We start from the raw sequence: 115,343 nt of genomic DNA, 5'->3' as shown, positions 1-115,343 counted from the left end.
TACTTTAGTTCCACCAGAAGTGGTATTAGATTCAATTGTACGTTCATTTGCAGAAATAATACCTGATGTTACTGAGTTAGCAAATTCTAAGCCAAGTGGGTTACCCATTGCGAAAACACTATCGCCAGTTTGAACTTTAGAAGAATTTGCGAATTTCATTGCTTTAATTCCTTTTTGAGAATCGATTTTTAAAACTGCAATATCTGAAACTGCATCTGTACCTACAAGCTTTGCTTCTACTTGTTTACCGTTATGTAATTGTACTTTAATTTGTGATGCACCATCAATAACGTGATTATTAGTGACGATATAAGCAGAATTGTTGTTAATTTGATAAATAACACCAGAACCGATACCGGCTTCTTGTGCCTTAGTTGATTTACCTTGTAATAAATCGTCAAAACTTGTTGCCTTTTGCATATTGATGACACCTACAATAGCAGGAGAAACATCTTTGATCATGGCATTAACCGATTTATATTTATCACTTTTACCGTCTAACACATTGCCACCTTTATCATTCGTAGCCTGTTGGACTTGAGATCCACCACTATTTGAATCATCTCCATTCATAAGTCGATTAACTCCTAAAACAATTAATGCTCCTATGATACCAGCGATTAGAGCAATAATAATAATTCTAAACCATGGAAACTTCGGTTTAGGTGGACGTGAATGCTGATAATCGCTGGATTGAAAATATTGATTATATTCTGTCATATTAAACCTCCGTATATATTTTAACCATTATCTCAATTATGAAGAAAATATTTAAATATTTCTAGTAAATAGCTATCAGTCTTAAGATGTATCTTTTAAAATCTTGTTCACGTGATAAGTTAATGATAAAATCGACTAAGTGTAGAAACTTAGAAGTAGGTGACAAAATGTATAAATTTATTAGTAAATTTTTAGAATTAATAATCGTAAAAATGGCACGTTCATTACATATTGTAGGTAAAGAGAACATTCCTAAAGATAGTAAATATGTTGTGACTTGTACCCATGAAAGTTATAATGAAGTGATTTTATTAGGATTAGCTTTAATTCCAAATGAAATTCATTATATGGCTAAAAAAGAATTATTTAGTAATAAATGGGGTGGCAAATTTTTAAGATCTTTAAATGCTTTTCCAGTAGATCGAGAAAATCCGGGACCTAGTACGTTAAAACAACCTGTTAAATTATTGAAAGATCATAAAACAGTAGGTATCTTCCCAACAGGTCATAGAACTTCAGTTGAAGGCGCGCCTTTAAAACGTGGAGCTGCAACGATTGCTATGCTAGGTAAAGCACCAATCTTACCAGCTGCTTATGTTGGACCAACGAAGTTACATGGTTTAGTCACTGGTCAAGCGATGATTAAATTTGGTAAACCTATTTATCAATCTGACATACCTAAAGATTTAAAGCGTAACGAAAAAATTGATTTTCTAACTAAAGAAATAGAAAGACGTACAGCACAGTTACAACATGAACTTCATCTTATTCAAGAACGTCTTTAATAGATATTGATAGCATTATTCATCAGAAGATTTTCTAAATAGAGAATCTTCTTTTTTTATAAATAATTGATAAATGGATGATAGGAGTACCATGAGTGAAAATGACAAGTTTTAAGAAATCTATTTTCCGTTAGTACCATATATTACCTAACGTATGGTTCTTGTTATTTTGTCTTTAATCATTTTTATTTAGTTAATGCGGAAAGATTATTTAATAAAAAAATAGATTTGAAGTAAAATACCAGTTAATTATCTCAATCAATAATAAAAATCATTTATAATATCTTATTAAATATATATACGTTTTAATCTTTATTGGTTAAAGCGTATCTTTTTTATTTTGTCATCACATTGTCTATTTATATAAAATAAACATATAGCGTAACCGCTTACAAATATGGTAGATTATATATTGGACTAAATACATAAAAAATATAATTTTTAATAAATAAAGGAGGATAAAAGATGTTTAAATTCTTTCAAAATCTCGGAAGATCGTTAATGCTCCCTGTAGCAGTTTTACCAGCAGGAGCAATCATAACTGGGATAGGTAACTTACTAAATGCACTTCATGTTCTTCCCACAGTAGCCATGTTCTTTTCAATTGTAGGAACAGCTATTTTAGGACAATTAGGATTAATTTTTGCTATCGGTGTAGCTATTGGTATGGCTAAAAAGAACGATGGTGCCGTTGCTTTGGCAGGTGCGTTAGGATATGCCATGGTAACGAAAGTATTAAATCCAGAAAATGTGGCTACGTTATTTAATATAAAAGAAAAAGCAGTTAACTTAGGCTTTACAAAAATGGATAATTCTAATGTATTTCTTGGTATTATTATCGGGTTAATTGCAGCATATTCTTTTAATAAATTTAGTGAAGTTGAATTACCTATGGCCTTGTCATTTTTTAGTGGTAAACGATTAGTACCTATTATGACTGTATTTTTTAGTACTATATTAGCAGTTATACTATTATTTATTTGGCCTATGGTCTTTTCAGGCATTGTTGCATTTGGAGAATGGTTAGTAGGTTTTGGTTCATTCGGAGCATTTTTATATGGTGTCTTTAATCGACTACTTATTCCTACTGGTTTACATCATGCATTGAATGCAGTATTTTGGTTCGATACAGCAGGAATTAATGATATTGGTAAATTCCAAACAGGTGTAGATGCAGTAAAAGGTATAACAGGACGTTATCAAGCAGGTTTCTTCCCAATTATGATGTTTGGTATACCAGCAGCAGCACTTGCAATGTATCACAGTGCTGAGACAAAGCAACAAAAGCAAGTATGGGGATGGTTTTTAGCAAGTGCTATTTCAGCCTTTGTAGTAGGAGTTACAGAGCCAATTGAATTTGCATTTATGTTTGTTGCACCTGTACTTTTTATCATACATGCCTTATTAACAGGGCTTTCATTATTTATTGCATCTCTATTTCAGTGGACTGCGGGATTCTCATTTAGTGCAGGATTAATTGATTATGTTTTATCACTCATTAATCCAGTCGCTAATCACCCTTTAATGCTATTAGTTCAAGGTATTGTATTCTTTATTTTATATTATGTTATTTTTAGAATTATGATTAAAGTATTGAATTTAAATACAATAGGACGTGGTGATAACTTACTAGCTGATCCAATAGTAGAAGAAACGACAACTATAGATAAATCAAAAAGTGGAAAATATCATCAACCAGCTACACAAATATTAGAAGGTTTAGGTGGAAAATCTAATATCGATAGTTTAACAAACTGTGCTACACGACTTCGTTTAGAACTAAAAGATAATACGATTATTGATGAACAAAAAATTAGAAATGCTGGAGCTGTTGGGGTGACGAAAAATGGCCACCATTCAACACAAGTAATTATTGGTACACATGTTCAACAAGTAGCAGATGAAATTGAAAAACAGATGAAATAATTCAACAGAAACAATAAAAGCGACATTATATGTCCAAATCATTTGTTACACTATAGTCCTATTGATAAATATTATTTATATAAAAGAGCTAATGCTAGATTTTAAGCATTGGCTCTTATTTTTATTACATTGACTTTATATAAATGTTCGTTATGATTATAAGTATCAAAATAGTCAAAAAATGGAGAGATGTCGATGAAATCAATTTTATTTGATGTAGATGGTGTGTTTTTAAGTGAAGAACGTTGCTTTGATGTATCTGCCTTAACAGTTGAAGAACTATTAAAGAGTGATGATTTTTTAGGTTTAGATAGCGCTCAAAATTTTAATCATATGAATGATGAATTAATTGAAGATATAAGAACACAAGTATTTTTAAACGATCAAATTTTAAATCAATTAAAATCTTTAGGCCTTAATTCTAACTGGGATATGTTATTTGTTGTATTTAGTATTCATTTCATCCATCTCTTGAAACAGTTGGATTCAGAAACAATTAGACAAGTGACTCATGTTGAAACGTTTTCAGTTGAGACTCTACGTGAATTACAATCTTATAATTATCAATTTAAAGTTAATTATGCAGTACCGTTAAAATTTATTCAAAATAGTCAAAGTGGTAAAGAGAATATTTATCTTGAATTAGAAGATTACGCAAAAGATCAATTAAATATTGAAAATGCTAAATTATTTAATTTAAAAAGTCCACTTTGGAATTTAGCTAGAGCAGTATATCAAGAATGGTATTTAGGAACAACTTTATATGAAAAAGTAGAAAAGCTTACTCCTTTGTCTATTCCTAAGTCTGGTTTTATTTATGAAGAAAAGATCTTACGTCCTGTGGAAGAAATTAAAACATTATTAAATGATATAAAACAAGCAGGTTTTAACATTGCCATTGCAACTGGTAGACCAAGAACAGAAACAATTGTTCCATTTGAGTCCTTTGGTCTTAAATCTTTTTTTAATGAAAATCATATTGTCACAGCGAGTGAAGTATTGAAAGCTGAGTCAGTATTTCCAAAAGAAGGGACACTAGGTAAACCTAATCCATTTAGTTATATTGCAACTCTTTATGGAAACAATGAGGGAGATTATTTGCACTATATTCAAAATCAAAAACATATTGTTAATGAGAATGATGTATTTATTGTTGGTGATTCATTAGCGGATTTATTATGTGCTAAAAAGATTGGGGCAACATTTATAGGTACTTTAACTGGTTTAAGTGGGAAAGAAGCAAAAGAAGACCTAGAGCAACACGGTGCTGACTATATTGTTAATCATATTTGTGACATTAGACATATTCTACTTAATAAATAATAAAAAGAAAGGAACGCCGAATATTATCGTCGTTCCTTTCTTATTTATTATATTGATAAAGTTGTACCGTAGATGTTATCAAAATCACCAATCTCATATAATTCTTTAATAACTTGTTGAGTAATAGGTTGATCTATTGACAGAATCATCATTGCTTGTCCACTTTCAGAACTTCTTCCTAAAGACATTGAAGCAATATTGATATCATGTTTACCGAGTAGTTGACCTGTTAAACCTACCATTCCTGGTAAGTCTTTATGATAAGAAATAAATTGATAAGTATTGGGTTTAAAATCTACTGAATAATCATTAATTCTTACAATACGTGCACCAAATCCATCTATTACAGTTGCACCAATTTTTACTTCTTCATGTTCACTTATCAAATTAATTTGAATATAATTGCTGAATGTTCCTTGTGAAGCACGATTTTCAATATGATGAGTGATACCTTGTTCGTTTAATAATGCAATAGCATTAATTAAGTTCACGCGTTCACCTAAATTTTGTTTTAAAATTGACGTGACGATTGATCGAGTAATTAAATCAGATTCTTTTTTAGCATTTTCTCCGTTAAAAGTCACTTTAATCTCTCTAGGTGCATCATCTAATAATTGAATTGCCAATTCACCTGAAAGCTGGCTAATACGAAGCCATTGTTGTGTCTTCTCATCAATATGGTTTAAGTTTAACTTAGGTGCATTGACTGCATTTGTAACATTACCATTTTCTAAAATATCAATGATTTCTTCAGCAACGGATACAGCTACTTTTTCTTGTGCTTCAATCGTAGATGCACCTAAATGAGGAGTTACAATAATATTTTTATGATCGAGAAGCGGTGAATCTAGGGGAGGTTCATTTTCAAATACGTCTAATGCTGCTCTAGCAATTTGATGTTGATTTAAAGCATTAAGCAAGTCGTTTTCATTAATAATTCCGCCTCTAGCTACATTAATAATTTGTAACGTTGGTTTGGCTTGATTAAAAAAATGAGCATCGATAATTCCTTTTGTTTTAGGTGTTAACGGTGTGTGAACGGTAACAAAATCTGAACGTTGAGCAATTTCATCAATCGTTGCTAGTTCAATTCCAAGTTGCTCGGCTTTTTCTTTAGTCAAAAAAGGATCATAAGCTAAAACAGTCATACCAAAACTTTTTAATCTTTCTGCTACACCTAAACCAATACGTCCTGCTCCAATGACGCCTAATACTTTTTGATATAATTCAACTCCTTTAAATGCTTTACGATTCCATTCTTTATTCTTTAGTGATGTGTAAGCTTGCGGAATATTTCGTGCCATTGCTAGAATCATAGCAACTGAGTGCTCAGTAGCAGAAATCGTATTTCCATCGGGAGCATTTACAACGAGTATACCGTTTAGAGTTGCTGATTTTATATCAATATTATCCACACCTACACCGGCTCTAGCGATAACTTTTAAGTTTGAAGCATGGTTAATAATAGATTCTGTGACTTGAGTTTGACTACGTACGATTAACCCTTGATAGTTAGGAATAATATCGACAAGTTCTTCTTCAGTTAAACCAGACTTAAAATCAACCTTAAAATCAGGATGATGGATTAAACTTTGTAAACCTTCTTCTGAAATTGGATCTGAAACTAAAATATTATGCGTCATGTTGAATTACCTCCGTAAATTTTAACGTAGCTTTACCAATATAATTGACTTTACGATAATCTGTAAGAATTATCTCTAAAGCTGAAACAACAGATAAAATATCAAAAGGTGACACTTTTCCCATGTGACCAATTCTCAAAATGGTTCCTTTTAATTTGCCTTGACCACCAGCAATAGTAATATTAAATCTTGATTTTAGTGTTGATTTAATATATGTTAATTCGTCTTTATCGTGAGGGATAAAAGAAGTAACAGTAGGAGAGGCATATGAGTCTTTAGTAACTAATAATTTTAAATCTAATGCTTTTAAACTTTCTCTTAAACCATCTCTAATCAAATAATGTCTGTGAATGGTATTGTTAAATCCTTCTTTTTTAATAAATGCAGCATAAGCGTTAACCGCTCTAAATAATCCAACATTTGGTGTGAATGGAGTAGAATTTTGTTCAATAGAATCAAAGTACTTATTTAAATTTAAATAAAAACGTGGTGTTTTAACTGCTTTAAATCGCTCTTGTGCACGATGATTATAAGCAACAAAAGATAGACCAGGCGGTAACATTAAAGCTTTCTGGCTACCTGACACGAGTACATCAATATTGTCTCTTTCTAAATCGACATCAACGGCACCAATACAACTTACGCCATCGACAACGAAGTAAATGTCTTGATTGAATGCTTTAATTACTTTTCCTAATTCGTGTATAGGGTGAAGTACAGCAGTAGAAGTTTCGCAAAATTGAGTGAATACAGCAGTAATATCATAATTAAGTGAATGTAAATATGTTTCAAATGCTTCAATGTCGACAGCTTTTCCCCATTCAACATCATAAACATGTACATTCTTATAATATGTTTCCGCGATTTGTTTAAAACGATTACCAAATGCACCTGATACAATGACTACAAAATGGTCCTCAGGATTGACTATATTTAACATACTAGCTTCTAAAACACTAGTACCGCTTGAAGTAAGGATCATTACTTTGTTTTTAGTTCCAAACATAGGTTTTAAATGATTAAATGCTTCTTCTGAGACAGCTTCAAAATCTGAAGAACGATGACCTATCATTGATAAATTAAGTGCATGTGTGATTTCATCAGGTACAGGGGTTGGTCCAGGTGTTAATAATAAAGGTTCGTAATAATACATCGTAAATCTTCCTCCTGATATAAGATTTTTTAATTTTACCAAATATTCTGAAATTTTAAAAGTCTAAAATAAAAAGCGGCAGTTTAATTGCCTGCTTTTAGTTCTCATCTTGAATGGTTGCTTGAATTTCTATTTTAACGTTGTTTCGAATTGAGTTAGATATCATACAATGATGATCAGCAATATCTAATAGTTTAGGAAGTCGTTTATTAAGACGCGTTTTTTCTTCTTCTGTAAGAGATATTGTTGGATAATGAGTGATTTTTTCCATTTTAAATTTTCCATTTTCAAAAACTGCACTCCCAATTGACTTAATTTCTAAATGAATATGAGTAAATTTAGCTCGTTCAAGTGTAGCAGCTAAAGAGATAATATAACATGAGGAGGCTGCTGCAACTAACATTTCATCGGGATTTGTCCCAGTTCCATTACCCCCAAGTGAAGAGGGAATAGAAATTTGCTCAGAAATTACATCGCCTTTAACTTTACCGATTTCTTCACGACCCCCACGCCATGACGTATGAACTACAAAATCGTGTTTAACCATTATTATTGACCTCCTATATCATTATGGTAATTTAAGTGTAGTTGAACATATAACTAATTTAAAGGATGGTGTTTAAAAATGAAAATACAAAAGCCTAATACATCATTTCAAATCGTTGCACACCGTGGATTATCGCAGAAATATCCTGAAAATACGTTGGAAGGTTTTAAAGCAGCCCTTATGCAACATATTGATATGTTAGAAATTGATGTACATTTTACAAAAGATAAACAATTAGTAGTCATTCATGACGACTCCATTGATCGCACATCGAATCAAAAGGGTAAAGTAAAAGATTTTACTTTAGAAGAATTAAAACAATTTGATTTTGGAATCAAACATGGTGAATCTTTTAAAAATACCTGTATTTCTACTTTTAGCGAAGTACTTTCTTTATTTAAAAAGTATTCTAAAACATTACTTATTGAAATAAAAAAACCAGAACAGTATCCTGGCATTGAAAAAGCGTTACTTGAGGAACTAGATAAATTTCAAATTCCCTCTCATAGAGTCGTTATTCAGTCATTTGATGTGGAAAGTGTTAAAAAAATGTCTGAATACACAAAGAAATATGCACTAGGTGTTTTAATAAGTAAAAAGCAATACTGGTACAAACAACCTGATTATGAAAATATAGCTTCTTTTGCACAATTTATAAATCCTAATTATAAATTAATAAATAAAAAATTTATCAAGCGTGCTCATGAACATCATCTTAAAGTAATACCTTATACAGTAAATAACGTGAAAGATGTGAAGAAATTGATTCATTTAGGAGTAGATGGGATTATTTCAGATATACCAGATGATATATTTAAACTATAAATAAAAAACCACCCTGACCAAAATGGAAAGGGTGGTAAAATATTAATCAACTTATCTTGAGTAGTACTCAACGATTAATTGTTCATTAATTTCAGCTGGTAATTCACTACGTTCTGGTAAGCGAACGAAAGTACCTTTTAAGCTGTCAGCATCGAAATCTAAATATTCTGGTACGAAATTGTTAATTTCAACAGATTCTTTAATGATATCTAAGTTTTGTGATTTTTCACGAACTGAGATAACTTGACCAGGTTTTAAAGCGTATGATGGGATGTCAACACGTTTACCATCAACTTCAATATGACCATGACCAACTAATTGACGAGCTTGACGACGTGTACGTGCTAAACCTAATGAGTAAACTACTGCATCTAAACGGCTAGCTAATAAAATCATGAAGTTTTCACCGTGTACACCGTGTTGTTTACCAGCAATATCAAATGTGTTACGGAATTGTCTTTCAGTTATTCCATATAAATAACGTAATTTTTGTTTTTCACGTAATTGTAAACCATATTCTGATAATTTTTTACGTTGGTTTGGACCATGTTGTCCTGGTGCGTAAGGACGTTTTTCTAATTCTTTACCAGTACCACTTAATGAGATACCTAAACGACGAGATTTTTTCCAGTTAGAACCTCTGAATCGAGCCATAATAAGACTCCTCCTTTTTCTTTTTTGTTGGAATGAATAAACAAAAAAGAGTGTTATATGCTCATTAAGATATATTGTTTTATGTGTCTTCACCTTATAGCTACAGTTACGCGACACGTCCACATCGGGAACAACATAGAGCTTAATAATATACAACTGCTATTTTCGTTAATTCACACAAAATTCATTGTACCATTATTTTTTAAAGTGTCAAGGAATCATTTAAATTTATTATTTTGATAATTGGTGTTCTAAGATAGAAACGATTTCTTCAAGTCCTTGTTGATCGTCTTTACTAAATCGTTGCGTAATAGGTGCATCTATATCTAACACGCCGATGATTTCATTATTAACATGAATTGGAACGACAATTTCAGATTTACTATTAGCATCGCAAGCGATGTGACCAGGAAATGTATTTACATCATCTACAAGTTGTGTTTGGTTATTTGCAACAGCAGTTCCACATACACCTTTTCCTATAGAGATATGTATACAAGCAGGATGGCCTTGGAAAGGACCTAAAATAAGTTCATTATTTTCAATTAAATAAAATCCTAACCAATTGATTTGATCTAAATTGTCATTGAGTAAAGCTGAAGTATTACTTAAAATTGCGATTAGATTTGTTTCATCTTCAATAAGACTTGCAAGTTGTTTACCTAATAAGTTGTAATTTGTTTCTTTAATTGTCGGCATATAAAAACCTCTCTATCAATATTTTGATTATTAGTATAAATGTAAAAAATTTTTCAATCAATTCTTTGAATTTTATTTTAATGACGAGATAAGATACGTTATAATAATGATAATATAGGAGGAGAATGAGATGGTTTTATACATTATATTAGCAATTATTATTATTATATTGATTGCTGTCGGTATTATGTTTTATTTACGTTCTAACAAACGTAAAATAGTTGAGCAAGCAGAAGAACGTAAATTAAAAGTTCAACAGTTACCTTTTGAAGATAATTTAGAAAAGTTATCAGCTTTAAATCTTAAAGGTGAAACGAGAACAAAATATGACGCGTTAAAACAAAACACATTAGATCACACTAATAACTATTTAGCACCAGTAGAAGAAAAAATTCATGACGCTGAGCTTCAACTTGATAAATTCCAATTTGCAGGAGCTCAAACTGAAATTGATGATGCTCATGAATTAATGGATAGATATGAAGCTGGTTATCAGTCACAAGTAGATGAAGTAAATGAAATTCTTTCTCTACATAAAGATAACGAAGCAATCTATGAAAAATGTAAAACAGATTATCGTGAAATGAAAAGAGATGTTTTAGCAAATAGACATCAATTTGGAGAAGCGGCAGCTCCTCTTGAAAAACGTATTGAGGCTTTTGAACCAGAACTTGATCAGTATGACATGCTGAAAGAAGAAGGTAACTATGTACAAGCTCATAATCATATTAATGGATTAAATGAATCTATTAATGAAACAAAAGAATACATGGATGAAATTCCAGATTTAATTAGAGAAACTCAAAAAGAGTTACCCGGACAATTCCAAGATTTAAAATATGGTTGTAGAGATTTAAAAGTAAATGGTTATGACTTGGATCATGTAAAAATTGATGGTACATTACAAAGCTTAAAAACTGAATTAAATTTTGTAGAACCTATGATTAGTCGTCTTGAATTACAGGAAGCTAATGATAAATTGCAACAAATTAATGATAAGCTTGATGAAATGTATGATTTAATTGAGCATGAAGTAAAAGCTAAAAATGAAGTTGAAGAAACAAAAGAAGATATTACAAATGAATTATTCAAAGCGAGAGAAATGAATTATACGCTTAGAACAGAAATCGACTATATTCGAGAAAACTATTTCATTAATGAAAGTGATGTTCATAGTATTAGACAACATGAAAATGAAATTCAAAATCTAGTTGTAGTATATGATGATATTCTAAAAGAAATGTCTAAATCTGCTGTGAGATATAGTGAAGTAAAAGATAATTTAGAATACTTAGATGAACATGTAAAAGTGATTAATGAAGAACAAGAAAAATTACAAAATCATCTGATTCAACTTAGAGAAGATGAAGCTGAGGCTGAAGATAATCTATTAAAAATTCAATCGAAAAAAGAAGAGATTTATCGTCGACTTCTTGCTTCAAACTTAACAAGTGTTCCAGAGCGATTTGTTATTATGAAAAATGAAATCGACCATGAAGTAAGAGCGGTCAGCGAACAATTTAACGAACGTCCGCTTCATGTTAAACAACTTAAAGATAAAGTTTCAAAAATCGTAATTCAAATGAATACGTTTGAAGATGAAGCGAATGATATATTAGTCAATGCAGTCTATGCAGAACGATTAATTCAATATGGAAATAGATATCGTAAAGATCATCATACTGTAGATAAAAGCTTAAACGAAGCAGAACGTTTATTTAAAAATAACCGTTATAAACGCTCAATTGAAGTATCAGAGCAAGCACTTGAAAGTGTAGAACCTGGTATAACAAAACATATTGAAAATGAAGTAATTAAAGGATAATACATTTTTATAGTTAGAGAATGACCTAGACATCCACATATTTCTAGGTTATTCTCTTTTATTTTAAAAAAAAAATAGTATAATGCTTGAGTGTCTATTTTTAAGTCGAGAAAGTTAAAATATGTTTTAGATATGTTATTGATGAAAGTGAGTGTTCTATATATATGATTTATTTAGACAATGCTGCCACAACAAAACCGAACCAAGCGGTTTTAGATTCATTTCTAAAAGTAAGTGAGAAAGCTTATTATAATGTTAATAGTCCTCATCAAATGGGTTTACAATCAGAAAAAATATTATTACAGGCTAAGTCGCGTGTAAAAGAGATGTTAAACCTCAATAAAAATGCTGATATCATTTTCACAAGTGGTGCTACTGAGTCTAATAATATTGCACTCAAAGGTATTGCATTAAGAAAAAAACAGTTTGCGAATGTAATCATTACCTCAGTCTTAGAACATCCATCAGTATTAGAAGTGATGCGTTATTTAGAAACACAAGGATTTATATTGAAATATGTGAATGTGACTCCAAATGGTCAAATAGATATTAATCATTTAGAACAATTAATGACGGATAATGTGGGCTTAGTTACATGTATGTATGTCAATAATGTTATGGGACAAATACAACCGATAAAAGAAATAGGATCATTATTAAAACAATATCCTAAGGCACATTTTCACGTAGATGGCGTACAGGCTTTAGGGAAAATTCCAATGCAATTAGAGGATGTAAATAGTATTAGTTTTAGTGGTCATAAATTTAATGGTTTAAAAGGTCAAGGCATATTAATTATCGATAATAAGGAAAAAATTGAACCGACAATATTTGGCGGTGGCCAAGAATATGGAATTAGAAGTGGCACTGTAAATTTAGCAATGAATGTTTCACTTGTGAAAGCAATGGAAATTGCAATTCAAAATTTAAATGAGCTTAATCATCGTCTATCACGCTATAATAAAGTAATTAGAGAATGTTTAGGTCAATATAAGGGAATGTATATTAATTCTCCAGAAAATAGTGCTCCGCATATTTTAAATATCGCTTTTCCAGGAGTAAAAGGAGAAGTGCTTGTTAATGCATTCTCAAAATTGGATATTATGGTATCGACTACAAGTGCATGTTCGTCTAAAAGAGAAAAATTAAATGAAGTTTTGTTAGCAATGGGTATTAAGGATAACAGAATAGAGGGAAGTGTTCGCTTATCCATGGGTGAAACGACAACAGAAAAAGATATCGAACAATTTAAAGATAAACTTGAATTAATCTATGCTCAAATAAAGGAGTTGTTGAAATAAATGAAATATGATCATATTTTGGTTAGATATGGAGAACTTACGTTAAAAGGAACAAATAGAAGAAGATTCACAAATGTATTAAAAGAAAATGTTATTCAATCATTACGTTCATTAGAAGGTACACAGGTTAAATGTGAGAGAGATCGCATGTTTATCTCGCTTTTTGAGGACGTAAATGTTAATGAAGTCATAAATCGTTTAACAAAGATATTTGGCATAAAATCTATTAGTCCAGTATTTAAAACAACACAAAATCTTGAATATATGAAACAACTTTGTATTTCGTTAGCTAAAGACTTTGCAAATGGAGATACTTTTAAAGTTGATGTAAAACGTGTAGATAAATCATTTTCATTAGATACGTATCAACTACAAAGAGAACTAGGTGGCGCCATTTTAAAAGCAGTTGATCATTTAAAAGTAGATGTTAAACGTCCGACACATAATATTAAAGTAGAAGTACGTAAAAAAGGCGTGTATATCTATACTAAAGTTATCAATGGTGCTGGCGGATTACCTACCGGTACAGGTGGTAAAACACTTCTTCAGTTGTCAGGTGGAATTGATTCACCAGTAGCTGGTATGGAAATTATGAAACGTGGAGTAAAAATAGAAGCTATTCATTTTCACAGTCCACCATTTACAAGTGAAAAAGCGAAAGACAAAGTGATTGAATTGACACGCATACTATCTGAACGTGTAGGACCAATTAAATTACACATTGTTCCTTTCACAGCACTTCAAAAACAAATCAATAAGTCTGTGCATCCACGATATACCATGACATCTACTAGACGCATGATGTTACGAGTGACAGATATTATCTTAGAACGTATTGGAGCGAATGCTATCGTAAATGGTGAAAATTTAGGTCAAGTAGCTAGTCAAACATTAAAGAGTATGTACGCAATCAATGATGTTACATCTACTCCTATTTTAAGACCACTTATTTCTTTAGATAAAGAAGATATTATTAAAAAAGCAAAAGAAATAGGAACATTTGAAGTTTCAATACAACCTTATGAGGATTGCTGTACGATTTTCACGCCTGAAAACCCTGTAACTGAACCAGATTTTGATAAAGTTGTTAAATATGAAAGTGTGTTTAATTTTGATGATCTTGTCCAAGAAGCAGCAGACAATGTAGAAACAATAGAGATTAATAAAGATTATAAAACTGAAAAAGATAAACATACTGATGCGCTCATTGATGAATTATTTTAATATGAAAGTAGTAAAGTCATTTAATAAGAGGTGGGCGTTATTGAACTAAGTTTTCATATTATTTTCATTATTATTAGTTTTGGTTTCTTGGCAGCATTTATAGATGCTGTTGTGGGTGGCGGTGGCTTAATATCAATTCCTGCACTCTTAGCTATAGGAATGCCGCCATCATTAGCATTAGGTACAAATAAATTAGCGAGTGCGTTTGGCTCATTAACGAGTGCAATCAAATTTTTAAAATCTGGAAATGTGGATAAAAAAATAGCATTTAGACTATTTCCGTTTGTATTTATATTTGCAGTTGGTGGAGCAAGTTTAGCAACTTTCTTACCATCAGAAGTTTTGAAACCACTCGTTATAGTCATATTGACATTTGTTTTAATTTACACCATTTTTAAGAAAGAGTGGGGTAATGTCAGAACGTTTTCTAAATTTACTATTACTAAAGCGATTGCCTTTATATCACTCCTGCTTTTAATTGGATTTTATGACGGATTTTTAGGCGGTGGTACTGGATCATTTATGTTATTTGTATTATTAATGTTTGGATTTGATTTTTTAAGTGCAGCTGGAAATGCAAAAGTACTAAACTTTGCTTCAAACGTTGGTGCATTAACATTATTTATTATTCTTGGCCAAGTAAATATAACATATGGATTAATTATGGCAGTCAGTATGGTAATTGGGTCGTATACTGGTGCACATTTTGCAATCAAAAAAGGTGTAGGATATGTCAAAATTGTATTTATAATAGTCACCATTTTACTCATTTTAAAAAATACCTTTGATTATATTATGCAAATCATTTCAAATTAAAATAATAGTTAGCGTTTTAAATGATTGAAATAAGTTTAAATACTATCGTATCATTAAACTATAATTTAAATAACTAATGGGAGGTCATATAATATGACAGAAATTACTTTTAAAAATAACCCTATACATTTAGAAGGAACTGAGGTTTCAAAAGGAGATGTGGCTCCTAATTTTAAAGTTTTGGATAATAGTTTAAATGAAGTTACTTTAGATAATTTTAAAGGGCAAAAGAAATTGATTAGTGTCGTTCCTTCTATTGATACTGGTGTATGTGATCAACAAACTCGCAAATTTAATGAAGAGGCTTCTCAAGAAAATGGTGTAGTACTTACAATTTCAGCGGATTTACCTTTCGCTCAAAAAAGATGGTGTGCATCAAATGGTCTAGAAAATGTAATTACGTTAAGTGACCATAAAGATTTATCATTTGGTGAACATTATGGTGTTGTTATGAAAGAAATGAGATTATTAGCTCGTTCTGTTTTCGTATTAGATGAAAACAATCATGTAGTTTATAAAGAGTTAGTTCAAGAAGGTACTGATTTTCCAAATTTTGAGGCTGCTTTAGAAGCATATCGTAATATTTAAGTCACTACTAAACGATTAAATTAAAGATATAATACTAATATTGTCCATATGTATTTTAAAATGAATGATTTCGTTTTAAGACATTTGCATTATGGACATTTTTTTATTGGAAAGGAATTGAATATGGCAGAAGAACAAACTATTATGGAAAGATTATTCCGAACTTTAGATGATAAAGCTAAGTCGTTAAATGAAGAAAATGGTCAAAGCTTTATAGAAAATTTAGGCTTAGCAATGGAAGATGTATATCGTAATCAACGTACACTGTTAGAACAAGCAACGTTCCAAGATCGTCGAAAAGCATTTCAATTTGCTTACTTGAGCTTATTACAAGAAGAAAATATTCAAGCAAATCATCAAATTACACCAGATTCTATTGGTTTGATTTTAGGTTTTTTAGTACAAAAATTTACAGAAAATAATAAAGAATTACAGATTGTTGATATTGCAAGTGGAGCAGGTCATTTAAGCGCTACAGTGAATGAAGTATTAAAAGATAGCGAAGTTATGCATCACTTAATTGAAGTAGATCCTGTTTTATCGAGAGTTAGTGTGCATCTAGCGAATTTTTTAGAAATACCATTCGATGTGTATCCTCAAGATGCAATTATGCCATTACCATTGGAAGAAGCTGATGTTGTTATTGGAGATTTTCCTATTGGATATTATCCTTTAGATGGGCGTAGTAAAGAAATGAAACTTGGATTTGAAGAAGGTCATAGTTATTCACACTTTTTACTTATCGAACAAGCTGTCTATGCTTTAAAACAAAGTGGCTATGCTTTTTTAGTAGTACCTAGTAATATTTTTGAAGATGAACATGTGAAACAGCTACAAAATTTTATTACTACAGAAACTGAAATGCAAGCATTTTTAAACCTTCCTAAAACATTGTTTAAAAATGAAAATGCACGTAAATCAATTTTAATACTACAAAAGAAAAAAGCAAATGAAACTAAGCCTGTAGAAGTGTTATTAGCTAATATTCCGGATTTTAAAAATCCTAATCAATTCCATGGTTTTATTAACGAATTAAATGAATGGATGGACGCAAATCATTCACAAAAATAAACTGTGATATTCTTGAATTACTTCTGTATTAGTGGTTAAATAGATATGGATATTTAATATATAAATTGGAGGACAATGAATCATGTCTAAATTAGTTTTAGCGATTAATGCGGGAAGTTCTTCTTTAAAGTTCCAACTTATCAGAATGCCTGAAGAAGAATTAGTTACAAAGGGCTTAATTGAGCGTATTGGTATTAAAGATTCAATATTTACTATTGAAGTAAATGGTGAAAAAATAAAAAGAGTTAAAGATATTAAAGATCATGAAGAAGCAATTAATATCATGTTAGATAGCTTCAAAAAACATGGTATTATTAATGATATTAATGATATTGCTGGTACAGGGCATCGCGTTGTTCATGGGGGAGAATTATTCCCTAAATCTGCTTTAGTCACTGATGAAGTAGAAGAAAAAATTGAGTCATTAAGTGAATTAGCGCCATTACATAATCCTGCAAACTTAATGGGAGTTCGTGCCTTTAGAAAGTTATTACCTAATATTCCACATGTTGTAGTTTTTGATACTTCATTCCATCAAACTATGCCAGAAAGTTCTTATTTGTATAGTTTACCATATAACTATTACGAAGATTTTGGTATTCGTAAATATGGTTTCCATGGTACAAGCCATAAATATGTATCACGACGTGCGGCTGATATTTTAGAAAAACCTATTGAAGAATTACGTATTATTTCTTGTCATATTGGTAATGGTGCGTCAATTGCTGCAATTGATGGTGGGAAATCTATCGATACATCAATGGGCTTCACTCCATTAGCAGGTGTAACAATGGGTACACGCTCAGGAGATATTGATCCAGCTTTAATTCCATTTATTATGGAAAAAACAGGTAAAACTGCTGATGAAGTTTTAACAGTTTTAAACAAAGAATCTGGATTATTAGGTATCTCTGGTACTTCAAGTGATTTACGTGATTTATTAGGTGAAGCTGCAAATGGCGATGAACGAGCTGAACTTGCTTTAGATATTTTTGCTTCTAGAATTCACAAATATATTGGTTCTTATGCTGCTAGAATGCATGGCGTTGATGTTATTGTCTTCACAGCAGGTGTCGGTGAAAATTCATCACCAATACGTGCTAAAATTTTAGAAGGCTTAGAGTTTATGGGTGTTTATTGGGATCCTAAGAAAAATGAATCTACTCACGGTGAAGAAGCTTTCATAAATTATCCACACTCTCCAGTTAAAGTAATTGTTGTTCCAACTAATGAAGAAGTCATGATTGCAAGAGACACAGTAAAATTCGGTGAATTATAAGATATATTAAAAAAACGATGAGATTAAACTTATCTCATCGTTTTTTTAGAACATAGCAGGGAAATAGGACAAAAGTCATGTTGAATTTGTTGTCCTACCCTGATGATGTATCTCTAACATATTAAAGAGACCTGAGACAATTCCTTATGTCTCAGGCCTCTTTATTTAAATACATTACTTTATTAAGAAAATTGTTTTCTAAATTCAGGAGTTGCAACTTCAGGTTGGAAATCATCTGGAATTTCTTCAGTACGCACGACAAGTACGTCACACGGTGCATGACGAACGATTGCTTCTGAAACAGAACCAACGATAAATCGTTCTACTGCATTTAATCCTGAAGTACCACACATTATTAAGTCGACACCTAATTCATTTGCTAATTTTTTAGGTATAATTGCTTTAGGTGAGCCAAATTCTAGACGAGTTTCTACATTTGTAACACCAGCACGTGAAGCAACTTCTTTATAGCCTTTTAAAAGTTCATCAGAAAAACCTTTAGATTTTTCTGTGAATTGAGCATCGTACACTTCATAAGAAGAGTAAGTTCTTGAATCGATAATATTAACAATAGTTAATTGAGCATCATTACGTTTAGCAACGTCTAAAGCTTTGTTGAAAGCCCATTCTGCTTCATGTGAACCATCAACTGCGATTAAAATATTTTTATAAGTTAACATCTTAAGTCCCCCTTAACTTTTCTTAATTCAATTTTAACATAAATTTCTGAATATTTAATATTTATAATTCAACAATTATGTGGACGTTGTGCACCTTTGATGATTGCGCTTTCATTAATTTAGCGTTACCATAAGGAGTGGAGGTGGATGGAATGAAAATCGGTATTCCAAAAGAAATAAAAAATAATGAGAACAGAGTAGGTTTATCACCAAGTGGTATACATGCATTAGTTGAACAAGGACATACAGTACTTGTTGAAACAAACGCAGGTTCTGGTTCATATTTTGAAGACGAAGATTATAAACAAGCCGGTGCAGAAATAGTTAACGATGCAAAAACAACTTGGGATGTAGACATGGTGATTAAAGTAAAAGAACCATTAGAAGAAGAATATAAATATTTCAGAGAAGGTCTTATCTTATTCACATACTTGCATCTTGCTAATGAGGAAAAACTTACTCAAGCATTAGTTGATAATAAAGTAGTAAGTATTGCCTACGAAACAGTTCAATTACCAGATCGTTCTTTACCTTTATTAACACCAATGAGTGAAGTTGCAGGACGTATGTCAGCTCAAATTGGTGCAGAATTCTTACAAAAAATTAACGGTGGAATGGGTATTCTACTTGGTGGCGTGCCAGGTGTACCAAAAGGCAAAGTTACCATTATTGGTGGCGGACAAGCAGGTACAAATGCTGCTAAAATTGCTTTAGGATTAGGTGCAGATGTAACTATTTTAGATGTAAATCCTAAACGTTTAGCGGAATTAGAAGATTTGTTTGACGGTCGTGTTAATACAATAATGTCTAACCCACTTAATATTGAAAATGCAGTTAAAGAAAGTGACTTAGTTATTGGTGCAGTATTAATTCCTGGAGCGAAAGCACCAAGTTTAGTTACTGAAGATATGATTAAACAAATGAAAGACGGTTCAGTAGTAGTCGACATTGCTATTGACCAAGGTGGTATCTTTGAAACTACTGATAAAATCACGACACATGATGATCCAACTTATGTTAAACATGGTGTTGTACATTATGCAGTAGCGAATATGCCTGGCGCAGTTCCACGTACTTCTACTATTGCTCTTAATAATGCTACTTTACCTTATGCACAGTTACTTGCTAATAAAGGTTATAAAGAGGCATTTAAAGCAAATGAGCCTCTTTCATTAGGTTTAAATACGTATAAAGGTTATGTAACTAATAAAGGTGTTGCAGAATCCTTTGATTTAACTTATACATCTATTGAAGATGCATTAAAAGAATAATCTAAATTAATTCAATAAAAAGCGGAATAGCATTCTTTATGAGTGTCTATTCCGCTTTTTTGATATAAAAGAGAGATTTAACTTTTAAATTACTTATTATAATGTGTAAGTACTTCAAACCCAGTATCAGTGACTAAAATATCATCTTCAATTCGGACGCCAGCGACATTAGGCACATAAATGCCAGGTTCAATTGTAATCACCATACCTGCTTCAAGTAAATTTGTATTTGTACTTGATACATCTTGATATTCATGTTCTTCTAAGCCGAGTCCATGTCCCAATCGATGAGGGAAGAAATCACCGTAACCCGCTTCTGAAATAATGTCTCTAGCAATTTTATCAATATTTTGTAAAGGGATACCTGGTTTAATTGCTTCAATAGCACTTTGTTCAGCTTTTAATACAATATCATAAATTGTTCTTGCTTCTTTACTTGGTTCACCAAATTTTACAGTTCTTGTCATGTCACTACAATAATGATTATAGACTACACCTAAATCAAATAGTACATATTCATTCTTAACTAATGTTCGATCTCCAGGTGTACCATGTGGAGATGCAGCATGGTCACTAAATAGTACCATTGTATCGAAACTCATTTCACTGACACCATATTTTTTAATTTCATTTTCAATATGATTTACAACTTCTCTTTCAGTTACGCCTTCAGATAAAAATGAAACACCAATATCTATACATTTATCTGCAAGTTCAGCTGCTTTTTTTATATTTTTAACTTCATTTTCATCTTTAATATTTCTTAGCTTTTTAATAGTTAAATCGATATCTTCATACGCTTTAACGTTAAAGTTATTCGTAAGTTCTCTTTGACGTTTAACAGTGAGGTGTTCACTTTCAATTAATAAAGTATTAAATGTATGGGGTGCTAAATCGAAAGGACTCTCAGTATCTAAATAGCCAACAATATTTCCATTAAAAGGTGAATGCTTAACTTCTTCAACTTCCATTTTAGGACAATATAATGTGCATTCACCATTTGAAGTTATAAGTAACGCAAACAATCTTTCATGAGGTTCACTTCTATAACCTGTAAAGTAGAATATATTAAGTGGAGTAGTAATCCATGCTGCATCAGCATTTTTTTCTTTTAATGTTGCAATAATTTCATCTGTTTTAATCATAATTCGTATCCTCCTATAGTTTAATCAATTTAATTTTACGTCTAAATAGAAATGAATTCAAAGTGTTTCAAGTTATAAATATAATTATCAGGGTATAATAATAATATTAAAATATAGGAGGTTCTATATATGAAACTTTCATTTCATGGACAGTCAACGATTTATTTTGAAAGTAATGGTAAAAAAGTAATTGTTGATCCATTTATTTCTGGTAATGATAAAAGTGATTTAGATGAGCAGACATTAGATGTGGATTATATTATTTTAACGCATGGACATGGTGATCATTTTGGTGATGTAGTTGAATTAGCTAATCGTAATCATGCTACAGTGATTGGTTCTGCAGAAGTCCAAGGCTATTTAACAACGTATCATGGAATTGAACACGCACATGGTATGAATATTGGAGGTAAATACAAATTTGATTTCGGTACAGTAAAATTTGTTCAAGCCTTCCACAGTTCAAGTTATACTAATGAAGATGGAATACCTATTTATTTGGGTATGCCAATGGGTGTTATCATTGAAGCAGAAGGTAAAACGATTTACCATGCAGGAGATACTGGTTTATTTAGCGATATGAAATTAATTGCTGAACGTCATCCGGTAGATGTATGTTTTATTCCTATTGGTGATAATTTTACTATGGGTATTGAAGATGCAAGTTATGCAATAAATGAATTCATTAAACCTAAAATTTCAGTGCCTATTCATTACAATACATTCCCATTAATTGAACAAGATCCAGAGAAATTTAAAGAAGCAGTATCTCAAGGAGAAGTACAAATTTTACAACCTGGTGATGAAGTGACATTTTAATGATATATAGAAAAGACGGCAAATATAGCATTTACCGTCTTTTTTTATAAGATTAAAATTATTTAACTATTAAAACAGGGATAGTAGCACGTTTAGCAACTTTATGACTAACACTACCTAAAACAAATTTCTTTTGTTGTTCAGCTTTACGGTTACTTAATACGACAATGTCATATTTACCACTATTTGCATGTTTCACTAATTCCTCTTTTGGATTTCCACGAACGATAATTTGATCATAATTAATACCATAATCATCTAAAGTATGACGTGTGTGTTCAAGACCTTGATCACGACGATGTGTCAATTGTTCGATGTGAGTACCTCCTTTAATAGAGGCTTGGATGTCTTGTTCACCAATCGCATTCATGATTGTAACAACGGTATCTGGGCCAGCTAATTTTGAAATTTCTTTCAATGCTTTGTCATTTTTTAATTGAGTATCTACACCTAGTAATATGTTTTTATACATAGGTCATCCCTCCTTATATTTAATTATATAATTAGTGATTTAATATTTCCATCAAATTTATATTTTTATTATTTAAATTAACTTCATTTATATACATTAAAAACAAAATGATACCGATATATCAGTTTTTGATACTTTTGTCACATTCAAATCGATTTTTATAAATAAAAAAGTTATAATATATTAGACATTGTCTAAAAATGAAGAGGGTTGAAAATGACTAAACATGAACAAATTGTATCCTATATAGAATCATTAAATATAGGACAAAAAATTTCAGTTAGAAAAATAGCCAAAGTAATGAATGTTTCTGAAGGGACTGCTTATAGAGCAATTAAAGATGCTAGTCAACTTGGCTTTGTAACTACCATCGATAGAGTAGGTACGGTTCGGATAGATAAAAAGAGTCGTGAACAAATTGAACATCTTACTTTTCAAGAAATTGTGAATATTATTGAAGGTGACATCATAAGTGGCAAAAGTGGTTTAAATAAAACTGTTAGTAAATTTGCAATAGGAGCTATGGAACTAAAAGATGTAGTAAAGTATATTGGAAATCAAACGTTATTAATTGTAGGTAACCGTCCTGAAGTTCAGATGGAAGCATTAAAAAGAGGAAGCGGTATACTTATTACCGGTGGATTTAGTACAGCTCAAAATATTATTGATTATGCAAATAAACAAGAACTACCTATTATTTCTTCAAATTATGATACATTTTTAGTAGCTAATATCATTAATAGAGCCATGTATAATCAAATGATAAGAAAAGAAATACTTATTGTTGAAGATATCGTAAAACCTATCAATGATATGACGGTAGTGTTCGATGAAATGGGTTTAGACGACTATATTTCTCGTGCAAAAGTCACAGGGCATTCTCGTTTTCCAGTAGTAAATAAAGATTGGAAACTTGTGGGAATTGTAACGAGTAAAGAAGTTATTCATATGAACGAAGATGATAGGATGAATAAAGTCATGACAAGACGACCTATCAATGTTGAATTAACAACTACAGTAGCGAGTTGTGCTCATATAATGATTTGGGAAGGAATTGAAATTTTACCTGTCACAACAAGAAATAAAAAAGCAATAGGTGTTATTACACGAAATGATGTGTTAAAAGCAATGCAATTAATTGGAAGACAACATCAAATTGGAGAAACCATTATCGATCAAATTGCTAAACACATCTCAATAAATCATAATGAAACGTCAGTTAAAATTTCACCAGTTTTAACCAACCAATATGGTACGTTGAGTAAAGCAATATGTGTCGCAATTATTGAAGAAACAATTAAACATGAATTGCGTAAGTATAAAAAAGTAGATGTTATGATTGAAAGCTTGAATATTATTTATATTAAAAATGTCGCAATTGAAAGTACACTTGATGTAAAGTATAACATGTTAGATGTAGGAAGAAATTTTGCTAAATTAGAGGTCACTATGACTTGCAAAAATGAGAAAGTTGCAAATGCAATGATCATATGTCAAATGTTTGAAGATATTTAAAATAGTTTTTGAAATTAAAGGAGAAAAGAAATGGTAGAAATTTTTAATAAAATAATGAATGAAATTGATAAATATGAAACTGTTATTATTCATAGACACGTTCGACCTGATCCAGATGCATATGGTTCACAGTTAGGCTTAAAATATTATTTGCAATGTAAATTTCCAGAAAAGTCTATTTATGCAGTTGGACAACCACAATCTTCTTTAGCATTTATAGGGGACTTAGACAGAGTTAGAGATGATATGTATCAAAACGCTCTAGTGATTGTTTGTGACACAGCAAATGCACCTCGTATTGATGATCAGAGATTTAATCAAGGCAAAGATTTAATTAAAATTGATCACCATCCTGCTACTGATCAATATGGCAGAATAAATTATGTCGATACCAATGCAAGTTCAACCAGTGAAATTATTTTTGATTTTATTACACATTTTAATGATATTAATATTATCGATGAATCTGTCGCACGTGTTCTATATTTAGGAATTGTCGGAGACACAGGTCGTTTTTTATTTAGTAATACCACACCACATACTATGAATGTTGCTAGTCGTTTGCTAGAATTTCCATTTAATCATAATGATGTATTAAATCAATTGGGTGAGAAAGATCCAAAACTTATGCCATTTCAAGGATATATTTTGCAAAATTTCCAATTAAGTGAAAATCATCAATATTGTCAAATAAAGATTACTAAAGATGTCCTAAACAGATTTCAAATTGCACCTAACGAAGCATCTCAGTTTGTTAACACTGTAGCGGATATCAAAGGTCTAAAAATATGGATGTTTGGTGTTGATGAAGGTGATCAAATTAGATGTCGATTACGTTCTAAAGGAATTACTATCAATGATATAGCTAATCAATTTGGCGGTGGAGGACATCCAAATGCATCTGGAGTCTCTGTTGAAAATTGGGAACAATTTGAGATTTTAGGTGAAGCCTTGCGCCAAAAACTATAAATTACGAAAGGAAGTCATACATGTTTGTACATTTGAATATTCATTCAACATATGATTTATTATATTCAAGTTTAAAAATTAACGATGTCGTATCAAAGGCAAAAGCAAATGGATATCAAGCACTTGCAATTACGGATACGAACGTATTATATGGCTTCCCTAAGTTTTATGACGCATGTGTTAATGAGGGAATTAAGCCAATATTTGGAATGACTGTAATGGTTTCTGATGAAATTAGCACAATTGAAACCATATTATTCGCAAAGAATAATGAAGGTCTCCATGCTCTGTATCAACTTTCTTCTGCAATTAATATGAAACAAAAGACTACGATACCCCTAAAATGGCTACAAAAATATAGTTACCATCTTGCTATTGTTTTTAAAGATGCTAATGCGTCTCATCAATCGTTAATTCAAACACTAAAGAATAATGAGTCAGTATTTATAAATCATACAAGTCAATTAGATTTTTCAGACGATAAAATTGTCTTTCTTAATAATGCAAGATATTTAAATCCTGAAGATGCAGATACAATACTTGCATTAAAAGCAATAAAAAACAATACAAAATTGGATTTAGTAAATGATATCAAGGATGCTCATGAATATTTTCCAACTAGTGAAAATATTAAAGAACTTCAGTTGTCTGAAAAAATAATAGCTAATACAAAGGCTTTAGCTGATGAGTGTAACGCAGAAATTCAATACCATCAAAATCTATTGCCTAACTTTAAAACGCCCAATCAACAAAGTGCTAAATCCTATCTTTTAGAAAAGTTAAAATATAATCTTAAAGAATTTAAATTAGATAAAGATCAGCGATATATTGACCGATTACATCATGAATATTCAATAATAACGAATATGGGATTCGAAGATTATTTTTTGATAGTGAGCGACTTAATACATTTTGCTAAAACGCATGATGTGATGGTTGGACCTGGACGTGGTTCATCTGCAGGATCTTTAGTTAGTTACTTATTAGGTATCACGACTATTGATCCAATTAAATTTGATTTATTATTCGAGCGCTTTTTAAATCCAGAACGTGTCACTATGCCAGATATTGATATTGATTTTGAGGATACGAGAAGAGAAAAAGTGATTCAGTACGTACAAGAAAAGTATGGTCAATATCACGTATCGGGCATCGTCACTTTTGGTCACTTATTAGCAAGGGCTGTAGCGAGAGATGTAGGCCGTATTATTGGTTTTGACGAAAAAACGTTAAATGAAATATCGAATTTAATCCCACATCAATTAGGTATTACACTAGAAGAAGCCTATCAAAATGAAAAATTTAAAGCATTTGTTCATAAAAGTTATCGTCATGAAAAATGGTTTGAAATTAGTAAAAAACTAGAGGGCTTACCACGTCATACATCTACCCATGCTGCAGGAATAATTATTAATGATAAACCATTGTATCATTTTGCTCCTTTAACAATGGGGGATACAGGTATATTGACTCAATGGACAATGACTGAAGCAGAACGATTAGGTTTATTAAAAATTGATTTTCTTGGTCTTAGAAATTTATCAATTATTCATCAAATTATCACTCAAGTAAAAAAAGATTTAAATATTGATATCGATATAGAACGACTCCCTTTTAATGATCAAAAAGTATTTAAATTATTGTCTCTAGGAAACACTACAGGTATATTTCAATTAGAATCAGAAGGTGTTAGAAAAGTATTGATGGAATTACAGCCTGAACACTTTGAAGATATTGTTGCTGTAACATCATTGTATAGACCCGGTCCAATGCAAGAAATACCTACATACATATCAAGAAGACATCGTCAAAGTGACATTAAATACTTACATCCTGATTTGGAGCCTATTTTAAAGAAGACATATGGCGTCATTATTTATCAAGAACAAATCATGCAAATTGCTAGTCAATTCGCTAATTTTAGTTATGGTCAAGCAGATATATTAAGACGTGCAATGAGTAAAAAAAATAGAGCTATCCTAGAAAGTGAACGTCAACACTTTATTGAAGGGGCTGTAAGTAATAATTATGATGCATCAATTAGTGAACGTATTTTCGAACTAATATTAAAATTTGCGGATTATGGTTTTCCTAGAGCTCATGCGGTGAGTTATTCTAAAATTGCATATATCATGGCTTATTTAAAAGTGCATTATCCTAATTATTTCTACGCGAATATTCTTAGTAATGTTATAGGTAATGAAACAAAAACGGCAATAATAATAGAAGAAGCTAAAACTCAAAGTTTAAATATTTTACCTCCAGATATTAATAAAAGTCATTGGTTTTACAAAGCGACAGAAAAAAATATTTATTTATCGTTGGGCGCAATAAAAGGTGTCGGATATCAAAGCGTCAAATCTATAGTAGACGAACGAATTGAAAATGGATTGTATAAAGACTTTTTTGATTTCACCAGAAGAATTCCTAAAAGAATTAAAACTAGAAAATTGTTAGAAGCATTAATATGTGTGGGCGCATTTGATTCATTTGGTAAAACTAGATCAACACTATTATCTACAATTGACGAAGTTATCGATCAAGTTTCGAATGTTGAACAAGATGAATTTTTATTTAATATGTTAACACCAAAGCAATCCTATGAAGATAAAGAAGAATTCAGTGATCAAATCATTAGTGCTTATGAAAAAGAATACTTAGGATTTTATATTTCTAACCATCCAGTTGAAAAACTATTTTATATCAAACAATATTTAGGTATTTTTACGATTAAGAATAGTTTAGATTATCAACCTATACTTGTTCAGGTTAATCAATTTAAGCAAATAAGAACAAAAACTGGACAACATATGGCGTTCTTAGTTCTAGATGATGGTAGAACCACTATTGATGGTGTTTTGTTTCCAGATAAGTACAAACAATATGAGACAATGATTCAACAACAAAATGATATTCTAGTCGTTCATGGCAAATTTGAAGAACGAAATCAAAAGAGACAAATTATCATTCAAAATATGGATACAATTAACGACTTTGAAAATAACAAATTATCTCAAGCCAAACAAATAGTGATTAAAAACGTCAATCAATTAGAAGATATTAAATCATTTTTAATAGATCAGACTACACATAACGATTTAGAAGTAGTTTTATTTAATGAAATGCAACAACAAACTCAATCTTTAGGATTTTTACAAAAAGAAATGGAACAAGTCGAAAGGTTTATAAAGATGTTCAAGCCAAGTGACATCAGAATTATATAACTTTTATATGCAAAAAAATTATGATATAGTTAGTTGATGGTTATAAAGAAGAATTAATAATTTTATTGATTTTTTTATCTCTTGATTTAATAACATGTAACATATAAAAAGATTTTTAAAATTGAACTTAATTGTTACAAAAATCCCTCTTTTCAAAAGTAATTTAATTATAAATCAATTAGAATTTGATTGAATGTCTTTAAGAGACGATGCATTACAAATGCATAAAGAGAATCAAGGTAAATTAGAAATCAAACCTGATGATGCGAAAGAAGTAGTGCTAAAGTAGTAGGAACGAGACGACCTTATTTTTCAAATCAAGTTAATAAGATATTAGCTTTTCTAGGTATTTTTAAAGATATCTTAGATATTGAAACTACTCCTTTCGATTAAAGAGTGGCACCATCAGTGACACGAGATTTAACACGATCTGTTATAGAATTAGGTGTTGCATGTATTGAAGTAGATTTCCAATAAGTATATGATAAAACAATGAAGTTAATAGATTTAAAATAAAGTAAGCGAATTTAAAAGTAACTATTTAAAATAACGAAATTATTGAGTGAGTTATGCGGAGGTTTACGCATGTTTAAAGATTTTTTTAATAGAAGTAGTAAAAAAAAGAAATATTTAACGGTACCGGATTCTAAACAAAATGACGTACCAGCAGGCATCATGACTAAATGTCCTAATTGTAAAAAAATAATGTATACAAAAGAACTAACTGAAAATTTAAATGTATGCTTTAATTGTGATCATCATATTGCACTTCCTGCGTACAAAAGAATAGAAGCTATTTCAGATGAAAATTCGTTCAAAGAATTCGATAAAGAAATGGTTTCTTCTAATCCTTTGGATTTTCCTGGCTATCAAGAAAAAGTCGAAAAAGATCAAAAGAAAACGGGTTTAAATGAAGCCATCGTAACTGGTACAGCAGAATTAGATGGCGTGAAATATGGTATTGCAGTCATGGACTCACGATTTAGAATGGGAAGTATGGGTTCAGTCGTAGGGGAAAAAATCTGTAGAATCGTTGATTATTGTACTGAACATCGGTTACCATTTGTATTATTTTCTGCAAGTGGTGGTGCCAGAATGCAAGAAGGTATTATTTCATTAATGCAAATGGGAAAAACAAGTGTATCATTAAAACGACATTCTGATGCTGGATTATTATATGTTTCATATTTAACACATCCTACTACTGGTGGTGTATCAGCTAGTTTTGCTTCTGTGGGTGATATTAACCTAAGCGAACCTAAAGCTTTAATCGGTTTTGCTGGACGTAGAGTGATAGAACAAACAATTAACGAAAAATTGCCGGAAGATTTTCAAACTGCTGAGTTTTTATTAGAACATGGTCAATTAGATAAAGTTGTGCATAGAAAAGACATGAAAGCAACACTTTCTGAAATTTTAAAACTACATCAAGAGGTGAAGACGAATGCTTGATTTCGAGAAATCTTTATATGAGATTAAAGAAAAGATTAATTCATTGAAGGAATCTCAAGAAAAAAATGACGTCGACTTACAAGATGAAATTGACTTGTTAGAAGCCTCTTTGGAAAGAGAAAGAAAAAAAATATATACCAATTTAAAACCTTGGGATCGAGTACAAATTGCAAGACTTCAAGAAAGACCTACAACACTTGATTATATTCCATATATCTTCGACTCATTCATTGAATTACATGGAGATCGTAATTTTAGAGATGATCCTGCGATGATTGGTGGAATAGGATATCTCAACAATCAACCGGTAACTATCATAGGTCAGCAACGAGGGAAAGATACTAAAGATAATATTTATCGTAATTTTGGAATGGCTCATCCTGAAGGTTACCGTAAAGCTTTACGCTTAATGAAACAAGCTGAAAAATTTAAGCGTCCTATTTTTACGTTTATTGATACGAAAGGTGCATATCCGGGAAAAGCCGCTGAAGAACGAGGGCAAAGTGAATCAATTGCGAAAAATTTAATTGAGATGGCTTCGCTTAAAGTACCTGTGATTGGTGTTGTCATCGGTGAAGGTGGAAGTGGTGGTGCGCTTGGTATTGGTATAACTAATAAATTATTAATGCTTGAAAATAGTACTTATTCTGTTATTTCTCCAGAAGGGGCGGCAGCATTACTTTGGAAAGATAGCTCTTTAGCAAAAATGGCTGCTGAAACGATGAAAATTACTGCAAAAGATTTACTGGAATTAAACGTGATAGATGAAGTTATTACTGAACCACAAGGTGGCGCTCATAAAGACATCGTTTTTCAAGCAAAACAAATTAAACAATCTTTTATTCATCAGCTTAATGAATTAAATAAATTAGATGGACAAGCTTTAGCGAATCATCGATTTAATAAGTTTAGAAATATTGGTACTTTTATTAATTAACACAGAATGACTAGAAATTTTAATTAAATTTCTAGTCATTTTTTTATATAAATTAAATTAAAAATTTAAAACGTTTACATATATATAATCTATTAATATTAATGGAATAGATAATAAAATTATGGTAATTTATACATGAAGATTATTATAGTTAGGAAAGGGTATGTCGCTATGAAGAGAATTGCGGTATTAACAAGTGGTGGAGATTCACCAGGCATGAATGCTGCTGTTAGAGCAGTCGTACGAAAAGCAATTTATAATAATATCGAAGTTTTTGGTGTTTATCAGGGTTATCAAGGTTTACTTGATGATAATATCCACAAACTTGAATTAGGAAGTGTTGGAGATACGATTCAACGAGGAGGAACTTTTCTATATTCTGCTAGATGTCCTCAGTTTAAAGATGAGAGTGTAAGACAAAAAGGGATTGAGAACTTACACAAGCATGGTATTGAAGGACTTGTAGTAGTCGGTGGAGATGGCAGTTATAGAGGTGCTCAACGTATTAGCGAAGAAACAACCGATATAAAAACAATTGGTATCCCTGGAACAATTGATAATGATATTAATGGTACTGATTTCACGATTGGTTTCGATACAGCATTAAATACGATTATTGACTGTGTCGATAAAATCAGAGATACTGCTTCAAGTCATGCGAGAACTTTTGTTGTAGAAGTAATGGGACGTGATTGTGGTGATTTAGCACTGTGGGCTGGATTGTCAGTAGGTGCTGAAACAATCTTAGTTCCAGAAGTGCACACAGATATTAAAGATGTTGCTGAAAAAATTGAAAGTGGTATTAAACGTGGAAAAAAACATTCTATCGTTATGGTAGCAGAAGGTTGTATGAGTGGCCATGAATGTGCAGAACAATTAACTAAATATATCAATGTTGATGCACGTGTATCTGTTCTTGGTCACATCCAACGTGGTGGTAGTCCATCTGGTGTAGATCGAGTGCTTGCTTCAAGATTAGGCGGTTATGCTGTTGAATTGTTAATGCAAGGTCAAACAGGATTCGGTGTAGGTATACAAAATAACCAACTTACAGCAACACCATTTGATGAAATTTTCAATAATGAAAGCCATAAATTCAACACTCGTATTTATGACTTAGCAAAAGAATTATCTATTTAATTTAGGAGGCTTTTATAATGAGAAAGACTAAAATTGTATGTACTATAGGACCTGCTTCAGAGTCTGAGGAAATGTTAGAAAAATTAATGAATGCTGGAATGAACGTTGCGCGTTTAAATTTCTCTCATGGTAGTCATGAAGAACATAAAGCACGTATTGATTCAATTCGTAAAGTATCTAAAAAATTAGGTAAAACTATTGGTATTTTATTAGATACTAAAGGACCTGAAATTCGTACACATGATATGAAAGACGGCTTAATTGTACTTGAAAAAGGTAAAGAAGTTATTGTGAGTATGTCTCAAGTTGAAGGTACACCTGAGAAATTCTCAGTCACATATGAAGATTTAATTAATGATGTTCAAATTGGATCATACATTTTATTAGATGATGGTTTAGTAGAATTACAAGTTAAAGATATTGATAAAGATAAAGGCGAAGTTAAATGTGATATCTTAAACACTGGTGAATTAAAAAATAAAAAAGGTGTAAACTTACCTGGTGTTAAAGTAAACTTACCTGGTATCACTGATAAAGATGCTGCAGATATTAAATTTGGTATTAAAGAAGATATTGATTACATTGCAGCAAGCTTTGTACGTCGTCCTAGTGATGTATTAGATATTCGCGAAATTTTAGAACAAGAAAATAATGATAATATTACTATCTTCCCTAAAATTGAAAACCAAGAAGGTATTGATAATATCGAAGAAATTTTAGAAGTATCTGATGGTTTAATGGTTGCTCGTGGTGACATGGGTGTTGAAATTCCACCTGAATCTGTGCCAATCGTTCAAAAAGATTTAATTAGAAAATGTAATAAATTAGGAAAACCTGTTATTACTGCAACTCAAATGCTTGATTCAATGCAACGTAATCCACGTGCAACAAGAGCTGAAGCAAGTGACGTTGCTAATGCAATCTATGATGGTACAGATGCAGTTATGTTATCTGGTGAAACAGCTGCAGGACAATATCCTGAAGAAGCAGTTAAAACAATGAGAAATATTGCAATTTCAGCTGAAGCTGCTCAAGATTACAAAAAATTATTATCTGATCGTACTAAATTAGTAGAAACATCATTAGTAAATGCGATTGGTGTGTCTGTAGCACATACTGCTCTAAATTTAAATGTTAAAGCAATTGTAGCTGCAACTGAAAGTGGTTCAACAGCGATTACAATTTCTAAATATCGTCCACATTCAGATATTATTGCAGTAACACCTAGTGAACATACTGCAAGACAATTAGCACTAGTATGGGGTGCATATCCAGTTGTTAAAAAAGGACGTAAAACAACAGATGATTTATTAAATAATGCAGTAGCAACAGCTGTTGCTACTGAAAAAGTTGGTAATGGTGATTTAATTATCATTACTGCTGGCGTTCCAACTGGTGAAAAAGGTACGACTAATATGATGAAATTACATTTAGTAGGTGATGAAATTGCTAAAGGTCAAGGTGTTGGTCGTGGATCAACAACTGGTAAAACAGTGATTTCTAAAACTGCTAGTGATTTAGAAGGAAAAGACCTAAGTCAATCAATTATTGTGACTAATTCAATAGACGAAAGCTATGTTCCATATGTTGAAAAAGCTGCAGGTTTAATTACTGAAGAAAACGGTATAACATCACCAAGTGCAATCGTTGGGCTTGAACAAGGTATCCCAACTATTATTGGTGTTGAAAATGCAACGAAAGAATTGAAAAATGACTTATTAGTTACTGTTGATGCAAATCAAGGTAGAATTTTTGAAGGGTATGCAAATGTCCTTTAATTAAACAATTGTATAAGTATGTTTAAATAGAAAGCTAGAAGAGCGGGAATAACCACGTTACATGTTAATGGATAAAATTCTCGCTCTTTTTTATGTTATTTAAACATATTAGAAAAAAGTGGGAGAGAGCCGTATTCGTCGTCCCAACTTGCATTGAACGTAGATTTTCATTAAGAAAATCTCTATGTTGGGGATAGTAGTGTTGAAAAAGCTTGTTACAAGAGTATTTCAATTCAGACATCGACTGCATTAACATAAAAATGACTGGGACATTATTAATTGTTCCAGTCATTTTTCATATTGATATTTTAATGTTATTTTGCTACTTTTTTATATCTTAAATACATAATACCTAAAATAATAAACCAAATAGGTGTTAAGAAAATAGCGTTTCTTGTTGTTGCATTTACAAATAGTAAACAAAACACAAATAAGAAGAATGCTAAAATAATATAGGCCATATATTTTCCACCAGGAAGTTTGAATTTTGCTTTTTTATGTAATTCAGGATTTTTTCTATGATAATTAATATAAGCCCAAATAATTAAAGCCCACACGATAATAAATAATACTGTTGAAATTGTTGTAACATATGTAAATACTAGCGTTGCATTTGGAAAAATATAGTTTAATAATGCTGTCACCAATAATAACGCAGATGATACAATAATTGCGATATGTGGTACACCTTGCTTGTTAGTACTTTTAAATATAGAAGGCGCTTGTTTTTGTTCAGATAATCCAAATAACATACGACTATTTGAGAAGATACCACTATTACAAGATGAAGCAGCAGCAGTTAAAACTACAAAGTTAATTAATCCAGCTGTAAATGGAATACCAATTAATGAGAACAATCTAACAAATGGGCTCTCATTTGGATCCACTTTGTCCCAAGGAATAATAGACATAATGACTGCTAAAGCACCTACATAGAAAATTAAAATTCTAATCGGTACTGCATCTATAGCTTTAGGTATTGTTTTTTCTGGATTTTTAGTTTCACCAGCAGTTACCCCAATCATTTCAATACCAACAAATGAGAATAAAGCCATTTGGAAAGACATAAAGAAACCAGAAGTTCCATTGGTAAAAATACCATGTTTATAAAGATTAGTTAAACTTGCATGTCCAAATTGAGTTTTATAAGCAAATAAAATCATTATTGCACCAATGACGATTAAAGCTATAATAGTTATAATTTTAATAATAGCAAACCAGAATTCTAATTCTCCAAATAATTTTGCACTTAATAAGTTAAAAACCATTAATATTAATACGCAAAATAAAGCAGTAATCCAGTTTGGTATAGTTGGAAACCAGAAACTAACATATTTGGCAACTGCAGTTACTTCTGCCATTCCCGTTATAATCCAGCATAACCAATATGTCCATCCAGTAACGAATCCTGCAAATGGTCCAATATACTCGTTTGTTACATCAGCAAATGATTTAAAACGAGTATTTTGAATAATGATTTCTCCAAGGCCTCTCATAAACATAAATAGCATGAATCCAATAATGATATAGGTTAATAGAATAGAAGGTCCAGTCATAGCTATAGTTTGACCTGCACCTAAGAATAATCCAGTTCCGATAGCGCCACCAAGAGCAATCAATTGTACATGACGATTACTTAATCCTCTTTGTAATTTTTCTTCTGCCATAAGACAACTCCCTTACATTTAATTAATATTAATTATGCACTTATATATTAAATTCGACAATTATTTTTCTAAATTTTTTCTAAAAATTTTATTAACATTGAGTTAATAAAAGATAATCATTATTGATAAATAATTAAAATATTCATTATTTTCACATAAGTCAACCTTGTCTTAATTCTTATAAATAGCTTTATAACAATTTTTATAATCATTATAATTAAAATTAATATATAAATAATTTACCAATGAAAATTTAAACCACATATATCATGATTCACAAAACTTATAATTTTAGATATACTATTTATGAAAGCCATTACATTATGTAAAAGAAAAGGGGAATTACTTATGGCAGAATTACAAAAAGGTTTAGAAGGGGTTATCGCAGCAGAAACTAAAATCAGTTCAATTATTGATAGTCAATTAACTTATTCAGGATATGATATTGATGATTTAGCTGAAAATGCTCAATTTGAAGAAATCATGTTCTTATTATGGAATTATAGATTACCAACACAAGAAGAACTTGAAGAATTAAAAGAGAAACTAAAACAATATATGACATTAAATCCAAGGGTATATAAGCATTTTGAAGAATATGCTACAGATGATGTACATCCAATGACTGCATTACGTACCTCTGTTTCTTATATTGCACACTTTGATCCAGATGCTGAAGAGGAAACAGATGAAAGTCGAAAAGATCGAGCTATTCGTATCCAAGCAAAGATTGCATCATTAGTTACAGCGTTTTCACGCGTACGAGAAGGAAAGGAACCTGTTAAGCCTAACTCTGATTTAAGCTATGCAGCAAACTTCTTGTATATGTTAAAAGGGGAATTGCCATCTGATACTGAAGTTGAAGCTTTTAATAAAGCTTTAATATTACATGCCGATCATGAACTCAATGCTTCAGCATTTACAGCAAGATGTGCAGTATCATCTCTATCTGATATGTATTCAGGTATTGTAGCAGCAATTGGTTCATTAAAAGGGCCTTTACATGGTGGAGCAAATGAACAAGTAATGAAAATGTTATCAGAAGTTAAATCACTTGATGAAGTAGATAATTATTTAGATAAGAAACTTGCTAACAAAGAAAAAATCATGGGATTCGGTCATCGAGTATATAAAGAGGGAGATCCACGTGCTAAGTACTTAAAAGAAATGAGTCGAAAAATAACTTCTGAAACCGGACATAACGAATTATATGAAATTTCTCTTGCAATTGAAAAGCGTATGCACGATGAAAAAGGCTTAATTCCAAATGTAGACTTCTTTAGTGCAACTGTTTATCATAGTATGGAAATTCCACACGATATTTTTACACCTATCTTTGCTGTGAGTCGTACTGCAGGATGGACCGCGCATATTTTAGAACAATATCGTGATAATCGAATTATTCGTCCGCGTGCAAAATATGTTGGAGAAACAAATCGTAAATATGTACCAGTTGAAGAAAGATAAAATATTTTAAAATTTAATTTATGGAGGCTTTTATAATGGCAGCTGAAAAAATTACTAGAGCAAATGATGAATTATTAAATGTACCTAATGAACCAATTATTCCATTTATTATTGGGGATGGTATCGGTCCTGATATTTGGAAAGCAGCTAGTCGTGTTGTTGATGCGGCGGTTGAAAAAGCATATAACGGTGAAAAGCGTATTGAGTGGAAAGAGGTATTAGCTGGTCAAAAAGCGTACGATGAAACTGGTGAATGGTTACCACAAGAAACTTTAGATACTATCAAAGAATACTTAATCGCAATTAAAGGACCATTAACTACACCAATTGGCGGAGGCATTCGTTCTTTAAATGTAGCATTAAGACAAGAACTAGATTTATTTACTTGTCTTCGTCCAGTACGTTGGTTTAAAGGTGTACCTTCACCAGTTAAACGTCCTCAAGATGTTGATATGGTTATCTTCCGTGAAAATACTGAGGATATTTATGCAGGAATTGAATTTAAAGAAGGAACAGAAGAAGTTAAAAAAGTTATTGACTTCTTACAAAATGAAATGGGTGCTACAAATATTCGTTTTCCCGAAACTTCTGGTATTGGTATTAAACCAGTTTCTAAAGAAGGGACTGAACGTTTAGTAAGATCTGCTATTCAATATGCAATTGATAATAATCGTAAATCAGTAACATTAGTTCACAAAGGTAATATTATGAAGTTTACAGAAGGATCATTTAAACAATGGGGTTATGATTTAGCTCATAATGAATTTTCTGATAAAGTATTTACTTGGCAACAATATGATGAAATTGCTGAAAAAGATGGTAAAGATGCTGCAAATGACGCACAACAAAAAGCTGAAAAAGATGGTAAAATTATTATTAAAGATTCAATAGCAGATATTTTCTTACAACAAATTTTAACACGTCCAGCAGAACATGATGTAGTAGCTACAATGAACTTAAATGGCGACTATATCTCAGATGCACTTGCTGCACAAGTAGGAGGAATCGGTATTGCTCCTGGTGCTAATATTAACTATGAGACAGGGCATGCTATTTTTGAAGCAACACATGGTACAGCACCAAAGTATGCTAACTTAAATAAAGTGAATCCATCATCTGAATTATTAAGTTCTGTATTAATGTTAGAACATTTAGGATGGCAAGAAGCGGCTGATAAAATTACTGATGCTATTGAAGCTACAATTGCTTCTAAAATTGTAACATATGATTTTGCTCGTTTAATGGACGGGGCTACTGAAGTATCAACTTCAGAATTTGCCGATGAACTTATTAAAAACTTAAAATAAATATAATATTTATTTTGATAAAACAGTCTAAGATGGATTTTGATGTCTTAGACTGTTTTTTTGTTCATTATTAATAAATATCATAGCAAGATTAACAAAAATATCCTTAACAAATAGAAAATATTAAGTAAATGTTAAGTTTATGTAAATTCAATATGTTGTATGTTATTTTTATTTAAATTTCAGTTATAATAAAATTGAAATTGTTAATTCTATTTAGGGAGGCAAATCATGTCACAAAAAGTATTAGTGGTTGATGACGAGCAATCAATAGTAACGTTACTAAAATATAACTTAGAAACAGCAGGTTATATTGTAGATGTAGCGTATGATGGTGAAGAAGCACTCAAAAAAGTTAAAGAGGTTAAACCTGAACTGATTGTATTAGATGTCATGTTACCCAAAAAAGATGGAATAGAAGTATGTAAAACGATTCGATCTGATAAAAATCTTGTACCTATTTTAATGTTAACAGCTAAAGATGATGAGTTTGATCGTGTGTTAGGCTTAGAATTAGGTGCTGATGATTACATGACTAAACCATTCTCTCCAAGAGAAGTTGTAGCGAGAGTAAAAGCTATTTTAAGACGCTCTAAAATTGCTAATGAAGTCGTAAAAGATGACGTGGATGATGAAGATATTGTAATTGATAATATTAGAATTCGTCCTGAATTCTTTGAAGTCTATAGAGATGATACCTTGCTTGAACTTACACCTAAAGAATTTGAGTTACTACTTTATCTTATTGAACGTCAAGGACGCGTAATTACTAGAGAACATATGTTAAATTCAGTGTGGAATTACGAGTTTGCAGGAGATTCAAGAATTGTAGATGTTCATATTAGTCATTTAAGAGATAAATTAGAAGAAAATCCTAAACAACCTAAGTTGATAAAAACAGTGCGTGGATTGGGTTATAAATTAGAAAGACCTAAAGCTTAATGATTAAATTTCATCATAGATTATTACTTCTACTATGTACAATAACAATTATTAGTTTTATAGGTTTAGGTGCAATTCTTCATCATACGATTTATCAAATATTATCAGATACTCAAACTAGAGAATTAAATCATCTATCAGAAAATATCGTAAATTTAAATAATCGAAATAAACAAGCAGACATTCAGCGTATAGCACAAAATCAAAACTTGGTTGTTGAAATTTCTGAAAATGGACATGTGTTATATCAAACTGGTAATCAACATCAAATTAATCATACTATTGATAATGCAGCTAATCCTTCGAATATTATATATCATAAAAATAAGGATAAAGTGGATTACACATTTAAAAATACTGTAAGTAATAAAACAATATACATAAGTGGTATTAATACTGAAATTTTAGATTTACAAAAAAATATGTGGAAGTACTTATCATTAATTGGAATCATCGTGTTAATTGCTATTTATTTAGCTGTAAGAAGCATTAATCGCACCTATATAAGACCAATCAACGAAGTTACTTATGCGACATCTTTAATTGCAGATGGATATTATCATGTTAGAGTACCTGAAAGTAATGTGAAAGAAACAAAAGCATTATTTGTCACTACCAATGATTTAGCAAGACGATTGCAAAAATTAAATAATAAACAAAAAATGCAATCTAATCGTCTTAAAACAACATTAGAAAATATTCCTAGCTCGGTATTAATGATAGATAAGCAAGGTGAAATTGTTATTGCAAACCATGCTTATTACGAGGTATTCAAACCAGATAGTAAAGTCGAAAATAAAGATTATACTGTACATTTAGATAAAGAAATTCAACATCTTGTTATTGAAAGCTTTAAAACTGAAAAACCGTTGCATGAACAAATTGAGTTATACATTAATGATGTTCATCAAAAATATTTTGATGTTTCTTGTATTCCCATCTTAAGTAAAGCAAAAAAGAAACTTCAAGGTATGGTTGTAGTATTACATGATATCACTAATTTAAAAAAATTAGAAAATTTGAGACGTGAGTTTGTTGCAAATGTTTCACATGAACTTAAAACTCCAATTACTTCAATTAAAGGATTTGCAGAAACCTTAATTGAAGGTGCAAAGAATGATGAACAATCTCTTGAGGTGTTTTTAAATATTATTTTAAAAGAATCAAATCGTATAGAATCACTTGTCATGGATTTATTAGATTTATCTCATATTGAACAACAAACTGAGATTGAGACTACTTATGTTAATCTTTCAGATTTAGCACATAATACAATCCATAATCTACAAACTCAAGCTAAGTATAAAAACATCGCTATTAAATCTGAAATAGAAAATGATGTTATTATTGAAGCGCATGAAGGAAAGTTGTCTCAAGTTATCACAAATTTACTTTCAAATGCCATTAACTATTCGTACGAAAATAATAAAGTTATTGTTAGAGTTTACAGAGAAGATATAAAAGTTAATCTAGAAATCCAAGATTATGGCATTGGGATAGACAAAAAAGATCAAAAGCATATTTTTGAGAGATTTTATAGAGTAGATAAAGCAAGAAGTCGTGACTCTGGTGGAACAGGTTTAGGATTATCGATTACAAAACATATTGTAGAAGCACTTCACGGTACAATTATGGTCGAAAGTGAACTGAATAAAGGATCGCTATTTAGAGTCTCATTTATAGATAAAATCGAATAACTATTTTGTCCTACAATTTTAGGTCATCCACACTTTAAAATACTTTTTTATGTTTTTAGAATTTTAAAAGGACCTAAACTTGTAGGACTTTATTTTTTGAAATTCGTAAAATATCGTTCAGTCGTTATGACCAAAGGTTTATGCTAAAATATAATTAAACTCATTCTGGAGGTTTAAAATTTGAATAAATTAGTATTGATAGATGGCAATAGTTTAAGTTTTAGAGCTTTTTACGCATTGCCACTTTTATCTAATAAAGCAGGGATTCATACAAATGCGATTCTTGGGTTCGCCAAATTACTCGAAAAAATTATCAGAGAAGAACAACCTACACATTTCTTAGTAGCCTTTGACGCAGGTAAGACTACTTTTAGACATTCTAAATATAGTGAATACAAAGGTGGACGTCAAAAAACACCACCCGAATTAAGCGAACAATTTCCCTATATTCGACAATTGTTAGATGCTTATCATATTAAACATTATGAATTAGAAAACTACGAAGCAGATGACATTATTGGTACGCTAAGTAAAGAAGCAGATCAAAATGATTTTGAAACTATTATTGTAACTGGAGATAGAGACTTAACACAGTTAGCAACTCAAAATGTGACTATTTATTATACTAAAAAAGGGGTCACAGACGTTGATCACTATACTCCAGAATTTATAGCAGAAAAATATAATGGTTTAAAACCAATACAAATTATTGATATGAAAGGTTTAATGGGAGATAGTTCAGACAATATACCCGGTGTAGCTGGAGTAGGAGAAAAAACAGCAATTAAACTTTTAAATCAATTTGATTCTGTAGAAGGTGTCTATGAGAATATTGATAAAGTATCTGGTAAAAAATTAAAAGAAAAGCTCGAACTTAGTCATGAAGATGCATTAATGAGTAAAGAGCTTGCTACAATTAATCGCTATAGTCCAATAGAAGTCACTTTAAATGATACTAAATTAAGTGATATCAACGATAATCATGAAAAAATTGAACTTTTTAAGAAATTAGAATTTAAACAATTATTAGCAGATATAGATAATAAAGCATCTGAGTTTGAGCAAGAACAAAAACAAGTTTCTTTTGATATTTTGCCTACTTTTGAATATGTTGATTTTAATCATCTTGATGAAGCAGTGATTCATTTCGAAATAGATGGTTCTAATTATTTAAAAGATGATATTTTAAAGTTTGGATTTTATGATAAAGAACGTTATATCGTAGTTGATGCAGATAATATTAAAGATTATCCAGAACTTATTAAATGGTTAGAAAATGAAAATTCTAAAAAGGTAGTTTATGATGCAAAGAAAACATTTGTTATAGCACACAGATTAAATATCAACATTCAAAATATCGTTTTTGATGCGATGTTAGCAAGCTACATTATTGATCCATCACGAACGATTGATGATGTCTATTCGGTTGTAACAAATTATCATCAAACGTATGTTAAAGAAGATGTCTCTATTTATGGGAAAGGTAAAAAGCGACATGTTCCTGATACTGAAATTTTAAATACGCATATTGCATCTATTACTAAATCTATTGATGCTGTTAAACCGTTAATGGAAAAAGAACTAGAATCACATCAACAAATGAATTTACTAAAAGATTTAGAACTTCCGCTAGCACGTATTTTAAGTAAAATGGAAGAAATTGGTATTTATACAGATGTAAATGATTTACAACACATGCAACAAGAATTACAAGAGAAGTTAGAATTGTTAGTTCAACGTATTCATGACGCAGCAGGTGAAGAATTTAACATTAATTCACCTAAACAACTCGGTGTGGTTTTATTTGAAACATTAAAACTACCTGTCATTAAAAAAACAAAAACTGGTTATTCTACAGCAGTCGATGTTTTAGAACAGTTACAGAATGAACATCCTATCATTAATGATATTTTGGAATATCGTCAATTAGCTAAATTACAATCTACTTATGTGGAAGGTTTACAAAAAGTCATTAGTAATGATAAGCATATACACACTCGTTTTAATCAAACATTAGCACAAACTGGACGATTATCTTCAGTTGATCCTAATTTACAAAATATACCTATTCGACTTGAAGAAGGGCGTAAAATACGTAAAGCATTTAAACCTTCATCTGAAGACAGTGTTATTTTATCTGCAGATTATTCTCAAATTGAATTACGTGTCTTAGCGCATATTACACAAGATGACAGTTTAAAAGAAGCATTCATTCATGGACAGGACATTCATACTGCTACAGCACGAAAAGTATTTGGTGTTGAAGCGGAGGAAGTCACTGATTTAATGCGTAGACAAGCCAAAGCTGTAAATTTTGGAATCGTTTATGGTATTAGTGATTATGGCTTAAGTCAAAGCTTAAATATAACACGTAAAGAGGCAAAAATATTTATTGATGATTATTTAGCAAGTTTCCCTGGAGTTAAGCAATATATGAGTGACATTGTAAAGGATGCTAAAGCAAATGGCTATGTTGAAACATTATTGCATCGTAGACGTTATATTCCTGACATCACTAGTCGTAATTTTAATTTAAGAGGTTTTGCGGAACGTACAGCAATGAACACTCCAATTCAAGGAAGTGCAGCCGATATTATTAAACTTGCTATGGTGGAATTTGATAAGCAAGTTCAACATACGTCTTACAAAGCTAAATTACTTTTACAAGTACACGATGAATTAATATTTGAAGTGCCTAAGTCTGAAGTTGAAGAATTTAGTTTATTTGTTGAAGATATAATGGAGCATGCATTAGACTTAGATGTTCCATTAAAAGTAGACTCTAATTATGGTCCTACTTGGTATGATGCGAAATAGAAAGAGGAATGAATAATGCCAGAATTACCAGAAGTTGAACATGTTAAAAGGGGAATAGAACCTTTTATTGTAAATGCTACAATTAAAAGTATTTCATTTTCTAAAAAAGTAATTGAAGGTAAAAGTCAGAATAAAGAAACGATTATCAAAGGAATGAATTTAGATGGTTTTCGTTTGAATTGCGAAGGCTATAAGATAATTAAAGTCGAACGAAGAAGTAAATATATTGTTTTTCATATTGAAAAACATAATCGTAAACGTGTGTTACTTAGTCATTTAGGTATGGCTGGTGGATTTTTCATTGTCAATCACCTATCTGAGATAGCAATTCCCAACTATCGTAAACATTGGCACGTGATTTTCCATTTAAATAATGGAAAAAAATTAGTGTTTTCAGATATACGTCGATTTGGTGAGATTAGAAACCTAAATTCATTTGAAGATTATCCTTCATTTTTAGAAATAGCGCCTGAGCCTTTTGACGAAGAAGCGTTACAACATTTTAATCACTATTTATCTCAAAAAAAAGTAGCCAATAAACCTATTAAACAGATGTTACTGGATCATAAAATCATAGCAGGATGTGGAAATATCTATGCTTGTGAAGCATTGTTTAGAGCAGGTATCCATCCTGCGAGAAAAGTAAAAGATACGTCTCATCAAGAAAGACAATTGCTCTTTTATTATGTACAAGAAGTTTTAAAAGAGGGTATTGATAATGGTGGAACAAGTATTTCAGATTATCGTCATGCTGACGGAAAAACTGGAAAAATGCAATTACATTTAAATGTATACAAACAAAAGACATGTAAAGTATGTGGCCATGATATTGAACAAAAAGTTATAGCATCTAGAAACAGTCATTTTTGTCCATATTGTCAGAAATAAATAAAGTGAGCGGTGATACAAATGCCTAAAGTAATTGGATTAACAGGTGGAATAGCTACCGGAAAGTCAACAGTTTCTAAATTATTATCAGAATATGGATTTAAAATTGTCGATGCAGATATAGCTTCAAGAAAAGCAGTAGAGAAAGGATCAACTGCTTTGGAACAAATAAAAGAAACGTTTGGTGACGAAGCAATCACAAGTGACGGAGAAATGAATCGACAATACATTGGAGAATTAGTATTTAATCATCCAGAAAAACGATTAGAACTTAATGAAATTATTCATCCTATTGTAAGAACGATTATGGAACAAGAAAAGCAACAGTATTTACAACAAGGGTATGATGTGATTATGGATATTCCGCTTCTGTTTGAGAATGATTTACAAGATACTGTGGATGAAGTCTGGCTGGTCTACACATCTGAAAGTGTACAAATTGAACGTTTAATGAAACGTAACAATTTAGACTTGGATCAAGCAAAAGCGAGAGTTCATAGTCAAATATCAATTGATAAAAAAAGCAGAATGGCTGATCATGTTATAGATAATTTAGGAAGTAAATCTGAATTAGAAACCCTTCTTAAACAACTATTGATTGAAAAAGGATACATTCATGAATAATATGAGAAAAAGAGTTTAGGACTTTATTTTTAGTCTTAAACTCTTTTTATTTATATAATAAATATATTAGTTATATAAACTTAAAATGTAAAAAATATTACATTATTTTTGGTAAACGCTTTCAATCGGAATCTATTATGTTATACTAATTTTATAAAGTATAACATATAAAACAAGGGGTGCTTTAAATGTCAACAAATATTGCAATTAATGGAATGGGTAGAATAGGAAGAATGGTTTTAAGAATTGCATTACATAATGAAAATTTTAATGTGGTTGCGATTAATGCAAGCTATCCACCTGAAACAATTGCACATCTAATTAACTATGATACAACGCATGGACGTTATGATAAAAAGGTAGAACCAATTGAGGATGGTATACGTGTTGATAACCATAACATTAAGTTAGTGTCAGATAGAAATCCTGAAAATTTACCATGGAAAGATTTAAATATAGATATCGTAATTGAAGCAACTGGAAAATTTAATCATGGTGATAAAGCAGTTGGACATATTCATGCTGGAGCTAAAAAAGTATTACTAACTGGCCCATCTAAAGGTGGAGAAGTCCAAATGATTGTTAAAGGGGTAAATGATGACAAATTAGATGTTGAAAGGTATGACATTTTCAGTAATGCTTCATGTACGACAAATTGTATAGGACCAGTTGCTAAAGTTTTAAATGATCAATTTGGTATTGTAAATGGATTAATGACTACTGTTCATGCAATTACTAATGATCAAAAAAATATTGATAATCCCCATAAAGATTTACGTAGAGCACGTTCATGTAATGAAAGTATTATTCCAACTTCTACTGGAGCAGCAAAAGCATTGAAAGAAGTTTTACCAGAACTAGAAGGTAAACTTCATGGGTTAGCTTTACGTGTGCCTACAAAAAATGTTTCTTTAGTTGATTTAGTTGTAGATTTAGAAAAACCGGTAACTGTTGACGAAATTAATAATGCATTTCGTCATTCAGATTTAGATGGTGTTTTAGAAGTAGAAAATGCACCTTTAGTATCTGTCGATTTCAATACAAATCCACATTCAGCTATTATCGATGCTGAGAATACAATTGTAATGGATGATCATAAGGTGAAAGTGATTGCTTGGTATGATAATGAATGGGGTTATTCTAATAGAGTAGTAGAAGTAGCTGAAATGATTGGTGAACAACTAGTAGAAAAGTCTACCGTGACTGCAGTTTAAGCTTTTAATAAGTAAAAGATTGTTAATTTTAGAGTTGATATTCTAATATAATGTCATTGATTTTATAGATTAAAAAATTATAAAACATTAAATAATTTTTTTAATGAGTCATATGTAGGAAAGTGAAAAAAGAATTTATATTGAATTCTATTTCACTTTCCTTTTTATATTTTATTATAGGTTTAGACAGCTAAGTTGTATCAATTTATTATCAATACATATGAGTTCTTTTGTCATAAATCGTTTTTATAGTATAATGAAGCATAATCTATTCAAGAGGGTGACAGATATGAAATGCCCAAAATGTAGTGCCACACATTCACGCGTGGTAGATTCAAGACATGCTGATGAAGCTAACGCAATACGTAGAAGACGTGAATGTGAGAATTGTGGGACAAGATTTACAACATTTGAACATATTGAAGTGAGTCCACTTATTGTGGTCAAAAAAGATGGCACACGTGAACAATTTTTAAGAGAAAAAATATTAAATGGTCTTGTAAGATCTTGTGAAAAAAGACCAGTTAGATATCAACAATTGGAAGACATTACTAATAAAGTAGAATGGCAATTACGCGATAAAGGTCATACAGAAATTTCATCTAGAGATATAGGTGAATATGTAATGAATTTGCTCATGCATGTAGATCAAGTCTCTTATGTACGATTTGCGTCAGTATATAAAGAGTTTAAAGATGTGGATCAATTACTAGCATCGATGCAAGGTATTTTGGATGATAACAAACGGAGTGATTCATAAATGAGTTTTAAATCTTATGAGTATGGTTTAAGTCCACACGATGGATTTAAAGTATATCGACATTTTTTCTTTAATCATCAACAATTAGAGATATTAAATCGATTGTACATACCGTTAATTGGCTTTAAAGCTATTGGTGTATATCATTTCATGAACCAATTTATCGATGAAGTTGAAGATACTATTCTCACACATTACACTATCATGAATGAGCTTAAAATAAATTTATTAGAATTCCGTGAATATATGGATTTACTTGAAGGCATTGGGTTAATTAAAACATTTGTAAAACATGATAGTAATCAGTCATTGTTTATATATGAATTGATTCAACCTCCAACGGCATACCAATTTTTTAATGATCCAATGTTATCTATATACCTATACAATGAAGTTGATAATCGAAGATATAAAGATTTAAAAGCGTATTTTGAAAAAGATGAACCAGATTTAAAAGAATTTCAGCAAGTAACGCGCAAATTTACTGATGTATTCAAAGTTCCACATAAAAATATATCTATTGATGCTTCAACAATTCAAAAGGAAAATCATTCAGCTACTATAGATTTAGATAATGAATCATTTGACTTTGATATGTTGAGAGATATGTTACAACATCATTTTATAAGTGGAGAAATTATTACTAAAGAGGCAAAACAATTAATTTTACAATTGGCTACTTTATATGGGTTAACGCCTACTTCTATGAAACGAATCATTCTTAACTCTATCACACAAAATCAAACGTTATCATTTGAAGAGATGAGAAAACAAGCAAGGTCTCATTACTTAATTGAGCATCAACAACAGCTTCCTAAGTTACAAACTAAAGCTAATCCTTCTAATCATTTAGAACAATCACAGCGTCCAAATGAGACTACTGATGATATAAAGGAAAGTGATAGTTGGTTTAAGTTATTAGAAAACACAAGTCCTATTGATATGTTAGCGTCTTGGTCTGAATCAGAACCAACTTTACAACAAAAAAGAATGGTAGAAGAGTTAATAGAGCGTGAAAAATTGTCATTTGGTGTAATTAATATTTTATTACAATTTGTAATGCTTAAGAATGAAATGAAACTTCCTAAATCCTATATATTTGAAATCGCTTCAAATTGGAAAAAGTTAGGTATTAAAACTGCACAACAAGCATATGATTATGCGCTGAAAACAAATCAACAAATCAATGATAGTATAACTAAAAAAACAAAACGTCAATATAAACAACGTGACGTTGCATCAATAGAAAAAACACCAAAATGGTTAAAAGATAAAAACCAACAAGATGAAAAACCAAACAATAATGATGCGCAATTTGAAAAAGATAGAGAAGCGTTTCGTGCTCAATTAGAACAAGATTGGGAGGATTAGATGAAACCATTTAGTAAACTTATAAAAAATCAAGATAATTTAAACAAAAGAATTGCTAAAATAAAACATCAAGTCATTAATGATTCTGATGTTAAACAATTTTTAAATCAACACCAGTCAGAACTTACTAATGAAATGATTGATAAAGATTTAAATGTACTTCAAGAATATAAAGATCAACAAAAACACTACGATGGTCACGATTATGCACACTGTCCAAACTTTGTTAAAGGTCATATTCCAGAATTATATATAGAAAATGAGCGTATTAAAGTTCGTTATCGATTATGTCCTTGCAAAATTAAATACGATGAAGAACGTTTAAGTTCACAACTCATTACTGCTCATCACATGCAACGAGATACGTTAAATGCAAAAGTTAAAGATATCTATACTAACGATAGAAGTCGACTTGAAATAGCTATGGAAGTTAACGATATTTGTAAAAAGTTAGTTAACGGTGAACGCGTTAAGGGTCTTTATATACATGGCCCTTTTGGAACAGGCAAATCTTTTATTTTAGGAGCTATCGCAAACCAGCTTAAGTCAAAACATGTGCCATCTACAATAGTATATTTACCTGAATACATTCGTATACTAAAAGGTGGTTTTAAAGATGGGAGTTATAATGAAAAGTTAGAGCGTATACGAGAAGCAAATATATTAATGTTAGATGATATCGGAGCTGAGGATGTCACAACATGGGTAAGGGATGAGGTGATAGGTCCCTTATTACATTATCGTATGGTTCATGAATTACCAACATTCTTTAGTTCAAATCTAAATTTGGAAGAATTAGAACATCATTTATCTATATCAAACAAAGGGGCAGAAATAACGAAAGCTGCTCGAATTATCGAACGTATCAAAAGTTTAGCAAATGAATTTTATTTAGATGGAAAAAATTTACGAAATAATTGAAATTTACAATGTGTGATGTATAATAAAGATAAATCTAAATCGTTGAAATAAATGAAGATATGATAATTTAATCTCTATCATACAGCAAGCCAACAATTGATGAGAATTTGGTTGATATATTAAATTATTACTCCTTCATATTTAGATGCTGGTAATCAGTATCCGGCTCAAGACCGTTATCTTATGAAGAGATATCTAGAATACATCTAGATAACTAGGGTGGTACCGCGACGAACTCGTCCCTTTTATAGGGAGGAGTTTTTTTATTTTCTTCAGCGATCATAGAATAAAATTTATGGAGGGTTTCGATATGGAACAAATTAATATTAAGTTTCCAGATGGCAATTCAAAATCATTTGATAAAGGAACTACTACAGAAGACATTGCACAATCAATTAGTCCTGGACTTCGAAAAAAAGCAGTAGCAGGAAAATTTAATAATCAACTCGTTGATTTAACTCGTCCACTTGAAGAAGATGGGGCAATTGAAATTGTTACACCTGGTAGTGATGAAGCTCTAGAGGTATTACGTCATTCAACTGCTCATTTAATGGCTCAAGCATTAAAACGAATTTATGGAGATGTTAAATTCGGTGTTGGTCCAGTGATTGAAGGCGGTTTTTACTACGACTTTGACATGGATGAAAAAGTATCATCAGATGACTTTGAAAAAATCGAAAAAACAATGAAACAAATTGTTAACGAAAATTATAAAATTGAACGTAAAGTGGTTTCTCGTGAAGAAGCAAAAGATTTCTTTAAAGATGATCCATATAAATTAGAATTAATAGATGCAATTCCTGAAGATGAGAATGTAACATTATATACTCAAGGTGAATTTACAGATTTATGCCGTGGTGTTCATGTGCCATCAACTTCAAAAATTAAAGAATTTAAACTTCTTTCTACTGCAGGTGCATATTGGCGTGGGGATAGCGACAATAAAATGTTACAACGTATATATGGTACTGCTTTCTTTGATAAAAAAGATTTAAAAGCACATTTAGACATGTTAGAGGAACGTCGTGAACGTGATCATCGTCGTATTGGTAAAGATTTAGAATTATTTACAAATAATCAACTTGTTGGTGCTGGTCTTCCACTATGGTTACCAAATGGTGCAACAATTCGCCGTGAAATTGAACGTTATATTGTAGATAAGGAAGTAAGCATGGGATATGATCATGTATATACCCCAGTTCTAGCTAACGTTGAACTTTATAAAACTTCAGGTCATTGGGATCACTATAGAGATGATATGTTCCCACCAATGAAATTAGATGAAACTGAAGAAATGGTATTACGTCCAATGAACTGTCCACATCATATGATGGTTTATAATAATAAACCACATTCTTATCGTGAATTACCAATTCGTATTGCTGAATTAGGTACTATGCATAGATATGAAGCAAGTGGTGCAGTATCAGGCTTACAACGTGTAAGAGGTATGACTTTAAATGATTCTCATATCTTTGTACGTCCTGACCAAATTAAAGATGAATTCAAACGCGTTGTTCATATGATACAAGATGTTTATGAAGACTTTGGTTTTGAAGATTACACATTCAGATTAAGTTACAGAGATCCTGAAGATAAAGAAAAATATATGGACGATGATGACATGTGGAATAAAGCTGAGTCTATGCTTAAAGAAGCAGTAGATGAAATGGGCTTACCATATGTTGAAGCTATTGGAGAAGCAGCATTCTATGGTCCTAAATTAGATGTTCAAGTTAAAACTGCAATGGGTAAAGAAGAAACCCTTTCAACTGCACAACTTGATTTCTTACTACCTGAACGATTTGATCTTTCTTATATTGGTAGTGATGGTGAAAATCACCGACCTGTTGTTATTCATCGTGGCGTAGTTTCAACTATGGAACGTTTTGTAGCTTTCTTAACTGAAGAAACTAAAGGTGCTTTCCCAACATGGTTAGCTCCAAAACAAGTTGAGATTATTCCAGTAAATGTAGATTTACATTACGACTATGCGAGAAATTTACAAGATGAATTAAAATCTCAAGGTGTTCGTGTAGAAATTGATGATCGTAACGAAAAAATGGGCTATAAAATTCGAGAGGCACAAATGCAAAAAATTCCTTATCAAATTGTAGTAGGAGATAAAGAAGTTGAAAACAACGAAGTAAATGTTCGTAAGTATGGCTCACAAGATCAAGAAACAATAGAAAGAGATGAATTTATCTGGAACTTAGTAGATGAAATTCGTCTAAAAAGACGTAGATAGTCTTGATAAAATAATATCCTTAATGTATATTACAAAGTAGTTAAATAAAAATGAGTTAGAGGTTGCATCTTTAAAAAGTAATACTTCAGAAGTTGATATGGAACGTATGTTGAAAGTATGAAAGGTAAAGATGCCGAAACAAATGATAACCATACTTATGATTTGTTGGGACAGTTATCGAATAGAAACTGTACTGTCACAGTTTGTGATGTGCTACCGACATAGATTAAGTAGTGGGTGCATATCTTAACGGTATGTACCTATTTTTTAATTTGTAATTTGATTTACATATCATTTATAAAAATTAAATATGTTAATTATCTTCACATAACAAATAAATACTTAGCTAACCTCTACATTAAGAAAGGGAGCTTATATGAGTAAAGTTGAAAATCAAGATAGCGGTATGAAGAGAGGGTTAAAAGATCGTCATATCTCTATGATTGCAATGGGAGGCTGTATTGGTACAGGCCTATTTATGACATCAGGTGGTGCTATTCACGATGCTGGTGCATTAGGTGCGCTTATTGCATATGCAATTATTGGAGCTATGGTATTCTTTTTAATGACTTCTTTAGGAGAAATGGCTACGTATTTACCTGTTTCAGGTTCATTTAGTACCTATGCAACACGATTTGTAGATCCATCATTAGGATTCGCATTAGGTTGGAACTATTGGTTTAACTGGGTAATTACTGTAGCGGCAGATGTAACTATTGCAGCGCAAGTCATTCAGTATTGGACACCTATGGCAGGGATACCAGCATGGGTATGGAGTTGTATCTTTATAGTTATTATTTTCGCATTAAACTCTTTATCTGTAAGAGTATATGGTGAAAGTGAATATTGGTTTGCACTTATAAAAGTGATTACAGTAATTATTTTTATAATTATTGGTATTTTAACTATATTAGGAATTATGGGTGGACATTTTGTAGGATTTGAAACATTTACTAAAGGTGATGGGCCAATCCTAGGTGGAAATCTTGGCGGTAGTTTACTTTCAATCCTAGGTGTATTCTTAGTTGCTGGTTTCTCATTCCAAGGTACTGAATTAATAGGTATTACTGCTGGAGAATCTGAGAATCCAGAACGTGCTGTCCCAAAAGCAATTAAACAAGTTTTTTGGAGAATATTATTATTTTATATCTTAGCCATCTTTGTTATTGGTATGTTAATTCCTTATAATAGTAATGCTTTAATGGGTGGAGATAACGATGTTGCAACATCTCCATTTACGCTTGTCTTTAAAAATGCAGGCTTAGCATTTGCTGCTTCATTTATGAATGCAGTTATTTTAACTTCAGTATTATCAGCTGGTAATTCAGGGATGTATGCATCAACACGTATGTTATATTCAATGAGTAAAGATAAATTAGCATTCGCTTCGTTTGGTAAAACGAATAAACACGGCGTGCCATATTTATCATTGATTGCTACTGGTGTACTTGTAGTCGTTATTTTCTTAGTACAAAAATTAAGCGGAAATGCTTATGAATACATTGTAGCTGCCAGTGGTATGACAGGCTTTATTGCTTGGGTAGGTATTGCAGTAAGTCACTATCGCTTTAGACGAGCATTTAATGTTCAACATCATCGTAAATCAGAATTGAAATATAAAGCGAAATGGTTCCCATTCGGTCCAATATTTGCAGGTATATTGTGTGTGATTGTGATTGTTGGACAAGATGTGGATTTCATTAAAACAGGGCACTTTGATCTTAATCGATTTATTATTACGTATATGGGTATTCCAGTATTTTTAGTATTCTTTATTTATCATAAATTAAGATATAAAACTAAAAAAATACCTCTTGAAGAAGTTGATTTAAGCCAAGATGTCTCAATGAATGAAGTAAAACATCACTAATTTTAAAAAACAATTGACATGCTTAATAAAACTTGATATGATTAGTATCGTTGATTACGAAACGAACCAAGTAGAAACACCCGTTTCTCACCTGTAGCGACGCAAAAAGCTGTTGGCAGGTTAATCATGTCACACAATTATTGTGTATGAGTGAAGAGCGGGCAAATATTGTCCGCTCTTTTTGCTTGGGAAAATTTCGTAAAATTTTGGGAGGTGTCAACCATAGCAAAAAATCAAACGCAAGTTAACGAAAAAATTCGCGCAAAAGAATTACGTTTAATTGGCCAAAATGGTGACCAAATTGGTGTTAAATCTAAAAGAGAAGCTCTTGAGATGGCTGAAAGAGTTGAATTAGATTTAGTAGTTGTTGCACCAAATGCTAAACCACCTGTTGCAAGAATTATGGATTATGGTAAATATAAATTCGAACAACAGAAAAAAGAAAAAGAAATGAAGAAAAAACAAAAAGTTATCAATGTTAAAGAAATTCGTTTAAGTCCAACTATTGAGGAACACGATTTCCAAACTAAGTTGAAAAATGGACGTAAATTCTTAACTAAAGGTGACAAATGTAAAGTTTCTATTCGTTTCAGAGGTCGTGCAATTACACACAAAGAAATTGGTCAACGTGTTTTAGAAAAATTTGCAGACGAATGTAAAGATATTGCCACTGTTGAACAAAAACCTAAAATGGAAGGGCGCCAAATGTTTATTATGTTAGCGCCTGTAAACGAAAAATAATTTACTTTTATTAGGAGGAAATGAATCATGCCAAAAATGAAAACTCACCGTGGAGCAGCTAAACGTGTTAAAAGAACTGGTTCAGGTCAATTAAAACGTTCTAGAGCTTTCACATCTCACTTATTTGCAAATAAAAATACTAAACAAAAACGTAAATTACGTAAAGCTAAACTAGTATCTAAAAGCGATATGAAACGCGTAAAACAATTATTAGCTTACAAAAAATAATTAATATTACTTTCGAACGATGATAAAGCGATATATTTAAGGAGGAATTTAACATGCCACGAGTTAAAGGTGGAACAGTAACAAGAGCACGTCGTAAAAAAACGATTAAATTAGCTAAAGGTTACTTCGGTTCAAAACATACATTATATAAAGTAGCAAAACAACAAGTGATGAAATCAGGTCAATACGCATTCCGTGACCGTCGTCAACGTAAACGTGATTTCCGTAAATTATGGATTACACGTATTAATGCAGCTGCACGTCAACATGACATCAGCTATTCTCGTTTAATGAACGGCTTAAAAAAGGCTGACATTAACATTAACCGTAAAATGCTTTCTGAAATTGCTATTTCAGACGATAAAGCTTTCGGTGAATTAGTATCAAAAGCTAAAGATGCTTTAAAATAATTCATATTTAAAAGCCAATAAGGTAACTATAAAACCTTATTGGCTTTTTTTATTTACTTTTATTCATCAAATATTCTTTAATAGAATTATGATAAGTAAACGAACCAGTTAAATATCATTGTGATTTAAATCATTGGTTTGTTAAACTATTAAAAAAGAATATTAATTTCAAGGAGTTAACTATGTCTAAATTTGATGAACAAATCATCGTCGTATCAAGAGAATTATTATTTAATAATGAAAAAAATGCATTTAATGGATTCTTATCGAAAAACGATGGTCAAGGTGAAGAAATATTTAATACGTTTAAAAATTATGAAGTAAAAAGACGTGGAGATATGGAAGAAGATCCATCTTATAAACAACTTATTTCATATTGTCTTTTAGAAAATGAAAATGATGAAATCTTAGTATATCAACGTTTAAGTGGTGGCGGAGAAGAACGCTTACACGGACAGTCTTCAGTGGGTGTTGGTGGACATATGAATAATGTTGTTGGCGCCGATTCAATTAATGAAGTTTTAAGAGTGAATGCACAAAGAGAACTTAATGAAGAAGTAGGATTATCTGAAGATAGATCTCAAAATATAGAATATATTGGTTTTATTAATGATGATACTAATGCGGTAGGTAAAGTTCATATAGGTGTTGTTTTCAAAATTAAGGTGAAATCTAGTGATGTAGAAGTTAGAGAAACCGACACTTTAAAAATTAATTGGGTATCACAAGATGAAATAAATGATTTAAATCATTTTGAATCATGGAGTGCGTTAATTTTAAAAGATTTAAAATAAAGGGGGCTCAATATGTCTGATATTATCCCTTTTCCTCAATCAAAGCAAAAATTATATCATAATATTTTAAATGCACAACAACAAAATAAATATAAAGAAATGTATCAATTGTTTGATATATATGAAGCCTCATTCGAATTAGATAATCAATTATCTTTGATTAAATGTGACATGTTAAATGAATTAGGGTTATATTTAGAATTAAGAGAAGAAGCAATTATTTTCTTAAAAAAAGGTATACCTCATTACGACGAACTGATTATTTTCTATATTAAAGCATTAATAGGTTTAAATCAGAATTATGAAGCAATTGAAGTCATTAATCAAATCATTAACGAAGTGAAAGAACATAAAACTAGAATGGCACTCTTTCCATTAAAAGAATATGCACAATCTAAATTAGATGAAGACAAGAAACTTTCTAGTCAATTATTATCAGAATTTACTAGTTTAGATTTAAATCGTCAAACTAAATTAATGATTAAACTCATTGATAACGGACATTATGAATTCAGAAAGACGGTTGCTTTTTTATTATCTAATCAAGTAGAATCTTATAATTTGAAAAGTCTCATGCTTGAGTATTTACGTTTTTCAAATTATGATAGTGAAATAAAAATTGAGAAGTATGGTTATGAAGTCAACATCTTACCTACAACATTAAAAGGTTTAGAACACACAGATATGAAAACTACTGTTATTCCCAAAGTTCTCGATAGATTAGAAAATGGAGCTTTGAATATACAAAATGAAGCTCAGTATGTGATGAATAATCATTCAATAAAACTATATCCACTTGATATATTTTCACTTTTTAATGAAGAAGATTGGATAATAGCTTATGATGTTTATTTTAAGTCAATGATTGGTATAGAAGTAAGTGAAGCAAATCAAGAATTATTAGCATTAATTTATCAGTTAGATAATTAAATGTGAGCAAATCATTTTAGTTTACTTAAATGATTCTGTAAAGTTGAATTATTATTTAAAATCGCCTATAAAACATTGTTTGTGTCCATATTGGACCTATGATATAATAGGGAAGTTGAAAAAATTAAAAATGTAAGCATGGAGGTATTTATACATGACAGCAACTTGGGAAAAAAAAGAAGGTAACGAAGGTTTATTAAAAGTTACTGTTCCAGCAGAAAAGGTAAATAAAGCATTAGATCAAGCATTTAAAAAAGTGGTTAAACAAATTAACGTGCCTGGTTTCCGTAAAGGTAAAGTGCCTCGTCCAATTTTCGAACAACGTTTTGGCGTTGAAGCATTATATCAAGATGCAGTAGATATTCTTTTACCTGAAGCTTATGGTGAAGCTATTGAAGAAACTAAAATCAATCCAGTCGCTCAACCTGAAATTAATGTAACTCAAATTGAAAAAGGTAAAGATTTCGAATTTGAAGCAACAGTGACTGTTGAACCTGAAGTTAAATTAGGAGATTATAAAGGTCTTGAAATTGAAAAACAAGATTCTGAATTAACTGATAAGGATTTACAAGATGCAATTGATCATAGTTTAGGTCATTTAGCTGATATGGTAGTTAAAGAAGATGGTGCAGTTGAAGAAGGAGACACTGTAAATATTGACTTTGATGGTTATGTAGATGGCGAACAATTTGAAGGTGGCCAAGCTGATGGTTATGATTTAGAAATTGGTTCAGGTTCATTTATTCCAGGATTTGAAGATCAATTAGTAGGCGTTAAAACTGGAGAAGAAAAAGATGTTGTTGTAACATTCCCAGAAGAATATCACGCTGAAGAATTAGCTGGTAAAGAAGCTACATTCAAAACTAAAGTAAATGAAATTAAATACAAAGAAGTACCCGAATTAACTGATGAAATTGCAAATGAATTAGATTCAGATGCTAATTCAGTAGATGAGTATAAAGAAAACTTACGCAAACGTTTATCAGAAGAAAAAGCACAAGATGCTGAAAATGTGGAAAAAGAAGAAGCAATTAATAAAGCAACTGAAAATACAACAATTGATATTCCACAAGCTATGATTGACACTGAATTAGATCGTATGGTTCAAGAATTTGGTCAAAGAATCCAACAACAAGGTTTAGACTTACAAACTTACTTCCAAATTTCTGGTCAAGATGAATCTCAATTAAGAGAACAAATGAAAGACGATGCAGAGCAACGTGTTAAAACAAACTTAACATTATCAGCAATTGCAGATGAAGAAAATATCGAAGTCACAGATGAAGATATTGATAAAGAATTAGAAAAAATGAGCAGTCAATTTAATATCTCAGTAGAAGATATTAAACAAACTCTTGGTAATACTGATATCATTAAAAATGATGTACGTATTCAAAAAGTAATTGATTTATTAAGAGACAATGCTAAATATGTTGATTCAGCTAAAGACGATAAAAAAGAAGACAAATAATAAACTTTTAAATTGATATAAAGTTTAAAAAATAAGTAGCAGGTGCATCATTATATGTATCTGCTACTATATGTTTTAAGCATTTTAGTTGTTAACTATCAATTTGCATTGTAGAATGCTATCTAGTATAGTCGTTTAAGGATAGAGGTGTAAATGAATGTTTAAATTTAATGAAGATGAAGAAAATTTAAAATGTTCTTTCTGTGGTAAGGACCAAGATCAAGTTAAAAAATTAGTAGCAGGCAGTGGTGTATATATTTGTAATGAATGTATCGAACTATGTTCTGAAATTGTTGAAGAAGAATTAGCTCAAGCTACTTCAGAAGAATTTACTGAATTACCGACGCCTAAAGAAATTATGGACCATTTAAATGAATATGTTATTGGCCAAGAAAAAGCTAAAAAATCTTTAGCAGTGGCAGTTTACAATCATTACAAACGTATTCAACAATTGGGCCCAAATGAAGATGATGTTGAGTTACAAAAAAGTAATATCGCCTTAATTGGACCAACGGGTAGCGGTAAAACTTTACTTGCACAAACACTTGCTAAAACATTGAATGTACCATTTGCTATTGCAGATGCAACAAGTTTAACTGAAGCAGGTTATGTTGGTGATGATGTTGAAAATATTTTACTACGTTTGATTCAAGCTGCTGATTTTGATATTGATAAAGCAGAAAAAGGAATTATTTATGTAGATGAAATTGATAAAATTGCTAGAAAATCTGAAAATACATCAATTACGCGTGATGTTTCTGGTGAAGGTGTGCAACAAGCATTACTTAAAATCTTAGAAGGTACAACAGCAAGTGTACCCCCTCAAGGTGGCCGTAAACATCCTAACCAAGAATTGATTCAAATTGACACAACTAATATTCTATTTATATTAGGTGGTGCGTTTGATGGTATTGATGAAGTAATTAAACGCCGTTTAGGTGAAAAAGTTATCGGTTTTGCTAGCAATGAAGCAGATAAGTATGATGAAGAAGCTTTATTAGCACAAATTCGTCCTGAAGATTTACAAGCATATGGTTTAATTCCAGAATTTATTGGACGTGTACCAATTGTTGCTAATTTAGAAACATTAGATGTTGAAGCACTTAAAAATATTTTAACGCAACCTAAAAACGCGTTAGTTAAGCAATATACAAAAATGTTAGCTCTTGATAACGTTGAATTAGAATTTACTGAAGAAGCTTTGGCAGCAGTCAGTGAAAAAGCAATTGAACGAAAAACTGGAGCACGTGGATTACGATCAATTATAGAAGAATCTTTAATTGATATTATGTATGATGTACCTTCAACAAGTGATGTTGCTAAAGTTGTAGTAACTGCTCAAACAATTAATGATGAAATCGAGCCTGAAATGTATGATTCAGAAGGGAATTTATTGAACGGTACTAAAACTTCAGCTTAATTATCAACCATATAATAAGGAAGTGGTGATAGAATTCATTTGAGTTCGAAACTGCTTCCTTATTTTTATACATATCATTTTTTTAAAATTTTAGATTTTTAAACATTTATATTATAATAAAGCAGCTATAACAATGAAGAGGTGTTTGAATATGAATATTAACCCAAATAATATAGAATTAATGATTAGTGCAGTGAAAGAAGAACAATATCCTGAAACCAATTTAACTGAAATCGCTTTAAGTGGACGTTCTAATGTGGGTAAGTCCTCTTTTATTAATAGTATGATTGGTAGAAAAAATATGGCTCGTACTTCACAACAGCCTGGAAAAACGCAAACTCTAAACTTCTATAATATTGATGAACAACTTATTTTTGTTGATGTTCCTGGATATGGATATGCAAAAGTAAGTAAATCACAGCGTGAAAAATTTGGGAAAATGATAGAAGAGTATTTAACTAAACGAGAAAATCTAGGTTTAGTCATTCAACTTGTAGATTTACGACATAATCCTACCGAAGATGATGTATTAATGTATAATTATTTAAAACATTTCGATCTGCCAACACTAGTCATTTGTACTAAGGAAGATAAAATTGCGAAAGGTAAAGTTCAAAAGCATATAAAAAATATAAAACAAAAATTAGATTTAGATCCAAACGATACAATTATAAGTTACTCTTCTATTCAAAATTCTAAACAGCAATATATTTGGGATATTATTGCTAATTATATAAATTAAAAGACATATCTTGTAATTAAGTGACAAAATTTTGACTTCACATTAGAATGTTTCTAATTTATTTGAGCATCAAACTTAAATTCATTCTAAAATGTGTTATACTAACAATATTGTTAGTATATGGAGGGCGTTATAAATGCATTTTATTGCTATTAGCATAAATCATCGTACTGCTGATGTAGCTTTAAGAGAGCAAGTTGCTTTTAGAGATGATGCCTTACGATTAGCCAATGAAGATTTATTCGAAACTAAAGCAATTTTAGAAAATGTAATATTATCGACATGTAATCGTACAGAAGTATATGCTGTAGTGGATCAAATTCATACAGGACGATATTATATTCAACGATTTTTAGCTCGTTCATTTGAATTTAAAGTAGATGATATTAAAGCAATGTCTGAAGTTAAAGTGGGGGACGAAGCAGTAGAACATCTATTGCGTGTAACTTCAGGTTTAGATTCAATTGTGTTAGGAGAAACACAAATTTTAGGCCAAATGCGTGATGCATTTTTCTTAGCGCAAGATTTAAAAACAACTGGAACTATCTTTAATCATCTATTTAAACAAGCAATTACTTTTGCTAAAAAAGCACATAATGAAACAGATATCGCAGATAATGCTGTAAGTGTTTCATATGCTGCTGTGGAATTATCAAAAAAAGTATTAGGTAAATTAAAAAATAAACATGCTGTTATTATTGGTGCAGGCGAAATGAGTGAATTGTCGTTATTAAATTTACTCGGCTCAGGCATTAATCATATTACAATTGTAAATCGAACAGAAAGTAAAGCTAGAATTTTAGCTGAAAAACACCAAGTTAGTTATGATAAGCTAGAATCTTTACCTAGTTTATTAACTTCAACTGATATTGTTATTAGTTCTACTAGTTCACCAGATTATATTATTACTAAAAGTATGATTAATCAGGCACTATCATATAGAAAATCTAAATTATTATTATTAGACATTGCAGTACCACGAGATATTGAACCATGTCATAATTTAAGTGATGACGTATTTAATTATGATGTAGATGATTTAAAAGGTTTAGTTGATGCTAATTTAAAAGAACGACAAATAGCGGCTGAAGCTATTTCTAATGAAATTCCTACTGAAATTAAAGCACATAATGATTGGGTAAATATGTTGGGTGTAGTTCCTGTAATAAGAGCTTTACGTGAAAAAGCAATGACTATTCAAGCTGAAACAATGGATAGTATCGATAGAAAATTACCGAATCTATCTGAACGAGAACGAACAGTCATTTCTAAACATACTAAAAGTATTATTAATCAAATGTTGAAAGATCCAATTAAACAAGCTAAGGAATTGAGTAACGATAAAAAAAGTAATGAAAAATTAGAGCTATTTCAAAATATATTTGATATTGAAGCCGAAGATCCTTACAAAGCAGTGAAAGAACGTAAAAAAGAAAAGGAACTTTCAGTACGACATATCTTTAGTTTTGAATAAGCATATTAAAATGGTGATAATATGCAAGAAACGCTATTTATTAGATTTCATGAAATTATATTAATTGTATATTTAATTAGCATTCTTTGTTATTTTATAGACTTTGTTCGGAAGAGTCATAAGATTAGAGTACTTGGAATTTATGCCTTAGGGATTGTTTGGTTTTTACAAACAATCTCTTTGTCTATGTATATTACTTCGCATAGTGATATATTGTTTAATTCCATATTTGATGTTTTTTTCTTCTTGTCATGGATGATTATTTCTATTTCTTTAGTTTTAAATATTATTAAAGTTTTAAGTTTTTCTGTGTTTTTTTTGAATGTAATTGGATTTATCTTATTAACGATGAATACATTTAGACCTGAACACTATACAAACAGTATACAGAGAGTACAAGTTATAAATGAATTATTACTTGTACATGTAGGGCTTGCAGTATTGAGTTATGCTTTTTTTGCACTTGCATTTGTAAATGCATTGCTATATATCATTCAATATAAAAACCTTAAAGAAAAAAACTTTAATCAGAAATATTTTAGAATTGGCAGTGTAGCAACTCTTGAAAAAATTATATTTTTTTCAACTTTGGGCGGTTTAGTGATATTAATATTGAGTGTAATTTTAATTGCTCAATGGGGAATCTATGCGGTTGGTGTAGCAATATTTAAAGATCCGAAGGTTATGTTGTCTGTCATTATTACGCTTCTTTATACAGGATATATCGTTATGTATTTAAAAAAGAAAATCATCTCAATTAATTTAATTTATTTTAATATTATGATATTTTGCCTATGTATGGTGAATTTATTCTTCACTACTCATTTTAATTAAAAGAAAACTTATGTAGGAGGCCTTGTTTATGCGTAAATTAGTTGTGGGTTCACGTAGAAGTAAACTTGCTTTAACACAAAGTAAACAATTCATTGATAAATTAAAAGCCATTGATCCATCTTTAGAAATCGAAATTAAAGAGATTGTCACAAAAGGAGATCGAATTGTGAATCAACAACTATCTAAAGTTGGAGGAAAAGGCCTATTTGTTAAAGAGATTCAAAATGAGCTATTTAACAACGATATCGATATGGCAATACACTCATTAAAAGATGTTCCTAGTATTATTCCAGAAGGTTTAACATTAGGTTGTATTCCTGATAGAGAAATACCATTTGATGCCTATATTGCCAAAAATCATGTACCATTAGAAGAACTTCCTAAAAATAGTATAGTTGGTACAAGTTCATTAAGAAGAGGGGCACAAATATTATCTAAATATCCTCATCTAAAAATTAAATGGATTCGTGGTAATATTGATACACGTTTAAATAAATTAGAAACAGAAGATTATGATGCGATTATTTTAGCAGCAGCAGGACTCAAACGTATGGGTTGGTCTGATGACGTAGTAACAACTTATTTAGATAAAGACACATTACTACCTGCAATCGGTCAAGGTGCTCTTGGCATTGAGTGCCGTCGTAACGATATTGAACTTCTCGAGTTACTTCAAAAAGTTCACAATAATGAAGTTGCAAATTGTGTAACGGCCGAACGAACATTTTTAGCTGCAATGGATGGAAGTTGTCAAGTTCCAATTGGTGGATATGCGAATTATAACAATAACAATGAAATTGAGTTTACAGGCTTAATCATGACACCAGATGGTAAGGAACGTTATGAACATACTGAAGTAGGAACTGACCCTGTAAAATTAGGGAACAGAGTAAGTGAGATACTTAAAGAACAAGGTGCGTATGAAATTATAAGAAAATTAAACGAAGAAGCATCACATTAATACTAAATCTTAGTAGAGGTGTTACAGTTAGATGAAACCAGTGATAGTTATGACGCAAACGAGTAAAGTACAGAGTGATATGGTAGAAGTCATTCATAAGCCATTTATTAAAATTCAATCACTTGAATTTGATACTCAACTCTTGCATGATAATTATGACTGGCTTATTTTTTCTTCAAAAAATGCCGTACATTTATTTTATAAATATTTAGAGTACGTGAATGTAAAACATATTGCAGTAGTAGGCGCTAAAACTGCGCAGTTATGTAAACAATTAGGTATAAATATAGATTTTATACCTAACGATTATTCTCAAGAAGGTTTATTAGAAGGATTAAATCTAGAAAAATCTTCTATTTTAATTCCGAGCAGTGCACAGGCAAGAGCAAAATTGCAACAAACACTCGCTGAACATAATAATGTAGTGAAAATTGACTTGTATACGCCTATAGCGGATAGAGAGAATATTATTGAAGTTATCAATCTAATTCAACATAATCAAGTTGAAGCATTAACATTTTCAAGTTCATCTGCAGTGCGTTATTATTTTAGTGAGGCATTTCCTAAGCATTTTAAAAATTACTATGCTATAGGTCAACAAACTGCAAATAGCATTAGAGCCTATGGTTATGAACCTTATATTGCAGATAAACAAACTTCTGAAGCATTAATAAACACATTTTTAGAAAGTAGGAATAAATAATGAAATTCGATAGACATAGAAGATTACGCTCTTCAGCTACAATGAGAAGTTTAGTAAGAGAAAATCATGTTAGAAAAGAAGATTTAATTTATCCAATCTTTGTAGTAGAAAAAGATAATGTTAGAAGCGAAATTAAATCGTTACCTGGTGTATATCAAATAAGTTTAAATCTATTAGATGATGAAATTAATGAAGCATATGAGTTAGGTATTAGAGCAATTATGTTCTTTGGCGTACCTAATGAAAAAGATGATGTGGGTTCTGGTGCATACGATCATAATGGCATCGTTCAAGAGGCAACACGTAGAGCAAAAAAACTTCATAAAGATTTATTAATCGTTGCTGATACTTGTTTATGTGAATATACGGATCATGGTCATTGCGGTATCATTGATGAACATACACATGATGTTGATAATGACAAATCTTTACCATTATTAGTTAAAACAGCAATTTCTCAAGTCGAAGCTGGCGCTGACATTATTGCTCCAAGTAATATGATGGATGGTTTTGTTACCGAAATTCGACAAGGTTTAGATGAAGCTGGTTATTATAATATTCCAATTATGAGCTATGGCATTAAATATGCTTCTAGTTTCTTTGGACCATTTAGAGATGCTGCAGATTCAGCTCCTTCATTTGGAGATAGAAAAACGTATCAAATGGATCCAGCTAATCGTTTAGAAGCACTAAGAGAATTAGAAAGTGACTTAAAAGAAGGCGCGGACATGATGATTGTCAAACCAGCTTTAAGTTATTTAGATATTGTTAGAGATGTAAAAAATAACACTAATATTCCTATTATTGCTTATAATGTTAGTGGTGAATATGCTATGACTAAAGCAGCATCTCAAAATGGTTGGATAGATGAAGAACGTGTGGTTATGGAACAAATGGTATCAATGAAACGTGCGGGCGCAGATATGATTATTACTTATTTCGCGAAAGATATTTGTCGTTACTTAGATAAATAATGGTTAAGGAGGAACAAGTTAATGACTTATGAAAAATCACAAGAAGCAATGCGCATTGCTGAAACACTTATGCCTGGCGGTGTCAATAGCCCTGTAAGAGCATTTAAATCAGTAGATACACCAGCAATTTTTATGGATCATGGTGAAGGTTCAAAAATTTATGATATAGATGGCAATGAATACATTGATTATGTATTAAGTTGGGGACCATTAATTTTGGGTCATAAAAATAAACAAGTCATTAGTAAATTACATGATGCTGTAGATAAAGGTACTAGTTTTGGTGCTTCAACACTAGAAGAAAATAAATTAGCTGAACTTGTTATTGAAAGAGTACCTTCAATTGAAAAAGTAAGAATGGTTTCTTCAGGTACTGAAGCTACTTTAGCGGCATTAAGACTGGCTAGAGGTTACACTGGTAAAAATAAAATTGTTAAGTTTGAAGGTTGCTATCACGGACATAGCGATTCATTGCTTATCAAAGCAGGTTCAGGTGTAGCAACTTTAGGTCTTCCAGATTCACCAGGAGTACCTGAAGGCACAGCTAAAAACACAATTACAGTGCCTTATAATGATTTAGATGCGATTAAAGTAGCATTTGAAAATTATGGAGATGATATTGCTGGTGTGATAGTAGAACCAGTTGCAGGAAATATGGGCGTTGTACCTCCTAAAAAAGGTTTCTTAGAAGGATTAAGGGAAGTCACTAAAGAATATGATTCTTTACTTATCTTTGATGAAGTCATGACAGGTTTCCGTGTAGGGTATAACTGTGCTCAAGGTTATTTTGGTGTGACACCAGATATCACATGCCTAGGAAAAGTGATTGGCGGTGGTTTACCTGTAGGTGCTTTTGGAGGCAAAAAAGAAATTATGGATAAAATTGCCCCAGTAGGTAATATTTATCAAGCGGGAACTCTGTCTGGTAATCCTTTAGCAATGACAAGTGGTTATGAAACACTAAGTCAATTAACGCCTGAATCATATGAGTATTTCCAAAAATTAGGCGATATATTAGAAAAAGGACTTAAAGAAGTATTTGCTAAACACAATGTTCCTATTACAGTAAATAGAGCTGGTTCTATGATTGGTTATTTCTTAAATAAAGGACCTGTAACCAACTTTGAAGAAGCGAATCAAAGTGATTTAGAGCTATTTAGTAATATGTATAGAGAAATGGCTAAAGAAGGTATATTTTTACCACCTTCCCAGTTTGAAGGAACATTCTTATCTACTGCACATACCAAAGAAGATATTGAAAAAACGATTCATGCTTTTGATAATGCATTAAGTAGAATTGTTTAATATTTAAAAGTTAATATAATAAAAGTGGAACAAAGATGAAATCATATCACGTTCCACTTTTTTTAATTTAAATGCTTTTAATCTAGAAAGAAGTGATGATTTTTGAGGCGAATTTGGCTAAATAATATTATATTATTAATAATAGCGATGATCATGAGTTTAATATTAAAATTATCTCATATGCTTTTACCCTTTATGTTTGGGCCCATTATAGCCTCAATTATTGTGGTTAAAGTACTAAAACTAAATATTAAATGGCCTTTTTGGATTAGTCAGATTGGCTTAATATTACTTGGAGTACAAATAGGATCTACGTTTACGTCACAAGTCATTAACGATATCAAAAATGAGTGGTTAACCATTGTGACGGTGACTGTTTTACTCATCACGTTATCATTATTGATTGCTTATTTTTTCAAAAAAATTGCAAGAGTTAATACTGAAACTGCTATCTTGAGTGTCATACCTGGTGCTTTAAGTCAAATGTTAATTATGGCTGAAGAAGATAAAAAAGCAAATATCTTAGTAGTAAGTTTAACCCAAACTTCTAGAGTTATTTTTGTAGTCGTACTTGTACCACTGATTTCTTTTTTATTTAGCAATTCATCATCAAGTGAAGAGATGATTCATAAAGCTACACCATTAACAAGAGCTTTAAATGTGCCCCAAATTGCCTTAATTATGATTAGTATAGCTTTTGTTTATTTCTTAATGTCAAAAATAAATTTTCCAACAAAACAATTACTCGCTCCAATTATCGTTTTAATTGTTTGGAACTTATCAACTCATCTGATTTTTACTTTAGATAATTATATTCTTGCTTTTGCACAAGTGATTTATATGATTAGAATTGGTTTACAAATTGCACATTTATTAGGTGATTTAAAAGGTCGCATTGCTATAGCAATTATGTATCAAAATATAAGTTTAATTTTAGGGTCATTTTTGATGGTCTTTATGTTTCATTTGTTTACTCATAATTCATTAAACGAATTATTTTTAGGTGGAGCTCCTGGAGGTATGAGTCAAATTGTGCTAGTTGCCATAGCTACTGGTGCAGATGTTGCTAAGATATCAAGTTTTCACATCTTTAGGATATTTTTTATATTATTTTTAGTAGCACCAATAATTAATTACTTTTTAAAACGTAAAAAAAGTGATAATCAATCATAAGGAGTAGAACTACGAATTCAAAATAATCTGTTCTACTCCTTTTAATATTTAATGATTAGGTTTTGAAGGACATCCTTCTAAGTGAGCATCATATAGACCAGCCGCTTCCATAAAAGAGAATACAGTCACAGGTCCTAAAAATTTAAAACCATAAGTTTTTAAATCTTTTGAAAGTTGTTTTGCTCTTTCATCAACTGTGATACGTTCTGAAGGAGTTTTATAGTGCAAATCAATGGGATGTCCATCAACATATGACCATAAAAACTTACTGAAGCTACCATATTCTTTTTCAATTTGTAAATAACCCTTAGCTTGAGATACTATGGCTTCTAATTTCTTTCTATTATGTACGATATTTGGAAAGGTCATTAAAGCATTAATATCTTTCTCTGTCATTTTAGAAATTTTTATAGGATCAAATTGATGAAATGCTTTTTCATAAGCCTCTTTCTTTTTTAATATAGTTAACCAAGATAAACCAGCATGTTGAGATTCAAGTGCAAGTAATTTGAAAAGTGAAAGACTATTAAAATCTGGTTGTCCCCATACTTTATTATGATAATCTAAATAAATAGGGTCTGTAGTTCCAAAGGCACATGCGTTCATAAATATTCCTCCAAAAGATTGACTTATCATTGTTTTCTATTATATTATTAATTAGTAATTAAATATATTTTTTGGGAAGAGTACGTTTGATACTTATCAAAGAGAGCATATGGACGGTGTAAATATGTATAATGATCAAACTGAAGGTAGCCCACAAGTTCTTTTATTGAATACACATATAATAGTAGATAGAAGCGTGTATGAGCGTTAATCATAAATAAGTGCAAGAAGATATGGAGGTATCGTCTTGAATTTAGGTGGTACCACGGAGCATCCGTCCTATATATTAGGAAGGATGCTTTTTTATTTTAGGAGGTTATTTCAATGAAAATGGAATCAAAGTATAATCCTCGTGAAGTTGAAGCGGGGCGTTATGAAGAATGGGTAAAAAATGAATACTTTAAACCTCTAGAAGATGAATCTAGAGAAGCATATACAATTGTTATTCCACCACCGAATGTGACTGGTAAATTACATTTAGGACATGCTTGGGATACAACATTACAAGATATTATTACTCGAATGAAACGTATGCAAGGATACGATACGCTTTATTTACCTGGTATGGATCATGCGGGTATTGCCACACAAGCTAAAGTAGATGCTAAATTAAAAGAACAAGGTATTTCTCGTCATGATATAGGACGTGAAAAATTTTTAGAACATGCTTGGTCTTGGAAAGAAGAATATGCATCTTTTATTCGTAAACAATGGGCTAAATTAGGCTTAGGTCTTGATTATAGTAGAGAACGTTTTACTCTTGATGATGGCTTAAGTAAAGCGGTTAGAAAAGTATTTGTTGATTTATATAATAAAGGAATTATTTATCGTGGAGAGCGAATTATAAATTGGGATCCAGTCGCACGTACAGCATTGTCAGATATAGAAGTGATTCATGAAGATGTGCAAGGTCATTTTTATCATTTTAAATATCCTTATGCTGATGGTAATGGATATATTGAAATTGCCACAACTCGTCCTGAAACAATGCTAGGGGATACTGCTATAGTCGTTAATCCAAATGATGAACGTTATAAAGATGTCATCGGAAAAAAAGTGATTTTACCAATTATAGGTAGAGAATTACCAATTTTAGCAGATGAGTATGTTGATATTGAATTTGGTAGTGGTGCTATGAAAGTTACACCTGCACATGATCCTAATGACTTTGAAATTGGTCAGAGACATCATTTAGAAAACATTATCGTAATGGATGAAAATGGAAAAATGAATGACAATGCATCTCAGTATGCTGGTTTAGATCGTTTCGAATGTCGTAAAAAATTAGTAGAAGATTTAAAAGCTCAAGATTTAGTGATTAAAATTGAAGAACATATGCATTCTGTAGGTCATTCAGAACGTTCTGGTGCAGTAGTAGAACCTTATTTATCTACACAATGGTTTGTAAAAATGAAACCACTTGCGCAACAAGCACTAGATAATCAAAAAACAGATAATCGAATTGATTTTTATCCACCACGTTTTGAAAATACATTTAATCGTTGGATGGAAGAAATTAGAGATTGGACTATTTCTAGACAATTATGGTGGGGTCACCAAATTCCAGCTTGGTATCATAATGAAACAGGTGAAGTATATGTTGGAGAAGAAGCGCCTGCTGATATCGAAAATTGGACTCAAGATGAAGATGTGTTAGATACATGGTTCTCAAGTGCGTTATGGCCATTCTCAACTTTAGGTTGGCCTAATGAAGAAGCAAAAGATTATCAACATTACTATCCAACGAATGTTCTTGTAACTGGTTATGATATTATCTTCTTCTGGGTAGCAAGAATGATTTTCCAAGGATTAGAATTTACTGGTAAACGACCATTTAATGATGTACTTCTTCATGGTTTAGTAAGAGCTGAAGATGGTCGTAAAATGAGTAAATCACTTGGTAATGGTGTAGATCCAATGGATGTCATCGAAAAATACGGAGCAGATAGTTTACGCTACTTCTTAGCAACTGGTTCTTCTCCAGGTAATGACTTACGTTATTCTACCGAAAAAGTTGAATCTGTATGGAACTTTATTAATAAAATTTGGAATGGCGCTCGCTTTAGCTTGATGAATATTGGAGAAGACTTTAAAGTGGAAGACATTGATTTATCTGGTAATTTATCTTTAGCGGATAAATGGATTTTAACACGACTAAATGAAACAATAGAGACCGTTACTAATCTGAGTGAAAAATATGAATTTGGTGAAGTTGGACGTGCTTTATATAACTTTATTTGGGATGAATTCTGTGATTGGTATATTGAAATGAGTAAAATACCAATGAATGGTGAAGATGAATCTCAAAAACAAACAACACGTTCTGTTCTAAGTTATACACTTGATCAAATAATGAGAATGCTACATCCATTTATGCCATTTGTAACTGAAAAAATTTGGCAAAGTTTACCGCATGAAGGAGAAACAATTGTAAAAGCAGCATGGCCGACAGTTAAAGAAGAGTTTGTGTTTGATGAAAGTAAACAGACAATGGAACAATTAGTTGAAATTATTAAATCTGTGAGACAATCACGCGTAGAAGTCAATACACCACTTTCTAAATCAATCCCTATTCTCATTCAAGCTAAAAATGAAGAAATTGAAACAATCTTAGAAAAAAATGCTGATTATATTCACAGATTTTGTAATCCAAGTGAATTAACCATTGATACAAATGTAGATATTCCTGAAAAAGCGATGACAGCGGTAGTAGTTGCTGGTAAAGTAATTTTACCGTTAGAGGGACTTATTGATATGGATAAAGAAATTGAACGCTTAGAGAAAGAGTTAGACAAACTTCAAAAAGAGTTAGACCGTGTTGATAAAAAATTATCAAATGAGAATTTTGTTAATAAAGCACCTGAAAAGATTATAAATGAAGAGCGCGAAAAACAACAAAAATATCAAGAAAAATATAATGGTGTTAAAAACAGAATTGAACAATTAAAAGCATAGGAGAATTGTCAATGAATTACCTAGATAGCTTATATTGGATACATGAGCGCACTAAGTTTGGTATTAAACCTGGTGTTAAAAGAATGGAATGGATGCTTAACCACTTAAATAATCCTCAATTAAATATTCGCGGTATTCATGTGGGTGGAACAAATGGTAAAGGTTCTACAGTAGCTTATTTAAGAGCTGCATTAGTTGAGAATGGATATGAAGTTGGAACATTTACTTCTCCTTTTATTGAAACGTTTAATGAACGAATTAGTTTAAATGGTTATCCGATCTCAAATGACGAAATAGTTGAATTAGTAAAGCGAGTTAAACCAGTAAGTGAAGCGTTAGAACAAGAAACCGAACTCGGTTCTGCAACAGAATTTGAAATTATAACAACAATGATGTTTTTATATTTTGGAGATATACATCCTGTAGATTTCGTTATTGTAGAAGCGGGACTAGGAATTAAAAATGACTCAACTAATGTGTTTACTCCTATTCTTTCAATTTTGACAAGTATAGGATTAGATCATACTGATATTTTAGGAAGTACGTATTTAGATATCGCAAAAGATAAAGGTGCTATCATAAAACCTAATGTACCCGTCATCTATGCAGTAAAAAATGAGGAAGCTTTAAAATACATTAGAGATTTAGCGGAAAATCAGAATGCAAAGCCAATTGAACTAGATAGAGAAATTATTATTGTATCTGAAGATGATGAATTTACTTATAGATATAAAGATTATGAGTTAGAAACAATCATCTTAGATATGATAGGTGATCATCAAAAAGAAAATGCTTCATTAGCTATTACAGCTTTAATAGAGTTGAACGAAGAAAATATTATTGAATTAGATTTTAATAAAATGATTGATGCTATTGAAAGTGTTTGTTGGACAGGACGTATTGAGCAAGTTAAAGAAAAGCCTCTTATTATTATTGACGGAGCACATAATAATGAAAGTGTTGAAGCATTAGTTTCAACAATCAAAAATTATTATGATCTTGAGAAAATGGATGTTTTATTTTCAGCCATTAAAGGTAAACCTGTAAACGAAATGTTAAGTAAATTACAAAATTTAGCTGGTACCTTTTATTTTACTGAATTTGATTTTCATAAAGCCTTATCTAAACAAGAATTACTTGAGAGTATAGATGCTGATAACATCGAATATATTGATGATTATGTAGATTTTATAAATCATTATGATGGTGAGGGCTTATTGATTACAGGTAGTTTATATTTTATAAGTGAAGTAAAATCGAAAGTTGAATTTAATTCATAATATATAGTATGTTAAATGTCTAAATATAGCTATGAAGAAAGTTACAAATTAAACTTCTTCATAGCTTTTTTATTAGTTATATAATTGATAGATTAAGAGTGGACTGATTATTTTTAATAAAAGTTTTATTCATTTTATTGAATTTAAAATGCTTTAAAGAAGATATATTTATTTATTGAAATGAATTTAATCTAATCCTCGTTATTCCATTTACTTAGACCATATTTTAGTTATAATGAATGATATGAGGTGATAAGTATAATAGTATTATTAGCATTTACGTGTAGTGTAATATTTAGTTTTTTATATCAATTTTCAAGTATAGAGAAAGTGAATCTTCAATATTTCAAGCGACGATCCCAATGTGATTATTGTCATACATCATTAAAGTGGTTTGATACTATACCATTATTAAGTTTCATATTCTTAAAAGGACGCTCGAGATGTTGTTCAAATCCTTTAAAGCGTTCCTATATTATAGGTGAAATATTATCGTTTCTTATTGTCCCATATTTAATATTTATCGATATACATATAAATTATTCTCTCTTTATATTAACTTGTTTAATGTTGATAACGATGTCTCTAACCGATATTCAAACATTAACAATCAACAGTAACTTAATCCTCATTTTTTTCATTGTCGGTATATATATTTCTTCATTACATTTGATTTCATTTATATTTATTTTCTTTCTATTACATACATTTTATCTGTTAAATTCTAAAAGTATAGGGTACGGTGATATTTTATTACTTAGTATACTTTCTATATTTTATACTTATGAATTTATGCTTCATCTAATATTATTAACTTGTGCAATTGGTCTTATGTTTTATATCATCATGTTTCGTTTTAAGATACGTAAAATCCCACTTATTCCTTTTATTTCAATCTCATATATTTTATTAATTAATTTTTCCAACAATATTATGTAACTAATAAAGAAAAGGTGATGTTTTTGAAAATTAAAGATATGGCCAAAAGTGAGCTTCCTAAAGAGAGACTCATTCAATATGGTGAAAAAAGTTTGTCTAACAGTGAATTATTAGCAATTTTAATTAACACTGGACGACGAGGGGTTTCAAGTATTGATATTGCGAATGAAATGATTAATAAAGTAAATAATTTAAAAGAATTAAAATTACTTTCAATACATGATTTGTTAAAAATAAAAGGTATAGGATTGCATAAAGCAGTGACATTAAAAGCCGCTTTCGAATTGGGAGAAAGAATAAATAAACGTAATTCGATTGAAAAAGTAAAGATTAAATCTCCTAAAGATGTCGCAGATATGATGATGTCTAAAATGAAAGATTTAACTCAAGAGCATTTAGTTGCTTTATTTTTAAATACTAAAAATATAGTGATTAAAGAAGAAACTATATTTATAGGAACATTAAACTCTTCAGTGATACACCCGAGAGAAGTCTTTAATGCTGCCATTAGAGCTTCATGTAATGCAATAATTGTGATTCATAATCATCCATCTGGAGATGTGACGCCTTCAAAAGAAGATATTGCTACTACCATTAGACTTAAAGAATGTGGACAAATTCTTGGCATTGAATTACTTGACCATATTATTATCGGTGATCAAAAATTTACTAGTTTAGTAGAGGAGGGATATTTCGTATAAAAGGTTAAAAAGTATTTATAGTCTCATTGTTAAAATTTTAGTATAATAAACCTTAATTATATATTTAGAGGTGTACGATGACTTTATTTTTAATCATAGGGGTATTAATACCTATTATTTACATAATGAGATTGAATATTAAACAAGAAACAATTCGTTTAAAAGAAACACTTAATACTGTATTATTATCGATTGTTGGTATTACAACTTTTTCTTTTATTGGAGTATTCGTTAACCAAACGCATACTCAATTATATATTTTACTCATTAGTGATATAGTAACTGGAACGATATTTGGGTTACTATTAGCAACAATATATAAAATTTATGAATACTTGTCTCAAAGCAATCGTAAATAAAGCTAGTTAACTTTTCATACAATACAATCATAAACGAATTAATATAGGGATAGATTGTATCAATTACATTGAAAAGTAACTAGCTTTTTCATTATCTTATATAAGCTGAAAGCACATTAAAATTTTCTAAAATCCAAAGAACACCTTGATAGGCTAAATACAGTCCGAGAATAATAAAAGCAGCAGAGATTAAAAATCTTAAAAGTGCAAATCCTACTTTAAAAAGTATAACTGCAAGCAAGATAAGTAAAATAATTGTAAGAATGTTCATTTCTCACACTCCTCTAAATTTATTTTACGAGTGATATTAATTATTATAATATATTTTAAGAAAATGTTAATCAGTCTAAAGAATTTACTTAATTTACTTCTTTAGACCGATGGATGAAATCTATTTTATATTTATAATAATTTAGGTTTAAAATTGGAGGGATTTAATTGCGAATGGTATTTAGTATTTTTAAAAATATAGTAGCAGTTATTGCAATCCTTAGTATTGTTTATTTTGCATTAAAATATGCCCCATTTTTAAGAGAACAGGACTGGAATCCTATGAATCAACCTCTTAGTAACCAATTCGAGCTTCTACCAAGTAATCAAACATCAACACCAGTGCCCACTAATGGAAAAAGTTATACTATAGAAGAAAACAATTTACTTCAGAATATTCCTGCTAGTCAAACGAAAAATGTATTTAAATTTATAGATAAAAAAGAATTTATGGAAGTTTCAGGTATAGTTAGGATGGGATATAATGAAAATTACATTGTAGGGCAAAGAGATAATGAATTTATCATCTATAAATTCGGAAGTGATACGATTAAAGTCTTTAGTACGGAAATTGAAATGGAACAGGAATTAAATCGTCTAGGACAATCAATTACTTTAAAACCTCAGAATGAGTATTAAAAAATATAATTTGAAAAAAATAAATAAATGCGTTAATGTCTAGAATAGATACAATAATCTTTTGAAGGTTGGTGTAATGTATGTCTGAACAATCTAAAGAAAAACAAGCAAATGAACAAGCAAAAGCACAAAATTTATTTTCGAAATGGAGAAAAGATGAAACGCTCTATGAAGAAGATAAAAAAGATAATTCGAATAAAAAATCGTAAAATTAAATAAGATGACATTTGATAGGAGCAAGTACTAGAATTCAATGAAGATTCTAACTTGTTCCTTTTTTCTTCTTTGAAGATAATATTTAATATTATTCTTTATTTCAATCCTAGAGTAATATAAAATAGAATATAATAGTTTAAAATAAATAGTAGAGGTGTTATGAGTGTTAAATTTTTTTAAAAATAACAAGTTAATTGTTGTTTTTTGTGCAATAATTATTTTTATTGCATTGATTGGTTTGTCCATTCGTTCACAAACTCAATCACCTCCTGAGCAATATGTGGGGGACTCAGTGTCATTTGGTCAGAGAGTAATTAGTTACCCGGTAAACTTTGTGACTGGAGCTATAGGTAACTTCTTAAAATCTAACAAATCAAATCATAATGAAGTTAATCAATTAAAAGCAAAAAACGAAGCATTAGAAGCTGAAAATAAAAACTTAAAAAAAGAACTTGATATGACTGATGCTTCAAAATACGATGCAATTTCAGGTGCCATCATAGCACGTAATCCAGATCAATGGATGAATACAGTGATTATTGATAAAGGTAAAAAAGCTGGTGTAAGCAATAATATGGCAGTGTTTACTAGTGATGGTTTAATTGGAAGAGTAACTAGAGTGAATCAATTTTCTTCTCAAGTTGATTTACTTTCTACGAGTACAAGAGCTGGAAAACTATCAGTCAATATTCAACATCATTCTAAAAATGTTTTTGGATTAATTGATCACTATGATAATAAAACTCAGGAATTAATTATTAGTAATATCAATAATAAGGATAAAATTTCAAAAGGTGACAAAGTAGTAACAAGTGGATTAGCCGACCAATTGCCAAGTGATTTATACATAGGAGAAGTGACGAAGGTAGAAAATGATGAATATGGTTTAGCAAAAGAAGTGAGAGTGAAAACTGGAGCTAATTTATCAGATATTCAACATGTATACATAGCGAAAAAAAGTAATAATACGGATTTCAATGAAAGAGAGACCCGATAATGAAAGCGTTCGTTTATATAATGATTGGTATCATCGTTTTTTATCTTGATACACTTATTAGTTTAGTTATTCCTTTTCATATAGGAAACCTAACATTTATCTTAGTTCCTCATTTAACTTTAATGTATTTATTACTTTTATCAATTTATAGACCATTTATGGTCACATTATTACTAAGCATTTTTTTAGGTATTATAACTGATATCTACTTTGGCAGTGTATATGGTTTATATTTGTTTGGTTATATATTCTTAATAACAATATTTAATAAATTCTTGAAGATTTTTTACCGAGACTATATTATGGTATATTGGTTCAGTATCATTGGTGTAATGATTCTTGAAATATTTGTAGCAATTATATATTCTGTCATTAGCTATGTAGAATTTGATTTACTAAATTTTATATTACTACGTATTATCCCAACACTTATATTAAATATTATTTTATTAATTATTTTTATGCCTATATTCTTTAAATTTTTTAAAAAGCCAATATAATAGATTGACATTGAATATAAGTAATGGTAAGATGCAGTAGTTGAGTAGTTTTATAGCTACATACAACCGCTCAAATACAGGTTTAAGCGTTAAAATGTTTTTATTTTATCACCTGTATATGGCGTGACTTATAATTATAGGAGGTGCAAAGTATGTTTGCTATTATCGAAACAGGCGGTAAACAAATTAAAGTAGAAGAAGGTCAAGAGATCTTCGTTGAAAAATTAGATGTTAATGAAGGTGATTCATTCACATTTGATAAAGTATTATTTGTAGGTGGAGATTCAGTTAAAGTTGGTGCTCCAACTGTTGAAGGAGCTACAGTAACTGCTACTGTGAACAAACAAGGTCGCGGTAAAAAAATTACTGTTTTCACTTACAAACGTCGTAAAGATTCAAAACGTAAAAAAGGTCATCGTCAACCTTATACTAAATTAACAATTGATAAAATCAACGCTTAATTATGATTACTGTTGATATTTCAATTAATGATGAAGGTAAAGTAACAGACGTCATTATGGATGGCCATGCTAATCATGGTGATTATGGCTATGATATTGTTTGTGCAGGGGCTTCAGCTGTTCTTTTTGGAAGTGTAAATGCTATTTTAAGTTTAACTTCTGAAAAGCCGGATATCGATTATGATGATGACGGTGGTCATTTTCACATTAGATCAGTAGACACTAACAATGAGCAAGCACAATTAATTCTTCAAGCAATGCTTGTGTCTTTACAAACGATTGAAGATGAATATAATGAAAATATCAGATTAAATTATAAGTGAGGTGTATCCCGATGTTAAAATTAAACTTACAATTCTTCGCATCTAAAAAAGGGGTAAGTTCTACAAAAAACGGTCGTGACTCAGAATCAAAACGTTTAGGTGCTAAACGTGCAGACGGTCAATTCGTAACAGGTGGCTCAATTTTATATCGTCAACGCGGTACTAAAATTTATGCTGGTGAAAATGTAGGTCGTGGTGGCGATGATACATTATTCGCTAAAATCGACGGCGTTGTTCGTTTCGAACGTAAAGGTCGCGACAAAAAACAAGTTTCTGTATATGCAGTAGCTGAATAATTTTTGTCTAATTAACACCAGAAGTGAAGACTTCTGGTGTTTTATTTTTGTTTAAAAATGATTATAATAGAATCTAACGTTTTAGAGTTAATGATATAATATTAGCGATGAATTAATAAAATATATAAAAAGAGGTGAGATATATGTTTGTCGATCAAGTAAAAATATCTCTAAAAGCAGGCGATGGAGGTAATGGTATTACTGCTTATCGTAGAGAAAAATATGTACCATTTGGTGGCCCTGCCGGTGGTGATGGCGGTAAAGGTGCTTCAGTTATTTTTGAAGTTGATGAAGGTTTAAGAACACTTTTAGACTTTAGATTTCAACGTCATTTTAAGGCTAAAAAAGGTGAAAATGGTCAAAGTAGTAATATGCATGGTAAAAATGCGGAAGACCTAGTTTTAAAAGTGCCTCCTGGTACCATTATTAAAAGTGTAGAAACAGAAGAAGTTTTAGCAGATTTAGTTGAAGAAGGTCAACGTGCAGTCATTGCTCGAGGAGGTCGAGGAGGTCGAGGAAATTCACGTTTTGCAACCCCTCGAAATCCAGCTCCAGACTTTAGTGAAAATGGAGAACCTGGAGAAGAGCTAGATGTTACCTTAGAATTAAAGCTACTTGCTGATGTGGGACTCGTTGGATTCCCAAGTGTAGGGAAATCAACATTGTTGTCTATTGTATCTAAGGCAAAACCTAAAATTGGTGCTTATCATTTTACAACAATTAAACCAAATTTAGGTGTGGTTTCAACACCTGATCATAGAAGTTTTGTAATGGCAGATTTACCAGGTTTAATTGAAGGAGCTTCAGAAGGAGTTGGTTTAGGTCATCAATTTTTACGTCATGTTGAGAGAACAAAAGTTATTGTTCATATGATAGATATGAGTGGTTCTGAAGGAAGAGATCCACTTGAAGATTATCAAATCATCAATAATGAACTGATAAATTATAAACAAAGATTAGAAGATAGACCTCAAATTATAGTGGCAAATAAAATGGATATACCGGAAGCAAAAGATAACCTAGAATTATTTAAAAAAGAAATTGATGAAGAGGTAACTATTGTTCCAGTTTCTACAATTACAAGAGATAATATTGATCAATTACTATATACAATTGCTGATAAATTAGAAGAAGTAAAAGATATTGATTTTAGTGTAGAAGAAGATGAAGATGCAGGTGTTAATCGCGTATTATATAAACATACGCCATCTCAAGATAAATTTACGATTACAAGAGATGATGATGGTGCCTATGTAGTAAGCGGTAATGCAATCGAACGCATGTTTAAAATGACAGACTTTAATAGTGATCCAGCAGTAAGACGCTTTGCACGTCAAATGCGCTCTATGGGTATTGATGATGCATTAAGAGAACGTGGATGTAGTAATGGTGATATTGTTAGAATACTTGGGGGAGAATTTGAATTCGTCGAATAGGAGGGCTTTTTAGTGGACAGCAAAGATTATAAAAAGTTTTATTTAATACGTGAAGACGTTTTACCAGAATCAGTGGTTAAAACGCTTAAAATTAAAGACGCTTTAAAAAATGATTCCACACTGTCCATTTATGAAGCAGTTAAGCAGTTTAATCTATCAAGAAGTGCTTTTTATAAATATAGAGATACTATTTTTCCTGTAGATGACAAGATTTTTGAACACCGTGAATTCACCTTGATTCTCTATGTTAATGATATAGTAGGAATGCTTGCTCAAGTACTACAAATTATTTCAAAACTAGCGTTATCCGTTTTAACTATTCATCAAAGTGTTCCAATGGAAGAAAAAGCAACGATTACACTCTCTTTGAGTGCAAAAGATCAATCATTATCAATAGAAAAGGTCATGGGCACTTTGAGAAATATTCAACATGTTTATAAAGTTGAATTAATTAGTATGAGTATGTAAGGAAGGTATTTATGTACGCTTATATAAAAGGACATTTATCTCAATTGTTTCCAACACATATTGTTGTAGAAACGTCTAGTGGTATCGGTTATGAAATTCAAACTCCAAATTCATATCGATTTCAAAAATATTTAAATCAAGAATGTAAAGTCTTTACTTCACTTATTGTAAGAGAAGACGCACAATTATTATATGGTTTTATTAGCGAAGAAGAAAAAGAGATGTTCTTAAGCTTAATAAAAGTTACAGGTATAGGCCCTAAATCAGCTTTAGCTATTCTAGCCACAAGTACACCTAACGAAGTTAAACGTGCAATTGAAAATGAAAATGATACTTATCTAACTAAATTTCCTGGTATAGGTAAAAAGACTGCACGACAAATTGTATTAGATTTAAAAGGTAAAGTTAAGATTACAGAAGAGACTAGTGAGACCTTGTTACAAGTTGAGGGACAAGTTGAAGAAAATGACAATATAATTAAGGAAGCGTTATTAGCGCTTGCAGCTTTAGGATACTCTAAGAGAGAGCTTTCTAAAGTTGAAAAAGTACTTAATAAAACATCCATTCACTCTGTTGATGAAGCAGTTAAGATTGGTTTAAAAACGCTTGTATCTTAATATTATGAACTATAACTGGGGGGATAAATATGGATGATAGAATGGTAGATCAATCATTACACAATGAAGAATCTTCTTTTGAATTCTCACTCAGACCAACTAAATTAAAACAATATATTGGGCAATCATCAATAAAGAACAATTTAGAAATTTTTATAAAAGCGGCTAAACTAAGGGATGAGCCATTAGATCATGTATTACTTTTTGGCCCTCCAGGATTAGGTAAAACGACACTTTCAAATATTATTGCTAATGAAATGGAAGTCAATATAAGAACTGTATCTGGTCCATCATTAGAGCGACCTGGAGATTTAGCGGCAATTTTATCTGGGTTACAACCTGGCGATGTTTTATTTATTGATGAAATTCATCGCTTAAGTAGTGTAGTAGAAGAAGTTTTATACTCTGCTATGGAGGATTTTTTCTTAGATATTATTATCGGTAAAGGTGATGAAGCACGTAGTATACGTATTGATTTACCACCTTTTACTCTAGTAGGTGCGACAACACGTGCTGGAAGTTTAACAGGCCCTTTAAGAGATCGATTTGGTGTCCATTTAAGATTAGAGTACTATTCGGAATCAGATTTAAAAGAAATCATTATTCGAACTGCTGAAGTATTAGGTACAAAAATTGATGATGAAAGTGCAGTTGAGCTTGCTAAGCGTTCAAGAGGAACACCTCGTGTTGCAAATCGACTACTAAAAAGAGTAAGAGATTTTCAACAAGTAAATGAAGATGAACAAATTTATATCGAAACAACAAAGCAAGCTTTAAACTTATTACAAGTGGATGATGAAGGCTTAGATTACATTGATCATAAAATGATGAATTGTATTATTAATCAATATAATGGAGGCCCTGTGGGGCTGGATACGATAGCAGTGTCAATTGGAGAAGAACGTATTACAATCGAAGATGTCTATGAACCCTTTTTAATACAAAAAGGATTTATAGAACGAACACCAAGAGGTAGAAAAGCAACACCATTTGCCTATGAACATTTCAAAAAAACTAAAGAATGAGGGAATAATATGAACGTTGAGGAGTTTGATTATCATTTACCTGAATCATTGATTGCTCAGACACCTTTAAAAAATAGAGATCAAAGTAGATTACTTGTGCTAGGTAGAAAGACTGGAAATATTGCACATAAACACTTTACAGATATTATGGATTATTTTGAAACTGGAGATACATTAGTGTTAAATGACACACGTGTTATGCCAGCGCGTTTATTCGGTTTGAAAGAAGAAACAGGTGCAAAGGTAGAAATGTTAATGCTTACTAGGATAGAGGACAATGACTGGGAAGTGTTATTAAAACCAGCAAAACGTATTAAAGTAGGTAATACTTTATCATTTGGTAACGGCAAAATCATTGCTGAATGTATAAAAGAATTAGAACAAGGTGGGCGTATTATGCGTCTACATTTTGAAGGTATTTTAGAAGAACGCTTAGATGAGTTAGGTGAAATGCCTTTACCACCTTATATTAAAGAACGTTTAGACGATCCGGATAGATATCAAACTGTATATGCTAAAGAAAATGGTTCCGCTGCAGCGCCTACTGCAGGGTTACATTTTACAGATGAGCTTTTACAGAAAATAAAAGATAAAGGTGTCAATATTGCATTTATTACACTACACGTTGGCCTAGGTACCTTTAGACCAGTAAGTGTGGAGGATATTAATGATCATGAAATGCATAGTGAATACTATCAAATGACTAAAGAAACGGCAGATATTCTGAATAAAACTAAAGAAAATGGGCATAGAATTATTTCTGTAGGTACAACGTCTACTAGAACGTTAGAAACCATTCGTCGTGATCATGAACAATTTGTTGCCACAAGTGGTTGGACAGATATATTTATTTATCCAGGTTTTGAATATAAAGCAATTGATGGGTTAATTACTAATTTTCATTTGCCCAAATCAACATTAGTGATGTTAGTCTCTGCTTTTAGTAGTCGAGAATATATTTTGAATGCTTATAAAGAAGCGGTAAAACTTAAATATAGATTCTTTAGTTTTGGAGATGCAATGTTAATAATTTAATGAATGAGAGGTACAGATTATGCCAGCAGTAACTTATGAGCACATTAAAACTTGTAAGCAATCAGGTGCACGTTTAGGGATTATTCATACACCCCACGGCTCATTTGAGACACCCATGTTTATGCCAGTAGGTACGAAAGCAACAGTTAAAACAATGAGTCCAGAAGAGTTAAGACAAATTGAAGCTAAAATTATATTAGGAAATACATATCATTTGTGGTTACAACCTGGAAATGATATTATCAAACAAGCTGGGGGCTTACATAAGTTCATGAATTGGGATGGCCCTATTCTTACAGATTCTGGTGGTTTCCAAGTATTTAGCTTGAGTAATCTTAGAAAAATATCAGAAGAGGGTGTCGAATTTAGACATCATACAAATGGCTCTAAGTTGTTTTTAAGTCCAGAAAAATCAATGCAAATTCAAAATGACTTAGGTTCAGATATTATGATGGCATTTGATGAGTGTCCACCTATGCCTGCCGAATATAAATATGTAAAAGATTCAATTGAACGTACAACGAGATGGGCTAAACGATGTCTTGAAGCACATCAACGTCCAGAAGACCAAGCATTATTTGGTATTATACAAGGTGGAGAGTACAAAGACTTAAGAGAACAAAGTGCTAAAGAACTTGTATCATTGGATTTTCCTGGATATGCTATTGGTGGTTTATCTGTAGGTGAACCAAAACCAGTGATGTACGATATGGTTGAACATACGGTTCAATTTATGCCAGAAGATAAACCAAGATACTTAATGGGAGTAGGATCACCTGATGCCTTAATAGAATGTAGCATTCGCGGCATGGATATGTTTGATTGTGTGTTGCCAACACGCATAGCTAGAAATGGAACATGTATGACATCTCAAGGACGATTGGTTATAAAAAATGCTAAATATGCAGATGATTTTAGTCCTATAGATGAGAATTGTGATTGCTATACTTGTAAGAATTATACACGTGCATATATTAGACACCTAATTAAAGCAGAGGAAACGTTTGGTATCCGTCTTACTACTATTCATAATTTACATTTTCTGCTAAAATTAATGGAAGATATTAGACAGGCCATTCGAGAAGATCGTTTATTAGATTTTAAAGAAGAATTTTTCGAACAATATGGGCTAAATGTAGAGAACCCTAAAAACTTTTAATAAGGAGAACAACATAATGAATGTTTCAGCATTAATCTTGCCTATAATTTTAATTATAGTATTTTATTTCTTTTTAATTAGACCGCAACAAAAACGTGCGAAAGAACATCGTGAAATGATTAGTCGTATCGAAGCAGGTCAAAAAATTACAACTATTGGTGGAATCAAAGGAACAGTTAAAGCTGTGGATGAAACAGCAGTTGTAATCACAGTAAATGGTCATGGTACTGAAATGACATTTGAAAAACCTGCGATTAAACAAGTTGATCCATCATAAATTATAATAAAAAGACATTCCACGACAGTTTGTTGTCATGGAATGTCTTTTTATTAACTATTTATCTTGATTACACTAATAAAGAGGTTATGTTAAGATAGATAAGTCTTGTCACATAGATGTAATCTTTAATTCACTTGCACATGGTTTATTAAAAGATTATTCTAATTACATAAGTAAATAATGAGGTGTTCATGTGAAAAAAACAAGTAGAATAATTGCATTCATACTCATTGTAGCGCTACTGATTGTAGGTATGGGCTTTACATATAAGAATGTAGTTAAGAATGTAAATCTAGGTTTGGATTTACAAGGTGGTTTCGAAGTATTATATCAAGTTAAACCACTTAGCGGTGATGGTAAAATCGATGATAAGGCTTTACAATCTACTGCTCAAACTTTAGAAAATCGTGTTAATGTATTAGGTGTATCTGAGCCTCATATTCAAGTTGAAGACCCTGATAGAATTAGGGTACAACTCGCAGGGGTAAAAAATCCTGATGAAGCTCGAAAAATTTTGTCCTCACAAGCAAATCTGACTATACGTGATGCTGATGACCACGTTAAATTAACAGGTAAAGATATTGTACAAGGTTCTGCAAAACAAGAATTTAAACAAGGTACAAACGAACCTGCAGTCACTTTTAAATTAAAAGACCGTGCGAAATTCAAAAAAGTTACAGAAGAAATTTCTAAAAAACAAGAAAATATGATGGTAGTGTGGTTAGACTATAAAAAAGGTGATAGCTATCATAAAGAGTTGGAAAAACCTGAAGATAAACGGAAATACGTTTCAGCCGCTTCAGTAGATCAACCCATTAATTCAGACAGTGTAGAAATTTCAGGTGGCTTCCAGGGTCAACAAGGCGTAGAACGTGCTAAGCAAATTGCAGAATTATTAAATGCAGGTTCATTACCAGTTGATTTAAAAGAAATTTATTCTAATTCTGTAGGTGCACAATTTGGTCAAGATGCATTAGATAAAACAATCTTTGCATCAATGGTTGGTGTTGCAATTATCTATTTATTTATGGTAGGTTTTTACAGATTACCAGGTATTGTAGCAGTGATAGCTTTAACAGTATATGTTTATTTAACATTAGTAGCATTTAACTTTATTTCAGGTGTACTTACATTACCAGGTTTAGCTGCATTAGTATTAGGTGTTGGTATGGCTGTAGATGCAAACATCATCATGTATGAACGGATTAAAGATGAACTTAGAGTAGGACGAACGCTTAAACAGGCTTATTCTAAAGCAAATAAAAGTTCTTTCTTAACGATTTTTGATTCAAACTTAACAACGGTTATAGCAGCAGCAGTATTATTCTTCTTTGGTCAAAGTTCAGTTAAAGGATTTGCTACGATGTTATTATTAGGTATTTTAATGATATTCATCACAGCTGTCTTCTTATCAAGAGGACTATTATCACTTTTAGTTTCTTCTAATTACTTTAAGAAGAAATATTGGATGTTTGGTGTAAATAAAAATAATCGCCATGATATCAATGAAGGTGTAGATGTTCATGACTTAAAAACAGCTTTTGAAAAATGGAATTTTGTTAAATTAGCAAAACCATTAATTGGAGTAAGTATTTTAATTTTAGTAATTGGTATAATTATTCTAAGTATATTTAAACTTAATTTAGGTATTGATTTCTCATCTGGTACAAGAGTAGATCTTGATTCTGATACGAAGTTATCTCAAACGAAAGTTGAACGTACGATTAAAGATGTTGGTTTGACACCTGATCAAATTCAAATTAATGGTAATGACAATAAACAAGCAACAGTTCAATTTAAAAATGATTTATCTAAAGATGAAACTTTGAAACTTAATAAAGTTATTAATGATCAATATGGTCATAAACCGACAGTGAACACAGTCTCTCCAATGATTGGTCAAGAGTTAGCTAAAAATGCAATGAAAGCATTAATTTATGCAGCTATTGGTATTATTATCTATGTTTCATTAAGATTCGAATGGAGAATGGGGCTTTCTGCTGTCTTAGCATTACTTCATGACGTATTTATTATCGTTGCTTTATTCAGTTTATTAAGACTTGAAGTAGATATTACATTTATCGCTGCAATCTTAACGATTGTAGGTTACTCAATAAATGATACAATTGTTACTTTCGACCGTGTAAGAGAAAATCTTCATAAAATTAAAGTTATAACAGAACCTCATCAAATCGATGATATTGTTAACCAATCTATTAGACAAACGATGACTCGTTCTGTTAATACAGTTCTTACAGTCGTTGTAGTAGTTATCGCCATACTAATCTTTGGTGCATCAAGTCTGTTTAACTTCTCATTAGCATTACTTATTGGATTATTATCTGGTGTATTCTCTTCTATCTTTATTGCAGTTCCACTATGGGGCATCATGAAGAAACATCAGTTGAAAAAATCTGAAAACGGTAAGCTTGTAGTTTATAAAGAGAAAAAATCAAATGATGAAAAAATCTTAGTATAATTAAATATATGATATAAAATTAGTGGAAGAAACAAAAGAATTCTAATTGAATTCAGTGTTTCTTCCTCTTTTTATTTATTCTTTTTTTAGGTATAATTGCTTGTGGAAAAAGGAAGGATAACTTTATGATTCAATCTAAATATAAATGGCTTTATGAAGCACCTAAACAAAATATATCGTCTGAGATTATTAAGGAATTTAATTTATCTCCTATTGTAAGAAAGATTTTAGAAAGTAAATCGATTACACAGTACGATGAGATAAATACATTAATTAATGGTACAAATAAAAAGCATGATTCATGGCTAATGAGTGATATGCAAAAAGCTGTTGATCGAATTAATTTAGCGATTGATAAAAATGAAAGAATATTAGTATATGGAGACTATGATGCCGATGGCGTAACATCTACAACGATATTAGTTCAAACACTGCGGAAATTGGGCGCTGAAGTCGGTTGGTATATTCCTAATCGATTTAGCGAAGGTTATGGCCCAAATAAATACGCCTTTCAAAATGCTTACGATGAAGGCGTATCACTTATTATTACAGTTGACAATGGAATACAAGGTCATGAAGAAATTGAAATGGTACAAGTATTAGGAGTCGATGTAATTGTTACAGACCATCATGAAATAGGCCGTACATTACCAAAAGCATATGCCATTATTCATCCTATGCATCCAGAATTTGAGTATCCATTTAAATATTTATGTGGAGCCGGTGTCGCATACAAATTATCGCAATGTTTAATAGATCATCCTCCAGAATATTTCATAGTTCTTGCAACTATTGGGACGATTGCAGATTTAGTGTCACTGACTGATGAAAACAGAACGATTGTTCAAGAAGGTCTTAAATATTTAAATCAATCCTGTCCATTTCAAATTCAATCATTATTAAATCAAGCAGGATTTAATGATGAGATAGATGAAGAAACAATTGGTTTCATTATTGGACCTCGTTTAAATGCGGTAGGTAGATTAGAAGATGCGTCATTAGCAGCGGAATTACTGATGGCAGAAGATTCTGAAGAGGCGAATTTTTTAGCTGAACAAGTAGAGGCATTTAACATTGAACGTAAAGATATTGTAGCTCAAATAACAGAAGAAGCCCTATTGATGGCTAATGAAAAAGTTGAAAATGGCGACAAATTTTTACTTTTAGCTAAAGAAGGATGGCATGAGGGAGTATTAGGTATTGTGGCTTCAAAAATTGTAGAAACTTATGCTTTACCCACTCTTATTTTAAATATAGATTTAGAACAACATCATGCAAAAGGTTCAGCTAGAAGTATTGAACAAGTGTCCATGTTCGAAATTTTAAGTGCACATCAAGATTTGATATCTAAATTTGGTGGTCATCATATGGCAGCTGGAATGACGATGGAGATTGATAATATTGATGCATTATCAAAAGGACTAAATGAGTGGATGGTTCAGCTTTCTAAACATACTTCTTTAGAACCAACAAAACATATTACGACTAAACTTTCAGAAGATGACATTACTGTATCAAATATTCATGATATTAAAATACTGAAACCGTTTGGTACTGATTTTGAAAAACCTTTATTTGAATTGGATGATACAGAAGTTAATGATGTTAAAGCGATTGGAAAAGATAAAAATCATTTAAAATTAGTAACTGGTCAAGCTAAGTTACAACATTTATTTTGGAAAAATGGTGGTTTAATTACACAAATAGAATTAGGCCAACCCGTCAATATCATAGGACATTTACAAATAAATGAGTGGAATGGCAATCAGACACCTCAAATGATGATACAAGATTTAGCGACTCAAAATGAGCAAATATTAGATTATAGAAGTAAACGTAAACAACTTAACATTGATACGTCATCTAAAAATGTTGCTTTTGTCATTCATTCTAAAAAAGAGAAGCTAGGGGAGAATTATTTCCACTACGGTGAAACAATTGATTCATCATATAATACGATTGTATTTCGTGATTTACCAACTGATTTAGATAGTGTTAAACAATCTCTAAAACATTTAGAATACTCACAACTCTATTTAGTATTACACCATCAACATTCAATTTATTTCGAGGGGTTACCGAGTAGTCATCTATTTAAACAAAGTTATAAGGCACTATTCATTAGGAAAGAAATGAATTTAGAAAAAGAAGGTTTACAATTATGTCAATACTTAAATATTAAGCCAAATACTTTAAAGTTTATTTTAAAAGTATTTCTTGACCTAAGTTTTATTTACGAAGAAAATGGTATAATTAAAATAAATGATAATCCAAGTAAACAATCTATTGAGTCGAGTCAAGTTTATAAATCGAGACAGTCAAGAATTGAAGTTGAAAAATTAATGCTTTATGATGACTTTTCACATCTTAAGAATTGGATTAAAGCTCAAAAAGCGTAACGCATAGGAGGAAATTTTTAAATGGATTTAAAGCAATACGTATCTGAAGTACAAGGCTGGCCTAAACCAGGTGTTAGTTTCAAAGATATTACAACTATTATGGATAATGGTGAAGCATACGGTTATGCAACTGATCAAATTGTAAAGTATGCAAAAGATCGTAACGTTGATATTGTTGTAGGCCCTGAAGCAAGAGGATTTATTATTGGCTGTCCAGTTGCGTACTCAATGGGAATTGGATTTGCACCTGTAAGAAAAGAAGGAAAATTACCACGTGAAGTTATTCGCTATGAATACGACTTAGAATATGGGACAAATGTTTTAACAATGCATAAAGATGCAATTAAACCAGGACAACGTGTTTTAATCACTGATGATTTATTAGCGACAGGTGGAACAATTGAAGCGGCTATTAAATTAGTAGAAAAATTAGGTGGTATTGTTGTTGGAATAGCTTTTATTATTGAATTAAAATATTTAAATGGTATGGAAAAAATTAAAGACTATGATGTCATGAGTTTAATTTCTTACGATGAATAGTCATTAATTTAGTAATTAGATTAATATATACTTTAAAGCGAGTGTAGGAATTCAGATTGAATACTATCTCGCTTTTTTATTTATCGTTGTATCATCATTAATCTAATCACATTTATTTATTTAAAAACTTGTAGTATTATATAACTATTATTTAAACCAAAGTTAATCTTTTAGAGATTTTAATACTTTTGTTAAAATTACATTAATACTCACGCATCTTTAATTAATAGGAGTGGTACTCGGATTAATTAAGTAATGAAAAGAAATGTCTTGATTTTCAATGATTCGGTTATCGGTAGAGTATTTGAAATATTAAAAAGTCGGGGTGTCATATATTGAATAACGAGTATCCATATAGTGCTGATGAAGTACTAAATAAAGCTAAATCCTATTTATCAGCAGATGATTATCAATATGTTTTAAAAAGTTATCATATTGCTTATGAAGCACATCAAGGACAGTTTCGAAAAAATGGGCTACCATATATTATGCATCCAATTCAAGTAGCAGGTATATTAACAGAAATGCGCTTAGATGGACCAACAATTGTAGCTGGCTTTTTACACGATGTGATAGAGGATACACCATATACATTTGAAGACGTAAAGAATATGTTTAATGAAGAAATTGCACGAATTGTAGATGGTGTAACGAAGTTAATAAAAGTTAAATACCGTTCTAAAGAGGAACAACAAGCTGAAAACCATAGAAAGTTATTTATTGCGATAGCTAAGGATGTTCGTGTCATATTAGTTAAATTAGCTGACCGCTTACATAATATGAGAACGTTAAAAGCAATGGCTAGAGAAAAACAAATTCGTATTTCTAAAGAAACATTAGAAATCTATGCACCTTTAGCGCATCGTCTAGGTATTAATACCATTAAATGGGAATTGGAAGATATTGCGTTACGTTATATCGATAGTGTTCAGTATTTTAGAATTGTTAATTTAATGAAGAAAAAACGTAGTGAACGTGAAGCATATATTCAAAATGCTATGGATAAAATTCAAACTGAAATGAATAAAATGAATATCCAAGGTGAAATAAGCGGTCGCCCTAAACATATTTACAGTATTTATCGTAAGATGGTAAAACAAAAAAAACAATTTGATCAAATATTTGATTTATTAGCTATACGAGTGATTGTGAATTCAATTAATGATTGTTATGCTATTTTAGGCCTAGTTCATACATTATGGAAACCGATGCCAGGTCGTTTTAAAGATTATATCGCTATGCCAAAGCAAAATATGTATCAATCATTACACACTACTGTTGTTGGACCTAATGGTGATCCTTTAGAAATTCAAATTCGAACATTTGAAATGCACGAAATTGCTGAGCATGGGGTGGCAGCGCATTGGGCATATAAAGAAGGTAAAACAATAAATTCTAAAACACAAGATTTCCAAAATAAACTTAACTGGTTAAAAGAGCTTGCAGAAACTGACCATACATCTTCAGATGCACAAGAATTTATGGAATCACTTAAATATGATTTACAAAGTGATAAAGTATATGCATTTACGCCAGCAAGTGATGTGATTGAATTACCTTATGGCGCAGTCCCTATTGATTTTGCTTATGCCATTCATAGCGAAGTTGGTAATAAAATGATTGGCGCAAAAGTTAATGGTAAAATTGTGCCTATAGATTATATACTTAAGACAGGCGATATTATAGAAATTCGCACAAGTAAACATTCATATGGTCCAAGTAGAGATTGGTTGAAAATTGTTAAATCATCTGGAGCAAAAAGTAAAATAAAAAGTTTCTTTAAAAAGCAAGATCGTTCTTCTAATATAGAAAAAGGTAAATTTATGGTAGAAGCGGAAATTAAAGAACAAGGTTATCGAGTTGATGAGATTCTAACAGAAAAAAATATTGAAGTCGTTAACGAAAAATATCATTTTGCCAATGATGATGATTTATATGCTGCAGTAGGTTTTGGTGGAGTTACTGCATTACAAGTAGTGAATAAATTAACAGAAAGACAGCGTATACAAGATAAACAAAAAGCATTAAATGAAGCACAAGAAGTCATTAAAACATCACCAATTAAAGAAGATATCATTACTGATAGCGGGGTTTATGTCGAAGGATTAGAAAATGTTTTAATCAAACTATCTAAATGTTGTAATCCAATTCCTGGTGATGATATTGTTGGATACATCACTAAAGGACATGGTATTAAAGTTCATAGATCAGATTGCCCAAATATTAAAAATGAAAACGAGAGATTAATTAATGTCGAATGGGTTAAATCAAAAGATTCAACACAACGTTATCAAGTAGATTTAGAAGTCAATGCATATGATCGAAATGGGTTACTCAATGAAGTGATTCAAGCCGTAAATTCAACTGTAGGAAGTATTATTAAAATGAATGCACGATCTGATATTGACAAGAATGCAATCATTACAATTAGCGTTATGGTTAAAAATGTAAATGATGTATTTCGTGTAGTTGAAAAACTTAAACAATTGAGTGATATTTATACAGTTTCTAGAGTATGGAATTAAAAGAGGTGCTAAGGTATGAAAATAGTTGTACAAAGAGTAAAACGAGCATCTGTCACTAATAAATCTATTCATAACCAAATTGAAAAAGGTTATTGTTTATTAGTAGGTGTTGGGAAAAATTCGACGGAAGCTGATATAGAAGTATTAGCGAAGAAAATTGTTAACGCACGTTTGTTTGAAGATGATAACGGGAAATTAAATTTAAATATTCAACAAATTAATGGTGCGATTTTATCTATTTCTCAATTTACACTTTATGCAGAAGTTAAAAAAGGTAATAGACCAGGTTTCTCACAATCCATGCGACCTGAAGATGCCAAAATATTATACGATAAGTTTAACTCTGAACTTCAAAAGTATGATATTGATATTCAAACTGGTGAATTTGGGACAGATATGGAAGTTGAAATTATTAATGATGGTCCCGTAACGATTATATATGAAAGTCAGGATGGCAAAGTAATATGAATAAATTAGATACATGGTTAACTAAACATGATCTAAAAAATATGTTGACGTTAGTAGTAGTGTTATTATTTATTCTTTTTATAATATTATTATTTATGTTTATGAATCATAATGATCAAGATAGTAATAGACTAACAATAACGGAAGATGCAGAAATAAGAACAGGTCCTAATGCAGGCTATCCGGTGATATATAAAGTTGAAAAAGGAGATAGTTTTAAAAAATTAAAGACTACAGGAAAATGGATTGAAGTCCAAAATGCTAAAGGAGATAAAAAAGGGTGGGTTGCTGGTTGGCATACGAGTTTGAATATTAAAGCTGATGTCAATAAACAGGAAAATCCTTTTAAGAATAAAACTGTGGTACTTGATCCTGGTCATGGAGGTAGTGATCAGGGAGCCTCAAGCTCCACGGCTCTTAAATCTCTCGAAAAAAACTATACTTTGAAAACAGCACTTGAATTAAAACGGGCATTAGAAAAAGCAGGAGCGCATGTTAAATTGACGAGAACAGATGATAGTTATGTAAGCTTAGATAATAGAAAAGCGACAGGCGATGTATTTATAAGTATTCATAATGACTCATTAGATAGTCATAATGCTAATGGCGCTACTGTATATTGGTATCAAAATAGTCAAGAAACATTAGCAGAAATATTAAATGCGAATATTCAAAAAAAGTCATTACTTTCTAATCGTGGTGTTCGTCAACAAAATTATCAAGTTTTAAGACAAACGAATAAACCAGCTGTGTTACTTGAATTAGGCTATATAAGTAATCCTACTGATGAAAAAATGATTAGAAATCAATTACATAGACAGGTGGTAGAAGAAGCAGTCGTAGATGGATTAAAGCAATATTTTGCTTCATAATACTTGCAAACTTTTCCTAAAATCGGTATCATAATCAGTGAACTTTATAAATAATACCGTTTGTATTCTTGAAAAGACTAATGAAATAGTGGACAATCATAATGATTGTGAAGAGAAGTAATCCTAGGCTGAAAGATTATACTAGTACATTGGTATCTTTGAACACAAGAAAAGGTGCTTTGATAAAATAAAGCCGGTTTGCGTACGTTACACGTGATGAGTGGAGAATATTTTTATTCTCAATTAGGGTGGCAACACGGCATATCGTCCCTTATATAGCATGAAGCTATATAAGGGACTTTTTTATTAAAGAATTTTAATAGTTAACAACAATTTAGAAGGAGTGATTGTATGATTAAGATTCCTAGAGGAACGCAAGATATTTTACCTCAAGAGTCTGCAAAATGGCGATATATTGAAAATAAATTAGATGAATTAATGAAATTATACAATTATAAAGAGATACGTACCCCAATATTTGAAAGTACTGACTTATTTGCAAGAGGTGTAGGAGATTCTACTGATGTCGTTCAAAAAGAGATGTATACGTTTAAAGACAAAGGCGATAGAAGTATCACATTAAGACCTGAAGGAACTGCAGCAGTAGTGCGATCATATATTGAAAATAAAATGCAGGGTGAACCTAATCAACCTATTAAGCTTTACTATAATGGACCAATGTTTAGATACGAACGAAAACAAAAAGGACGTTATCGACAATTTAATCAATTTGGTGTAGAAGCAATAGGAGCAGAAAATCCAAGTATTGATGCAGAAGTATTAGCAATGGTAATGCATATATATGAATCATTTGGTTTAAAACATCTAAAACTAGTGATTAATAGTATAGGAGACCAAGCATCTCGTAAAGAATATAATGAAGCATTAATGAAGCATTTTGAACCTGTCATTGATACATTTTGTAATGATTGTCAATCACGTTTGCATACAAACCCAATGAGAATCTTAGATTGTAAGATTGATAGAGACAAAGAAGCAGTTAAACATGCTCCAAGAATTACAGATTACTTAAATGATGAATCAAAGGCTTATTATGAAGCGGTTAAACATCATTTAGATCAACTAGATATCAATTATGTTGAAGATCCTAATTTAGTGCGTGGACTTGATTATTATACTCATACAGCATTTGAACTCATGATGGATAATCCAAATTATGACGGTGCTATTACTACGCTATGTGGGGGAGGTCGTTATAATGGACTTCTTGAGTTATTAGATGGTCCTAAGCAAACAGGAATAGGTTTTGCCCTTAGTATTGAACGATTACTTCTTGCACTTGAAGAAGAAGACATAGAATTGAATGTGGATGAAGATTTCGATTTATTTGTCGTAACGATGGGTAAAAAAGCTGAACAATATAGTGTGAAACTTTTAAATGATTTAAGAAAACATGGCGTGAAAGCTGATAAAGATTACTTAAATCGAAAAATTAAGGGACAAATGAAGCAAGCTGATCGTTTAAATGCTAAATATACGATTGTAATAGGTGACCAAGAGCTAGACAATAATAAAATTGATGTTAAAGAAATGTCTACAGGTGAAACAAAAACAATTCAATTAGATGAAGTAGTTAGTTTCTTTAATAAAGAAAAGGAGAATAAATAATGGGTAAAAGAACAACATACTGTGGTTTAGTAACTGAAGAATTATTAGGTCAGAAAGTAACACTAAAAGGTTGGGTTCATAATCGACGTGATTTAGGAGGCCTTATTTTTGTTGATTTACGTGATAGAGAAGGAATTGTACAAATTGTATTCAATCCAGATTTTTCAAAAGAAGCTCTATCTATTGCTGAAACTGTAAGATCAGAATATGTGGTCGAAGTCGAAGGTTCAGTCACTAAAAGAGACCCAGAAACAGTTAATCCAAAAATAAAAACGGGTCAAGTAGAAGTTCAAGTATCTCATATTCATATAATTAATAAATCAGCGACACCTCCATTTTCAATTAATGAAGAAAATCAAAGTGTTGATGAAAATATACGTCTTAAATATCGCTATTTAGATTTAAGACGACCAGAATTAGCTCAAACATTTAAAATGAGACATCAAACAACTCGATCAATTCGTCAATATCTTGATAATAATGGTTTCTTTGATATTGAAACACCCGTATTAACAAAATCTACACCAGAAGGTGCGAGAGACTATTTAGTGCCATCTCGTGTACATGAAGGCGAATTTTACGCTTTACCACAATCACCACAATTATTTAAACAATTATTAATGATTAGTGGTTTTGATAAATACTATCAAATTGTAAAATGTTTCCGTGATGAGGATTTACGTGCTGATCGTCAACCTGAATTTACACAAGTAGATATCGAAATGAGTTTTGTTGATCAAGAAGATATTATTCAAATGGGCGAGGAAATGCTTTCTAAAGTTGTAAAAGATGTAAAAGGTATTGATATCCAAACACCATTCCCTCGTATGACATATGATGAAGCAATGAAACGATATGGTTCTGATAAACCAGATACACGTTTTGGTATGGAATTGCAAGATGTGTCTCAATTAGGAAAAGAAATGGATTTCAAAGTATTTAAAGATACTGTAGAACACGACGGAGAAGTTAAAGCAATCGTTGCTGAAGGTGCTGCAGATAACTATACACGTAAAGATATGGATGGATTAACAGAATTTGTAAATATCTATGGTGCTAAGGGTCTAGCTTGGGTGAAAGTTGTAGATGAAGGCTTAAGTGGTCCGATAGCAAGATTCTTTGAAGAAGAGAATGTTAACACATTAAAAGAATTAACAGGTGCTAAACCTGGAGATTTAGTAATGTTTGTTGCAGATAAGCCAAATGTTGTGGCACAAAGTTTAGGTGCACTTCGAATTAAAATTGCAAAAGAGTTAAAATTAATTGATGAATCAAAATTAAACTTCTTATGGGTAACAGATTGGCCTTTATTAGAATATGATGAAGATGCTAAACGTTATGTTGCTGCGCATCATCCGTTTACATCACCTAAAGATGAAGATATTGCTAAACTAGACTCTGAACCAGAAAAAGTTCAAGCAAATGCTTATGACGTAGTATTAAATGGATACGAATTAGGCGGTGGATCAATCAGAATATCTGACGGAGAATTACAAGAAAAAATGTTTGAAGTTTTAGGATTTACTAAAGAACAAGCTAGAGATCAATTTGGTTTCTTATTAGATGCCTTTAAATACGGCGCACCACCACATGGAGGCATTGCTTTAGGTCTAGATAGATTAGTTATGTTACTTACAAATAGAACTAATTTACGTGATACCATCGCTTTCCCTAAAACTGCTTCTGCAACTTGCTTATTAACGGATGCACCAAGTGAAGTATCAGATAAACAATTAGAAGAATTATCGTTAAGAATTCGTCATTAATCTTCATTTTTAAAATAGAATAATTTAGTGCTAAATTGGGACGGAAATTGAATTTCTGTTCCAATTTTTGTATAAACTAACTTAAATTTTAAATAACAATAATTATATTATGTAAACTTATATATTTAAAAGTATTTTAAAATATAAAATATCTTCATACAGTATTTAAGGATTTATTTAATAATCTCTTTATGATAAAATATATCTATAAGATAGTCATCTGTGTTGTTCGTATGTTTGCTTTTTATTTGGGCCTAACACTTTTTGATCAGGGAGCCCAATAGGTTTTCTTGCAGCGCACATGCCTCATTTGGAGGACTTGCAAAACAAGAAACAGGGCACCCACCTGTATATAGCAGGCCGAATGATCAAGCTTTTTATAACTACGGCAACTACGGACTCTATCGGTACGTAAGGCTTTAGGCCTTACGTATTTTTTTTTGCTTTTTTCTGTTAATATAGTATTAATATTTGCTAAGTAAAGGAGTTAATTATGAAACATCAATTTTCTAGAAATGAATTAGCCTATGGACAAGAAGGACTAGATTTACTAAAAGACAAGACAGTAGCGGTCTTAGGGGTAGGTGGAGTTGGTTCATTTGCTGCTGAAGCTTTAGCAAGAACTAACATTGGTCACATTATTCTTATTGATAAAGATGACGTAGATATCACTAATGTAAACCGTCAAATTCATGCATTAACTACTACCATAGGTCAAAGTAAAGTAACATTAATGGAAGAACGAATTAAACTCATCAATCCAAATTGTAAAGTTACACCTCTTCACATGTTTTATACTGAAGAGACATATGAAGATATTTTTAATAATTACAATATTGATTATTTTATCGATGCAAGTGACACGATTATATACAAAGTCCATTTAATGAAAGAATGTTTAGATAGAGGAATCAAGTTGATTTCAAGTATGGGCGCTGCGAATAAAATAGATCCAACACGTTTCAAAATTGCTGATATTTCAAAAACATACATGGATCCAATGGCAAAAATTATTCGTAACAAGTTGAAAAAACTTGGAATAAAAAAAGGTGTTCCTGTTGTTTTTTCAGATGAGAGTCCAATAGTTATTCGTGAAGATGTTAAGAAAACAGTTGGAGATGCAAATGCAATAAATCGAAAAGGTCAAATGCCTCCATCATCGAATGCATTTGTACCAAGCACAGTAGGTTTAATTTGTGCAAGTTATGTCGTAAATGATATTTTAAAAGATATTCCTGTACGTAGAATTAAAGATAAAGGTAACAACTAACAAAAAACCTATGGAAGAGATGAATGAAGTATTATCATCTTTTCCATAGGTTTTATTAGTTTTTATGATTTAAATTATCATACACTATTTTAAATTGTTGTTCACTTTTAGACGTTGTTTTTGGTTCATAATATATTTTATTTTTTAAAGCGTCAGGTAAATATTGCTGTTTAATATAACCATTCTCATAATCATGAGGATATTTATAACCGATAGATCGGCCTAAGTCTTTTGCTCCTTGATAGTGACCATCACGTAGATGATTAGGTATTTGTCCAACTTTGCCTTTTCTGATATCACTTAATGCACTATCAATTGCTTTTATAGCTGAATTAGACTTAGGAGATAGTGATAATTCAATTACTGCTTGACTTAGAGGAATTCGTGCTTCAGGCAATCCGAGTCGTTCAGCTGATTGAATAGCTGCTAGTGTTCTTTGACCAGCACTTGGAGAAGCTAAGCCAATATCTTCATAACTAATGACGAGTAAACGTCGTACGATTGTTGGAAGATCACCTGCTTCGATTAATCTCGCCAAATAATGTAAAGCAGCATTAACGTCACTTCCACGAATAGACTTTTGAAATGCACTCATGACATCATAATGCATGTCGCCATCTTTATCACTGATAAAAGCACCTTTTTGTAAACAATCTTTAGCATCTTCTAAAGTAACATGACGTTGATTATTGGAAACTTTAGCACTTAATACTGCTAATTCCAAAGCATTTAAAGCACTTCTTACATCACCATGACTTTGAGTAGAGAAATATTTTAGTGCATCTTCATCAATTTTTGGTTGATACGATTTTAAACCATTTTGATCATCATTTAATGCTCTAGTTAATGCTTGATATACATCCTTTTCATCAAGTGGATATAATTCAAAAATTTGTACACGTGAGCGAATCGCTGGATTAATTGCATGATAAGGGTTAGAAGTTGTAGCACCAATTAAAATGATTTTACCATTTTCTAAATGTGGTAATAAAAAATCCTGTTTTGCTTTATCTAAGCGGTGAATCTCATCTAATAATAAAATGACTTGTCCTGACATTTTAGCTTCTTCAACTACCATTTGCATATCTTTTTTTGTATTAGTTACTGCATTTAATTGTCTAAATTTATATTCAGTACTGCCAGCTATGGCTTTAGCAATACTAGTTTTTCCAATTCCAGGAGGTCCATAAAAAATCATAGAAGATAATTTTTTAGTTTCTATCATACGTCTTATAATGCCTCTTGGACCAACTAGATGTTGTTGTGAAATAATTTCATTTATATTTGTAGGCCTCATTCTTGAAGCTAAAGGTTCTGTATTCAATTTTTTCACACCTTTCTATTACTATATTAACTGAAAAAATGATAGAATGGGACTATATTATTCGAATTAAGTGAGGTAAAACTATGAAAATATCAACGAAAGGGAGATATGGGTTAACTTTAATGATTTCCCTAGCAAAAAGAGAGGGGCAAGGGTGTGTATCATTAAAAACAATTGCTGAAGAAAATCATTTAAGTGATTTATATTTAGAACAACTCGTGGGTCCTTTAAGAAATGCTGGATTAATTCGAAGTATTCGTGGCGCTAAGGGTGGATATCAATTAAGAGTCCCATCTGAAGAAATTTCAGCTGGCGATATTATTCGCTTATTAGAAGGACCTATTACTATTGTAGAAAGTATAGATTCTGAACCACCAGCACAAAAAGAATTATGGTTGCGAATGAGAGATGCTGTTAGAGAAGTTTTAGATAATACAACATTAAAATATTTAGCTGATTTTGTAGAATCAGATAACGATTTAGATGGTTATATGTTTTACATTTAAAAATTTAAATTAATTATGTTTAAAACTTTTTTACTGTGGTATTGGATTAAAGTAAGTAAAATTTACTTATTAAAAATTAAATGCTTAAATTCGAAAGGAGAATTTCAATATGGCATTCATGGATAAAGCAAAAGATGCAGCAGAGAAATTTAAAAATAGCGATAACGAACAAGTAAATAAAGTAAAAGATAAAATTAATGAATATACTGGTGGAAATAACGACAGTAAAGATGACAAAAAAGACAACAAATAATTAAAATTGTGAGTGATGATTTTAGTCATCACTCTTTTTTTATGAAAAATTTAAAACCTGTTGACAATTTATTTATGTTCAACAGGTTTTAATCAATATTATTTATTTAATTTTTGAATTACTCGTTTAAAACGCTCATATGATTCAAATTGTCTATCTTGGTCATAAATATAGCTTACGGCCATTATTTCATCAATATCACCATATTCCTCTAAAAATGCTTCTAATTTAGCTTTTACAGTTTCTTCAGAACCAATAAGAGAATCATCAAATCTTTGTTTTGCCATTTCATACTCTCTCGGTGTTAAAAGACCATTTAAATCATCAGTTGGTGGTTGAACTGGTTGCATTCTTCCTCGAGCAATACTAATGAATACTTGTGCTAAAGAACTAGCTAAATATTCTGCTTCTTTATCAGTTTCTGTCACGATAGCATTTAAACATACAATCATATATGGTTTATCTAATGCTTCAGATGGTTCGAATAAGTCGTGATAAATTTCAATTGCTTCTTTCATTTGCTGTGGTGCAAAATGACCTGCAAAAACATAGGGTAGACCTTTTCTAGCTGCTAAATGTGCAGAGTCAGTTGACGATCCGAGTATATATAACGGTACATTTTTATCTACCGCAGGATAAGCTCTTACATAAGCTTGTTTATTTCCTGGACCAAAATAAGTTTGTAATTGTTCTACTTCTTCAGGGAAAGCATACACACCATTATGTTGATCTCGTCTCAATGCACTTGCTGTCATCATATCAGTACCAGGTGCTCTACCTAATCCTAAATCTACACGATTGGGATAAATGGTTTCTAAGGTACCAAATTGCTCAGCAACAACTAAAGGTGCATGGTTTGGAAGCATGATGCCACCCGAACCAACTTTAATATTATGAGTATGTTCAAGCGTATGTTGTATTAACAATGATGTAGCTGAACTTACTAAATTAGGTGCATTGTGATGTTCTGCAATCCAATAACGCTCATAATCTAATTCATCTAATTTTTGAGCTAAAGCCACCATATCATTTATTGCATCTTTATCAGTTTGACCTTCTCGTATAGGAACTAAATTTAATGCAGAAAATTTTATATCAGACATAGACTATTTCTCCTTTTTATCTTTATTACCTAATAGTTTAACAATTTAAAACAATTACAGTTATTAAATTGCTCATACTTAAAATGATTATTGAAAGAAAAATAGTTAATATATTAATTCATAAACAAGAAGGTAGAAAATTTTAGAATGAGGTGCTATTATAGGAACATTGATAATATTGTGGGGAGTGTACTTAATAATGGAAGTATATGCAGATTATGCTGCAACTACACCAGTCAAACCAGAAGTTATAGAAGCAATGATGGATATGTATCAATCACACTACGGCAATCCATCTTCTATTCACTCAGTAGGTAGAGATGCTAGACGCTATTTAGATGAATCTAGAAGAAATGTTGCTCAATTACTAGGTGCTAAACCAAGCGAAATTATTTTTACTAGTGGTGCTACAGAATCAAATAATACTGCTATTAAAGGGTTAGTCTATGCTAATGAGCATTTAGGTAATCATATTATTACTACAAAAATTGAACATCATTCTGTATTACACGTATTCGAGCAATTAGAGAAAGAAGGATATGAAGTCACATATTTAGATGTAGATGATACAGGTAGAGTTGATTTGGATCAATTGGAAGAATCTTTAACAGATGATACTATCTTAGTATCTATTATGTTTGTCAATAATGAAGTGGGCACAGTAGAACCTATTTACGATATCGAAAACATTGTTTCTAATTCAAATGCTCTATTACATGTAGATGCAGTCCAAGCAATTAGCCATTTAGATATTAAATTTAGTGAGTTTAATATTGATACCATGAGTATTACTGCTCATAAATTTGGCGGACCTAAAGGTGTAGGCATTTTATTAGTAAAAAACAATACACCAATCGAGTATTCTCAATTAGGCGGCGAACAAGAAACTAAACGTCGTGCTGGAACGGAAAGTGTTCCACAAATAGTTGGAATGACCAAAGCTCTAGAAATAGCTACTAAAAATCGAGATCAAAATAATATTCATTTAATGCAATTAAAAGAACTTTTTTTAGTAAGTTTGCAAGAACGTGCAATTCCATTTGAAGTCAATGGTTCCATGGTAGAAACGACTGGCCATATACTTAATTTATATCTTCCATTTATAGATGTAGAAACAATGTTAACTTTATTGGATTTGGCAAATATTTATGTTTCGTCTGGTTCTGCATGTACAGCTGGTTCAACAACTCCGTCACATGTACTTGCTGCTATGTATGAAGATGAAGATCGTGCAAAACATTCAGTTAGATTTAGTTTTAATGAAATCACAACCGAACAAGATATAAAGTATATTGTTGCTGAAATTCATAAAATATATCATAAATTTAAGGAGGAATAGAACTTGTCAAATAAAGATATACGTGTTGTAGTTGGTATGTCTGGAGGTGTAGATAGTTCAGTCACAGCATATCTTTTAAAGGAACAAGGATATGATGTCATTGGCATTTTCATGAAAAACTGGGACGATACAGATGAAAATGGTGTATGTACAGCTACAGAAGATTATAATGATGTTATAGCAGTATGTAATCAAATTGGTATACCATATTATGCTGTGAATTTTGAAAAAGAATATTGGGATAAAGTATTCACATATTTCTTAGATGAATATAAAAAAGGTCGTACTCCTAATCCAGACGTCATGTGTAATAAAGAAATTAAATTCAAAGCATTTTTAGAACATGCATTAAAATTAGGAGCCGATTATGTGGCTACTGGTCATTATGCACGAATCCATAGACATGAAGATGGTCACGTAGAAATGTTACGTGGGGTAGATAATAATAAGGATCAAACATACTTTTTAAATCAATTATCTCAAGAACAATTATCTAAAGTCATGTTTCCTATTGGAGACATAGAAAAAAAAGACGTTCGTAAAATCGCTGAAGAACAAGACTTAGCAACAGCTAAGAAAAAAGATTCTACGGGTATTTGTTTTATTGGGGAACGTAATTTTAAATCATTCCTTTCTCAATATTTACCGGCACAATCTGGTGAGATGAGAACACTCAATGGTAAAAAAATGGGCATACACAGTGGTTTAATGTACTATACTATTGGCCAACGTCATGGACTAGGTATTGGTGGAGATGGAGATCCATGGTTTGTTGTTGGTAAAAATCTTGAAGATAATATTTTATATGTCGAGCAAGGCTTCCATCATGATGCATTATATAGTGATTATTTAATTGCTTCTGACGCATCATTTGTTAATCCAGTTGATTTAGAAAATGGATTTGAATGTACTGCTAAATTTAGATATCGTCAAAAAGACACTAAAGTATTTGTTCAAAAAGAAGATGAACAATCTATTCGAGTTACTTTCGACGAACCTGTTCGAGCTATTACACCAGGCCAAGCAGTGGTATTCTATAACGGAGAAGTTTGTTTAGGTGGCGCTACTATAGATGATGTATATAAAACAACAGGTCAACTTAGCTATGTTGTTTAATTTTTAGTAAACCGTTAACTCATTGTAAATGAGAATTAGCGGTTTCTTTTTAATTGTAAATTTATGTTAGAAATGGAGACATGGAAATGATTGAACAAGAAACAATATATCAGTGGATGAATAATGGTAATTATGAAGAAGCCATTAAAGCATTATTTAATAATATTGAAGAGAATCCTAATATTATTGAAAATTATATTAATGCTGGTATCGTTTTAGCTGATGTTGGTGAGATTGAGAAAGCAGAAAGATTTTTTCAAAAAGCAATAACATTAGATGACAAAAATGGCGCTGTTTACTATAATTTAGCTAATCTATATTATGAACAATCGCGTTTTCAAGAAGCGATAAAACTTTATCAACGAGCTTTAAAATATAATATGAATCCCGTTGATGCTAATTATATGATTGGTATGTCTTTTAGCCAACTAGATGCGCAAAGAGAAGCATTACCCTTTTTTATGACTGCTGCTGAATTAGATCAAACTTTGGACACAGAAGTTCAATTTCAATATGGTTTAACATTATGTCATTTAGAAATGTTTCAAGAAGCCATTAAGCAATTAAATTATGTTTTATCTATTAATTCTAATCACGTAGATGCATTATATAATTTAGGTCTTGCAACATATATGGAAACTGAGGATGCTGATAAAGCAATTCAGTATTTTGATAAAGCAATTCAAATTGATCCTAAACATTTATTAAGTCAGCATGCTAAACAAACATTTAAATCTCTAAAAAATGAGGAGGAATAATATGTCAAACCCTACACTATTTGATTACTCAATGGTTAAAGGAACAGTTGATACCATTCTATTTCAAAATAAAGATAACTTTTATACTGTTTTAAAAGTAGATTACATTGAAACTAATGAATCATTTGATAATCTGCCTACAGTTGTAGGGTTTTTTCCTAATATTGTTGAAGGAGATGTCTATACGTTTAAAGGACAAATTGTTCAACATCCTCGTTATGGTAAACAACTTAAAGCTGAAACATTTGAAAAAGAATTGCCTCAAACTAAAGATGCCATTATAAGTTATTTATCTAGTGACTTATTTAAAGGTATTGGTAAAAAGACTGCTCAGAATATTGTAAATACATTAGGAGAAAATGCAATAAATGATATTTTAACTGATCCTTCTGTTCTTGAAAATGTTCCTAGTTTAGCAAAAACGAAACAAAAACAGATTGTAGAACAGATTAGTGCAAATCAAGAGTCAGAAAAAATAATGATTCGCTTACATGACTTAGGTTTTGGTCCAAAATTATCTATGGCGATTTATCAATTCTATCAATCAGAGACTTTAAAAGTTTTAGAAAACAATCCATACCAATTAGTTTATGATGTAAAAGGTATTGGATTTCAAAAAGCTGATACATTAGCTAGAAATAATGGTATTGCTTATAACGATTCAGAACGTTTAAAAGCTGGATTATTATATACTCTTGAAGAAGAATGTATAAAACAGGGGCATACTTATTTAGATGAAAATGCTGTATTAGAAATTACAGAAGATATGCTTTCAGATAAGCATTTAGATGAAACAATTGAACAACAACAATTAAAACATGTACTACAAACACTTTTTGAAGAAAAGAAAATTATTTTAGAGAATAGTCATGTTGCGATTCCAAGTTTATACTATTCAGAACTTAAAAGTGTTCAAAATTTGTATCGTATCAACACATACAAAAATCACTTTAAAATAATAGAGCAATCAGATTTACAGATACATATTGGTGAACTAGAAGATCAAAATAATGTTAATTATGCTAAATCACAACAAGAAGCACTTGAAACGGCGATGAATTCGAAAATAATGTTACTGACTGGAGGGCCAGGAACAGGTAAGACAACTGTTATTAAAGGGATTGTAGAATTATATGCTGAAATTCATGGTCTATCTCTTAAGTATTCTGATTATCAAGAAGATGATTATCCAATCGTATTAGCCGCCCCAACTGGAAGAGCATCAAAGCGTTTACAAGAATCAACTGGCTTAGAGGCAATGACGATTCATCGATTAATAGGATGGAATCAAGATACTCAACCAGAAGATATTCTTGAGAATGAAATTAAAGCTAAGCTCATTATAATTGATGAAATGTCAATGGTTGATTCTTGGTTGTTCCACCAATTTTTAAGTGCCGTTCCACTAGATGCACAAATCATTCTAGTAGGGGATGAAGATCAATTGCCATCTGTCGGTCCTGGCCAAGTATTTAAGGATTTAATTGAGTCTAAAGCTTTTCCAAGAGTTAATTTAACTGAAGTTTATCGCCAACAAGATGGTTCTAGCATTATTGACTTAGCTCATCGCATGAAACATCATGAGTCAATAGATATTACAAAACGTTATCATGATAGAAGTTTTATTCATTGCAATGTAGAACAAATTCCAACTGTAGTGGAGAAAGTAGTATCTAGCGCTGTAAACAAAGGATATGATATGAGTGATATTCAAGTTTTAGCACCTATGTACAAAGGAAGTGCAGGGATAAAAAGACTTAATCAAGTATTACAAAATATTTTAAATCCTAAAGAAAAAGATACAAGAGAAATAGAGTTTGGCGATATAAAGTTTAGAAAAGGAGACAAAGTTTTACAACTAGTCAATCGACCAAATGATAATATTTTTAATGGTGATATTGGCGTCATAGTAGGTATATTCTGGGCTAAAGAAAATGCACTTAACAAAGATGTACTGATTGTCGATTTTGAAGGAAATGAAATTACATTTACTAGACAAGATTTATTAGAACTCACACATGCTTATTGTACCTCAATCCATAAATCACAAGGGTCAGAATTTCCTATTGTTATTATGCCTATTGTTAAACAATATTTTAGAATGTTGCAAAGACCTATTTTATATACAGGTCTGACACGTGCAAAACAATCTTTAGTACTATTAGGAGACCCAAAGGCATTTGACATTGCCTTAAATACGCAAGGTCAAGAAAGACATACACAATTAAAAACACTAATTATAAATTATTTTGGTATGAGTCAGGTTAATATAGACGTAGAAAAGAATGATGAACAGATAAATATAGATGATAATAATGCAGTTGAACACATTACTTTAAGTGAAGAAACAATTTATCAAATTAATCCAATGATTAATATGGGAAATGTTTCACCTTACGACTTTGTTGAACATTGACAATTTAAACAAAAATACTTAAAATAAATTTGAATTCGCATAAAGATGAGTAAACTTTTTAACTTAAGCAGAGATGTACTGGTTGGTGAAAAGTACAAGTTAATTTGTTGAACGCTACTTTGTGTTATCGTTAATATGATAATTAAGTGATGAGAAATTAAATATATTTCAAAAGTATTTATTTCTTGTAACTAGGGTGGTACCGCGAAAACGTTCGTCCCTTTGTTGGATGAACGTTTTTTTATTTATAAATGTATTAATTATATTAGGAGTGAAAAAATGAAAAAACTTAAAGCAAGTGATATACGTCAAAAATATATTGATTTCTTTGTTGAAAAAGGTCATATGGTAGAACCATCTGCACCACTTGTGCCTATTGACGATGATTCGTTACTTTGGATAAACTCTGGTGTTGCAACTTTAAAAAAATACTTTGATGGACGAGAAACACCTAAAAAGCCTAGAATAGTTAATTCTCAAAAAGCAATTAGAACAAATGATATTGAAAACGTAGGTTTTACTGCGCGTCATCATACTTTCTTTGAAATGCTTGGAAACTTCTCAATTGGTGACTATTTTAAAAAAGAAGCAATTGAATTTGCTTGGGAATTTTTAACTAGTGACAAATGGATGGGAATGGAACCAGAAAAGCTATATGTAACAATTCATCCAGAAGATGTTGAAGCCTATCGTTTATGGCATGAAGATATTGGCTTAGAAGAAAGTCGTATTATTAGAATTGAGGGGAATTTCTGGGATATTGGAGAAGGACCATCAGGACCTAACACCGAAATTTTCTATGATCGTGGTGAAGCATATGGTCAAAATGATCCAGCAGAAGAAATGTATCCTGGCGGTGAAAATGAGAGATATTTAGAAGTATGGAACTTAGTGTTTAGTGAATATAACCATAATAAGGATCATACTTATACACCACTTCCAAACAAAAATATTGATACCGGCATGGGATTAGAACGCATGACGTCTATTTCCCAAAATGTTCGTACCAATTATGAAACAGATTTATTTATGCCAATTATTGAAGAAGTAGAGCATATATCAGGAAAAAAATATCTTGAAAATAACGAACAAGATGTAGCATTTAAAGTCATCGCCGACCATATCAGAACAATCTCATTCGCAATCTCTGACGGCGCTTTACCTGCAAATGAAGGGCGTGGTTATGTTTTACGTCGTCTCTTACGTCGTGCCGTACGTTTTAGTCAAACGCTTGGCATTAATGAGCCATTTATGTATAAATTGGTTGATATCGTTGCTGACATTATGGAGCCATATTATCCAAATGTAAAAGAAAAATCAGATTTTATTAAACGTGTTATTAAATCTGAAGAAGAACGTTTCCATGAAACACTTCAAGAAGGCGTATCTATATTAAATCAACTCATTACGCAAGCAAAAGAATCTACACATCAGATTAATGGTTCTGATGCGTTTAAATTATATGATACGTATGGATTCCCAATTGAGTTAACTGAAGAACTAGCAAGTCAAGAAGGTATTACAGTCGACATGGCAACATTTGAAGCTGAAATGGAACAGCAACGTACTAGAGCGAGAGAAGCTAGACAAAGTTCACAATCTATGCAAGTTCAAAGCGATGTTTTAAAAAATATTAATACTAAAAGCCAATTTGTTGGTTATGAAACAACAGATTATCAAACAATTTTAACAGATTTAATTTATAACGGTAAAACTGTTACATCTGCTGAAGCTGGAGAAACAGTTTACTTTATCTTAAAAGAAACACCATTTTATGCAGTAAGTGGTGGACAAGTTGCAGATAAAGGAACAGTAGGAAATGATCAGTTCGAAATAGCCGTTCAAGAAGTTACAAAGGCACCAAACGGACAAAATTTACACCAAGGTATAGTTCAATTTGGACAAGTAAGTGTAAATAGTCATGTAGATGCAGCTGTAAATAAAGAAGAACGTAAAGATATACAAAAAAATCATAGTGCCACTCACTTACTACATGCTGCATTAAAAGAGATTTTAGGTGAACATGTTAATCAGGCGGGTTCACTCGTTGAAAGTGAACGATTAAGATTTGACTTTTCTCACTTTGGTCCAATGACAGAAGAAGAGATTGATCAAGTTGAAAGAAGAGTAAATGAAGAAATTTGGAGAGGAATTTCAGTTCATATTCAAGAAATGCCTATTCAAGAAGCTAAAGAAATGGGTGCTATGGCTCTGTTTGGTGAAAAATACGGTGATATTGTAAGAGTAGTCAATATGGCTCCATTTTCAATTGAATTATGTGGTGGTATTCATGTAGATAATACGGCTGAAATAGGGTTGTTTAAAATTGTAAGCGAATCAGGTACAGGTGCAGGTGTTAGACGTATTGAGGCACTTACCGGTAAAGCCGCATTTTTATATTTTGAAGATATTCAAAATAAATTTAATTCTGTCAAAGAACGACTTAAAGTAAAATCAGATAAACAAGTTTATGATAAAGTTGTTCAAATTCAAGAAAATGAAAAACAATTGAATAAGCAATTAGAGCAACGTAATAAGGAAATTACTTCACTTAAAATGGGTAATATAGAGGATCAAGTAGAAATGATTAATGGATTTAAAGTATTAGCTACAGAGGTAGAAGTATCTAATCCAAAAGAAATCCGTCAAACAATGGATGATTTTAAATCAAAACAACAAGATACAATTATTATTTTAGCAGGTCATGTTGGTGAAAAAGTTTCGTTAATTGCCGCTGTACCTAAAGAGCTTACAAGTCAGGTTAAAGCCGGAGATATCATTAAAAACATGGCTCCAATTGTAGGAGGAAAAGGTGGCGGTCGTCCAGATATGGCACAAGGTGGCGGCACACAACCTGAAAACATCTCAGAATCATTACGCTTTATTAAAGATTATATTAAAAACCTATAACTTTTTAGTCAACTGGTGTAAAATTAATATGTAAGTTAATACATGTCAGAGGAGTGTCGCATCTATGGAAAATATTGATAAAACTATGAAATTCGATTATGATGAAATTCCAAAAGAAAATGTCCAAACAGTTTTAAAAAATGTACATCAGACTCTAGAAGAACGAGGCTACAATGCTGTAAATCAAATTGTCGGCTATTTACTTTCAGGAGATCCTGCATACATTCCTCGTCAAAATGATGCACGTAATCAAATACGACACATTGATAGAGATGTAATTATGGAAGAACTCGTTTCAAACTACTTAAAAGAGAATAATAAATAAATGTTACGTCATAAAATTTTAGGATTAGATGTAGGTAGTAGAACTGTAGGTATCGCAATTAGTGATTTGATGGGCTGGACTGCTCAAGGACTAGACACTCTAAGAATAAATGAAGAAAATGAAGAATTTGGTATTGATAGACTGGTTTCAATCATAAAAGACAATAATGTTGGTTCAGTAGTCATAGGATTACCGAAAAACATGAATAATTCTATTGGTTTTCGTGGAGAAGCTTCCCTTAAATACAAAGAATTGCTTCAAGAGGCTTTACCAAATATTGAAATTATTATGTGGGATGAACGTTTAAGTACCATGGCTGCTGAGCGCTCATTATTAGAAGCTGATGTCTCAAGACAAAAAAGAAAAAAAGTAATTGATAAAATGGCAGCAGTTTTTATACTGCAAGGCTATTTAGATTCAATTCAATAAAGGAGAATTTCATTATGACTGAACATAATCATAATACAGAATTAAATATTAGTAATGAAGAAGAATTATTAACGTTATTCGATGAAAATGGAAATGAAGTTTTATATCGAAAAATGCTTGAATTTTATCATCCAGAATTTAAAAAAGAGTATGTTATTTTAGCTGAAGAAGGTGCTCAATCTGATGATGATGACATGATTGAGCTCATTCCAATGATTAATGAACCAGATGAATCTGGTGATGGTGGTAAACTTGTTCCTATTGAAACAGATGAAGAATGGGATATGATTGAAGAAGTTGTAAATACAAATATAGAAGAATAAACAGTCTTTTGTTAATAATAAATCTCTAATCAATTCACTTTGGTTAGAGGTTTTTAATATTTCAGGCTTAAATTTAATTTAGAATTATGATAAAATATTTAAAGTTAAATTACTGTAGCATAAATTTTTAAATATACAGTCAGTTACTATATTTATACATTAAAACATAAAGTAGGTTTATTATTTTATTTTAAATAATGTAATATTAGTTGACTGATTTATTTTTATGCCTATTGATATTAAAAGGGAAGTTATAGAAGTGGAATCAAATCAATCCTATTTATTAAATCTTCATGAACAGTTAAATAATAATATTGAAGAACTAAGATTTTATGCAGAAGAACACGCTGTTCCTATAGTGGATAAATTAACTTTAGACATGATAAAACAATTAATTAGAATTCATCATTCGAAAAATATTTTGGAAATTGGAACTGCTATTGGATATAGTTCGATGCAATTTGCTTCTGTTTCACCAGATATTTCTATTACTACTATTGAACGTAATGAGAATATGATAAAACAAGCAAAATTTAATTTTAAAAAATTTGAATACGAAAATCAAATTCGTCTTATAGAGGGCGATGCCCTATCACAGTACGATAAAGTGAGCAATCATTTATATGATATGATATTTATCGATGCAGCTAAAGCGCAATCTCAAAAATTTTTTGAATATTATACACCGTTATTGAAAAATGGTGGCTTAGTTATTACTGATAACGTTTTGTATCATGGATTTGTATCTGATATAGATATCGTACGATCAAGAAATGTTAAGCAAATGGTAAAAAAGGTACAAAAATATAATACTTGGCTTATGAAACAAAAGAACTATAAAACAAATTTTTTAAATATGGATGATGGTTTAGCCATATCTATTAAAGGAGAATGAATATGACTGAATTACTTGTCACTCCAAAATCTTTAAATCATATGAAAACATTGATAGAACTCGGTGCTGATGCATTTGTGATTGGAGAGCAAAAATTTGGATTGCGATTACCCGGAGAATTTAATCGTGAAGATGTTCGAAAAGCAGTTAATTTAGCACACGAACATGATAAAAAAGTATATGTGGCAGTTAATGGTATTTTTCATAATTATCATTTAAATGCCTTAGAAAACTATATTGAATTTTTACATGAAATAAGAGTAGATAGAATTATTTTTGGTGATCCTGCTGTCGTGATGTATGTTAAAAAACAAAATAATCCGATACCATTAAATTGGGATGCAGAAACAATTGTTACGAATTATTTCCAATGTAATTACTGGGGTGAAAAAGGCGCTAAAAGAGCTGTATTAGCACGTGAATTAAACCTAGATGAAATTTTAAATATTAAAAAACATGCAAAGGTTGAAATTGAAGTTCAGGTTCACGGTATGACTTGTATGTTCCAATCTAAACGTATGTTATTGGGTAATTATTACACTTTTCAAGATAGACAAATGAAAATCCAACGTAGTGAGAATGAGCAAGATTTATTATTATACGATGAAGAAAGAGAAAATAAATATCCTGTGTTTGAAGATTACAATGGTACTCATATTATGTCTCCTAATGATATCTGTTTAATTGAAGAATTAGAGCCATTCTTTGAAGCAAATATTGATTCATTTAAAATTGATGGTATCTTACATAGTGAATCATACATTAATACTGTTACAGCACAATATAGAGAAGCCATTGACTTATATCATGAAGATCCAGAAGCTTATGAAGATGAAAAATTTATGTTAATTGATCCAATAGAAGAAATTCAACCTGAACATCGTCCATTTGATGAAGGGTTCTTATATAAACAAACAGTATATTAAGGGAGGCGCCAGTATGAAGACGTTAAATGAAATTGAAGTAAATGCTAAAAGAAAAATAAAAAAACCTGAATTATTAGCGCCTGCTGGAAACCTAGAGAAGTTAAAGATTGCGGTTCACTATGGTGCTGATGCTGTATTTTTAGGTGGACAAGAATACGGGTTACGTTCTAACGCTGATAACTTTACTATGGAAGAAATTAAAGAAGGCGTTGAATTTGCAAACCGTTATGGTGCAAAAATTTATGTTACGACTAATATAATCGCTCATGATGAAAATATAGACGGTTTAGAAGATTATTTACGTCAATTAGAAGCTACAGGTGCAACAGGAATTATTGTAGCAGATCCACTTATTATTGAAACATGTAAGAAAGTAGCTCCTAAATTAGAAATTCATCTCTCAACACAACAATCTCTTTCTAATTACAAAGCTGTGGAATATTGGAAAGAAGAAGGACTTGATCGAGTAGTATTAGCTCGTGAAACAGGCGCTATGGAAATGAAAGAAATGAAAGACAATGTTGATATCGAAATAGAAGCCTTTATTCACGGTGCGATGTGCATTGCTTATTCAGGTAGATGTACTTTAAGTAATCACATGACAGCACGAGACTCTAACAGAGGCGGTTGTTGTCAAAGTTGTCGTTGGGATTATGATTTACTAGCTGTTGATGAAGAGGGAGAATTAGATTTATTTTATCAAGATGGCGAAGTTGTGCCTTTTGCTATGAGCCCAAAAGATTTAAAATTAATTGAATCCATTCCTCAAATGATGGATATTGGTATAGATTCTTTAAAAATTGAAGGGCGAATGAAATCTATTCATTATATTGCTACAGTAGTATCAGTTTATCGTAAGGTTATTGATGCATATGCAGAAGATCCGGATAATTTTAAAATTAAACCAGAGTGGTTAATTGAATTAGACAAATGTGCTAATCGAGATACAGCACCTGCTTTCTTTGAAGGAACGCCTGGATATGAAGAGCAAATGTTTGGTGTTCAACAAAATAAAAAGTCACCATATGATTTTTGTGGATTAGTTTTAGATTATGACGAAGCAACTCATATTGCTACAATACAACAAAGAAATCACTTTAAACCTGGTCAAGAGATTGAATTTTTTGGACCTGAAATTGAATCATTTAAACAGGTTATTGATGTCATTTATGATGAAGAAGGAAATCACCTTGATGCAGCACGTCATCCTCTTCAAATTGTTCAAATTAAAGTGAATCATCCTATTTACCCTAATAATATGATGAGAAAGGAAATCGGCTAATGACACAGACAACAATCATCGGAATCGCTGGCGGTTCAGGATCAGGAAAAACAACTGTCACAAATGAAATAATGAAAAACTTAGAAGGCCATAGTGTTGCTTTACTTGCTCAAGATTATTATTATAAAGATCAATCACACTTAACATTTGAAGAACGACTTGAAACTAATTATGACCACCCTTTTGCATTTGATAATGATTTACTTATTAGTAATTTAAAAGATTTGCGTAACGGTCAATCGGTTGAAGTTCCAACATATGATTATAAAAATCATACTAGAAGTGATGAAACAATTGCATTTGAACCTAAAGATGTTATTATCGTAGAGGGTATATTTGCTTTGGAAAATAAAACATTACGTGATATGATGGATGTTAAAATATACGTTGATACTGATGCAGATTTACGTATTTTAAGAAGACTTGTACGTGACACAAAAGAGCGAGGACGCTCAATGGAATCAGTTATTAACCAATATTTAAATGTTGTCAGACCTATGCATAATCAATTTATAGAACCAACAAAAAAATATGCTGATATTATTATTCCAGAAGGTGGAAGTAATAAGGTGGCAATTGATATAATGACAACAAAAATACAAACGCTTGTTGGGAAGCATTAACGAATAATATGTATTTTTCAAAATTAAATTAACTTGTTGAAAAGGAAGATGAACTTATGGAAAATCAAAAACAATATCCAATGACACAGGAAGGTTATGAAAAGTTAGAACAAGAATTAGAAGAACTTAAAACAGTTAAACGTCCTGAAGTAGTAGAAAAAATCAAAGTTGCTAGATCTTTTGGTGACTTATCTGAGAACTCAGAATACGATGCTGCTAAAGATGAACAAGGTTTTATTGAGCAAGATATTCAACGTATTGAACACATGCTTAGATATGCTTTGATTATTGAAGACAACGGTGATAATAATGTTATTCAAATTGGTAAAACTGTTACGTTTGTCGAATTACCTGGTGATGAAGAAGAAAGCTATCAAATTGTTGGATCTGCAGAAGCAGATGCGTTTAAAGGAAAAATTTCAAATGAATCTCCAATGGCAAAAGCACTTATTGGTAAAAATTTAAATGATGAAGTTCGTGTTCCACTTCCAAATGGTGGAGAAATGAAAGTTAAAATCGTTGATATTAAGTAACAAAAAATCCAAAAATCATTTTGATTTTTGGATTTTTT

Annotated in this window: 105 protein-coding genes, 1 other RNA gene, 1 pseudogene, 1 riboswitch and 3 other annotated features (1 of these 111 cut by a window edge); of the genes and pseudogenes, 93 read left to right on the top strand and 14 right to left on the bottom strand. The window is 31.1% G+C overall.

From position 1 onward, the window contains the following. A protein-coding gene (locus tag CD034_RS06455) for a S1C family serine protease (RefSeq protein WP_002455201.1) crosses the window boundary here: on the bottom strand, positions 1-720 show its 5' portion. 537 nt of this gene lie to the left of the window's left edge; the window shows 720 of its 1,257 coding nt (coding positions 1-720); the start codon lies at positions 718-720; its stop codon lies off the left edge, out of view. A gap of 167 nt (positions 721-887) precedes the next feature. Between CD034_RS06455 and CD034_RS06450 the strand changes: the two genes are divergently transcribed. The 3 genes from CD034_RS06450 (at position 888) to CD034_RS06440 (ending at position 4,754) form a co-directional block, all read left to right on the top strand. Then, a complete protein-coding gene (locus CD034_RS06450) occupies positions 888-1,505 on the top strand; it encodes a lysophospholipid acyltransferase family protein (protein WP_002448288.1) in 618 nt (205 codons plus the stop codon). Positions 1,506-1,970: 465 nt separating this feature from the next. After that, positions 1,971-3,431 (top strand): N-acetylglucosamine-specific PTS transporter subunit IIBC, encoded by a 1,461-nt coding sequence (gene nagE / locus CD034_RS06445; protein ID WP_002455202.1) that lies wholly within the window; start codon positions 1,971-1,973, stop codon positions 3,429-3,431. Between the two features lie 195 nt (positions 3,432-3,626). Then, positions 3,627-4,754, top strand: coding sequence for an HAD family hydrolase (locus CD034_RS06440; RefSeq protein WP_002487992.1), 1,128 nt, complete (start codon positions 3,627-3,629; stop codon positions 4,752-4,754). Positions 4,755-4,801: 47 nt separating this feature from the next. Here the strand turns inward: CD034_RS06440 and serA are convergent, their stop codons facing one another. From serA to CD034_RS06425, 3 genes are all read right to left on the bottom strand, one after another. Continuing rightward, a complete protein-coding gene (gene serA / locus CD034_RS06435) occupies positions 4,802-6,397 on the bottom strand; it encodes a phosphoglycerate dehydrogenase (protein ID WP_103288214.1) in 1,596 nt (531 codons plus the stop codon). Beyond that, positions 6,387-7,550, bottom strand: a complete 1,164-nt coding sequence (locus tag CD034_RS06430; protein WP_103288213.1) for a pyridoxal-phosphate-dependent aminotransferase family protein — start codon at positions 7,548-7,550, stop codon at positions 6,387-6,389. Before CD034_RS06430 ends, serA begins: the two co-directional genes overlap by 11 nt. 97 nt (positions 7,551-7,647) lie before the next feature. Then, complete coding sequence (locus CD034_RS06425) at positions 7,648-8,097, bottom strand: OsmC family protein (RefSeq protein ID WP_002455206.1); 450 nt, start codon at positions 8,095-8,097, stop codon at positions 7,648-7,650. A 78-nt stretch (positions 8,098-8,175) separates the two neighbouring features. On the opposite strand from CD034_RS06425, the gene CD034_RS06420 reads away from it, so the two are divergent. Further along, on the top strand, positions 8,176-8,922 hold the full coding sequence (locus CD034_RS06420) for a glycerophosphodiester phosphodiesterase (protein WP_002448295.1): 747 nt from the start codon (positions 8,176-8,178) through the stop codon (positions 8,920-8,922). A 51-nt stretch (positions 8,923-8,973) separates the two neighbouring features. Here the strand turns inward: CD034_RS06420 and rpsD are convergent, their stop codons facing one another. Both rpsD and msrC read right to left on the bottom strand, forming a co-directional pair. Then, positions 8,974-9,576, bottom strand: coding sequence for a 30S ribosomal protein S4 (gene rpsD, locus CD034_RS06415; protein WP_002487986.1), 603 nt, complete (start codon positions 9,574-9,576; stop codon positions 8,974-8,976). Positions 9,577-9,807: 231 nt separating this feature from the next. Then, positions 9,808-10,275 (bottom strand): free L-methionine (R)-S-oxide reductase MsrC, encoded by a 468-nt coding sequence (gene msrC, locus CD034_RS06405; protein ID WP_002487974.1) that lies wholly within the window; start codon positions 10,273-10,275, stop codon positions 9,808-9,810. 130 nt (positions 10,276-10,405) lie between these two features. Here msrC and ezrA point away from each other — a divergent pair, with 130 nt between their 5' ends. The 7 genes from ezrA to CD034_RS06370 all read left to right on the top strand — a co-directional run bounded on the left by ezrA (position 10,406) and on the right by CD034_RS06370 (position 18,379). Next, positions 10,406-12,100 (top strand): septation ring formation regulator EzrA, encoded by a 1,695-nt coding sequence (ezrA, locus tag CD034_RS06400; RefSeq protein WP_002448287.1) that lies wholly within the window; start codon positions 10,406-10,408, stop codon positions 12,098-12,100. A 164-nt stretch (positions 12,101-12,264) separates the two neighbouring features. Next, positions 12,265-13,401, top strand: a complete 1,137-nt coding sequence (locus tag CD034_RS06395) for a cysteine desulfurase family protein (RefSeq protein ID WP_064207102.1) — start codon at positions 12,265-12,267, stop codon at positions 13,399-13,401. Continuing rightward, positions 13,402-14,625, top strand: a complete 1,224-nt coding sequence (gene thiI / locus CD034_RS06390; protein ID WP_103288212.1) for a tRNA uracil 4-sulfurtransferase ThiI — start codon at positions 13,402-13,404, stop codon at positions 14,623-14,625. It begins immediately after the preceding gene. Positions 14,626-14,655: 30 nt separating this feature from the next. Next, positions 14,656-15,441 (top strand): sulfite exporter TauE/SafE family protein, encoded by a 786-nt coding sequence (locus CD034_RS06385; protein WP_002455210.1) that lies wholly within the window; start codon positions 14,656-14,658, stop codon positions 15,439-15,441. A 93-nt stretch (positions 15,442-15,534) separates the two neighbouring features. Continuing rightward, complete coding sequence (gene tpx, locus CD034_RS06380) at positions 15,535-16,029, top strand: thiol peroxidase (RefSeq protein WP_002448307.1); 495 nt, start codon at positions 15,535-15,537, stop codon at positions 16,027-16,029. 123 nt (positions 16,030-16,152) lie between these two features. After that, positions 16,153-17,100 carry a class I SAM-dependent methyltransferase gene (locus tag CD034_RS06375; RefSeq protein WP_002487979.1) on the top strand — a complete coding sequence of 316 codons (948 nt, stop codon included), beginning with the start codon at positions 16,153-16,155 and terminating at the stop codon, positions 17,098-17,100. Positions 17,101-17,182: 82 nt separating this feature from the next. After that, on the top strand, positions 17,183-18,379 hold the full coding sequence (locus tag CD034_RS06370; RefSeq protein ID WP_002448289.1) for an acetate kinase: 1,197 nt from the start codon (positions 17,183-17,185) through the stop codon (positions 18,377-18,379). Positions 18,380-18,561: 182 nt separating this feature from the next. Here the strand turns inward: CD034_RS06370 and CD034_RS06365 are convergent, their stop codons facing one another. Then, positions 18,562-19,059, bottom strand: coding sequence for a universal stress protein (locus tag CD034_RS06365; protein ID WP_002448964.1), 498 nt, complete (start codon positions 19,057-19,059; stop codon positions 18,562-18,564). A gap of 152 nt (positions 19,060-19,211) precedes the next feature. Here CD034_RS06365 and ald point away from each other — a divergent pair, with 152 nt between their 5' ends. Next, positions 19,212-20,330: an alanine dehydrogenase gene (gene ald / locus CD034_RS06360; RefSeq protein ID WP_002455212.1), complete on the top strand. Its 1,119-nt coding sequence runs from the start codon at positions 19,212-19,214 to the stop codon at positions 20,328-20,330. A gap of 89 nt (positions 20,331-20,419) precedes the next feature. Here the strand turns inward: ald and CD034_RS06355 are convergent, their stop codons facing one another. Continuing rightward, entirely contained in the window at positions 20,420-21,475 is a 1,056-nt protein-coding gene (locus CD034_RS06355; protein ID WP_103288211.1) for a M24 family metallopeptidase, read from the bottom strand. Positions 21,476-21,604: 129 nt separating this feature from the next. On the opposite strand from CD034_RS06355, the gene CD034_RS06350 reads away from it, so the two are divergent. After that, on the top strand, positions 21,605-22,294 hold the full coding sequence (locus CD034_RS06350; RefSeq protein ID WP_002448970.1) for a metal-dependent hydrolase: 690 nt from the start codon (positions 21,605-21,607) through the stop codon (positions 22,292-22,294). 58 nt (positions 22,295-22,352) lie between these two features. On the opposite strand, the gene CD034_RS06345 is transcribed toward CD034_RS06350, so the two are convergent. Next, positions 22,353-22,766, bottom strand: a complete 414-nt coding sequence (locus tag CD034_RS06345; protein ID WP_002448952.1) for a universal stress protein — start codon at positions 22,764-22,766, stop codon at positions 22,353-22,355. 216 nt (positions 22,767-22,982) lie between these two features. On the opposite strand from CD034_RS06345, the gene CD034_RS06340 reads away from it, so the two are divergent. From CD034_RS06340 to pyk, 8 genes and pseudogenes are all read left to right on the top strand, one after another. Then, complete coding sequence (locus CD034_RS06340) at positions 22,983-24,281, top strand: DRTGG domain-containing protein (RefSeq protein ID WP_103288210.1); 1,299 nt, start codon at positions 22,983-22,985, stop codon at positions 24,279-24,281. 30 nt (positions 24,282-24,311) lie between these two features. Beyond that, positions 24,312-25,250: a DHH family phosphoesterase gene (locus CD034_RS06335; protein ID WP_103288209.1), complete on the top strand. Its 939-nt coding sequence runs from the start codon at positions 24,312-24,314 to the stop codon at positions 25,248-25,250. Positions 25,251-25,270: 20 nt separating this feature from the next. After that, complete coding sequence (locus CD034_RS06330) at positions 25,271-28,474, top strand: DNA polymerase III subunit alpha (protein WP_103288208.1); 3,204 nt, start codon at positions 25,271-25,273, stop codon at positions 28,472-28,474. 247 nt (positions 28,475-28,721) lie between these two features. Then, positions 28,722-28,951, top strand: a pseudogene (locus CD034_RS11405) (NAD-dependent malic enzyme); the annotation flags it as partial. Between the two features lie 108 nt (positions 28,952-29,059). Next, entirely contained in the window at positions 29,060-29,926 is an 867-nt protein-coding gene (gene accD / locus CD034_RS06325; protein ID WP_002448997.1) for an acetyl-CoA carboxylase, carboxyltransferase subunit beta, read from the top strand. After that, a complete protein-coding gene (locus CD034_RS06320) occupies positions 29,919-30,863 on the top strand; it encodes an acetyl-CoA carboxylase carboxyltransferase subunit alpha (RefSeq protein ID WP_002448930.1) in 945 nt (314 codons plus the stop codon). Before accD ends, CD034_RS06320 begins: the two co-directional genes overlap by 8 nt. A 171-nt stretch (positions 30,864-31,034) precedes the next feature. Beyond that, positions 31,035-32,003: a 6-phosphofructokinase gene (pfkA, locus tag CD034_RS06315; RefSeq protein WP_002448931.1), complete on the top strand. Its 969-nt coding sequence runs from the start codon at positions 31,035-31,037 to the stop codon at positions 32,001-32,003. Between the two features lie 17 nt (positions 32,004-32,020). Beyond that, positions 32,021-33,781 (top strand): pyruvate kinase, encoded by a 1,761-nt coding sequence (gene pyk / locus CD034_RS06310; RefSeq protein ID WP_002448942.1) that lies wholly within the window; start codon positions 32,021-32,023, stop codon positions 33,779-33,781. 314 nt (positions 33,782-34,095) lie between these two features. On the opposite strand, the gene CD034_RS06305 is transcribed toward pyk, so the two are convergent. After that, positions 34,096-35,448 (bottom strand): amino acid permease, encoded by a 1,353-nt coding sequence (locus CD034_RS06305; RefSeq protein ID WP_103288207.1) that lies wholly within the window; start codon positions 35,446-35,448, stop codon positions 34,096-34,098. Positions 35,449-35,796: 348 nt separating this feature from the next. On the opposite strand from CD034_RS06305, the gene CD034_RS06300 reads away from it, so the two are divergent. From CD034_RS06300 to CD034_RS06165, 28 genes are all read left to right on the top strand, one after another. Next, a complete protein-coding gene (locus tag CD034_RS06300; protein ID WP_049418483.1) occupies positions 35,797-36,915 on the top strand; it encodes a citrate synthase in 1,119 nt (372 codons plus the stop codon). A 35-nt stretch (positions 36,916-36,950) separates the two neighbouring features. Then, positions 36,951-38,222: an NADP-dependent isocitrate dehydrogenase gene (gene icd, locus CD034_RS06295; protein WP_002448978.1), complete on the top strand. Its 1,272-nt coding sequence runs from the start codon at positions 36,951-36,953 to the stop codon at positions 38,220-38,222. 231 nt (positions 38,223-38,453) lie between these two features. Further along, positions 38,454-39,164, top strand: coding sequence for a response regulator transcription factor (locus CD034_RS06290; RefSeq protein ID WP_103288206.1), 711 nt, complete (start codon positions 38,454-38,456; stop codon positions 39,162-39,164). After that, on the top strand, positions 39,164-40,861 hold the full coding sequence (gene pnpS / locus CD034_RS06285) for a two-component system histidine kinase PnpS (protein WP_002448928.1): 1,698 nt from the start codon (positions 39,164-39,166) through the stop codon (positions 40,859-40,861). Before CD034_RS06290 ends, pnpS begins: the two co-directional genes overlap by 1 nt. A 180-nt stretch (positions 40,862-41,041) precedes the next feature. Further along, on the top strand, positions 41,042-43,678 hold the full coding sequence (gene polA, locus CD034_RS06280; protein ID WP_103288205.1) for a DNA polymerase I: 2,637 nt from the start codon (positions 41,042-41,044) through the stop codon (positions 43,676-43,678). A gap of 15 nt (positions 43,679-43,693) precedes the next feature. Next, on the top strand, positions 43,694-44,566 hold the full coding sequence (mutM, locus tag CD034_RS06275; protein ID WP_002455221.1) for a bifunctional DNA-formamidopyrimidine glycosylase/DNA-(apurinic or apyrimidinic site) lyase: 873 nt from the start codon (positions 43,694-43,696) through the stop codon (positions 44,564-44,566). 21 nt (positions 44,567-44,587) lie between these two features. After that, the gene (gene coaE, locus CD034_RS06270; RefSeq protein ID WP_002487989.1) at positions 44,588-45,190 is read left to right on the top strand and encodes a dephospho-CoA kinase; all 603 of its coding nucleotides are present in this window, start codon (positions 44,588-44,590) and stop codon (positions 45,188-45,190) included. Positions 45,191-45,378: 188 nt separating this feature from the next. After that, positions 45,379-46,404: a type I glyceraldehyde-3-phosphate dehydrogenase gene (gene gap, locus CD034_RS06265; RefSeq protein WP_002487983.1), complete on the top strand. Its 1,026-nt coding sequence runs from the start codon at positions 45,379-45,381 to the stop codon at positions 46,402-46,404. A 289-nt stretch (positions 46,405-46,693) separates the two neighbouring features. After that, on the top strand, positions 46,694-47,164 hold the full coding sequence (nrdR, locus tag CD034_RS06260; protein ID WP_002448939.1) for a transcriptional regulator NrdR: 471 nt from the start codon (positions 46,694-46,696) through the stop codon (positions 47,162-47,164). Continuing rightward, complete coding sequence (gene dnaB, locus CD034_RS06255; protein WP_002455224.1) at positions 47,165-48,535, top strand: replicative helicase loading/DNA remodeling protein DnaB; 1,371 nt, start codon at positions 47,165-47,167, stop codon at positions 48,533-48,535. Further along, positions 48,536-49,456, top strand: coding sequence for a primosomal protein DnaI (dnaI, locus tag CD034_RS06250; protein ID WP_019835439.1), 921 nt, complete (start codon positions 48,536-48,538; stop codon positions 49,454-49,456). 310 nt (positions 49,457-49,766) lie between these two features. Continuing rightward, on the top strand, positions 49,767-51,704 hold the full coding sequence (gene thrS, locus CD034_RS06245) for a threonine--tRNA ligase (protein ID WP_002455226.1): 1,938 nt from the start codon (positions 49,767-49,769) through the stop codon (positions 51,702-51,704). A 48-nt stretch (positions 51,705-51,752) separates the two neighbouring features. Then, positions 51,753-51,928: riboswitch (Lysine riboswitch) on the top strand. A 152-nt stretch (positions 51,929-52,080) separates the two neighbouring features. After that, on the top strand, positions 52,081-53,574 hold the full coding sequence (locus CD034_RS06240) for an amino acid permease (RefSeq protein ID WP_002448996.1): 1,494 nt from the start codon (positions 52,081-52,083) through the stop codon (positions 53,572-53,574). 62 nt (positions 53,575-53,636) lie between these two features. After that, positions 53,637-53,764 (top strand) — a sequence feature (ribosomal protein L20 leader region). A gap of 23 nt (positions 53,765-53,787) precedes the next feature. Then, positions 53,788-54,315: a translation initiation factor IF-3 gene (infC, locus tag CD034_RS06235; protein ID WP_002448994.1), complete on the top strand. Its 528-nt coding sequence runs from the start codon at positions 53,788-53,790 to the stop codon at positions 54,313-54,315. 27 nt (positions 54,316-54,342) lie between these two features. Beyond that, entirely contained in the window at positions 54,343-54,543 is a 201-nt protein-coding gene (gene rpmI, locus CD034_RS06230; protein WP_002448990.1) for a 50S ribosomal protein L35, read from the top strand. Between the two features lie 53 nt (positions 54,544-54,596). Continuing rightward, positions 54,597-54,953: a 50S ribosomal protein L20 gene (gene rplT, locus CD034_RS06225; RefSeq protein WP_002448983.1), complete on the top strand. Its 357-nt coding sequence runs from the start codon at positions 54,597-54,599 to the stop codon at positions 54,951-54,953. Positions 54,954-55,135: 182 nt separating this feature from the next. Beyond that, positions 55,136-55,747, top strand: coding sequence for an NUDIX domain-containing protein (locus CD034_RS06220; protein ID WP_002448986.1), 612 nt, complete (start codon positions 55,136-55,138; stop codon positions 55,745-55,747). A 12-nt stretch (positions 55,748-55,759) separates the two neighbouring features. After that, positions 55,760-56,677 (top strand): hypothetical protein, encoded by a 918-nt coding sequence (locus CD034_RS06215; protein ID WP_002448991.1) that lies wholly within the window; start codon positions 55,760-55,762, stop codon positions 56,675-56,677. 154 nt (positions 56,678-56,831) lie between these two features. Beyond that, positions 56,832-58,148 carry a trigger factor gene (gene tig / locus CD034_RS06210; protein WP_002455227.1) on the top strand — a complete coding sequence of 439 codons (1,317 nt, stop codon included), beginning with the start codon at positions 56,832-56,834 and terminating at the stop codon, positions 58,146-58,148. A gap of 157 nt (positions 58,149-58,305) precedes the next feature. After that, positions 58,306-59,568 carry an ATP-dependent Clp protease ATP-binding subunit ClpX gene (gene clpX, locus CD034_RS06205; protein ID WP_049430960.1) on the top strand — a complete coding sequence of 421 codons (1,263 nt, stop codon included), beginning with the start codon at positions 58,306-58,308 and terminating at the stop codon, positions 59,566-59,568. 151 nt (positions 59,569-59,719) lie between these two features. Then, complete coding sequence (gene yihA, locus CD034_RS06200; RefSeq protein ID WP_002448982.1) at positions 59,720-60,310, top strand: ribosome biogenesis GTP-binding protein YihA/YsxC; 591 nt, start codon at positions 59,720-59,722, stop codon at positions 60,308-60,310. 136 nt (positions 60,311-60,446) lie between these two features. Further along, entirely contained in the window at positions 60,447-61,784 is a 1,338-nt protein-coding gene (gene hemA, locus CD034_RS06195; RefSeq protein ID WP_103288204.1) for a glutamyl-tRNA reductase, read from the top strand. Between the two features lie 21 nt (positions 61,785-61,805). Then, positions 61,806-62,618 (top strand): cytochrome c biogenesis protein CcsA, encoded by an 813-nt coding sequence (ccsA, locus tag CD034_RS06190; RefSeq protein ID WP_002455230.1) that lies wholly within the window; start codon positions 61,806-61,808, stop codon positions 62,616-62,618. A gap of 28 nt (positions 62,619-62,646) precedes the next feature. Next, entirely contained in the window at positions 62,647-63,579 is a 933-nt protein-coding gene (gene hemC, locus CD034_RS06185) for a hydroxymethylbilane synthase (RefSeq protein WP_002455231.1), read from the top strand. Between the two features lie 31 nt (positions 63,580-63,610). Then, on the top strand, positions 63,611-64,282 hold the full coding sequence (locus CD034_RS06180) for a uroporphyrinogen-III synthase (RefSeq protein ID WP_103288203.1): 672 nt from the start codon (positions 63,611-63,613) through the stop codon (positions 64,280-64,282). Beyond that, a complete protein-coding gene (gene hemB / locus CD034_RS06175; RefSeq protein WP_049430966.1) occupies positions 64,282-65,256 on the top strand; it encodes a porphobilinogen synthase in 975 nt (324 codons plus the stop codon). Before CD034_RS06180 ends, hemB begins: the two co-directional genes overlap by 1 nt. 21 nt (positions 65,257-65,277) lie before the next feature. Beyond that, on the top strand, positions 65,278-66,561 hold the full coding sequence (hemL, locus tag CD034_RS06170; RefSeq protein ID WP_002455233.1) for a glutamate-1-semialdehyde 2,1-aminomutase: 1,284 nt from the start codon (positions 65,278-65,280) through the stop codon (positions 66,559-66,561). A 102-nt stretch (positions 66,562-66,663) separates the two neighbouring features. Next, complete coding sequence (locus tag CD034_RS06165; RefSeq protein WP_103288202.1) at positions 66,664-67,734, top strand: AbrB family transcriptional regulator; 1,071 nt, start codon at positions 66,664-66,666, stop codon at positions 67,732-67,734. A 48-nt stretch (positions 67,735-67,782) separates the two neighbouring features. Here CD034_RS06165 and CD034_RS06160 read toward each other — a convergent pair whose 3' ends face one another. Then, positions 67,783-68,340 (bottom strand): DNA-3-methyladenine glycosylase I, encoded by a 558-nt coding sequence (locus CD034_RS06160; RefSeq protein WP_049335986.1) that lies wholly within the window; start codon positions 68,338-68,340, stop codon positions 67,783-67,785. A 58-nt stretch (positions 68,341-68,398) separates the two neighbouring features. Next, positions 68,399-68,625 (top strand) — a binding site (T-box leader). Positions 68,626-68,664: 39 nt separating this feature from the next. Between CD034_RS06160 and CD034_RS06155 the strand changes: the two genes are divergently transcribed. From CD034_RS06155 to CD034_RS06135, 5 genes are all read left to right on the top strand, one after another. Next, on the top strand, positions 68,665-71,295 hold the full coding sequence (locus tag CD034_RS06155) for a valine--tRNA ligase (RefSeq protein WP_049430970.1): 2,631 nt from the start codon (positions 68,665-68,667) through the stop codon (positions 71,293-71,295). Positions 71,296-71,306: 11 nt separating this feature from the next. Further along, positions 71,307-72,575, top strand: a complete 1,269-nt coding sequence (locus CD034_RS06150; RefSeq protein ID WP_049335990.1) for a bifunctional folylpolyglutamate synthase/dihydrofolate synthase — start codon at positions 71,307-71,309, stop codon at positions 72,573-72,575. A 249-nt stretch (positions 72,576-72,824) separates the two neighbouring features. Next, a complete protein-coding gene (locus CD034_RS06145) occupies positions 72,825-73,514 on the top strand; it encodes a prepilin peptidase (protein ID WP_002455238.1) in 690 nt (229 codons plus the stop codon). Positions 73,515-73,537: 23 nt separating this feature from the next. Further along, positions 73,538-74,215, top strand: a complete 678-nt coding sequence (radC, locus tag CD034_RS06140; protein WP_002448999.1) for a RadC family protein — start codon at positions 73,538-73,540, stop codon at positions 74,213-74,215. A 77-nt stretch (positions 74,216-74,292) separates the two neighbouring features. After that, positions 74,293-74,574, top strand: coding sequence for a hypothetical protein (locus CD034_RS06135; RefSeq protein WP_002455240.1), 282 nt, complete (start codon positions 74,293-74,295; stop codon positions 74,572-74,574). A 91-nt stretch (positions 74,575-74,665) separates the two neighbouring features. Here the strand turns inward: CD034_RS06135 and CD034_RS06130 are convergent, their stop codons facing one another. Next, a complete protein-coding gene (locus CD034_RS06130; protein ID WP_002455241.1) occupies positions 74,666-74,845 on the bottom strand; it encodes a hypothetical protein in 180 nt (59 codons plus the stop codon). 167 nt (positions 74,846-75,012) lie between these two features. On the opposite strand from CD034_RS06130, the gene CD034_RS06125 reads away from it, so the two are divergent. The 24 genes from CD034_RS06125 to CD034_RS06015 all read left to right on the top strand — a co-directional run bounded on the left by CD034_RS06125 (position 75,013) and on the right by CD034_RS06015 (position 98,244). Beyond that, complete coding sequence (locus CD034_RS06125) at positions 75,013-75,483, top strand: DUF4930 family protein (RefSeq protein WP_002448941.1); 471 nt, start codon at positions 75,013-75,015, stop codon at positions 75,481-75,483. A gap of 80 nt (positions 75,484-75,563) precedes the next feature. Next, on the top strand, positions 75,564-75,692 hold the full coding sequence (locus tag CD034_RS11400; protein WP_002448962.1) for a hypothetical protein: 129 nt from the start codon (positions 75,564-75,566) through the stop codon (positions 75,690-75,692). A 170-nt stretch (positions 75,693-75,862) separates the two neighbouring features. Beyond that, positions 75,863-76,696: a rod shape-determining protein MreC gene (mreC, locus tag CD034_RS06115; protein WP_002448929.1), complete on the top strand. Its 834-nt coding sequence runs from the start codon at positions 75,863-75,865 to the stop codon at positions 76,694-76,696. Next, on the top strand, positions 76,696-77,196 hold the full coding sequence (gene mreD, locus CD034_RS06110; protein WP_002448950.1) for a rod shape-determining protein MreD: 501 nt from the start codon (positions 76,696-76,698) through the stop codon (positions 77,194-77,196). The genes mreC and mreD overlap by 1 nt, the downstream gene beginning before the upstream one ends. A 54-nt stretch (positions 77,197-77,250) precedes the next feature. Continuing rightward, positions 77,251-77,335 (top strand) — a sequence feature (ribosomal protein L21 leader region). Positions 77,336-77,348: 13 nt separating this feature from the next. Continuing rightward, positions 77,349-77,657, top strand: coding sequence for a 50S ribosomal protein L21 (gene rplU, locus CD034_RS06105; RefSeq protein ID WP_002448968.1), 309 nt, complete (start codon positions 77,349-77,351; stop codon positions 77,655-77,657). A gap of 2 nt (positions 77,658-77,659) precedes the next feature. Further along, positions 77,660-77,980 (top strand): ribosomal-processing cysteine protease Prp, encoded by a 321-nt coding sequence (locus tag CD034_RS06100; RefSeq protein ID WP_002448953.1) that lies wholly within the window; start codon positions 77,660-77,662, stop codon positions 77,978-77,980. An 11-nt stretch (positions 77,981-77,991) separates the two neighbouring features. Beyond that, positions 77,992-78,276: a 50S ribosomal protein L27 gene (rpmA, locus tag CD034_RS06095; protein ID WP_002449010.1), complete on the top strand. Its 285-nt coding sequence runs from the start codon at positions 77,992-77,994 to the stop codon at positions 78,274-78,276. Positions 78,277-78,419: 143 nt separating this feature from the next. After that, positions 78,420-79,712 (top strand): GTPase ObgE, encoded by a 1,293-nt coding sequence (obgE, locus tag CD034_RS06090; RefSeq protein WP_002448940.1) that lies wholly within the window; start codon positions 78,420-78,422, stop codon positions 79,710-79,712. 12 nt (positions 79,713-79,724) lie between these two features. Then, positions 79,725-80,180, top strand: a complete 456-nt coding sequence (locus tag CD034_RS06085; protein ID WP_002448936.1) for an ACT domain-containing protein — start codon at positions 79,725-79,727, stop codon at positions 80,178-80,180. Positions 80,181-80,191: 11 nt separating this feature from the next. Then, positions 80,192-80,797: a Holliday junction branch migration protein RuvA gene (gene ruvA / locus CD034_RS06080; RefSeq protein ID WP_002448949.1), complete on the top strand. Its 606-nt coding sequence runs from the start codon at positions 80,192-80,194 to the stop codon at positions 80,795-80,797. Positions 80,798-80,826: 29 nt separating this feature from the next. Further along, entirely contained in the window at positions 80,827-81,822 is a 996-nt protein-coding gene (gene ruvB / locus CD034_RS11210; RefSeq protein WP_002448957.1) for a Holliday junction branch migration DNA helicase RuvB, read from the top strand. A 9-nt stretch (positions 81,823-81,831) separates the two neighbouring features. Continuing rightward, positions 81,832-82,857 (top strand): tRNA preQ1(34) S-adenosylmethionine ribosyltransferase-isomerase QueA, encoded by a 1,026-nt coding sequence (gene queA / locus CD034_RS11205; protein WP_002448945.1) that lies wholly within the window; start codon positions 81,832-81,834, stop codon positions 82,855-82,857. A 19-nt stretch (positions 82,858-82,876) separates the two neighbouring features. Beyond that, entirely contained in the window at positions 82,877-84,016 is a 1,140-nt protein-coding gene (tgt, locus tag CD034_RS06070) for a tRNA guanosine(34) transglycosylase Tgt (protein ID WP_002455245.1), read from the top strand. A 16-nt stretch (positions 84,017-84,032) separates the two neighbouring features. Then, positions 84,033-84,293, top strand: coding sequence for a preprotein translocase subunit YajC (gene yajC / locus CD034_RS06065; RefSeq protein WP_002448938.1), 261 nt, complete (start codon positions 84,033-84,035; stop codon positions 84,291-84,293). Positions 84,294-84,489: 196 nt separating this feature from the next. Next, a complete protein-coding gene (secDF, locus tag CD034_RS06060) occupies positions 84,490-86,775 on the top strand; it encodes a protein translocase subunit SecDF (RefSeq protein ID WP_002449003.1) in 2,286 nt (761 codons plus the stop codon). Between the two features lie 125 nt (positions 86,776-86,900). Further along, entirely contained in the window at positions 86,901-89,174 is a 2,274-nt protein-coding gene (gene recJ / locus CD034_RS06055; protein ID WP_002455246.1) for a single-stranded-DNA-specific exonuclease RecJ, read from the top strand. A 21-nt stretch (positions 89,175-89,195) separates the two neighbouring features. Next, positions 89,196-89,714, top strand: coding sequence for an adenine phosphoribosyltransferase (locus tag CD034_RS06050; RefSeq protein WP_002448963.1), 519 nt, complete (start codon positions 89,196-89,198; stop codon positions 89,712-89,714). Between the two features lie 335 nt (positions 89,715-90,049). Further along, on the top strand, positions 90,050-92,239 hold the full coding sequence (locus tag CD034_RS06045) for a RelA/SpoT family protein (protein ID WP_103288201.1): 2,190 nt from the start codon (positions 90,050-90,052) through the stop codon (positions 92,237-92,239). A 15-nt stretch (positions 92,240-92,254) separates the two neighbouring features. Then, complete coding sequence (dtd, locus tag CD034_RS06040; RefSeq protein WP_002448984.1) at positions 92,255-92,707, top strand: D-aminoacyl-tRNA deacylase; 453 nt, start codon at positions 92,255-92,257, stop codon at positions 92,705-92,707. After that, positions 92,704-93,579, top strand: coding sequence for an N-acetylmuramoyl-L-alanine amidase family protein (locus tag CD034_RS06035; RefSeq protein ID WP_002448967.1), 876 nt, complete (start codon positions 92,704-92,706; stop codon positions 93,577-93,579). Before dtd ends, CD034_RS06035 begins: the two co-directional genes overlap by 4 nt. A 351-nt stretch (positions 93,580-93,930) precedes the next feature. After that, entirely contained in the window at positions 93,931-95,208 is a 1,278-nt protein-coding gene (hisS, locus tag CD034_RS06030; protein WP_002449002.1) for a histidine--tRNA ligase, read from the top strand. Then, positions 95,208-96,974 (top strand): aspartate--tRNA ligase, encoded by a 1,767-nt coding sequence (aspS, locus tag CD034_RS06025; protein WP_002448935.1) that lies wholly within the window; start codon positions 95,208-95,210, stop codon positions 96,972-96,974. The genes hisS and aspS overlap by 1 nt, the downstream gene beginning before the upstream one ends. Positions 96,975-97,188: 214 nt before the next feature. After that, a non-coding RNA gene (gene ssrS, locus CD034_RS06020) (6S RNA) lies at positions 97,189-97,379 on the top strand. Positions 97,380-97,467: 88 nt separating this feature from the next. Next, entirely contained in the window at positions 97,468-98,244 is a 777-nt protein-coding gene (locus tag CD034_RS06015) for a tRNA threonylcarbamoyladenosine dehydratase (RefSeq protein WP_002455249.1), read from the top strand. Between the two features lie 55 nt (positions 98,245-98,299). Here the strand turns inward: CD034_RS06015 and CD034_RS06010 are convergent, their stop codons facing one another. Further along, the gene (locus CD034_RS06010) at positions 98,300-99,568 is read right to left on the bottom strand and encodes a replication-associated recombination protein A (protein WP_002455250.1); all 1,269 of its coding nucleotides are present in this window, start codon (positions 99,566-99,568) and stop codon (positions 98,300-98,302) included. A gap of 83 nt (positions 99,569-99,651) precedes the next feature. On the opposite strand from CD034_RS06010, the gene cymR reads away from it, so the two are divergent. Together cymR and CD034_RS06000 are read left to right on the top strand one after the other, a co-directional pair. Beyond that, on the top strand, positions 99,652-100,074 hold the full coding sequence (cymR, locus tag CD034_RS06005; RefSeq protein ID WP_002448977.1) for a cysteine metabolism transcriptional regulator CymR: 423 nt from the start codon (positions 99,652-99,654) through the stop codon (positions 100,072-100,074). Positions 100,075-100,183: 109 nt separating this feature from the next. Further along, positions 100,184-100,327 (top strand): SAS049 family protein, encoded by a 144-nt coding sequence (locus CD034_RS06000; RefSeq protein WP_002448973.1) that lies wholly within the window; start codon positions 100,184-100,186, stop codon positions 100,325-100,327. Positions 100,328-100,425: 98 nt separating this feature from the next. On the opposite strand, the gene CD034_RS05995 is transcribed toward CD034_RS06000, so the two are convergent. Next, positions 100,426-101,430, bottom strand: coding sequence for an LLM class flavin-dependent oxidoreductase (locus tag CD034_RS05995; RefSeq protein WP_002455251.1), 1,005 nt, complete (start codon positions 101,428-101,430; stop codon positions 100,426-100,428). Positions 101,431-101,629: 199 nt separating this feature from the next. Here CD034_RS05995 and CD034_RS05990 point away from each other — a divergent pair, with 199 nt between their 5' ends. The 13 genes from CD034_RS05990 (at position 101,630) to greA (ending at position 115,305) form a co-directional block, all read left to right on the top strand. Then, entirely contained in the window at positions 101,630-102,769 is a 1,140-nt protein-coding gene (locus tag CD034_RS05990) for a cysteine desulfurase family protein (protein WP_002455252.1), read from the top strand. A gap of 3 nt (positions 102,770-102,772) precedes the next feature. Beyond that, the gene (gene mnmA, locus CD034_RS05985) at positions 102,773-103,885 is read left to right on the top strand and encodes a tRNA 2-thiouridine(34) synthase MnmA (RefSeq protein ID WP_002455253.1); all 1,113 of its coding nucleotides are present in this window, start codon (positions 102,773-102,775) and stop codon (positions 103,883-103,885) included. 86 nt (positions 103,886-103,971) lie between these two features. Further along, positions 103,972-104,643, top strand: coding sequence for a tetratricopeptide repeat protein (locus CD034_RS05980; RefSeq protein WP_002488003.1), 672 nt, complete (start codon positions 103,972-103,974; stop codon positions 104,641-104,643). A gap of 1 nt (position 104,644) precedes the next feature. Further along, entirely contained in the window at positions 104,645-107,059 is a 2,415-nt protein-coding gene (gene recD2, locus CD034_RS05975) for an SF1B family DNA helicase RecD2 (RefSeq protein ID WP_103288200.1), read from the top strand. Positions 107,060-107,338: 279 nt separating this feature from the next. Beyond that, positions 107,339-109,969, top strand: coding sequence for an alanine--tRNA ligase (gene alaS / locus CD034_RS05970; protein WP_103288199.1), 2,631 nt, complete (start codon positions 107,339-107,341; stop codon positions 109,967-109,969). Between the two features lie 64 nt (positions 109,970-110,033). Continuing rightward, positions 110,034-110,294, top strand: coding sequence for an IreB family regulatory phosphoprotein (locus CD034_RS05965; RefSeq protein WP_002448947.1), 261 nt, complete (start codon positions 110,034-110,036; stop codon positions 110,292-110,294). Further along, complete coding sequence (gene ruvX, locus CD034_RS05960; protein ID WP_002455257.1) at positions 110,295-110,723, top strand: Holliday junction resolvase RuvX; 429 nt, start codon at positions 110,295-110,297, stop codon at positions 110,721-110,723. 14 nt (positions 110,724-110,737) lie between these two features. After that, positions 110,738-111,046 (top strand): DUF1292 domain-containing protein, encoded by a 309-nt coding sequence (locus CD034_RS05955; RefSeq protein ID WP_103288198.1) that lies wholly within the window; start codon positions 110,738-110,740, stop codon positions 111,044-111,046. Between the two features lie 259 nt (positions 111,047-111,305). Beyond that, positions 111,306-111,941 (top strand): O-methyltransferase, encoded by a 636-nt coding sequence (locus CD034_RS05950; protein WP_002448992.1) that lies wholly within the window; start codon positions 111,306-111,308, stop codon positions 111,939-111,941. 2 nt (positions 111,942-111,943) lie between these two features. After that, on the top strand, positions 111,944-112,867 hold the full coding sequence (locus CD034_RS05945; RefSeq protein WP_037555620.1) for a peptidase U32 family protein: 924 nt from the start codon (positions 111,944-111,946) through the stop codon (positions 112,865-112,867). Positions 112,868-112,880: 13 nt separating this feature from the next. Beyond that, positions 112,881-114,149 carry a peptidase U32 family protein gene (locus CD034_RS05940; protein WP_002449013.1) on the top strand — a complete coding sequence of 423 codons (1,269 nt, stop codon included), beginning with the start codon at positions 112,881-112,883 and terminating at the stop codon, positions 114,147-114,149. Then, positions 114,149-114,772 (top strand): uridine kinase, encoded by a 624-nt coding sequence (gene udk / locus CD034_RS05935; protein WP_002448951.1) that lies wholly within the window; start codon positions 114,149-114,151, stop codon positions 114,770-114,772. The genes CD034_RS05940 and udk overlap by 1 nt, the downstream gene beginning before the upstream one ends. A 56-nt stretch (positions 114,773-114,828) precedes the next feature. Continuing rightward, the gene (greA, locus tag CD034_RS05930; RefSeq protein ID WP_002448959.1) at positions 114,829-115,305 is read left to right on the top strand and encodes a transcription elongation factor GreA; all 477 of its coding nucleotides are present in this window, start codon (positions 114,829-114,831) and stop codon (positions 115,303-115,305) included. Positions 115,306-115,343: the final 38 nt, after the last annotated feature.

The organism is Staphylococcus hominis subsp. hominis (assembly GCF_002901845.1).
Lineage (GTDB): Bacteria > Bacillota > Bacilli > Staphylococcales > Staphylococcaceae > Staphylococcus > Staphylococcus hominis.
The sequence above is the reverse complement of the archived record's forward strand: the minus strand, read 5'-3'. Positions and strand labels throughout refer to the sequence as shown.

Bases quoted from the DNA above. Each gene is read 5' to 3' on its own strand.
- CD034_RS06450 (WP_002448288.1), top strand. From the start codon at position 888: ATGTATAAATTTATTAGTAAATTTTTAGAATTAATAATCGTAAAAATG.
- nagE (WP_002455202.1), top strand. From the start codon at position 1,971: ATGTTTAAATTCTTTCAAAATCTCGGAAGATCGTTAATGCTCCCTGTA.
- CD034_RS06440 (WP_002487992.1), top strand. From the start codon at position 3,627: ATGAAATCAATTTTATTTGATGTAGATGGTGTGTTTTTAAGTGAAGAA.
- serA (WP_103288214.1), bottom strand. From the start codon at position 6,397: ATGACGCATAATATTTTAGTTTCAGATCCAATTTCAGAAGAAGGTTTA.
- CD034_RS06430 (WP_103288213.1), bottom strand. From the start codon at position 7,550: ATGTATTATTACGAACCTTTATTATTAACACCTGGACCAACCCCTGTA.
- CD034_RS06425 (WP_002455206.1), bottom strand. From the start codon at position 8,097: ATGGTTAAACACGATTTTGTAGTTCATACGTCATGGCGTGGGGGTCGT.
- CD034_RS06420 (WP_002448295.1), top strand. From the start codon at position 8,176: ATGAAAATACAAAAGCCTAATACATCATTTCAAATCGTTGCACACCGT.
- rpsD (WP_002487986.1), bottom strand. From the start codon at position 9,576: ATGGCTCGATTCAGAGGTTCTAACTGGAAAAAATCTCGTCGTTTAGGT.
- msrC (WP_002487974.1), bottom strand. From the start codon at position 10,275: ATGCCGACAATTAAAGAAACAAATTACAACTTATTAGGTAAACAACTT.
- ezrA (WP_002448287.1), top strand. From the start codon at position 10,406: ATGGTTTTATACATTATATTAGCAATTATTATTATTATATTGATTGCT.
- CD034_RS06395 (WP_064207102.1), top strand. From the start codon at position 12,265: ATGATTTATTTAGACAATGCTGCCACAACAAAACCGAACCAAGCGGTT.
- thiI (WP_103288212.1), top strand. From the start codon at position 13,402: ATGAAATATGATCATATTTTGGTTAGATATGGAGAACTTACGTTAAAA.
- tpx (WP_002448307.1), top strand. From the start codon at position 15,535: ATGACAGAAATTACTTTTAAAAATAACCCTATACATTTAGAAGGAACT.
- CD034_RS06375 (WP_002487979.1), top strand. From the start codon at position 16,153: ATGGCAGAAGAACAAACTATTATGGAAAGATTATTCCGAACTTTAGAT.
- CD034_RS06370 (WP_002448289.1), top strand. From the start codon at position 17,183: ATGTCTAAATTAGTTTTAGCGATTAATGCGGGAAGTTCTTCTTTAAAG.
- CD034_RS06365 (WP_002448964.1), bottom strand. From the start codon at position 19,059: ATGTTAACTTATAAAAATATTTTAATCGCAGTTGATGGTTCACATGAA.
- ald (WP_002455212.1), top strand. From the start codon at position 19,212: ATGAAAATCGGTATTCCAAAAGAAATAAAAAATAATGAGAACAGAGTA.
- CD034_RS06355 (WP_103288211.1), bottom strand. From the start codon at position 21,475: ATGATTAAAACAGATGAAATTATTGCAACATTAAAAGAAAAAAATGCT.
- CD034_RS06350 (WP_002448970.1), top strand. From the start codon at position 21,605: ATGAAACTTTCATTTCATGGACAGTCAACGATTTATTTTGAAAGTAAT.
- CD034_RS06345 (WP_002448952.1), bottom strand. From the start codon at position 22,766: ATGTATAAAAACATATTACTAGGTGTAGATACTCAATTAAAAAATGAC.
- CD034_RS06340 (WP_103288210.1), top strand. From the start codon at position 22,983: ATGACTAAACATGAACAAATTGTATCCTATATAGAATCATTAAATATA.
- CD034_RS06335 (WP_103288209.1), top strand. From the start codon at position 24,312: ATGGTAGAAATTTTTAATAAAATAATGAATGAAATTGATAAATATGAA.
- CD034_RS06330 (WP_103288208.1), top strand. From the start codon at position 25,271: ATGTTTGTACATTTGAATATTCATTCAACATATGATTTATTATATTCA.
- accD (WP_002448997.1), top strand. From the start codon at position 29,060: ATGTTTAAAGATTTTTTTAATAGAAGTAGTAAAAAAAAGAAATATTTA.
- CD034_RS06320 (WP_002448930.1), top strand. From the start codon at position 29,919: ATGCTTGATTTCGAGAAATCTTTATATGAGATTAAAGAAAAGATTAAT.
- pfkA (WP_002448931.1), top strand. From the start codon at position 31,035: ATGAAGAGAATTGCGGTATTAACAAGTGGTGGAGATTCACCAGGCATG.
- pyk (WP_002448942.1), top strand. From the start codon at position 32,021: ATGAGAAAGACTAAAATTGTATGTACTATAGGACCTGCTTCAGAGTCT.
- CD034_RS06305 (WP_103288207.1), bottom strand. From the start codon at position 35,448: ATGGCAGAAGAAAAATTACAAAGAGGATTAAGTAATCGTCATGTACAA.
- CD034_RS06300 (WP_049418483.1), top strand. From the start codon at position 35,797: ATGGCAGAATTACAAAAAGGTTTAGAAGGGGTTATCGCAGCAGAAACT.
- icd (WP_002448978.1), top strand. From the start codon at position 36,951: ATGGCAGCTGAAAAAATTACTAGAGCAAATGATGAATTATTAAATGTA.
- CD034_RS06290 (WP_103288206.1), top strand. From the start codon at position 38,454: ATGTCACAAAAAGTATTAGTGGTTGATGACGAGCAATCAATAGTAACG.
- pnpS (WP_002448928.1), top strand. From the start codon at position 39,164: ATGATTAAATTTCATCATAGATTATTACTTCTACTATGTACAATAACA.
- mutM (WP_002455221.1), top strand. From the start codon at position 43,694: ATGCCAGAATTACCAGAAGTTGAACATGTTAAAAGGGGAATAGAACCT.
- coaE (WP_002487989.1), top strand. From the start codon at position 44,588: ATGCCTAAAGTAATTGGATTAACAGGTGGAATAGCTACCGGAAAGTCA.
- gap (WP_002487983.1), top strand. From the start codon at position 45,379: ATGTCAACAAATATTGCAATTAATGGAATGGGTAGAATAGGAAGAATG.
- nrdR (WP_002448939.1), top strand. From the start codon at position 46,694: ATGAAATGCCCAAAATGTAGTGCCACACATTCACGCGTGGTAGATTCA.
- dnaB (WP_002455224.1), top strand. From the start codon at position 47,165: ATGAGTTTTAAATCTTATGAGTATGGTTTAAGTCCACACGATGGATTT.
- dnaI (WP_019835439.1), top strand. From the start codon at position 48,536: ATGAAACCATTTAGTAAACTTATAAAAAATCAAGATAATTTAAACAAA.
- thrS (WP_002455226.1), top strand. From the start codon at position 49,767: ATGGAACAAATTAATATTAAGTTTCCAGATGGCAATTCAAAATCATTT.
- CD034_RS06240 (WP_002448996.1), top strand. From the start codon at position 52,081: ATGAGTAAAGTTGAAAATCAAGATAGCGGTATGAAGAGAGGGTTAAAA.
- rpmI (WP_002448990.1), top strand. From the start codon at position 54,343: ATGCCAAAAATGAAAACTCACCGTGGAGCAGCTAAACGTGTTAAAAGA.
- rplT (WP_002448983.1), top strand. From the start codon at position 54,597: ATGCCACGAGTTAAAGGTGGAACAGTAACAAGAGCACGTCGTAAAAAA.
- CD034_RS06220 (WP_002448986.1), top strand. From the start codon at position 55,136: ATGTCTAAATTTGATGAACAAATCATCGTCGTATCAAGAGAATTATTA.
- CD034_RS06215 (WP_002448991.1), top strand. From the start codon at position 55,760: ATGTCTGATATTATCCCTTTTCCTCAATCAAAGCAAAAATTATATCAT.
- tig (WP_002455227.1), top strand. From the start codon at position 56,832: ATGACAGCAACTTGGGAAAAAAAAGAAGGTAACGAAGGTTTATTAAAA.
- clpX (WP_049430960.1), top strand. From the start codon at position 58,306: ATGTTTAAATTTAATGAAGATGAAGAAAATTTAAAATGTTCTTTCTGT.
- yihA (WP_002448982.1), top strand. From the start codon at position 59,720: ATGAATATTAACCCAAATAATATAGAATTAATGATTAGTGCAGTGAAA.
- hemA (WP_103288204.1), top strand. From the start codon at position 60,447: ATGCATTTTATTGCTATTAGCATAAATCATCGTACTGCTGATGTAGCT.
- ccsA (WP_002455230.1), top strand. From the start codon at position 61,806: ATGCAAGAAACGCTATTTATTAGATTTCATGAAATTATATTAATTGTA.
- hemC (WP_002455231.1), top strand. From the start codon at position 62,647: ATGCGTAAATTAGTTGTGGGTTCACGTAGAAGTAAACTTGCTTTAACA.
- CD034_RS06180 (WP_103288203.1), top strand. From the start codon at position 63,611: ATGAAACCAGTGATAGTTATGACGCAAACGAGTAAAGTACAGAGTGAT.
- hemB (WP_049430966.1), top strand. From the start codon at position 64,282: ATGAAATTCGATAGACATAGAAGATTACGCTCTTCAGCTACAATGAGA.
- hemL (WP_002455233.1), top strand. From the start codon at position 65,278: ATGACTTATGAAAAATCACAAGAAGCAATGCGCATTGCTGAAACACTT.
- CD034_RS06160 (WP_049335986.1), bottom strand. From the start codon at position 68,340: ATGAACGCATGTGCCTTTGGAACTACAGACCCTATTTATTTAGATTAT.
- CD034_RS06155 (WP_049430970.1), top strand. From the start codon at position 68,665: ATGAAAATGGAATCAAAGTATAATCCTCGTGAAGTTGAAGCGGGGCGT.
- CD034_RS06150 (WP_049335990.1), top strand. From the start codon at position 71,307: ATGAATTACCTAGATAGCTTATATTGGATACATGAGCGCACTAAGTTT.
- CD034_RS06135 (WP_002455240.1), top strand. From the start codon at position 74,293: ATGACTTTATTTTTAATCATAGGGGTATTAATACCTATTATTTACATA.
- CD034_RS06130 (WP_002455241.1), bottom strand. From the start codon at position 74,845: ATGAACATTCTTACAATTATTTTACTTATCTTGCTTGCAGTTATACTT.
- CD034_RS11400 (WP_002448962.1), top strand. From the start codon at position 75,564: ATGTCTGAACAATCTAAAGAAAAACAAGCAAATGAACAAGCAAAAGCA.
- mreD (WP_002448950.1), top strand. From the start codon at position 76,696: ATGAAAGCGTTCGTTTATATAATGATTGGTATCATCGTTTTTTATCTT.
- rplU (WP_002448968.1), top strand. From the start codon at position 77,349: ATGTTTGCTATTATCGAAACAGGCGGTAAACAAATTAAAGTAGAAGAA.
- CD034_RS06100 (WP_002448953.1), top strand. From the start codon at position 77,660: ATGATTACTGTTGATATTTCAATTAATGATGAAGGTAAAGTAACAGAC.
- rpmA (WP_002449010.1), top strand. From the start codon at position 77,992: ATGTTAAAATTAAACTTACAATTCTTCGCATCTAAAAAAGGGGTAAGT.
- obgE (WP_002448940.1), top strand. From the start codon at position 78,420: ATGTTTGTCGATCAAGTAAAAATATCTCTAAAAGCAGGCGATGGAGGT.
- ruvA (WP_002448949.1), top strand. From the start codon at position 80,192: ATGTACGCTTATATAAAAGGACATTTATCTCAATTGTTTCCAACACAT.
- ruvB (WP_002448957.1), top strand. From the start codon at position 80,827: ATGGATGATAGAATGGTAGATCAATCATTACACAATGAAGAATCTTCT.
- queA (WP_002448945.1), top strand. From the start codon at position 81,832: ATGAACGTTGAGGAGTTTGATTATCATTTACCTGAATCATTGATTGCT.
- tgt (WP_002455245.1), top strand. From the start codon at position 82,877: ATGCCAGCAGTAACTTATGAGCACATTAAAACTTGTAAGCAATCAGGT.
- yajC (WP_002448938.1), top strand. From the start codon at position 84,033: ATGAATGTTTCAGCATTAATCTTGCCTATAATTTTAATTATAGTATTT.
- recJ (WP_002455246.1), top strand. From the start codon at position 86,901: ATGATTCAATCTAAATATAAATGGCTTTATGAAGCACCTAAACAAAAT.
- CD034_RS06050 (WP_002448963.1), top strand. From the start codon at position 89,196: ATGGATTTAAAGCAATACGTATCTGAAGTACAAGGCTGGCCTAAACCA.
- dtd (WP_002448984.1), top strand. From the start codon at position 92,255: ATGAAAATAGTTGTACAAAGAGTAAAACGAGCATCTGTCACTAATAAA.
- CD034_RS06035 (WP_002448967.1), top strand. From the start codon at position 92,704: ATGAATAAATTAGATACATGGTTAACTAAACATGATCTAAAAAATATG.
- hisS (WP_002449002.1), top strand. From the start codon at position 93,931: ATGATTAAGATTCCTAGAGGAACGCAAGATATTTTACCTCAAGAGTCT.
- aspS (WP_002448935.1), top strand. From the start codon at position 95,208: ATGGGTAAAAGAACAACATACTGTGGTTTAGTAACTGAAGAATTATTA.
- CD034_RS06015 (WP_002455249.1), top strand. From the start codon at position 97,468: ATGAAACATCAATTTTCTAGAAATGAATTAGCCTATGGACAAGAAGGA.
- cymR (WP_002448977.1), top strand. From the start codon at position 99,652: ATGAAAATATCAACGAAAGGGAGATATGGGTTAACTTTAATGATTTCC.
- CD034_RS06000 (WP_002448973.1), top strand. From the start codon at position 100,184: ATGGCATTCATGGATAAAGCAAAAGATGCAGCAGAGAAATTTAAAAAT.
- CD034_RS05995 (WP_002455251.1), bottom strand. From the start codon at position 101,430: ATGTCTGATATAAAATTTTCTGCATTAAATTTAGTTCCTATACGAGAA.
- CD034_RS05990 (WP_002455252.1), top strand. From the start codon at position 101,630: ATGGAAGTATATGCAGATTATGCTGCAACTACACCAGTCAAACCAGAA.
- CD034_RS05980 (WP_002488003.1), top strand. From the start codon at position 103,972: ATGATTGAACAAGAAACAATATATCAGTGGATGAATAATGGTAATTAT.
- recD2 (WP_103288200.1), top strand. From the start codon at position 104,645: ATGTCAAACCCTACACTATTTGATTACTCAATGGTTAAAGGAACAGTT.
- alaS (WP_103288199.1), top strand. From the start codon at position 107,339: ATGAAAAAACTTAAAGCAAGTGATATACGTCAAAAATATATTGATTTC.
- CD034_RS05965 (WP_002448947.1), top strand. From the start codon at position 110,034: ATGGAAAATATTGATAAAACTATGAAATTCGATTATGATGAAATTCCA.
- ruvX (WP_002455257.1), top strand. From the start codon at position 110,295: ATGTTACGTCATAAAATTTTAGGATTAGATGTAGGTAGTAGAACTGTA.
- CD034_RS05955 (WP_103288198.1), top strand. From the start codon at position 110,738: ATGACTGAACATAATCATAATACAGAATTAAATATTAGTAATGAAGAA.
- CD034_RS05945 (WP_037555620.1), top strand. From the start codon at position 111,944: ATGACTGAATTACTTGTCACTCCAAAATCTTTAAATCATATGAAAACA.
- CD034_RS05940 (WP_002449013.1), top strand. From the start codon at position 112,881: ATGAAGACGTTAAATGAAATTGAAGTAAATGCTAAAAGAAAAATAAAA.
- udk (WP_002448951.1), top strand. From the start codon at position 114,149: ATGACACAGACAACAATCATCGGAATCGCTGGCGGTTCAGGATCAGGA.
- greA (WP_002448959.1), top strand. From the start codon at position 114,829: ATGGAAAATCAAAAACAATATCCAATGACACAGGAAGGTTATGAAAAG.